Source organism: Steroidobacter agaridevorans (assembly GCF_009932555.1).
GTDB classification, from domain to species: Bacteria; Pseudomonadota; Gammaproteobacteria; order Steroidobacterales; family Steroidobacteraceae; genus Steroidobacter; species Steroidobacter agaridevorans.
The window spans coordinates 260,631-375,973 of record NZ_BLJO01000009.1 but is presented as its reverse complement, the minus strand read 5'-3'; the positions used below and the strand labels follow the sequence as shown (position 1 = coordinate 375,973).

The window sequence follows — 115,343 nt, the reverse complement described above, 5'->3', positions numbered from 1 at the left end:
CACGGGCGCGGGCGCCACCCAGTAGTTTTTGTTCGCTGGAAGAACCCACCCCCTTAGCCGGAAATGACTTCGCTGCCACGCAGGCGGCCGGGCGATATTTGTGGTATCTCTTTAGATACTACATAAGCATCGTTCCGGGGGACGGCCATGTTCGGACAGATGATGGACCGGCCGCTGCTGATCAGCGGCATCGCGCGCCATGCAGAACTGCAGCACCCTCGGCGGGAGATCGTTTCGATCACCGCCGACAATCCCCGCCATCGCTACACCTACCGGGATGCATTCGCGCGCTCCCGTAAGCTCGCCAATGCGCTGAGCCGGCTGGGCCTGCAGCAGGGCGATCGCGTGGCGACGCTGGCGTGGAACGACTATCGACACTTCGAGATCTACTACGCCGTGTCCGGCTCGGGCTTCGTTTGTCACACTATCAACCCGCGGCTGTTCGAAGATCAGATCGTCTTCATCATCAATCATGCCGAGGACCGGTGGCTGTTCCTCGATCCCGTGTTCGTGCCACTGGTGGAGAAGTTGCAGTCGCGCCTGCCCAAGCTCGAAGGGTGTGTCGTCATGACCGACGATGCCCATATGCCGCAGACTCAGCTGCCTCGCGCTCGAAGCTATGAATCGTTCATTGCCGCCGAGAGCGACAGCTTCGACTGGCCCGAGTTCGATGAGCGGACCGCGAGCTCGCTTTGCTACACCTCAGGCACGACGGGCGATCCGAAAGGCGTGCTCTACAGTCATCGCTCGACCGTTCTGCATTGCTATGCCTCGGCCATGCCGGACGCGATGTCGTTATCGGCGCACGAAGTGGTGATGCCGGTCGTGCCGATGTTTCATGTGAATGCGTGGGGCCTGCCGTATTCGTGCGCGATGGTGGGGGCGAAGCTGGTATTCCCGGGCGCGAAGATGGGGGATGCGGAAACGTTGCAGTCGCTCATCGAAGCAGAGCAAGTGACCTTCTCGGCCGGCGTGCCGACGGTGTGGCAGGGGCTGATTGCGTACTTGGAGAAGACCGGCAAGCGCATCGATAGCCTCACTCATGTGTTGAGCGGCGGGTCGGCGGTGCCGCTGGCGCTGATCAATCAGCTGAGGGAACGTCACGATGTCGAGGTCGTGCAGGCATGGGGCATGACCGAGACCAGTCCCATCGGCACGATCCGCTCGCTCTCCCCCGAGGCGAGTGCTTTGCCCGAAGAGCGTCGCGAAGCCTTGCGTGCCCGGCAGGGGCGCACGGTGTTCGGCGTCGAGCTCAAAGTGGCGGGCGAGGACGGCAACGAAGTGCCGCGCGATGGCAAGACCTTCGGTGCGTTGAAGGTGCGCGGCTGGTGGGTCGCCGGCGGCTACTACAAGCGCAGCGGCGACGATGTGTTCGAGAACGATGGCTGGTTCAACACCGGCGACGTCGCGACCATCTGCCCGCTGGGATATTTGCAGATCACGGATCGGACCAAGGACGTGATCAAGTCGGGCGGTGAGTGGATCAGCTCGATCGAGCTCGAGAATCTCGCGGTAGCGCATCCGGCCGTGGCGCAAGCGGCGGCCATCGCCATTCCTCATCCGAAGTGGCAGGAGCGGCCGTTGCTGGTTGCGGTGCTCAAGCCGGGAGCGTCGGTGACTGCGGAAGAACTGTTGCAGTTCTTCGCCGGCAAGGTGGCGAAGTGGTGGATCCCGGATGACGTGGTGTTCGTCGAGAAGCTGCCGCTGACGGCCACCGGCAAGCTCAGCAAGTTACAACTGCGACAGCAGTTCGTGGGATATCAGTTTCCATCGAACTAAGGATGGCTCCTCCCCTTCGGGGAGGAGCGGGTCGGGTATCAAGAAAGAAAGGGCCTCTCCTCTTGCGAGGAGAGGCCCATCACTCGACTCGAACTCCCTTATTGCTCGACCTTGCCCTGGCCCTTCACATCCACGTCGCCAGGGTTGTTGATCACGTACATCACCACGCGGCGATTCAAGGAGCGACCTTCTTCGGTCTTGTTGTCCGCGATCGGCTGCGATTCGCCGTAGCCTTTGGCCACCAGTCCGCCGGCGGGCACACCCTGGTCCAGCAGATACGTGCGGACCGAGTCAGCGCGTTGCTGTGACAACTTCAGGTTATATGCATCCGAGCCCGCGCTGTCGGTGTGACCCTGCAGCTCGATGCTCAGCTTCGGATATTTCTTCAGATCCGCGGCCACGGCATCGAGTGCGGTGCGCGACTCCGGCTTCAGCTTCGCCGAGTTGTACTCGAACGTCACGCCTTCCAGCGTGATCGAGCCTTTGCGCGTGCAACCGTACGCGTCGACGGCAACGCCAGGAGGTGTATCCGGGCACTTGTCGACGTTGTCGAGCACGCCGTCCTTGTCCTGATCGCCGGGAGGCGGCGGCGGGGGTGGCGGCGGAGGCGGCGGCGGCGGAGCAGGCGGCGGTGCTTCAACCGGTTTCGGCGGCGGCGCGCCGAAAGAGAATTGGAAGCCGAGCAGGCCGATATAGTCACGCAGATGCCCTTCGGCGCCGGCGTCATCCCAGCGTGCCTTCAGCTCGGGGCGCAATGAGAAGGTGCGCGAGCCGTCGCTGCTTTCCCAGGCTTTGATGAACATGCCGACGCCGACTTGCGACATGAAGTCCGTTGCGTCGCCGCCGTCGCTCTTCGGGCGATCGTTCTGTGCGACGCCGAGGCCGGCGGTCAAGAACGGTTGCACGACACCGCCGCGATTCATCACGCCCAGCAGGTCGATCGAGCCGCCATACAAGCTCAGGTCGCTGCGGCCAGGGCCACCGCCGATCTGCGAGCCGTTGAGATTGAACTCGGCGTTCAAGCCTTGATTGACGACCTTGCCGACGGCCAGGCCGTACAGCCAATCCTTGTCCTGCAGCGGCCGGTCGTTGTCGACGGAAATGCCGCCGATCTGCGGAGTGATGTACCAGTGGCCGACCTCGTCAGCCGCGGCAATACCCGGCGCGGCGATGACGAGCGCAGGCACGGTCCAGCGCAATGCTGGCTTCGCCATGGCACGTAACGCGTGAAACACCTTCATATCGATTCCTCTTGTTTGTTCGACTTGTCTTCACAACCGCAGGGGTTAGACCGGGTGTGCCGACGGGGCGACACCTTAGCGGCCTGAGCGCGTCGGACAAGCTTTGAAAACCGAAGTACCGGATTACGGTACTCTAGGCACTGCAGTGTTGGCTCTGTCGGGATTTGTTGCAGTGAATGAGACCAAGAACTTACTGGGAACTTTGAAGCGTTGCTTGCGCGCGCGTGGGATGACCTACCACAAACTCGGCCGCGCGCTGGGCTTGAGCGAATCGTCGGTGAAACGTTTGTTCTCCGATGAATCTTTTACATTGGTGAGATTGGAGCGCGTGTGCGCGGCCATCGACATGAGTGTCGCCGATTTGGTACGCATGGCGGCCGGCACCCGTGAAGCGCAGACCTTCAGTCTGTCGCTGGAGCAGGAGCGCACTTTGGCAAGCGATGCATCGTTGCTCGCCTTGTTTTATCTGCTGTTGAATGGCAGGTCGGTGGAGGCGGCCGAGCGCCGGCTCGGTCTGAATCCTCGCGTCATGCGTGCGCTGCTGGATCGGCTCGTCGAGGCGCAGCTCATCGATATCGACGTGAAGCGCAGGATTCACCTGCATGCGCGCCTGCCGATTGCGTGGCGTCCGGATGGGCCGGTGCGTAAGTTATATGAGCGCCAGGTGCGGGCGGAATTTCTGCAAGGCCCGTTCACCGGCAGCAGCGAGGCGCTGTCGTTTCATTCGGCGGAGCTGTCGCCGGCGTCGGTGCGCATCCTGCTCAAGAAGATCGACAAGCTGGCGGCGGATTTCGCCGACCTGGCGGCACTCGACGTGCAATTGCCGGCGCGTGACAAGACCAGCGTTGCGCTGCTGCTGGCGTGCCGGCCGTGGGTGTTCTCGATGTTCTCCGCGTATCGCGCCAAGGCGGCGGCTTAGGCTGCACTCAAAAGAGGCGGGTGGACTGACGCGCTGACTGAAGGCGGTGCGTGCATCGCCGTGGGCGCGCGCTGACTGCGAATACCGACAGCTGTTCGGCTACGCACGATATTTGCAGCATGCACACCGTCCGCGGATCGCGAAAGTCAGGTGATGCTATGGCGACTTCAATGAAGCCGGTGGAAAACGAGCCGTATGAGGACGAGCGTACGGCGCTCACCAAGGAGGCGTTCAAGCGCGCCTTCCTGGACAATCTGTTTTACGTGCAAGGCAAGTTTCCCGCGCTCGCCACTCAGAACGACTATTACCAGGCGTTGGCGTGCGCGGTTCGCGATCGGCTGTTACAACGCTGGATCAGCACGGCGGCCGCTTACACCAAACAAGGCTCGCGCACCGTCGCCTACTTTTCCGCCGAGTTTCTGATGGGGCCGCACCTGGGCAACAATCTCATCAATCTCGGTATCTACGCACAGGTCAGGGAGGCGATCGCCGAGCTGGGTCTGGATTTCGATACCTTGTTGCGCCAGGAAGAAGAGCCGGGGCTGGGCAATGGCGGTCTCGGGCGCCTCGCCGCCTGTTTCATCGACTCGCTGGCGACGCTGGAAATCCCGTCGCTGGGCTATGGCATTCGTTATGAGTTCGGCATTTTCCATCAGGAGATCGTCGACGGCTGGCAGATGGAGCGCACCGACAAGTGGCTGCGCTTCGGCAATCCGTGGGAGATCCTGCGGCCGGAGTGGGCGGTCGAGGTGCGGCTCGGCGGCCACACCGAACAATATCGCGATGAGCACGAGCGCCTGCGCATTCGCTGGGTGCCGGGCAAAGTTGTGGTCGGCGTGCCGTATGACACGCCGATCCTCGGCTATCGGAACAACACCGCGAACACGTTGCGTCTGTGGAAGGCCGAGGCGCCGGAGTCGTTCGATTTCTCGACTTTCAACCGCGGCGACTACGGTGGCGCGGTCCGGCAGAAGGTGTGGTCGGAGACCTTGAGCAAGGTGCTCTATCCGAACGACGAGCAGATCCAGGGCAAGACGTTACGCCTGGAGCAGCAGTATTTCTTCGTGTCCGCTTCGTTGCAGGACATGATGCGAATCATGCGCGTGCAGAAGCTGCCGCTGGAACGCTTCCACGAAAAGTTTGCCGTGCAGCTCAACGATACGCATCCGGCGATCGCGGTGGCCGAGCTGATGCGACTGCTCGTGGATGAGCACGTGCTGCCCTGGGAACAAGCCTGGGACATCACCTGCAAGACCTTCTCATACACCAACCATACGTTGTTGCCGGAAGCGTTGGAGTGCTGGCCGCTCGAGCTGTTCAAGTCGGTGCTGCCGCGTCACCTGGACATCATTTACGAGATCAATGCGCGCTTTCTCGATGAGGTGCGCATCCGTTTCTATGGTGATGAGTCGCGCCTCGTGCGGCTGTCCCTGATCGATGAGAACGGCGAGCGCTACGTGCGCATGGCGCACTTGGCGTGTGTCGGCAGTCACACGATCAACGGCGTGGCCGAGCTGCACTCCGAACTGCTCAAGCACGATGTGCTCAAAGATTTCTATGAAATGTGGCCGCACAAGTTCAGCAACAAGACCAACGGTGTGACGCCGCGTCGCTGGATGGCGCTGAGCAATCCTCGGCTGACGAATCTGCTCGGCGACGCCATCGGCGATGCCTGGATCAAGAATCTGGATGAGCTGATCGAGCTCGAGCCGCTGGCGGACGATGCTGCCTTCCGGCAGCGCTGGCGTGAGATCAAGCATGCCAACAAGGTCGAGTTCGCGGCGTTCGTGAAAGAGCGCAACGGCATCGCGATCGATCCGCAGTCGCTGTTCGACGTGCAGGTCAAACGCATTCATGAATACAAGCGGCAGCACTTGAACATCCTGCACGTCATCGCGCTGTATCACCGGCTGCGCTCGGATCCGAATGCCGACATCCAGCCGCGCACGTTTATCTTCGGTGGTAAAGCGGCGCCCGCGTATCACCTCGCCAAGCTCATCATCAAACTGATCAATTCGGTCGCGGATGTGGTGAATCGCGATCCGGCGGTCAACGACCGGCTGAAGGTGGTGTTCCTGCCGAACTTCAATGTCACCAACGGTCAGCGCGTGTATCCGGCGGCGGAGCTGTCCGAGCAGATCTCCACGGCGGGCAAGGAAGCGTCGGGCACGGGCAACATGAAGTTCTCCATGAACGGGGCTTTGACCATCGGCACGATGGACGGCGCCAACATCGAGATCCGCCAGGAGGTAGGCGCGGAGAATTTCTTCCTATTCGGTTTGACGGCCGAGCAGGTCGCGCAAACCAAGGCTCGTGGCTATCGGCCGCTGGATCACATGACGCCCGAGCTGCAGGAGGTGATCTCGCTGATCAACAGCGGCTTCTTCTCGCGAGGCGACACGGAGTTGTTCCGTGCGCTGACGGATGGGCTGCTCTGGCACGACCCTTACCTCGTGTTCGCGGACTTCGAGTCCTATTCCGAATGTCAGCTGCAGGTGAGCAAGGCGTATCGCGACGTCGACCGCTGGACGCGCATGTCGATCTTGAACACGGCGCGCAGCGGCAAGTTCTCTTCCGATCGAACGATTCGCGAGTATGGCGCCGATATCTGGCGCGCGCCGTCCGTGCCGGTGCGCCTGCTGTCTCAGCAGGACGTGAAAGTCGGCTTCATGCAGTGAGCAGGCGCACGGCGAACAGCAGCCACATCGCGTACAGCACGATGCTGCTGGCGAAGAACAACTGAAAGCGCCGGATGACCGTGTTGCTGGTCAGGTGCACGTACGTGTGCGCCGCCCGTAGCACGACGTAGCCCCAGGCGCCCGCCAGCAACAACGGGTTGGCGAGCTGGGTGATCGCGAGAAAGCCGCACAGCGCATAGAACAGCACCGGCACTTCGAACAGGTTGCGGAAGTGGTCTGAGGCTGCGACGTTCTGCAGCGTCTCGTGCGTGGCCTTGGCGGTCGCCAGTTGCTGCGGATGAATCCGGCGGGCGCGGATCTCCGCGACGCGGTCCCGATATAGCTTGATGAAAACTACGCCCGTCAGCAGGGCGAGGGCGGTGGGTGGCAACAGAATCGCGTATTGAATCTGCATGGGTCCTTCCACCGCCGGGCTCCTTAGACGACTTTGACTGGGATGCCGGCGATGCGCTTCTTCCATTCCGCCGGGCCGGTTTCGTGCACCGATTCGCCGCGGGCATCGACGGCGACGGTCACGGGCATGTCTTTCACTTCGAATTCATAGATCGCTTCCATGCCCAGATCGCCGAACGCGACCACGCGGCTGGAGCGAATTGCCTTGGAGACGAGATAGGCCGAGCCGCCGACCGCCATCAGATACGCGGCCTTGTGCTTGCGGATGGACTCGATCGCTTCGGGCCCGCGCTCGGACTTGCCGATCATGGCGATCAGGCCGGTCTTGCCGAGCATCATGTCGGTGAACTTGTCCATGCGCGTCGCCGTCGTCGGGCCGGCGGGCCCCACGACTTCGCCCTTCACGGGATCGACGGGGCCGACGTAGTAGATCACGCGGTTCTTGAAATCCAAGCCTGGCGGCAACGGCTCGCCCTTCTCGATCAGCGTGCTGATGCGCTTATGAGCGGCGTCGCGGCCGGTCAGCATCTTGCCCGACAGCAGCAAACGTTCACCGGGTTTCCACGAGGCCACATCCTCGCGCGTCAATGCATCCAGATTCACGCGACGCGATTCGGCGGACGCTTGATACGTGAGCTTGGGCCACAGTTCCAGGTCCGGCGGATCGAGCTTCGCGGGGCCCGAGCCGTCGAGCACGAAATGCGCGTGACGAGTCGCGGCGCAGTTCGGAATCACCGCGACCGGTAATGACGCGGCATGCGTCGGATAATATTTGATCTTCACATCGAGCACGGTCGTGAGGCCGCCGAGACCTTGCGCACCGATGCCGAGCGCGTTGATCTTGTCCATGATCTCGAGGCGCAGCGCTTCGAACTTGTCCTTCGGGCCGTGCTCGCGGATTTCGTGAATGTCGATTTCTTCGAACAACGATTCCTTGGCCATCACCATGGCTTTCTCGGCGGTGCCGCCGATGCCGATGCCAAGCATGCCGGGCGGACACCAGCCCGCGCCCATCTGCGGCACGGTCTTCACCAGCCAGTCGACGATGGAGTCGGATGGATTCAACATCACCATCTTGGATTTGTTTTCCGAGCCGCCGCCCTTGGCCGCGACTGCGATGTCCAGCGTATCGCCGGGCACGACTTCCATATGAATCACCGCGGGCGTGTTGTCCTTGGTGTTCTTTCTATCGAACAGCGGGTCGCCGACGATCGATGCGCGCAGCATGTTGTCCGGATGGTTGTAAGCGCGACGCACGCCTTCATTGATCATGTCGCTCAGCGACAGCGTGGCGTCGGCCCACTGCACGTTCATGCCCACTTTGACGAACACGGTGACGATGCCCGTGTCCTGACAGATCGGGCGGTGGCCTTCGGCGCACATGCGCGAGTTCACCAGAATCTGTTTGATCGCATCCTTCGCGGCCGGGCTTTCCTCGCGTTCGTAAGCGGCCGCCATGGCCTGGATGAAATCGGGCGAGTGGTAATAGGAAATGTACTGCAGGGCGTCGGCGACGCTCTGGATCACATCGTCTTGCTTGATGGTCGGCATGGTTGCGGCGGCGGTGCTCGAAGAGGATCGAGAGGGGGCGGAATCTACCATTGGCGTCCGGACCCGGCCACCACGCAGGCCGCGAACGCAGACATCACTTTATGCGAAGGCCCGCGAGCTCCCGGATGCGACGTAAGTAGGCCTGCTCGTCGGGCGGCCGGCCGGCGCGCTGCGCTTCCCATAACGCCTCTGCGAGGCGCTCGATGATCTGATGTTCCGCGTCGTGGGGCGAGCTCATCCGCGCCGCCAGGGCCTCGAAGGCGGCCCGGATGCCGGGCGGGCGATCGGTGCCGATCTGGTCGCGGACCGCCAGGTGCAGTCCCATGTGCAGGAACGGGTTGGACTGGCCGCTCTCGGGGCTGTAGTCGCGGTCGAGCACGGTGTCCGGGCGCTCCAGCGCCGCCTGATATTCAGGATGGAGCGCGACCACGTCGGCGATCTGCGCTTCCAGCGGCTGCATCGGGACGCCTTCGCGATGCTTGCGCCAGGCCTCGATGTACATCTGGCGCAGCTGCTCGCGGGATTGGGTGTCGAAAATCGGCATGCGGCGATTCTAGCCGCATCCGCTGGCTTTCAGGGCAAGCTCACCCGATACAGTGTGCCGTGCGATCCTGTCAGGAAATAGGCCACGCCGTCCGCCTGGATCGCGTCTCGCGCCAACGTGTCGAGCCACACGCGTTCACCGCCCGCGACAGTCCACACGCGCATCTTGTTGTCCTCGCGGAACATGATGTGGCCGTCTCGAAGCGTTTCCGCATTCCACTGTTCGTACCCGGTCAGCAGCGTGGTGGTCGAAGTCGAACCGTCATTCACATATAACTTCGAGTCCTGATCCTGCCAACAGAGCAAGCCATCCTCGAGGTGCGCGGCCGCGACGCTCGTGTGCAGCACCGTATTGGCCGTGGGGTTGTCGATGGGCGCGACGAGCAGACTCGTAGCGTAGCCCGAGCCGCTCAGCCAGCTCATGCGTGTGCCGTCGGTTCTGGGGTTGGTCGCGGAGGTGCTGACTAAAGGCTGCGTCGTGCCGCTGGTCAGGTCATGGCTGTAGATTCCGGCGACACCATTCAGGTCGGCCGAAAACAATAAGCGCTCATGCCCTGGCGTGGTGTCCAGGTCATAACCTCTGAGTGCCAACAGCGAGCTTCCGAATTGCACCGTGCTGGTTGCGCCGGTGCGCACGTTATAGAGCCTGAAAGCGCTCGCATTCGCCCAGATCACCCACGGGCCACGTACCAGGGCGTGATAAGAAGCTCTGAGGTCGTCTGGCGCGGACAGATCGATCCGCGATCCGTCTGAATTCAGCACAAACATGCGACGATCGTCGCCGCGCGCGACGACGCGGTCTTCTATCAGCCAATAGTCCAGCATGGCAGGGCTGGGGCCCGGCAAGCGTCGTTCGGCGCCCGCGGCGTCCCTCAGCACGATCGCGTCCCATAGGTTCCTATACAACAGCGAGCCGGCATCGGCCGCCAGCAGCTCCTTGGCCTCCATCGTGAGCAGCTCATAGTTCAGCCCCGTGGAGGGCACGATGAGTCGGAACTTGCTCAGGTTGGCGTTACCGCTCGCGTCCCGGACCCGAACGACCATCGGATATTCTCCGGGCGCAAGATCGGCGAGCGAGTAGCTGGCGGTCAGCGGGCTGGTCTGCGTCTGCACGATGCTCTGCTCGCCGACCAGGATGGTCAGCGTCGCGCCCGGCGCGTCGTCGCCGAACGTGGCTTGAACATCCAGTCTGCCGTCCGTTGCAATCATGCCGTCGAACAGACCGGTGATCTGCTTGGAAGGGAAGTGATCGATCGTGAAGCGCTGCTCCATGCTGACGGTGGCTCCGTTGTAATCGGTGGCCACCGCGCGAAACACGGTCGGCCCGGAGGGCAGCGCCCAGCGATCCACCGCGAAACTGTATTCGTGGGCCACGCTCGGGGTGGTCACGACGGCCAGCGGCGCATCGTTCGCGAAGAACGCGACTTGGACGATGCCGGGGCCAGAGGTTGTTTTGGCGCTCATCCACACGGGCGCAGAGGCATCGAACGAAGACGCGGTTACATTCAGCAGCAAGGCCGGAGCGGGATTTGCGACCTGCAATGGACGGTAAACGAATTTCCCCAGCCCCTCGGTTTTCTGGACCAGGGCGGTCAGCGCGCGCTGACCATCCGGAAGTCGCTCGGTGGGCAGCGTCGCGGTGAATGTGCCGCCGCTGGTGGACTGCGCGACTTGGGCGTTGTCGAGGTAGTAGGTGACCGACAACGCCGGCCCTGCGTTTTGCACGCTCACCTGTACGCTGCCGCTCACCGGCTCGGCTTGATCGACGCTGATGGTGCTGGGCGAGGCGCCCAGGTCGATCTCGAATTCGGTTTCATTCGGGCCGGCGTGCAGCGGCACTGAGTGATCGTTCAGCACTGCGACCAGCCGATACGTGGCGGAGACGTGAATGGAGGGCTTCCAGAGCATACGTTCGCCGTCGCCGGCCGCCTCCGTGCCCACCTCGCGCCACTCGGTGTCGCCGACGAGCCGCCGCTCCAGTCGATACTCGCGCTCGTTATCGAACAAGTCCAGCCAATCGAGGATGAGCACGTCCCTGTCCTGCGTCACGCGCAGCTTTGCGTTTTGCGCGCTACTCAGTTCGTCTGGCTCAGCCGGTGATCCCGGCGGATTCGTGGGCGGCTCGCCGCCGGGTGGGGGCGTTGTTGGAGGTGTCGTGGGCGGCGGATTGTTGCCGGTAGCGCCGCTTTCGTTGGGGCTTCCGCCACCTCCGCCACCGCAAGCAGCCAAAGCGAACGTGAGACATGTGAGCACGACGAGGCGTTGGCGGATTGAGCTCATCATCGCTTGAACGTTCCTTATAGCCGTCTCGCGCGATACAGGTGCTGCCCGCGCGTATTCCAAAGGCCGGCCATACTCACTGCATTTGTTTGTTGTTCGGCTGGGCCGTCAGCCGTTCGCCCGAATTCTAACTCGCGCTTTGTGAGTTTTTGCAAGAACGATTCAGATGAGATAGGGAGCTGTCAGTTTTGTCGACACTTGCCACAACTTCGCCGCCATCGCTCGATCCGTCTGATACGCGCTCTGGGGCGCCGGATTGCAGTCGGAGAAGTAGTCGCCGCTGACTTGCTTCAATGAGGGATGAGCGGCTACATAACAAACCGTCGCGGCGCCCTGGGCGGGAGTTTTCAAATTGGGTGGCGCGGAGCTCGCGGGTAGATCGCGCCGGATATTTGTATCTACCGGTCCGGGCGAGAGGCAGTTTGAGGTCGCGCGAGTCTTGGAGAGTCGCTGCGATAGCTCCAGCGAGAACAGTCCGTTGGCGAGTTTCGAATGCGCGTAGCCGCGACGATACCAATCGCGACCGGAGAGATCGTCGAATTGAATGCCGCCGGGCGGCGCATCGCGATGATTGCCGCTGCCGACCACGACGACGCGCCCTTGCGCGGCCGAGGCGACGCGATCGAGCAGTCGCTGCGTGAGTAGGAAATGGCCCAGGTGATTGACGACGAATTGTCTCTCGAGGCCATTCACCTGCTGCCAGTCGCCCAGGGTGATGCCCGCGTTCAGGATCAGCATGTCGATGGTTACGTTCATTGCTCGAATCGTGTCGGCGCAGGCGACCACCGAGCGGAAGTCGGTCAATTCGAGCGCAACCGGTGTCGCCTTGCCTTGAACCTTGCCACAGGCTTCGCGGCCCTTGTCGAGGGTGCGAGCGGTGCCGATGACATGAGCGCCTCGCAACGCGAGCACGCGCATTGTTTCGAACCCAATGCCGGAGTTGCAGCCGGTGACCACGGCTGTTTTTCCCGTGAGGTCCAGGCCCGCGGTCACTTCCTCGGCCGTGGAACTCCGGACGAATTTGCTGCGTGGGGTGCTGGCGCCGGCTCGCGACGGGAACTGCGATACGAGGCCGGCAGCCGCGGCGTGGCAGATAAAGTTTCGACGGTCCATGGCTTGTTTGTTCACACTCGAACGCGCTTCTTGCTGACCTTCTTCGCCAGTCGCGGACTCTTGGCAAAGATACTGCGTTTGACCGCTTTGGTCTCCGGCGGCGTCTTCTCCTTGTATTCGCACAGATCGACGATCACACACTCCGGGCACTTCGGTTTACGGGCGATGCAGGTGTAGCGCCCGTGCAGGATCAGCCAATGATGCGCGTCGTGTGCGTACTCCGGCGGCACGACTTTCAACAGATGATCTTCGACCGTGCGCACGTTGTCGCCCGGCGCGAGGCCGGTGCGATTCGAGACGCGGAAGATGTGAGTATCGACGGCGATGGTCGGATGGCCGAACGCGGTATTCAAAATCACATTTGCCGTCTTGCGGCCGACGCCGGGCAAAGCTTCCAGCGCCTCGCGCGACTCGGGAACCTCGCCGCCGTGCTGTTCGACCAGGATGCGACAGGTCGCGATCACGTTCTTCGCTTTGGTGTTGAACAGGCCGATCGTCTTGATGTACTTCGAAAGGCCCTCCACGCCGAGCCCCAGAATGGCCTGCGGCGTGTTCGCATGTTTGTACAGCTCACGCGTAGCGACGTTGACGCTCTTGTCCGTCGCTTGAGCCGAGAGGATGACGGCGATCAGCAATTCGAACGGGGAGGTGTACTCCAGTTCGGTGGTCGGCTTGGGATTGGCGGCCTTGAGGCGCTCGAAAATCGCGGCGATCTTTTTTCGGTTCATGTCAGATCGGACGGGGCTCGGTGAAAACCTGAATTCGACGGTCTTTGCCGTGAATCTGTTGACACAGACACTGGCGGGCCTCAAGACTAACATTCGCACCCGGCAGCACGCGACGTGCCGGCCCGGGGGGGTCTGAACCAACAAGACAAGGAAGCGTCCATGCCGATCCGAAAATTCGCTCTGCTGCTTGCGTCAATGGCTGCGGTCTATGCACCTGGCGTGCTTGCCGACTGCAGCGGTCTACTGTGCCAGTCCGTGTACATCCAGTCGCTCAATGCGGAGTCTGGAGAACTGGCCACCAACGACGATATCTGGGTGCAAACGACCGGGGCCGAAACTGCCCTGAGCTGTACCCCCAACTCGGGCGCCTGGCTGAAACTCGACGGCGATTCCACGCGCAAGAAAGAGGTCTATGCCCTGTTGCTGATGGCGTTCTCGATGGATAAGCCCATCTCCATTCGCATCGTCGACAACTCGACGGATTGCTTGATCGCCTATGCCTATATGACCCGCTGATTCCTGCCGCGCCACCAGTTGCGCGCGGCGATCAGCAGGCCCAGGGAGATGAATGCCCCTGGCGGCAGCATGGCGAGCAGGAAGCCCATGTCGACGCTGAAGACTTTGATCTCCAGTCGCTCGCCCCAACTGCCGAACAGCGTAGCTGCGCCGCTGAGCAATGAGCCGCGGCCCACCAGCTCGCGAGCGAGGCCCAGCGCTATCAATGTGAGTGCTATGCCGAGGGCGATGCGCACACTGCGAATGAGCGCTGTGCGCCGGTCCAAATCGGACGTTTGTATGTGATCGATCACCACGATGTTCACGGCCAGCAATGGCAGGAACACGCCGAACCATGCGCCGAGGTCGTGGAACCACGCTCGCATGAAGAGTTCCGCCGCCGTTACGAGTCCTGCTGTGACGAGCAGACTGGCTGGCAGAACAATCGCATCGTCCAACCAGCGCCGGACCCCGCTGAACAGGAGCGTCGCCAGCGGAAATATCACCAGCACCAGCACGCTGAAGCCGAGTGCTTTGACGACGGTATCGCTGACCGCCAGCAGCGGACACAAGGCAAGCAATTGCAGCGTGCTGCCGAACGCGCGATTTCGCGCCGGCGGCGGCGGGAGATTGCTCCCCGCGCCCGGCCTGACGCTCAGGCCTTGGCTGCTATTGGTTGGCGACGGGGTGCTCATCGAGGCTGGCCGTCCCGATACAAACGGTCCTCATTCCCTTGGTAAAACTCCAGCGTGCGCCGTACGGCCTTCACGATGGCTCGCGGCGTGATGGTTGCGCCAGTGAATGCGTCGAAGTCGCCGCCGTCCCGGCGCACTGTCCAGCGTTGCTGCGGCGGTTTCGTCAGCGACAGTCCGCGAAACTTATCGAGCCAGCCGGCATCGCGGTTCTCGAATGCGTCGCCGAGCCCGGGTGTTTCATCGTGACGAATGACCTGCACGCCGAGCAGCTGACCGCCGGGCGCGATAGCGACCAGCAATTCCAGCGGCCCGCGATAGCCATCGGGCGCGATCGACCGGATGGCGACTGCGACGGGCAGTCCGGCCTTGCGCATGCGATAGGCGGTGACGGGTGTCGTCGTGCCGAGCAGATCGGGCGCCGTCACTTCCGTGGTATCGACGAGCGGATCGTTGTCGTAGCTCTGTGGCGGCACGAGCGCATCCAGATGTTGTTTGATCCAGACTTGCTGATTGCGGGCGATGCGATCGCGCGTGAGATTCGCGAACGTGACCAACCCGACCGTGAGCACCGCCGCGATGATCGCGAGCGTCGCCGTGGGCACGGCGATGTGTCGCTTGTCAGCGGGCGTGGCCATAGATGCGCGGAATCGTGTAGCGGTCAATGAGCGGCACCGACAAGTTCATCAGCAGCACCGCGAAGGCAACGCCATCCGGATAACCGCCCCAGGTGCGAATGACGTACGTCAGCACGCCAATGCCGGCGCCGTAGATCAAACGGCCGCGATCGCTGGTCGCCGCCGAGATCGGGTCGGTCGCGATGAAGAACGCGCCCAGCAAGCTCGCGCCGGATGTGAGATGAAAAATCGGGCCGGCATACGTGCCTGGATCGATCATGTACATCAGCGAGGCGCACACGACGATGGCGCCGAGCATGGCGACGGGAATGTGCCAGCGGATGATGCGCAACTGGAGCAAGGCGAGACCGCCAGCCAACGTCGCAAGATTGATCCATTCCCAACCTCGACCGCCGAGCGCGCCGAAGATCGGCGCCGCTTGCGCCTCGGCCATGGTCATGCCCATTTTAAGATTGGTTCGTAGCGCATCCAGCGGCGTCGGCGATGTCACGGCGTCCCACGTGAGCCGCGAGGGCAAGGATCCGGTGAGAATGGTCTGGATCGTTTCGCCCATCGATAACTTGGCTTGCTCGATGTCCATGCCCGCGGGCGGCAGCCATTGCAGCAGCTGCACGGGAAACGATACGAGCAGCACGGCGTAACCGACCATGGCCGGATTGAACGGGTTCGCGCCCAGGCCGCCATACAAATGTTTCGCCAACAGGATCGCGAACGCCGTGCCGCTCACCACCAGCCACCACGGTGCGAGCGGCGGCAGACACAGTGCCAGCAGAATCGCCGTCACGATCGCGCTGCCGTCTTTCAGAAACGGCTCGAACGGCTTGTGCCGCAATCGCAATGCCAACGCTTCCGAGATCAGCGCCGTTGCCGCGCCCAGCACGATCTGCACCAGCAAGCCCGCTCCGAAGAACATCACATGCAACGCCACCGTCGGCAGCAATGCATAGATGACAATCCGCATGACCCGCCCGACGCTGTCATGAGCGACTGCATGCGGCGCGGGTGCGGTGGGGAAGGTCATGAGGTGGGTTCGTTCTTGGGTCGACGCTTCTGCGCCAGTTTCGCACGATGCTCGGCTTCCAGACGCGCGAGTCGCTCGTTGCGGGCGACGAAACGGGCGCGGGCGGCGTCGGCGGAGAGATGGGCGTCGAGCTCGCGGGCCAGCAGGGGCTTGGCCTCGCGGAAGCGTTCGGCGAGCGGGATCTGGCTGGGGCACACGTAGTCGCAGCAGCCGCATTCGATGCAATCGAGCAGGCCGTGGCGGGCGAGTTGATCGCTGTCGAACGGTTGCAGGTACCAGTGCAATTGTTGAGGCAGCAGGAACGCGGGGCACACTTGTGAGCAGTTACCGCAGCGGATGCACGGCATCTCGAGGCCGCGCGGCTGAAGATCGAGAGCGGACGCCGCGATGATGCAGTTGGTTGCTTTCACGACGGGTAGATCGTCGTGAGCCAACGACGTGCCCATCATCGAGCCGCCCATGATGAGCCGCGACATGCGCTCGGTGTAGCCGCCGCAATCGGCGATGAGACTCGAGAACGGCGTGCCGATACGCGTCTCCCAGTTCCCGGCCTCGCTCACGCCATCGCCGGTGACAGTGACGATGCGGCTCACCAACGGTTGGCCATCGCGAATCCAACGAGCGATGGCGGCGGCGGTGCCGACGTTTTGACAGACGACGCCGATGTCCGCCGGCAAGCCATCGTGAGGCACTTCGGCATCGAACACCGTGGCGATCAGTTGCCGCTCGCCGCCGGCCGGATAAATGGCGGGCACAACTTTGATCCGAATTCTGGGATCGGCGGCTTTGTCGACGGCCTGGCGCAAAGCGGCCTGCGCTTCGGGCACATCGTCTTCGATCGCGATCGTGCAGTTCGGCGAGCAGAGTGCGTGTAGCAACGCCCGGGCGCCGAACACGATGTCCTCGGCGCGCTCGCGCATCAGCACTTCGTCACAACTGATGTATGGCTCGCACTCCGCGCCATTGAGCAGCAGTTGCGGACCGTTCTCGCACAACGAGCTTTCGAGTTTGTTCGCCGTGGGAAACGCGGCGCCACCCAACCCCACGATCCCGCCACGAGCGATGTGCTCGCAGGCTTCGTTCGGCGAGATCTGTTCGAACGAAACGATGGCCGCGGCGTTTTCGAATCGCCGGTCGCGGCCATCGTTGGCGATCACGATACTGAGGGTCGGTGCACCCAGGCGATGTGGCGCCGGCCGAGGCTCGATGGCAATCACTTCGCCAGACACGGGCGAATGCAACCACGCACTGATGCCGGGCGCAGGCTGCGCAATCGGTTGCCACATGCGGACGCGATCGGAAGGCTTTACCAACGGCACGGCCGGCAAACCCGAATGCTGATCGAGCGGAATCACATAGCGCTCGGTCAGACTCGCGGCGCGGATCGGTGCTTTGGTGGAACGCTGCTTGTGCGCCTCGATGCGCAGACCGCCGGCGAGTAATTCGCGGGCGGTCATCGCACGACCGCGGGTGCCGGCCGCATGACGATGCAGTCGACCGGGCAGGGGGGAATGCACAACTCACATCCGGTGCAGTCAGCCGCGATCACCGTATGCATATGACGTGAAGCGCCGACGATGGCATCGACAGGACAAGCTTGGATGCACTTGGTGCAGCCGATGCAGGCGTCCTCTTCGATGAAAGCGACGGCCGGAGAGTCGGGCACGACGCCGAATTCTTTGCCGACGGGCTTCGGCGGCACGCCCATGAGACGCGCCAGCGCTTTCGCCGTGCGCTCGCCGCCGGGCGGGCATTGATTGATGTCGGCTGCGCCTTGCGCAATGGCTTCCGCATACGGGCGACAGCCTGCGAACGTGCAGCGGCGGCATTGGGTCTGCGGCAGCAGCGCGTCGATGCGATCGGCCAGAGAGATTTCTTTCGGTGCGCCAGCAGTCGCCACGGTCGCAACACCGGCCAGCGCGGCGAGAATGATGATTGTGACGAGCGCGGTAATCATCGCGAGTTCGTCATTCCTGAATCAGTCCGGTGAACCCCATGAACGCCAGCGCCATGATGCCCGCACTCACCAGCGCGAGCGGGGCGTCCCGAAACACCTTGGGCACGTCGGCATGTTGCAGCCGGTCGTGCAGGGCGGCGAACGCCAGCATCAGAAAGCCCAAGGCGACGGCCATGGCGATGGAGAATGACACGGCGTCGACAATGTTCTGCATCCGTGCGTCCACCATCAGCGCGATGCCGAGCACGGCGGAGTTCGTCGTCACGAGCAGCGTGAAGCCGGGGCGTTGCGGCTGCAGGCGGCCGTCGCGTCTCAGGACGAGTTCGACCAACGGCACCACCGCCACGGCCACGATCACGAATACAAACGTTCGCAAATAGCCGAGCGCATTCGGCTCCAGCAGCCAGGTCGACAGCGACCAGGCGATCGCGGCAACGGTCGGAATCGCCAGCAGCGACGCGATCGCCAGCCCTTGTGCGCCTTGCAAGGTGCCGGTGACGGCTTCGAACGGCCGCCACGCGGGCATGCGCGTAAGTGCCATCACGTTCACCAGGACGGCGCTGAGCAGAATGAGCAAAAGCGCGGACATGGTTCGAGCGTTGCCGCCGCGTTGCTATTTCACCTTCATGCCTGCGGTCGCGCCGGAATCCGGCGAGAGCAGGAAGATCTCTTTGCCGCCCGGGCCCGCGGCCAGCACCATGCCCTCGGACGTGCCGAAGCGCATCTTGCGCGGCTTCAGGTTGGCGAGCATCAGTGTGAAGCGGCCGACCAGCTGATCCGGCGTGTACGCGGAGCGGATGCCGGCAAACACGGTGCGCTGACTCTCGCCGAGATCCAGCGTGAGCTTGAGCAGTTTGTCGGCGCCTTCGACGGCGTCGGCCGCCACGATCTTTGCGATGCGCAGATCGAGCTTCGCGAAATCCTCGACGGTCACTTCGGCCAGCGCGCCCACTGGTGGCGTTTCCCCGGCCGGCTTGGCCGGCGTCGTGGAAGCGACGGTGGTGGCCTTCGCGGCGGGCTTTACTTCCGGCTCGCCGGTGTCGAACAGCGCGAGCAGTTGTTTCGGATCGACGCGCTGGAGCAGATGCTCATAGGCGCCGATCTCGTGACCTTCCGGCAGCCACTGGTGCTGACCCCAGCGCATCTGCGCATCGCTCAGCCGCAGGAAGCCTTGCACCTTGCGCGCAGTCTCCGGCAGCACCGGCGCCAGCAGCACGGTGAGGTACCAGAAAAAGTTCAGGGCGGTCGAGCACACCTGATGCAGCCGCTGCTCTTCGCCGGCGACCTTCGCCAGTTCCCAGGGCTTGGCGGAGTCGATGTATTGATTCACGCGATCGAGCAATGAGCCGATCTCGCGCATCGCCTTGCCGAACTCGCGGCCTTCATACAACTCACCGATGCGGTTCCAGCATTCGCTGTCGCTGACGAAGTCCTGCGCCAACTGTTGCGCGGCCGGATCGAGCGCGCCGAGCTTGCCGCCAAAACGTTTGGTGATGAATCCTGCGCAACGGCTGGCAATGTTCACGTACTTGCCGACCAGGTCCGAGTTGACGCGCGCGACGAAGTCCTCGGGATTGAAATCGATGTCTTCGACGTTGGCGTTGAGCTTGGCGGCCAGGTAATAACGCAGCCACTCGGGATTCATGCCGAGATCCAGGTAGCGCACCGGGCTCAGGCCCGTGCCGCGGGACTTCGACATTTTCAGGCCGGACACGGTGATGAAGCCGTGCACGTAGACGTTGTCCGGAATCTTGCGGCCCGCGAACTTCAGCATCGCCGGCCAGAACAGCGTGTGGAAATAGATGATGTCCTTGCCGATGAAATGAATCTGCTGGACGTCATCCGCGGCGATGAACTGCTCGAAGCTGCGCGGCTCGCCGTTGGCCTTCGCCTTGCCGGTCGTGAAATAGTTCTTCAACGACGCGAGATAGCCGACCGGCGCGTCCAGCCACACATAGAAATATTTGCCCGGCGCGTCGGGAATCGGGATGCCGAAATAGGGCGCGTCGCGCGAGATGTCCCAGTCGCCCAGTTCCCGGTCGCCTTTGCCGCTGAGCCATTCGCTGGCCTTGTTCGCGACCGAGGGCTGCAAACGCTTCGTCCACTCGGTGAGGAACTCGACGCAGCGTGGGTCGGACAGCTTGAAAAAGAAATGATCCGAGGACTTGAGCACCGGCTTCGCGCCGGACAGCGTGGAGTAGGGATTGATCAGGTCGGTCGGCGAATACACCGAGCTGCAGACCTCGCACGCGTCGCCATACTGATCTTTCGAGTGACAGTTCGGGCACTCGCCTTTGATGTAACGATCGGCGAGGAACATGTTCTTCACCGGATCGAAGAACTGCTCCACGGGCTCGCGGTAGATCAGATCGCTGGCCTTGAGCGCGCGATAGATCTCCTGGGACAGCTCGGTGTTTTCGGGCGAATGCGTCGAGTGCCAGTGATCGAAGCTCAGCAGGAAGCCGTTCAGCGACTGCGGCCGGCCGGCGGCGATGCGCGCCACCAGTTCCTCCGGCGTGATGCCTTCGGCCTCGGCCTTGAGCATGATCGGGGCGCCGTGCGCGTCGTCCGCGCCCATCCAATGGACCTTGTGCCCCTGCAGGCGCTGGAACCGCACCCAGATGTCGGCCTGGATGTACTCCATGATGTGACCGATGTGGAACGGTCCATTGGCGTACGGCAGAGCCGTCGTGACGAAATAATTACGAGGTGCGGCAGTCATTTAGGCGCAGAAGGCGGCGGCAAAGGACGGAAATTATGCCACGGAAGGCGGTATGGGACGCGTCGGCTTGGCTGCGCGATACAGCGGTTAATTTTATAGGGACTCGCCAGTCCGGAATGCGCTGGCGCCGGAGGCGCCGCGCAGGCAGGCGAGCGGCCGATGCGGCCTCAGCCCATGTCCTTGAACTGCTCGAACTTCGCCTTGGTGATGGCCTTCTGGTAGGCATGCTTGCCGCTGATGATGGCCTTGTCGAGCAATTCCTGGATGGCGCTGTCCATCAGCCGCATGCCGTGGGCGGCGCCGCTTTGCATGGCGTTCTCGAGCTGGTCGAGTTTGCCCTGGCGGATCAGGTTGGCAACGGCCGGAGTGTTCACCAGGATCTCGTGGGCGGCGACGCGGCCGGACTTGCCGGCCCGGGGAATCAGCTGCTGCGAGATCACTCCTCGCAGCGAGGTCGAGAGCATCGCGCGTACGTGCGACTGCTTATCCGCCGGGAACGCATTCACGATGCGATCGACGGTCGGCGCGGCGCCGTTCGTGTGCAACGTGCCCATCACCAGAATGCCCATCTCGGCGGCCGTCACCGCGATGCTCATGGTTTCGTAATCGCGCAACTCGCCGACCAGAATCACGTCCGGATCTTCGCGCAGTGCCGAGTGCAGCGCCTCGGAGAACGACGGACTGTGCGTCCCGATCTCGCGCTGGCTGACCAGGCAGTTCTTGCGCTGATGCACGAACTCGATCGGGTCCTCGATGGTCAGGATGTGACCTTTGAGCCGCAGGTTCATGTCGTCGATCATCGCCGCGAGCGTGGTCGACTTGCCCGAGCCGGTCTTGCCGGTCACCAGGATCAGGCCGTTGTTCACTTTGCACAGGTTGCGGATCGCATCGGGCACATTGAGCTGATCCAGCGTCAGCGCTTTGGAAGGAATGGCCCGGCACACGCAGCCCAGACCGTACAAATGCCGCATGACGTTGACGCGGAAGCGCGAGACGCCGGGAATGATGTACGCGAAGTCGGCGCCATGCTTCTCTTCCAGGCGCATCAGCGCGGCGCGCGGCATGATCTCTTTCAATGTTTCTTCGACGAACTGCGCCGTCAGCGGCTCGGGCCGCAGGTTGTGCAGCTCGCCATACAAACGCACGCGCGGCGGGTCGCCGGCAATGAAGTGCAGGTCCGAGCCGTTCTTGTTCAGCACTTCCTTCAGGAATTCGTCGATCTTGCGCGGCACATACGTGCTCTGGGTCGCGCTTGCTACGGCTTGGCTGGGTTCGGTGCTCACATTAAATACTCGGGATCGGGCATCCTGCCACGACCCTCGTGCGAGCCGGCAAAAGGCGCGACTTTTGCCTCTCGCTCGCCGCCTTTGGCGGCGGGGTACATCCTGTACCCAGGGTCTTGCATGAATGTTTTCATCGATCAGCTCGGCGCCAGGTCGAGCTTGGGCAGTACGCTGGTATCGGTGACGAAGCGCGCGAACAGCTTCTTGTCGTTCGCATAGACATAGGCATCGTCGGGATCGATCTCCTTGGCCTGCACGTTGGCGAGCAGCGACTGGTCGAGCATCTGCATGCCCAAGTCCTTGCCCATCTGCAGCTGCGAGGGAATCTGGTGCGTCTGATCGGTCATGATCAGTTTGCCGATGGCGCGCGTGACCACCATGATTTCGCAGATCGCCTTGCGGCCGCGCTGATCGGCGGTCTTCACCAGCACCTGCGTGACGACGGCGAGCAGGCTGTTCGCAAGGAACGCCTTGGTCTGCTCGCGCTCATCGGCGGGCAGCGCGTCGACGATACGATCGATGGTCTTCACCGCGCCCGTCGTATGCAGTGTGCCGAGCACCAAGTGGCCGGTTTCCGCGGCGGTCATCGCCCAGCGAATCGTATCGGCATCGCGCAACTCGCCGACCAGAATCACATCGGGGTCTTCGCGCATCGCTGCGCGCACGCCTTCGGAGAAGGACGGCAGATGCGTGTTCAGCTCGCGCTGGATGACCTGGCTTTGTTTGCTCTTGTGCACGAACTCGATCGGATCTTCCAGGCTGATGATGTTCAGCCGGCGCGTCGAGTTCAGGTAATCGATCATCGCCGCGAGCGTGGTCGACTTGCCGGTGCCGGTGGAGCCGGTGACCAGGATCATGCCCTGGTGGTTGTCGCACAGTTTCTTGACGATGGGCGGCAGCGCCAGCCGGTCGATGGTCGGCACGTCGGACGGAATCGCTCGGAACGTCGCGCCCACGCCCGTTTCCTTGCGGAACACGTTGACCCGGAACCGGCCGCCGGTGGCGGAGACGTAGGAGAAGTCGACGTCGTGGCCCCGGCGCAGCTGCTCCTGGTGGCCGCGATTCATGATCTCGACGATGTAGCCCTCGAGCTCGGACTGGCTCAGGTCGCGGAACTTGATCGGCAGCAGGTCGCCATGCATTCGCAACATGGGCGGCAGGCCGACCGCGAAATGGATGTCGGAGCAGCCTTGGTCGGTGCCGAGCTTCAAAAAGGCGTCTATTCGGGCCATGCGAAGAAACTGAGGTTCCGTGGCGGGCGGGAGCCTACCGTGTAAAGGCGGGTCGCCGCCACTGCAAGCGACCAACGGCGGCCCGCGACGGTCGAAGGGCCGTCAAAAATCCGTCGGGGCCGGGCCTCAAGCCAGGGCTTTTTCCAGCGCCTCGCGCAGCTCGTCCATGCTCTGGTAGCGCTTGGCCTTGTCCACTGACATGGCCTTGGTGACCAGGTCGGACAGCGGGCGGGGCAGTTGCGTGTTGACCTCGATCGCCGTCTTCGCCTTGCCCTGCACGTGCTGGTACATGACCGACATGTGGTCGCCGCGGCTGTACGGCGGTACGCCCGTGACCATTTCGTACAGGATCACGCCGACGCTGTAGATATCGGCGCGCTCGTCGACCTTCTTGCCGAGGATCTGCTCGGGCGCCATGTACTTGGGCGAGCCGATGACATAGCCGGTCTTGGTGAGCTGCGTATCGCCCTCCTTCTGCGCGGCGGCCACGCCGAAGTCCACGATCTTGAGCAGCCCCTCGTTGTTGATCAGGATGTTCGCGGGCTTCAGGTCACGATGCACGATGCCGGCCTGGTGCGCGATCGTCATGCCGGTGCAGATGTCGATGCCGTACTTGATGGCGCGCGGCAACGGCAGCGGCTTCTCGTTGACGATTTCGCTGCCGAGCGTGTGCGAGGGGAAATACTCCATCGAAATGGCGTAGTTGCCGCGCATGTACAGGAAGTCATAGATGCGGATGACGTTCCGGTGCGTGATCTTGCGCGAGTAGCGCAGCTCGTGCACGAAACGTTTCATCATCTCCTCGTCCTGCGCCACGTTCGGGTTCAGGAACTTGAGGATCAGCCGCTCCTCGACCACCGTGTCTTCCATCAACAGCACGGTGCCGAACGCGCCCTTGCCGATCTTCTCGATGAACTTGTAGCGGCCTTCGACCACATCGCCCGGCTTGAGCGTGCCGATGTCGAGCTTGGCGCTGGCCGCCGCCGATTCCTCGGCCTTCTTGATCACTTGATCGACGTCGCCGCGGTCGATCAGCAGCGTGCGCGCCGGTTCTGCACCCATGGTCCGGCCCGGGCTTCGCGCCGGCTCGGCGCCGGTGCGGCTGGCCTTGATGGCGGCCGCGACGGCGGTGCTCGAGTAGCGCAGGTCGATATCTTCGATCGCGCGGACCGCGGCGGACTCGATCGTCGGATCGTTCGCGTTGGAGCCTGCGGCTTGAATGTAGCTGCGCACGGCGTCGGCGCGCTTGTCGTCGGCGAGACGGGCGAGGGCATTGATGGCCTCGACCTTGATTTCTTTTTCCGGCCGCTCCAACAGCTGCACGAGCGGTTCGATCACGCGCGTGTCGCCCAGCTTGCCGAGCGCTCGCACGACGGTCGGCAGGGAGCGCGCGTTGTCTGTTTTCAGCAGATCCATCAGCGCAGGCACGGCCTTCTTGCTGCCGATCTCGGCGAGCGCATCCACGGCGCGCTCGCTGACCCACCAGTCCTTGTCCTTGGTGGCCTCGATCAGGAAGTTGATGGCGCGCTCGTCCTTGGTCTGGTTCAGGATCTCAATGGCGGCGCGGCGCACGTCTTCATCTTCATCGCGAATCAGCTCGATGACGGCGTCGACGACGCGCGGGCCGCCGATCTTGCCGAGCGCGTCCGCGGCGCGGGTGCGGACCCACCAGTCGTCGTCCTTGATGACTTGCAACAGATGTTTGATGTCGTTGGCGGTGCCCAGGTGATTCAGCACCTCCACGCCGGCGCGGCGGGCGTACTCGTTCTCGTCCTTGAGCACCTCGATGAGATATTTCATCGTGTCCGGATCGTTGGCGCGCACCACCACGTCGATGGCGCGGTTGGCCACTTCCAGGTCCGGGTCGCGCAGCAGCTGACAGATCGGTCCGATGTTCAGCGGGCCGTCCATCTTCGACAGCGCGTTCAGCGCCGCTTGCCGAATCATCTTATTCGGGTCGCGCAGCTGAGTCTGAATGGCCTGCGACACCTCCGGCCGGTTGAAGCGGGCCAGGATGTTGATGATGTGGATGCGGGCGGTCGAGTCCTTGCCTTCGATGCGGCTGATCAGCTCGGGCAGGGCCGATTCATCGGCCAGCTCGCCGACGATCTTGAACAGCGCGGCCTTTTCGTTCGCTTCCTGGCTATAGGCATGCTGCAGCAGGTCGCGGACGGTGAAGCGGCCCTTCTGGCTGGCGATCACTTCGAGAATGGTCGGCTTGGGCATCTCCGCCCGGCCGAGCAGCTCGATCAGCAGGTTGGCGCTGTAGTTGCGGCTGGCGGCCAGCGCCTGGCCGATGGCCTGGACGGTGCGCGGGCTGCCCTCGGCCATGCCTTCGGCCAGGATCGGAAAGCTCTTGTTGTCGATCAGCTGGGTCAGGATGTCGGTGTAGACCGCGGTTTCCTTGCGATCGGCGACGGCGAGCGTGTCCAGGATCTTGGGGATGGCGCCCGGACCGATCTTGGCGAGCTTTTGCAGCGCTTTTTGCGAGTCCGGATGCAGCGGGTCCCCGATCTGGCGGATCTCGGCGATCAGGCGCTCTGCTCTCAGATCGGAAAAAAAACTCATCTAGAAGTCCGGTATCCGTTTCTTAGTGGCGCAGCTGCCATGCGCACTGCATATTGCCGCGCATTATGCCACGGCTGACGAGCAGCAAGTTCAGGTCGGGCATTTCCTCTCTGAGAAGCTCCTGTCGACATCGGTCGGAAGCCGCACGCGGAGCCGAGTCTTCCAGGCCAGATCCGCTACAATCCGCGCCCCACTGGGCTGGGCCCTTCGATGAGCTCCGAAACTACTGTGCACGAATCCGAGCTGCGCCAGCTACTGGGCGCCTACGTCGACCCCTATCTCGGTCTGACGCTGGAGCGCGCCGCTTCCCTCAAGACCGTCCAAGTCAGCGACGGCGCCGCCACCGTGAGCGTCGAGCTGGGCTTTCCGGCCGGCCGCTATGGTACCGAGTTGGCCGCCGAACTGGAGCGCCGGGCGCGCTCGCTGGGCTGGCTGAAGCAGGTGAAGGTCGATGTCAGCTGGCGCGTTGCTTCGCACTCGGTGCAGAAGAATCTGAAGCCCATTCAGGGCATCCGGAACATCATCGCAGTGGCGTCGGGCAAGGGCGGGGTGGGCAAGTCCACGACCGCGGTGAACCTGGCGCTGGCGCTGGCGCACGACGGCGCGGCGGTCGGCCTGCTCGATGCGGACATCTACGGGCCGAGTCAGCCGCAGATGATGGGGCTCAGCCGGGAAAAGCCCACCAGCCCGGATGAGAAAACGATGCTCGCGCCGGAGGCCTATGGCCTGAAGGTGATGTCCATCGGGTTCCTGGTGGACGTGGAGCAGCCCATGGTCTGGCGCGGACCGATGGCCACGCAGGCGCTTCTGCAGTTGCTCGAGGCAACGCGCTGGGGCGATCTGGACTATCTGATCGTCGACATGCCGCCGGGCACGGGCGACACGCAGCTCACGCTCGCTCAGCGCGCGCCGGTCAGCGGCGCCGTGATCGTGACCACGCCGCAGGACATTGCGCTGCTGGATGCCCGCAAGGGCTTGCGAATGTTTCAGAAGGTCGAAGTGCCGGTGCTCGGCGTGGTCGAGAACATGAGCACGCATGTGTGCTCGAACTGCGGTTTCGAAGAGCATATCTTCGGCGCCGGCGGCGGGCGTCGCATGGCCGAGCAGTACGGCGTCGAATTGCTGGGCGAGTTGCCGCTGGATATTCGCATCCGCGAGCAGGCCGATGGCGGCCGGCCGACCGTGGTTGCCGAACCGGAGAGCAAACTGGCGCGCGCTTATATCGACCTGGCGCGTCGCACGGCGGCCCGCCTGGTCGTCGCCGGCTTGCAGCCGGCCGCGGCCTTTCCGAATATCTCGACCGAAGATACCTGATCTATTTAGCCACTCTGTAAGACATCATGAGCATCAAGTCTGATCGTTGGATCCGTCGCATGGCCGCGCAGGGCATGATCGAGCCGTTCGAAGCCGGGCAGGTCCGCACCGCGAATGGCGGCAAGATCATTTCGTACGGCACCTCCAGCTACGGCTACGACGTGCGCTGCGCGAACGAATTCAAGATCTTCACCAACATCAATTCGACCATCGTCGACCCGAAGGACTTCGATTCGAAGAGCTTCGTCGATGTGACATCGGATGTTTGTATCATCCCGCCGAATTCCTTCGCGCTCGCCCGCACGGTCGAATACTTCCGCATCCCGCGCAATGTGCTGACGATCTGCCTCGGCAAGTCCACTTACGCCCGCTGCGGCATCATCGTGAACGTCACCCCGCTCGAGCCGGAGTGGGAAGGTCACGTCACCCTCGAGTTCTCCAATACCACGACGCTGCCCGCGAAGATCTACGCCAACGAAGGCGTCGCGCAGATGCTGTTCCTCGAGTCCGATGAAGTTTGCGAGACCTCGTACAAGGACCGCGGCGGCAAATATCAGGGCCAGCAGGGCGTGACGCTGCCTCGAGCCTGAGTGCCCGGACCTGCGCGCTCAGCGCGCAGGTCTGTCGCGACGCAGGCTCGGGTCGAAGCTCGCGTCCGCGATCTCGGAAGGAACATCTGAGTGGGCGAGTGTCTGGACCACCCGACGCCGCCCGACCATCGCGCCGGCGATGGCTGCGATCATCGATATCAGCATCGCTCCGAAGGTAATCCACGCGGCCTTGGTCGCCTCATCCTGGGCTCGCTCCGCCATCGCGGGCAGTTGCGCTCGGGCGCGCTCTATCATCTGAGCCGTGCCTTGGCGCACCGCCGCTGCTGCCGCCTGCGGATCGTTTCCAGCCGCTTCGACCTGTCGCGACACGTCGGCGAGCTGCGAACGTACTTCCTGCTCTGACATGCCAGTCGCGCCCGCGATGGTTTGCGCCGTGCGCGGGTCATCGAGGCGCTGACGGATTCGCTGCACATCGCCGGCAGACAAATCCTCCAATCCGCCCATGTTCGCGCCGATCGTCTGACCGATGCCGCCGAACAAGCCCGAGATGCCGTTCGCGACCAGCTGTACGCCGCTGCTTGCGAGCCACAACACGACCAGAAAGCTCAACACCCACACCAGCGCGCCTTCGAACGCCCCCGCGGCTCTGTCGAAGACCATGCCGAGCCGCGTCGCCGCCATTCCGCCTACGAACAGCGCGATCAAAAGAGACAAACCGCTCCAGATGGCGGCGCCGGTGCCGAAGGTGTCGGCCTCGGTCTGCCCGGGGTCGACGGCGGAGATGCCGATTGCGAGGCCCAGTGTAGTTAGAAACAGCAGCGTGCCCATGACGGTCAGCACGCCGGCCCAGATTCCACCCCAGGAAATCTTGAAGCCCGAGACGGGAACGACATCGAGGTGCTCGTGAACGACGGTGGCCATGGCGTATCTCCAAACGATCTGCCTGCCCAATGGGCCGTAAACAAACAAGTTCCGGCGCACCCCATCTCGTGGGTATCTGTAGTCGAAAATCCGCGCTCGATCGGGTGCCGAGCTTATCTTTTGTTAGCGGCGGGCGGTGCCCAGGAAAGGCATTCCAGTGCTCTCAGAAAAGTCGCGCGGACTTCGGCATGGAACTCCTTCGCGAGATTGGGGCCGCCCAAATCTTCGAAGTGAGTAATTATCCGAATGATGTCCGCCGTGACGTCCCGATGAAACGTCAGCTTCATTCAGCGACGGCGGCTGTTGATCGCGGCGTCCAGGTCGTCGAGGGAGATGGCCTGCTCGGACCCATCATCGATTTCCGCGTCGCGCCGCAGCGCTTCGCTGATTCCTTCGTCCTGATCCGTCAGTACGCTGGGCAATGAAGCCAGCAGATTGGCCACGAGCTGCGCGCGCTGCTTGTCAGGCAGGTTCATCAGCATGCTCGTCAATTCGTTCAATGCGATGGCCATGGGCTGGAGTATGGACCAGTCGAATCAGAGCGCCAGCCAGAACTTCAGGCGATATATCCCTACGGTCCGCGCATTCTGCGCGCGTGTTGCCGCGGAGGTGCGCGCGGCGGTTTATTGCACCGACTGCAGCACCATCACCGTCTCGACCTTGCCCTTGCGGATCTGTTCCGCGCGGGCGGCGAGATATTCCATTTTGGGCACGAGCCAGAAGCGGGACTGGCGGTTCGAGCCTTCGCGGGTGCTTTCGTAGACGACGGTGTCGAGTTTGCCGAGGGCGGTGTCGAGCGATGTTGTTTCTTTCTTGACGTAGCTGTAGCGCTTGATGCGGTTGTCATCGATCAGCGGAATGAGGCCGGGCTCCTGGCCCCGGAGCAGCGAGGTCACGACGTGGATTTGAATGGACAAACGATCCTGCAGGCCGGGCTCCAGCGGCAGCTCGATTTTCTCGCCTTCGATTTCACCGGTCGCGACATTCGCGTTCCAGTCGAACTTGAGCCGGCCGTCCTTATCGGCGCCCGACTTGCCGTCTTCCAAAGACCATTCGAGCGGACGCACGCCGTCCGGGCCGATCTCCATCACGCTGCGTTCCACGGCGGCGCTGCTGATGACGAAGCGCGCGAGCATGGAAGGGGCGGCCGTTGTTTCATACGTGTAACGGCCGGTCGCATCGTCCCGGGTCAGCTTGAACGTCAGCTGTCCGGCGCGGATGCCGCGATAGGTGACTTCGTAAGTGGCGGTAACGGGTTTGGGAAGAATGGCGTCGGACCTCGCCGCGGTGGCGCACAGCAGTGTCGCGAATAGAAACGTGGTCAACCGAGCCAGTCGCCGCATTCGATACCTCGTCAGTCGCTCGCGGTCTGGATCACCGGAGCGTCGAGCGGTCGGCCGTCGAGCCAGGCTTGCTGCTCGCGCAGCTGCAGCCGCCGGCGGGCAAACCAGTCGATGGCCTGCGAATAGATCCTGTGTTCCTGCTGCTGAACTCGCGCTGAAAGGCTGCTTTCGCTGTCACCAGGCAGGACTTTCACCTGCGATTGAATAACGAGCGGCCCTCCATCAAGTTCCTCGGTGACGAAGTGCACGCTGCAGCCGTGCAGGATGTCGCCGGCCTCGAGCGCCCGCCGGTGGGTATGCAGGCCTCGATACAAAGGCAGCAGCGACGGATGAATGTTGAGGATGCGATCGGCGAACGCGGCAATGAAGCCGGGGCTGAGGATGCGCATGAAGCCGGCCAGCACGATGAGCTCGGGCTCGAAACTTTGCACCAGCGCCGCGAGCGCCCGGTCATAGCTCGCCCGATCCGCAAACTCCTTCGCCGACAGCGAACGAGTGGGAATATTCATCGCGGCGGCGGTGGCCAGGCCGGCGGCGTCCGCTTTGTCACTAATGACAGCGCGAACTTCGACGGGCAGCTCGCCGTTCGCTGCCCGCTCCGCGATCGCGAGCATGTTACTGCCGCGACCGGAGATCAGAATGACGATGGGAAGTTTGTTATGCGGCTGGTTGCCGGCGACGGAGGTCATTAGCTGCGAATGACGACGCCGGCATCGCCACGTCGCACTTCGCCGATGACGGCCGGCTTCTCACCATGCTCGGCGAGCGAGCGCATCGCCTTGTCGGCATGCTCGGCGGCCACGCACACCGTCATGCCGATGCCGCAGTTGAACGTCCGATACATTTCGGCCGCTGGAATGCTACCGGCTTTTTGCAACCAATCGAACACCGCGGGCTGCTGCCAAGTTTGCGAGCTCAGCATCACTTCCAATCCGTTCGGGATGACGCGAGGAATGTTTTCAGACAGGCCGCCGCCGGTGATGTGAGCAAAGCTGCGCACCGGCACGACCTTCGCCAGCTCCAGCAGCGGCTTCACATAAATGCGCGTCGGCGCGAGCAGCGCGTCGTACAGCAAGCCGCCGTCGATCTTGGTCGTCGGCGTGGCCTTGCTGGTCTTGATCAGCTTGCGGATCAGCGAATAGCCGTTGGAGTGCGGGCCGGAGGAGGGCAGGCCGATGATCACATCGCCGGGGCGCGTGTTGCGGCCATCGATGATGGCGTCTTTCTCGACGATGCCGACGCAGAAGCCGGCCAGGTCGTAGTCGCCATCCGCGTACATACCCGGCATTTCCGCCGTCTCGCCGCCGATCAGGGCCGCGCCTGCCTGAATGCAGCCCTCGACGATGCCTTTGATCACCGTTTCGGCGACTTCGACGCTCAGCTTGCCGGTCGCGTAGTAGTCGAGGAAGAACAGCGGCTCGGCGCCTTGTACGACAACGTCGTTGGCGCACATCGCGACCAGATCGATGCCGATGGTGGCATGACGCCCGGTCTCGATGGCCAGGCGCAGCTTGGTGCCGACGCCGTCGGTGCCCGACACCAGCACCGGCTTTTTATAGCGGTCCAGCGGAATCTCGAACAGCGCGCCGAAGCCGCCCAGGCCGCCCAGCACCTCGGGTCGCATCGAGCGTTTGACCGCCGGCTTGATGCGCTCGACGAGTTCATCGCCGGCTTCGATATCGACGCCAGCGTCTTTGTAGGTGATCGGCTCGGGAGGTTGCATGGCCAGGAATTGGTCGATGGGGGGTGTGTTATTTTACACGTCGTTGCTCGGCGATGGGACCTGCCGTTCAGCATTGGGATTTTTGAAGGGATGGGCTCCGACTGATGAGTAGGACAAAGGCGTTGATCCGCTGGTTGTCGTTGTGCATGGCATGGGCGCTGGTCGCGACCGCACTGCCCGTGGGCGCGGTGACGCTCGGGGACCTGTACGAAACCGACCAGCCCGTGCTGAACAACGCGCGCGACGCGGCCTTCGTCGATGCGCTGAAGACGGTGGTGGTGCGCGTAAGCGGTCAGCGCGACGCTCCGGCCCGCCTGGGCGCGGCGCTGAACGATCCTCGTAAATATGTCCAACGCTTCGGCTTCACCGTCGACAATGTTCTGCAGGTGGGCTTCGACAGCGTCTCGGTCGACCGGCTGCTGCAGGAGTCGGGCCTGCCGATCTGGGGCCGTGAGCGTCCCGCGACCCTGGTGTTGCTGAACGTGATCGATCCCAGCGGCTACAGCTACTGGATCAGCGGCGACCAGCCGAATGCGCAAAAGGACATTCTGGAAAAAGTCGCCCGCGAGCGCGGCTTGCCGTTGAAGTGGCCGGCGGTGGCGCCCCAGGCCATCGACGAGACGACCGCGCTTCAGGAAGCTGAACGTTATGGCGCGAATGCGGCGTTGCTCGGTCGTGCGCAGGGCGGCGCGGTGCGCTGGACGCTGGTGTCGAGCGAAGGCTCGTCACTGGCCAGTGGCGGCATGGAAGAGGGCGTTCATCTGGCGGCCGACACCTTCGCGCGCGTGTTCGCCGCGTCGGGTTCTTCGCTGGGCAATGTGGTCGTCGAGGTGTCCGGCATCGGCGATCTCGACGCGTATGCGAGCACGCTGAATTATCTGGAAGGCATGACGCTGGTGCGGGCCGTCGCCTTGGAACAAGTGGCCGGCGACACCATGCGCTTCAAGCTGGCCGTGCGCGGTGACGCTGCGACGTTGCGTCGAGCGATTGCGCTCGACAGCCGGTTGGTGTCGCAAGACGACGGCGCCGCGCCGATGGGCGAGCGGCTGTCGTTCCGGTACCGCCCCTGAACCGCTCTTATAAATAACGGGCGGCGGCCATGCGGCACATTCCAAATGCCCTGTGCATTTTGCGCATGCTGCTGGTCGTGCCCATCGCCTGGCTGCTGAACGCAGGCGAATACAAGCTGACGCTCTGGGTGTTCGCGTTCGCCGGCTTCACCGACGGGCTCGACGGCTTTCTCGCCAAGCGCTGTGGCTGGATGTCGGAGCTGGGCAAGGTGCTCGACCCGCTCGCCGACAAGATCCTGCTGGTGAGCGTGTTCATCATCCTGGCGGTGCTCGACATCGTGCCGGCGTGGCTCGCGGCGACGGCGGTGTTGCGCGACGTCACCATCACCGCCGGCGCGATCAGTTACAACGCGCTGTATGGTTATCCGCATGGCAATCCGACCGTCATCAGCAAGATCAACACGCTGTGCCAGATCGCGTATTTGCTGCTGGCGGTGGCCGCGAAAGCGGGCGAGTGGTGCCCCGAGGTGGCGCTGATGATTCTGGGCGCGCTGGTGTTTGTGACGACGGTGGTGAGCGGCATCGATTACGTCGTCGTGTGGTCGCGCAAGGCGCTCGAGGCCAGCCGTCAGCAACGCGGGCTCACGGGATGATTCAGTCGCCGCAGTTGTCGCTGGGCATCCGCTTGCCGGACAGCTCGGTGTTCGAAAGCTATTACGCCGGCCGCAATCAACCGGTGGTCGACGCGCTGCTGTCATTGCAGGGAGGCGAGCGGCCGCGGGCACCCACGTGCACCTGGATTCACGGCGCGGCCGGCACGGGCAAGACTCATCTATTACAAGCCGTCTGCGCTCGCGCGACTCGCGACGGACGCACGGCCGCCTATCTGCCGCTGAGCGAAGTGATCAAGCTGGGCGAAGAATTGCTGGCTGGTTTCGGTGAGCTCGCCATCGTCTGTCTCGACGATGCGCAAGTGCTGGCCGGACGCGAGCCCTGGGAGCGGGCTTTGTTTCGTCTGCATGTGGAGCTGGACGAGCGCGGCGGCAAGCTGCTCGTCGCCGGCACTGCGCCGCCGGCCGCGCTGCCGTTCAAGCTGCGCGATCTGGGCTCGCGACTGAATGGCGGGCTGGTGTTGACGCTGCAGCCCTTGGAGGAATCGGAGCAGATCGCGGCCTTGCGCTTGCGGGCACAACTACGCGGCCTGGAGTTGCCCGACGACACCGCGCAGTTCATGTTGCGACGGTTGCCTCGCGACATGACACATCTCTATGCGGTGCTCGATGAGCTCGACGCGGCGTCACTGGTGGCGCAACGGCGTCTGACCGTGCGCTTCGTGAAAGAAGTTCTGGAGCGGCGCCTCGCTCCCTAAGCGCGTTCGCGTGTCACGCGCAGATACGCGATCAACAGAACAAACAACAGGAACGCGACGACCAGGCACAAGCCGGCCCAGGCCCGTCCGACGGGATTGGCGACGGCTTCGGTGATCGCCACGACCAGAAACGGTGCTACCGCCAGCGACATCCACGCATAGGTGCGTCGATGACCCGCCAACAGCCGGGGCAGCGCGATCAACAAAGGCAATGTCAGTACAGCGATGAGCACGGCGTCGGCCATGGAAAAGCCGGTCTGCACGCGCCAGGTCACCAGCGCCGCAATCAAAATGCCGATAGTCGAGACGACCGCGATTCGGGCTCGCGCGATCCAGGTTGTGTCGATCAAGGGGATTCGCTCAACGTGCGGCGGACAAACGGACGGCGAGCTCGGCGACTCGCTTGCCCAGCAATGAAGCCAGCAAACGTTCGTCGTCGGTGAGCTTGCCCGGACTGAGGCCGGCGACGTGACTGGCGCCGTATGGCGAGCCGCCGGAGCGCGTGTGGGTGAGCGCCGGTTCGGTGTAAGGCAGGCCGACGAGATACATACCATGATGGATCAACGGCATCATCATGCTGACCAGCGTTGTTTCCTGGCCGCCATGCATGGTCTGCGTGGAAGTAAATACACCGGCCGGTTTGTCGGCGAGAGCGCCACTGGCCCACAACGCACTGGTGCCGTCCAAAAAGTACTTCATCGGCGCGGCCATGTTGCCGAAGCGGGTCGGGCTGCCCAACACCAAACCGTCACATTCGCGCAGATCGTCGTGCGTGGCGAATGGCGGGCCTTCGCTCGGTACGGCCGGCTGCGGTTGCTCGATCACCGCGGTGACTTGCGGAACCGTGCGCAATTTAGCCTTTGCGCCGGGCACGGACTCGATGCCCCGGCACACTTGCCGGGCCAGCTCGGCCGTCATGCCTTTGCGTGAATAAAACAAAACAAGGATTTCAGCCATGCGCGCGGATGCTCCGAAAAACCATCGCTGCGCGCGTCATGTGGGTGGAATGCAACGCGAAGCTCGCAGTCGAGACGCGTGCATTGTATTCAGGCGCTCCTTGACGGTGTAGATTGCGATTGCTACGGTCGATTGAAAAAATCGCCATGGTAAGTCAGTCATCTCTTCGTTGTTCGGCGTTACTCATGCTCTGCATGGGCCTGAGCGTGGGCTTGGCCGCGTGCGCAGGGGCTCCGGTGCAGGAGATGAGCAATGCCCGCCAGGCCATCAAGGCCGCGCGTGAAGCCGCCGGCCCATCGACCAGCGCGCCCGCTTCCCTGATCGAGGCCGAGACATTGTTGAATCGCGCCGAAAGCAATCTGCAGAAGCGCGCTTACAAACAAGCCCGCCGGGATGCGATCGCCGCCCGCGGCAAGGCCGCCGAAGCGCTCGGCTCCACCCGCACGGCCGACGACCGCAACGGCGCCAGCTGACCCCGCCTGCGGTTTTCCGCCGCTCGCCTTATCATTATTGAATGTCGACGCTGATCGCACGCCGTTGTTTCGTTTCCGGCCGGGTCCAGGGGGTGTTCTATCGCGCCTCGACCCGCCAGAAGGCCACCGAGCTGGGCTGTTCCGGCTTCGCCCGCAATTTGCCTGACGGGCGGGTGGAAGTGCTGGCGGTCGGCGAGCCGCAGGCGGTTCAGGGATTGCTCGACTGGCTGTGGCGAGGATCGCCTGCCTCGGACGTAAAGCTGGTGGAAGTGCAGGAACTGGCGCTAGAGGATCTGGAAGACCTGCCGGTCGGCTTCGGCCAGCGCTGAACGGCTTTAGCGGTATTGCCAGCGATTGGCGAGTCGCACCAGCACCAGGTCGGCGTAGTTGCGACGCCCGACGCTGCCGTTGTAGCGGGCCAGCGCCTTGGTGTAATCGCCCTTTTCCCGGTCCAGGTAGAACTTGAGGATGGTGCAGCCCATGCGCACGTTTTGCGGGGTGCGGACCAGCTCCGCGTTGGTCATGCCCAGCTGATTCGGCCAGAACGGCATCACCTGCATCAGGCCGACGGCGCCGGCCGAGGACACGGCCCAGCGGTCGAACCGGCTCTCCACGTCGATCACGGCCATCACCAGCCCGGGCGGCAACTGCAGGCGGCGCGCCTCGCAGAACACGTGATGCAGGATCTCGCCGCGTTCCGTCTCGTCCTTGACCAGTTTGAGCAGCTTCGGCTCCATGGCCGCGAGCCACACCTTCTTCTCGAACTCGTCTTCGAAGCAGGGCGCTTCCTTCAGGGTCTTGGCCAGGAATCTGCCGAGCGCAGGATCCTGCTGCCGGTCGGCCCAGGCGGGCAGGGCAAGGAGGGTCAGCAGCACTGTAAGGAGAAAGCTGCGCCGTGCAGTCACTCTTAGACCGTGTATGTTGTGCGCGTTGCGGGCCGCACAATATCATGCGCGGAAACAGCGATAGATCGAGCGCGTCACACCGGCCATCCTGCGCAGGGAGCGGGGGCGGAACCTGGTGCGCGTCGACACATTCAATCTGCATCTGCCGATCCCAGGACTGCCCGGAAAACCATGAGCGCCGAATACCATAGCAGCGACGTTGAGCAGCCGGCCGAGACCCGGCGGCCGAGCCGCGGCGTGTATTGGTTGCCCAACCTGTTCACCACCGGCACCCTGTTCGGCGGCTTCTACGCCATCGTTGCCGCCATCGACGGCAACTTCAAGAACGCGGGCATCGCCATCTTCGTGGCCATGATTGCCGACGGCCTGGATGGCCGCGTCGCGCGCTGGACCAACACCCAAAGCGACTTCGGCAAGGAGTACGACAGCCTCTGCGACATGGTCGCGTTCGGCCTCGCCCCGGCCATCGTCGTGTATCAGTGGGGCATCGAGCGCATCTACGACTACGGCAAATTCTGGGGCCGGTTCGGATGGCTCGCCTGCTTCTTCTATGCCGTCGCCGCTGCCTTGCGCCTTGCGCGCTTCAATGCCCGCGCCGCCACTGCAGACAAGCGCTACTTCGAAGGTCTGCCGAGTCCCTCGGCGGCGGCCGCCGTCGCCAGCTTCATCTGGCTGGTCAGTGAATTTCCAGTCACCGGGCTGCCGGCCCTGGCGCTGGCCTTCGCCATTACCATCTGCATCGGTGCATTGATGGTCAGCAAGTTCTCCTACTGGAGCGGCAAGGAGCTGAACATGCGGGGCCGCATCCCGTGGGTGTATGCGGTGCTGATCCCGTTGATTTACGTGCTCGTCTCGCTGGCGCCGGTCTCGCTGTTCACCCTGTTCGGCCTGTATGCAGCCTCGGCGCCGCTGCATTGGGTGTGGCGCAAGCTGACTCGCAAGAAGCGACCGGCCGAAGCTGCGTAGCGATTGCTGATGGTCTAGTCGGGCGGGTCTCGGTAAGCTCCGCCCATAACCATCTACAGCGCATCGTCCCGCATGGATTCCCGCCGCCTGGCCTACCTCAAGGCACTCGAAATCGACGTCTGGGAACGTCGAGACGGTAGCGCGCGCGCGCCCGTTCCGCAGGCGGAAACGGTTGTTGCCCCGGCGCCTGCGTTACGCGTCGCCCCCGAGCCGGCACGGACCATTCAGGCACCCGCCGTCGAGCCCAAGGTCGTTGTGCCCGAGGACGATGGCGGCGTTTCCAAGCTGGGTTGGGAAGAGCTTGCAACCGCGGTGCGCTCGTGCACGAAGTGCCCATTGCACGCCACGCGCACCAATGGTGTCTTCGGGGTCGGTAACCGCAACGCCCGCTGGATGATCATCGGCGAAGCGCCTGGCGCGGACGAAGACCGCCAGGGCGAACCGTTCGTGGGGCGCGCCGGTCAGTTGCTCAACTCCATGCTCAAGGCCGTTGGGCTGGCGAGGGAACAGGTGTTCATTGCGAACATATTGAAATCGAGACCGCCCAACAACCGCGATCCCAAGCCTGAAGAAGTGCGCGCCTGCATTCCTTACTTGTATCGGCAGATCGAGCTGGTCAACCCGGGGCTGATCCTGTGCGTCGGGCGCATTGCCGCCCAGACCCTGCTCGAGGTGGACACGCCGATCGGCAAACTGCGCGGCGTTGTGCATAAAATCGCAGCCAACCGGCCGATGGTGGTCACCTACCATCCGGCTTATCTGTTACGCAGCCCGGTGGAGAAGCGTAAATCATGGGCCGATCTGTTATTGGCCATGCGTACCTACGAGACATTGCAAAGTGGGGCGACGGCGTGAGCGCCGAGCTCGACCGTAGCGCGCTGTATCAAGCGGTCCGCTTCCGGCCGATGACGCTCGTCGATGTTCCCGCGGTCGTGACGGTCGAGCGGGCTTCGTACCTGTTCCCGTGGAGCGAAGGGGTCTTTCGCGATTGCGTGCGCGTCGGCTATTTGTGCCGCGTGGTCGAGTTCGACGGCCAGGTCGCCGGCTACGGCATCATGTCGTACGGCGCCGGCGAAGCTCACATTCTCAACATCTGCATCCGCAACGATCTGCGCGGCGTCGGCATCGGCCGGCGCTTGATGGATTTCCTGCTGAGCCGGGCCAAGGAAGCCGAGATGCAGGACGTGTTTCTGGAAGTGCGCCCGTCGAACCCGGTCGCGATCAAGCTCTACGAATCGCTGGGGTTCGTGAAAGTGGGCATCCGCAAGGCGTATTACCAGGCGGCCGGCGGCCGCGAAGACGCGCTGGTCTACAAGCGCGTGCTCGCCAATACCTGACGCCGACAAGGGCGTGCGCCCATGGGCTTGTGGGCTATCATGCGCAACTTTGCCTCATTGCGTGCGCCTGATTCCGTCCATGTCAGAAGATTCAGCTAACAGTCTAAGTGCCCGGGAGATAAGCAAAAGAAGGACTTTTGCCATTATCAGCCATCCGGACGCCGGCAAGACCACGTTGACCGAGAAGCTGCTGTTGTTCGGCGGCGCCATTCAGCTGGCCGGCACGGTGAAGGGCCGCAAGGCAGCCCGGCATGCAACCTCCGACTGGATGGCGCTGGAACAGCAGCGCGGCATCTCGGTCACCTCTTCGGTGATGCAGTTTCCCTACGACGGCCGCATGGTGAATCTGCTCGACACGCCCGGCCACGAAGACTTCTCCGAAGACACGTATCGCACGCTGACGGCGGTGGATTCGGCGCTGATGGTGATCGACTGCGCCAAGGGCGTCGAAGAGCGCACCATCAAGCTGATGGAAGTCACGCGCCTGCGCGACACGCCCATCATGACGTTCATCAACAAGCTCGATCGCGAAGGCCGCGAGCCCATGGAGCTGTTGGATGAAATCGAGAAGGTGCTGAAGATCTCCTGCGCGCCCATCACCTGGCCGATCGGCATGGGCCGCGATCTGCAGGGCATTTATCACCTGATCGAAGATCGCATCTATATCTATCAGGCCGGCGAGAAGGGCCGTGCCGGCACGCATGCGACCATCGACAAGCTGGACAGCGATGCCGCCACCGAATTTCTCGGCGCGCGTGCACAGTCGTTCCGTGACGAAGTGGAGCTGGTCCGAGGCGCCGCGCCGGAGTTCGATATCGAACAATATCTGGCCGCGAAGCAGACGCCAGTGTTCTTCGGTTCGGCCATCAGCAACTTCGGCGTGACGGAGCTGCTGGCCTCATTCGTGAGGAATGCGCCCGGTCCGAAAGAGCGCGAGACGACTGGACGGGTCGTCAAGCCCCTGGAAGAAAAGCTCACCGGCTTCGTGTTCAAGATCCAGGCGAACATGGATCCGGGGCACCGCGACCGTATTGCCTTCATGCGCATCTGCTCCGGCAAGTTCACCAAGGGCATGCGGTTGTTTCATGTGCGGCTCCGCAAGGAAATGCGCATCAACGACGCGCTCACGTTCCTCGCCGCCGACCGCCAGCACACGGATGAAGCGTTCGCCGGCGATATTCTCGGCTTGCACAATCACGGCACGATCAACATCGGCGACACCTTCACCGAAGGCGAGTCGTTGATGTTCACGGGCATTCCCAACTTCGCGCCGGAAATGTTCCGTCGCGTGGTGTTGCGCGATCCGCTGCGCATGAAGGCGCTGCAGAAGGGCCTGGATCAGTTGTGCGAAGAGGGCGCCACGCAGGTGTTCCGTCCGCTGCGTAACAACGATCTGATTCTCGGCGCCGTCGGCCAGCTGCAATTCGATGTGGTCACGTTCCGTCTGCAGGACGAGTATTCGGTGCAGTCCTCGTTCGACAACGTCAACGTCTACACTGCGCGCTGGGTGTACGGCAAAGATGCGAAGAAGCTCGAGGAGTTCCGCACCAAGGCGTACGAGAACCTGGCGTTGGATCACTCGGGCGCGCTGGTCTATCTCGCCCCGACACGGGTCAATCTGCAGCTGACGCTGGAGCGTTGGCCGGATCTCGACTTCCGCGAGACACGCGAGCATCTGGCCGCGGCTGCATGACGAATCAGGAAGGCATGAAGTCCCCCCTCATCACCAAGAAGGTGTTCGCCTGGGCGTTGTACGACTGGGCGAACTCGTCGTTCGCGACCACGGTGATGGTCGTGTTCTTCCCGCTGTTCTTCAAACAGTTCCTCACGCCGGGGCAGGATGCGACCACCAGCACCTTCTGGCTCGGTATCGCGAACGGCGTGTCGAGTTTCGTGCTGGCCATCATGGCCCCGTGGCTGGGCGCATTGGCCGACCGCGGCGGCAACCATCTGCGCTTCCTGGCGGCGTTCACCGCCATCGGTGTGATTCCGACGGCAATGCTCGCCTTTGTCGGCATCGGCGACTGGCAAGCCGCGGCGGTGTTGTTCGCGATTGCCTCGCTCGGCTTCTGGGGCGGATTGATTTTCTACGACTCGATGTTGGTGAAGGTCGCGCCCGCCCGTCGGCTCGATTCGGTCTCGGGCTTCGGCTACGCGATGGGCTATCTGGGCGGCGCGCTGTTGCTCACCGTCAATGTGCTGATGTTTGCGAAGCCGGCGATGTTCGGCCTGGAGAGTCCGGAGGCGGCGATCCGCGTCTCGTTTCTCTCGGTCGCGGTGTGGTGGACGTTGTTCTCGATTCCCATCTTCCGCAACTTCCCTCGTGGCAGCGAACGCGCAGCCGTCAGCGCTGGCGGCGCGCTACGCGAGGGCTTCGCGGAGCTGGGCCGGACATTCAAGGAAGTGCGCAGATACCGTCCGGTGATTTTGTTCCTGCTCGCTTATTGGATGTATATCGACGGCGTGAACACCATCATGAAGATGGCGGTGGATTACGGCCTCGCGCTCGGGTTTCCGGCGGACAGCCTGATCTCGGGCATCCTGATGATCCAGTTCATCGGCTTTCCGGCGACCTTGCTGTTCGGGGCGATGGGCGATCGCATCAGTCCCCTGGTGGGCATTTTCGTCGGCATCGGCGTTTATGCCGCCGTCACTTTCTATGCGGTGTTCATGACCACCGTCGGTGAGTTTTATTTGATGGCGGTCGCGATCGGTTGTGTGCAAGGCGCGGTGCAGGCCATGAGCCGCTCGTACTACGGCCGGTTGATTCCCCCGGATCGGGCCGGCGAGTTCTATGGCTTCTACAACATGATGGGCAAGTTCGCCGCAGTGTTGGGCCCGCTGTTGATGGCCTTCACGGCGCTGCTCACCGGCAATTCGCGCATGGCGATTCTGTCGGTGGCGCTGTTGTTCGCGGGCGGCGCGATCGTGCTGGTCATCGCGGCACGCGCGACGCGCGGCGTCACGCCTCCAGCTGGTTTACCAGAAACTTCAACCGGCTGAGCTGCGTCGGCAGCGGCATCGGGCCGTAGCGTAAGCTCACATACACCGTTCGAACTTCCGCTAGCTGCGCGGCCAATTCGGGCCGCGCTTGAGCCGCGCGCGTGACGTAGTCGTTCGGTCCTTCATGCGGCAACCGGGGCACGCCGAGCTTGGCAAGCTTGCGACACAGTTGCTCGTAAACATGCGCGACCGGATCGCGCGACCGTGGCTTGAACTTCCACGTGAGATAAGCCGACAGGATCGCAAAGAAGCCGATCAGGGCGACGATCATGCCGGTAATCAGATATTGCCAGCGCGGATTCTCGATATTGAACAGCTCCAGCAACCAGTTTTGCTGGTCTTCGCCGAACTCGACGACCTGATCGTTCCAGAAGGTGTTCGCCGCATCCCAGGCCATGCGCAGTTTCGAGAGCACCGCGCTCTGGCGCAGCATTCTTCCGGGGACCTCTTCCTCGGAGGAAATGGCGGCATCCAATCCGCGTTCGATGCGTTCGGGTGCGATCGCGGCGGTCGGATCGATTCGCTGCCAGCCGCGGCCTTCCAGCCAGACCTCGGACCAGGCATGCGCATCGGACTGACTCACGACCAGATAGCCGGACAGCGGATTGAATTCACCGCCCTGATAACCGGTCACGACGCGGGCAGGAATGCCGACGCTGCGCGCCATCACCGTAAAGGCCGACGCGAAGTGTTCGCAAAAACCGCGTCTGCTGTTGAACAAGAAGTCGTCGACGGCGTTCAAGTCCAGCGCCGGAGGCTGCAGCGTGTAGTAATACTCTTCGCTGCCGAACTTGGTGAGCACGGATTGGATGAAGGCTTCGTCGCTGCCCGCGCGTTCGCGCATCTGGCGCGCCAGCTCGATGGTGCGCGTATTCCGATTACGAGGAATGTATGTATCCAGGCGCCGCAGGCTGTCGCGAAGCTCGCCGGTCGTGACGTACGTGGGCGAGGATTCCAGGTCGAACGAAGTCAGCACCGAGAGCTGTTGCTGACGCGCATGGAGTTGAAAATCTTCGGCGCGATAAGCGCGCTTCTGGTCCCAATCGGTGGGCATGTCGAGCGCGAAGATCCAGTTGCGTTGTTGCGGCTCCAGGGAGATGCGATAGCGATAACTCGAGCCCGAGGACTCGACCTGCTGGGGTGTCTGCACGGCGCCGCCGTAGCGCCAGGTGCGTCCATCGAACAGATGCATCACCGGCCCGCGCCAGTAGCGCTCGCGCGGTGGCGGCGCTTCGCCCTCGAACTTCACTCTGAACGCGATCGCGCCGGATTGGGTCAGCTCGGATACGTCGCCAGGCGTCATTTCTTCGCTCAGCCCGGTGATGGCTCGCTCGCGCGCCGGCACCGCCCAGAACTGTCCGGGCAGGCGAGGGAAGAACAGAAACAGCAGCACGGCGAGCGGCAGCGCCTGTAGAAACATTTTGGCAGTGGTCGCCGCCGCCTCGCGCAGCGCCATCGCCTCGGTCTGATGAATGCGCATCAGCGTCATGGTCAGCAGTCCCGCCGTGAGCAGCATGTACGGCAGCAACAGCATGTTCTGGTTGTACAGGAAGGCGGCGAACAGCGCGAAGTAGGAAAGAAATACCACCACGGTGAGATCGCGGACCGTCCGCGTCTCGAGCAGCTTCATGCCCGCCATCACGATCAGCAAAGAGGTGCCGGCGTCGATGCCGTTGAGCGTGCGGTAGCCCGCGAGCACGCCGAGCAACGAGGCGAACGCGATGCCGGTGCACACCGCTCTGGAGGGCAAGGGCCAGCGCTTGATCTCGGCCGTCATGCGGAACGCGGCGGCGAGCGCCGCGATCAACATCGTCCAGAGCGCGATGTGATCGAAATGCGGCGCGACCGCCAGCGCCAGCCCGGCGATCACCCACACCAGGCGCTGGCCGACCGGCGTGAGCCGCTGCAGGCGGTGGTCGAGCGTAACGGCGCTCATGGCTCGAACAGCGCCAGTGCGGTCAGGCATCGCTGCCGATGGCCGGGCCCGATGTTTGCTGGAACCTCCAGGCCGGGCAGCTTCAACGCGAAGGCGCGACCCTCGGCGTAGGCGTCTTCGATCCAGCGGCACAGTTGTGACAAGCGCCTTTCGGTGTCGAGACCGTTGAGCCCGTTCCAGTCGAAAACGTGCGATGTGACGGCTGTGCCTGCATAGAGCTTCACCTGCAGCCCTTGCTCGCGCGCATAGGCTTTCCAGGCGATTCGACGCGGCGAGTCGCCCGGATGAAACGGACGCATGCCGGCGAATTCTTCGTCACCGCGCACCGAATCCTGAGCGCCGCCCGTATCTGTTTCCACGGGCGGTGGCGAGAGGCCGCGAGCGGCGGGCTTGGGATACACGACACAGGTGAGATTCATGTGCACGTGAGTCCACGCGCGAAACAAACTGAAGGGATGTCGGGTGACGATCTCGAAGTGGTCGAGTGTCAGCAGGCCGCGTCGAGGGGCAGGCAGCTGGAGATCGAACACGGCCCGGCCATTCGCGGGAACCAGCTGTGGATTCGATGGGCCCTGATCGTTCGCGACCAGCAGCTCATGTCGAGCCAGCGGCGCGGTGTTTTCCAGCGCGACATGAAAGGTCGCATCATGACCGGCAAAGACGGGCTCGCTGCTCGCGGAGCGAATCACGATGCCGGACAGATTGCGATGACAGTAATGCATGGCGATGAGCGCCAGCGATCCGAGCAGGAACGTCAGCCCCAGCGCCAGATTGTTTGCATAGTTCATCGCGCCGATGAACATGGCAAACAGCATCAGCGTGAACGCAATCCCCAAGCCGGTCGGGAGGATATATATGCGGCGGCTCGGCAAGATCAGCGGATCGGGATCGATGCCGTGACGTTTGCGAGCCCAGCGGCGCGACCACTGCCGCAGCCGTCGCATGAGGCCGAAGTCGAGACTGAGGCTCAAGTTCATGGCCGCGCGACCCCTCGCACCGGCGATCAGGGAACCGCGACTTCTTTCAGGACGAACTGGCCGATTTCGGTGGGCGTTTTGGGCGCGCCTTCATCGCGAGGTTTGAGGCGGTGGCCCACGACGGCGGCAAGCACGGCCTGGACGTCCTCGGGCATGACGCCTGGATGTCCGTGAATCAAAGCCCACGCCTGGGCCGCTCGGAGCAAGCCAATCGAGGCGCGAGGAGAAATGCCGGCTTCGAACAACGGCGATTCGCGGGTGTAGCGAACCAGGGCCTGCACATAGTCCAGCAACGCGTCGGAGACGTGCACCTTCGGCACCATCGTCTGCATCAACAACAACTGCTGCGGCGACAGGGTGGGCGCGAGCGTCGCGACCAGATCGCGTCGGTCCTGGCCGAGCAGCAGCTGACGTTCCAGCGTGGGATCGGGATAGCCGAGCTCGATGCGCATCAGGAACCGGTCGAGCTGCGACTCCGGCAGCGGATACGTGCCGATCTGATACACCGGATTCTGCGTGGCGATGACGAAGAACGGTGCGGCGAGAGGATAGGTGGCGCCATCGGCGGTGACTTGATGTTCCTCCATCGCTTCGAGCAGCGCGCTCTGCGCCTTCGGCGTTGCCCGATTCACTTCATCGGCGAGCACCAGCTGCGAGAACACCGGGCCCTTGTGGAACTGGAACGTGCTGGTCTCGCGATCGAACACGGAGATGCCGATGATGTCGGCCGGCAGCAGGTCGCTGGTGAACTGGATGCGTTGATAGGACAGGCCGAGCGATTCGGCGATCGCATGCGCCAGCGTGGTCTTGCCGACGCCGGGAATGTCCTCGATCAGCAGATGACCGCGCGCCAGCAGGCAGGAGATGCACAGTTGCACCTGATGCTCTTTGCCCAGGATCACCCGATTGAGCTGCGCCGTCGTGGCGGCGATCAGCTCGATGGGGTCGGCCTGCGTGATCAGCGTTGGGATGGCGGAATTCATGCGCTCTCCGGCTTCATTCGCCGGCCAGTGTCGGCAGTATGGCGTGAAATGCAAGTAGGTAGTTCGCATTCGCGCCAGCGCGCATGACAGATTCGCCAGATGCCGACAGGCGAGGAGCCGCTGTTACAAGCGGCTCACCATTTTCTCCTGCTCATCCAGCTGCGCGATCTGGCGTTTGAACTCGGCGATACGCTCATGACCCAAGGCGACGACCTCGGGCTTGGCATTCGCAACGAAGTTCGGATTGGCGAACTTGGCCTCTTCCTTTTTGAGGTTCTGTTCGACGCCGGCCCTGCGCTTGCGCAAGCGAGCCAGCTCCGCCTGCGGATCGGAGATCAGCCCGGCCAGCGGCGACGAAATCGTGCGGCGGTCGACGATGGCGGTGGCCGACGGCGGCAGCGAGGCGTCGCTCGGCAGAAGTTTCAGCTCGCCGATCTTGCCGACCCCGCGGACCACGTCGAGGCTGGCCTGGATCGAGGCTTCGTCCGTCGCTTCGGGCGACTGGAAAGCGACCGCGATTTCGCGCACTTGAGGAATATCCAGCTGACCACGAATCTGCCGCGCGCCGAGGATCACCGCCTTGATCGGCGTGATGGCGCCTTCAGCCGCAACGTCGCGCGAGAACTCGGCAGCAGTCGGATAAGACTGCAACATGATCGTCTCGCCTTTGATGCCCGCCATCGGCGCGACCGACTGCCAGATCTCTTCGGTGATGAAGGGCATCAGCGGATGTAACAGACGCAGATACGCCTCGAGCACGACCGCCAGCGTTTCGCGCGTGCCGCGCTTCTGCGCATCGCTCGACTGCTCGGACTGCAGCGTCGGCTTCGACAGCTCCAGATACCAGTCGCAGTACTCGTACCAGGCGAACTCATACAGCGCCTGCGACGCGAGATCGAAACGATATTCGGCGAGGCGGGCGCGCACTTCTTCGATCGTCGCGCCCAGGCGCGAGCGGATCCAACGATCGGCGACGGAATATTCAACCGGCCCGGTCGCAGCAGCGGGGGGCGCGCTCTCCAGATTCATCATCACGTAGCGCGCGGCGTTCCACAGCTTGTTACAGAAGTTGCGGTAGCCCTCGATGCGGCCGAGATCGAAACGAATGTCGCGGCCCATGGTCGCGAGCGCGCAGAACGTAAAGCGCAGCGCGTCGGCGCCGTAGGAGGGCATGCCGGTCGGAAACTGCTTGCGCGTGGCCTTCTCGATCTTGTCCTTGTCCTTCGGCTGCATCAGGCCGGTGGTGCGCTTGGCGACCAGCGACTCCAGGTCGATGCCGTCGATCAGGTCGAGCGGGTCGATGATATTGCCCTTGGACTTGGACATCTTGTCGCCGTTCTCGTCGCGGATCAGGCCGGTGATGTACACCTCCCGGAACGGCACGTCGCCGGCGAACTTCAGGCCCATCATGATCATGCGGGCCACCCAGAAGAAGATGATGTCGAAGCCGGTGACCAGCACGCTGGTGGGATACAGCGATTTCAGCTCCGGCGTCTGCTCCGGCCAGCCGAGCGTCGAGAAGGGCCACAGCGCGGAGGAGAACCAGGTATCGAGCACGTCTTCGTCGCGCTTGAGTGTCACATCGCGGCCGAGCTTCGCGCGCGCCTGCTGCTTGGCCTGCTCCTCGGTGTGAGCGACGTAGTGGTTGCCTTGATCGTCATACCACGCCGGGATCTGATGACCCCACCACAGCTGACGGCTGATGCACCAGTCCTGGATGTTTTCCATCCACTGGTAATACGTCTTGGACCAGTTTTCCGGCACGAAGCGAATGCGGCCGTCCTGCACGCACTTGATCGCGGGCTCGGCGAGCGGCGCGATGCGCACGTACCATTGATCGGTGAGCCACGGCTCGAGCACCGCGTTGCTACGATCGCCCCGCGGCACTTGCAGTTTGTGAGGTTCGATCTTCTCGACCAATCCCAACGCTTCGAGATCGGCGACCACCTGCTTGCGCGCGGCGAAGCGATCGAGCCCGCGATATTTCTCGGGCACCTCGTCGTTGAGTGCGGCGTTGGCGTCGAAGATGTTGATCAGCGGCAGCGAGTGGCGCACGCCGATCTGGTAGTCGTTGAAGTCGTGGCCCGGCGTGATCTTGACGCAGCCCGAGCCGAACGCCGGATCGACGTAATCGTCGGCGACGATGGGAATCAGCCGGCCGGTGAGCGGCAGCCGGATCTTCTTGCCGACGAGATGTTTGTAACGCTCATCCTCGGGATGCACGGCGACCGCGGTGTCGCCCAGCATGGTTTCGGGGCGCGTCGTGGCCACAACCAGGTACTGGTCGTTGCTTTCGACCGGATAGATGGTGTCGCCACTGCCTTCGATCGGATAACGGAAATGCCACAGCGAGCCTTGCTCCTCCTGCGACATCACTTCCAGATCGGACAGCGCGGTGTGCAGCACCGGATCCCAGTTCACCAGGCGCTTGCCACGATAGATCAGGCCATCTTCATACAAGCGCACGAAGACGTTGGTGACGGCCTCGGACAAGCCTTCGTCCATCGTGAACCGATCGCGCGTCCAGTCGACCGAGTTGCCGATGCGACGTTCCTGGCGAGAGATCGTGTCGCCGGACTGCGCCTTCCATTCCCACACGCGTTTGACGAACGCTTCGCGCCCGATGTCACGGCGATGGACGCCTTCCGCATTCAGCTGACGCTCGACGACCATTTGGGTCGCGATGCCGGCGTGGTCCGTGCCCGGTTGCCACAACGTGTTTTCGCCCTGCATGCGATGCTGGCGGGTGAGCACGTCCATCAGCGTGTGCTGAAAGGCGTGACCCATGTGCAGCGTGCCGGTCACGTTCGGCGGCGGAATGACGATGCTGTAGGGCGCACCCTGGCCCGAGGGCTTGAACCAGCCGTGCGACTCCCATCGCTGGTAAGTGCGCTGCTCGATGTCCTTGGGGTCGTAGGTCTTTTGCATAGTCCGACACAGGCGGGAAGGCGTAAAACAGCTGGATAGTATAGCTGCCACGCCTCCCCGCCGGGGCAGGAGCCCCTTACAGGAACATGCCGCCGGAGGCTTCGATCCGCTGAGCATTGATCCAGCGGTTTTCCGGCGACAGCAGCGAGGCGACCACGCCGCCGATGTCCTCCGGCCGGCCGACCCGGCCGAGCGCCGTTTGCGAGGCGATGAGGTCGTTCAACTGCTTGTTGTCCCGGACCGCGCCACCGCCGAAGTCGGTCTCGATGGCGCCCGGCGCGACTACATTCACCGCGATCCCGCGGGCGCCCAGTTCCTTGGCCTGATAACGGGTCAGCACCTCGATCGCGCCTTTCATGGCGGCATATGCCGCATAGCCGGGCAGGGCGAAGCGGGCCAGACCCGAAGAAATATTGACGATGCGGCCGCCGTCGGCCAGCAACGGCAACAGTTTCTGGGTCAGGAAGAACGGTCCCTTTAAGTGAATGTTGACGAGCTCATCGAACTGCGCCTCGCTGGTTTCCGCGAAACCGGCGTGGATACCGATGCCCGCATTGTTCACGAGGAAATCGAAACGGTCGCGCTGCCAGCGGCTCTTCAGCACTTCGCCGACCTGGCCCACGAACTGGTCGAAGCTCGCAGCGACGCTCACATCGAGCTGCAGCGCCGCCGCCCGCCGGCCGGACTTCTCGATCTCGGCGACCACGGCTTCGGCTTCTTTGCGATTGCTCCGATAGGTCAGCAGCACGTCGATGCCGCGTTCGGCGGACTGCAGGGCCATGTTCCGGCCGAGGCCGCGGCTGCCGCCAGTGATCAGGGCGATGGGGGAGGTGTTCGAGGTATTCATTGCTGGCTCCTTGTTGGGGTGGAATCGAACCGACGGAGGACAGCTTATTGATCTGAATTTGGTGGATAAACTAGCTGAACTTGAGCGTAGTGTTCGTATAATCAGAACAATCCACTCAAGGCCGCCCCATGAACCGGCTCGAAGCCATGCAGATCTTCGTCCGCGTCGCCGAACTCGCCAGCTATACGCGGGCCGCCGAAAGTCTCGGCATGCCCAAAGCGAGCATGTCCACGGCGGTTCAACAGTTGGAGAGCGAGTTCGGCACGCAGCTGCTGCATCGGACCACTCGCAAGGTCCAAATGACTCTGGACGGACGGGCCTGTTACGAGCGCTGCAAAGATCTGCTGGCGGATATGGACGAGCTGCGCTCGATGTTTCAACAAGGCCCGCAGGAACTGCGAGGGCGATTGCGCGTGGATATGCCTACGGGCATCGCCCGCTCGACGGTCATTCCGCGCCTGAGCGAGTTCCTGGCAGAGCATCCGAGGCTCGAGATCGAGCTGAGTTGTACCGATCGCAAAGTGGATCTGGTGCGCGAAGGCTTCGACTGCGTGATGCGCGTCGGCTCGGTGGACGATGTCAGCTTGATCGCCCGCCCGCTCGGCATGTTTGCTGTCACGAACTGTGCGAGTCCCGAATACGTTCGCACGCACGGCATGCCGCGGACCGTGGAAGATCTGGCACACCACCAGCTGATCCACTATGTGGGCACGTTCGGTGCGAAGTCGATGGGCTTCGAGTATCACGACGGCGTCGCGTACCGCACGGTGGAGATGCGCGGTGCGATCACCGTCAACAGCGCCGAGGCGTATCAGGAAACCTGTCTGGCCGGCCTCGGTATCACCCAGGCTCCCGGGCCTGGTATGCGGATGTTGATAGAGCAGGGCCTGCTGGTGGAAGTCGCGCCCGAGCTGCGCGCAGAGCCGATGCCGGTTTGGTTGCTGTACGCACAGCGACGGAATCTTTCACGGCGCGTGCAGGTATTCATGAGCTGGATCGCGGAGTTGTTGAAGCCGCATTTGTTGCCGCTGCATGTCTGAGTTCGCGCGTATCATCCAGCGATCGAGAGTCGAGGAGCGACGATGAGCCGGTTCAGATATTTTCTGCGAACCCGTTATAGCGAATGCGACGCGCAGAAGGTCGTGTTCAATGCGCGCTATGCCGATTACACCGATGTGGCCACGGCGGAATACTTTCGCGCGCTGGGCTATGAGAAGGAAATGCAAACCGGCGAGCTCGATTTTCAGCTGGTGAAACAAACCACCGAGTGGCGCGCGCCGGCAAGATACGACCAGGTGCTGGAGATTTCAGTCTCGACGAAACATCTGGGCAACACGTCGTTTACGCTGGCGACGGAGTTTCGTATTGCAGGCGAGGAGAGAGTGATCGTCACGGTGGAGACGGTGTACGTGCATGTGGATCATCACACGCTGCAGAAGTCGCCATTGCCAGCGCCGCTGAGATCGGCGATGGAGCGCGGCGCGTCGAATGTGACGATCGATCACGCCGCATATCTCGCTTAGCGCCGGCGTTGCCGCGCCCTGCATCTCTCGCTGACGCTCGCGACGCCAGCCGTCGACGCTATAAGTTGTGCGACTCCATCGCACAGCCCTGCTCGCGATATTGTTTGAAACGCTCGCGAGCAGCGCGCTTCCGTTCCGGATCGACGTCGACGATCTCAGCGATGCGGTCGTAGGCATTCACATCCGACGGCATCGCATCCATCAGATTGATCAGCAACCCGCGGTGCGATTGCGGCCCAACCTCCGACCCGACCATCACCATCACGCGCGCGTGGGCAGCCGCCTGACCTCGATAGACCTCGTGCGGCAGGAAGCTGGCATCGCTGAACGTCCACAGCATGTCGTCGAGTCGTTGCACGTCGGGCGTTTGGATGTACACCTGACAGCCTTGCTCGACGGCGCGCTCGGCCAGCCTGCACGCGTAGCGCAGGCGGGCGTCGGGCGCGTCCGCGGAGAGGACGTAGAAGTCCACTCGACTCATGGCAGGTCGATTACTTCTTGTTGATGAGGTAATCGACCAGCAGCGGCACCGGTCGGCCCGTGCTGCCCTTGTTCGCGCCGGCTTGATACGCGGTGCCGGCGATGTCGAGGTGCGCCCAGCGCAGGCCGTCGGTGAACTTCGCGAGGAAACATGCTGCCGTGATGGCGCCGCCTTCGCGGCCGGCCACGTTGGCGAAGTCCGCGAAGTTGCTCTTCAGCTGCTCGCCGTACTCCTCACCGATCGGCATGTGCCACGCGCGATCGTCCGCCCGGTCGCCGGCAGCCTTCAGCTCAGCCGCCAGTTCGTCATCGTTACTGAACAAGCCGGAGAGATGATTGCCCAGCGCGATGACGCACGCGCCCGTGAGCGTCGCGAGATCGATGACGACCTCGGGCTTGAAGCGGCGCGAGTAGGTGATGGCGTCGCACAGGATCAGGCGGCCTTCGGCGTCGGTGTTGAGCACTTCGATGGTCTGGCCCGACATGCTCTTCACGATGTCGCCGGGCTTGGTGGCGCGACCGCTCGGCATGTTCTCGCACGCCGGCACGACGCCGATGACGTTGATCGGCAGCTCCAGCTCGGCGACGGCTTTCATGGTGCCGAACACGCTGGCGCCGCCGCTCATGTCGAACTTCATTTCATCCATCGCGGCCGGCGGCTTCAACGAAATACCGCCGGTGTCGAACGTGACAGCCTTGCCGACCAGCACCACCGGCGCCTGGCTGCGCTCGGCGCCGTAGTACTCGAACACGATGAACGCGGCCGGCTCTTCGGAGCCGTTGGTCACCGACAGGAACGAACCCATGCCGAGGCGTTTGCATTCGGCCTCGTTCAACACGCGCACGTTGAGCTTCTTGTAATCCTTGGCCAGGTTCTTGGCCGCGCGGGCGAGATAGCTCGGCGTGCAAACATTGGCGGGCTGATTCGCCAGATCGCGCATGAAGGCCATGCCGCTGACGATGGCCTCACCATGCGCGAGGCCGCGTTCGGCTTGCCCTTTGTCGCCGCGACTGGCGACGGCGAGGCCGAACTTGGTCAGCGACGGTTTGGGGCGTTTGTTGCTCGTCTTGTGATCGGGAATGCGGTACTGGGAGGCGGCGACCGCTTCGACCGCGACGCGAGCCTGCGTGTACGCATCGGCGTCGGCGATTTCATCCAGGCCGAGATAGCTGATCGCATCGCGCGCGCCGGTCTTGGACAACAGCGCCAGGGCGCTGGCGAGCGCCTTGCGATATTGCTTGCGCTTGAAAGCGCTGCGATTGCCGAGGCCGAGCACGATGACTCGCTCGACCGGCGCGCCGGGCAGGTCGGCGAGCAATAGCGCGTCGCCGGTCTTGCCGCGCAGATCGCCTCGCTTCACCAGCTTGGCGATGCGGCCGCCGATGCGGGCATCGAGATCTTCGGCGGCAGCGGACAAAACACCTTTGTCATAGACGCCGACGATGGCGCAGTCGGTACGCTGACGGGACGCTGAGGCGGTGCTGACGAAAAATTCCATGAACCTTCCTCGCAAGGGGCGCGAAAAAGGCGGTAGTCTACTCCATTCCGCGCGCCTGACCGCCGCGGAAACCAACCTCTCGCTGCGGGTAAAAAGCGGAACAAGCATTGCGAACCTTGGATCGATACCTCCTGAGGGAGGTTGCGGAAACCTGGCTGGCCGTCACCGGCGTATTGCTGGTCATCCTGCTGTCGAATCAGCTGGCGCGGGTGCTGTCGCAGGCGGCCGCCAACGATTTTCCACGCACTGTGGTGCTCTCGCTGATCGGCCTGACCTCGGCCGGCTATCTCACCGTGATCGTGCCCATCGGCTTCTTCCTCGCCATCTTGCTGGCGCTCGGCCGCATGTATCACGAGAGCGAAATGGCGGCGATCCAGTCCTGCGGCGTCGGGCCTGCCGGTTTGTACCGGCCGATCGCTTATCTCGGCTTGTTCATCACCGCTTTGCTGGTCTGGCTGTCGTTCTGGGCCATTCCCGCCGCCTCCGCGCGCGCCCAGCAGATCCGCACCGAAGCTTTGCAGGATGCGCAGTTCGGTCTGCTCGAGCCGGGTCGATTCCGCACGTTCGGCGGCGGCAATGTCGTCTTCTACGCCGAGCGCGTCGATGACAACGGCATCCTGCACAACGTAAATGTTTTCGTGGATCGGACGCAGGATCCGGAGAGTCAGGGCGAGCTGGAGGTCTGGGTCGCAACGCGCGCCGAGCAGCGGGGCGCCGGGCAGGCCGATCAGATGTTCGTGCTGTACGACGGCGAACATTACAAAGGTGTGCCCGGGAAAGGGGAATGGCAGATCACCCATTTCGCGGAGGGCGGTTATCCGATCCGGCTCGGTGAGATCGGCGGGCGCGCCGGCAAGGCGGGCATGAAGTCCACCAACGAATTGTTACAGTCCAGCGATCCGCGCGATCGAGCCGAGCTGCAATGGCGTATTTCGACGCCGGTGATGGCGCTCATCCTGATGCTCATCGCGGTGCCGCTCGCTCGGTTGCGGCCGAGACAAGGCCGGTTCGGACGTATCGGCATCGCCATTCTCGTGTATTTCATTTACTCGCAGCTGCTGGCCGCGGGGCGCGCATGGATCGAAGGCGGGGTGCCCGAATGGATTGGCATGGGGTGGGTCCACATGGCCGCCCTGGCGTTGGGCTTGTGGTTGCTGTCGCGTGAGGCGCCGTTTGGCAAGAAGGCGCGACCTGTGGCGGTGCCGGCATGACGTCCATCCTTTCCAGATATGTGATCAAGGCGATCCTCGGCAACACCGCGCTGGTCATGCTGGTGCTGCTCGCGCTGAGCGGCTTGTATCTGTTCATCACGCAGCAGGACGACATCGGCGTGGGCGCCTTCACGGTCGCGAACGCTTTCATGTACGTCGGCTTGTACCTGCCGAAATACGCGTTCGATCTGTTGCCGATCGCGGCGCTGATCGGAGCGCTGCTGGCGCTGGGTAATCTGGCGCGCACGCTGGAGTTGATCGTCGTGCGGGCGGCGGGCGTGTCCACCATGCGCATCGCGATGTGGACGGCGGGCGCCGGCGTCATTCTGATGATCTTCACGGGCCTCATCGGCGAGGTGATCGCGCCGCCGATGGAGCAGTACGGCCGGCAGATGAAGACCTTCGCCAAGTTCAACGACTACAGCATGGCGGGCAACAAGAGCGCCTGGGCGAAGGACGGCGACATGATGATCTCGGTCCGCCAGCAGGCGGCGGGCAACCGCTACGGCGGCGTGTATGTGTTCAAGTTCGATGGGCAGCGCCGGTTGCGCAGCGTCGGGCATGCGAACAATGCGAGCATCGACCAGAACAATCTGTGGCAGCTCGAGAACTACGTCGAGTCGCGCATCGACGATGAGCGAGTGGTGACCAGCAAGGAGCCGGAGACGCGGCTGCAAACGCGGCTGTCGCCGGAGTTTCTAGGTCTGGCGGTGCTCGATGCGGACTCGCTGACTGGGCGAGGCTTGTTCAGCTACATCCAACATCTGAAGGCCAACGGTCTGGATTCGCGGGTGTACGAGGTTGCTTTGTGGGCGCGCATCGCGCGCACTGTCGCTGTAGCGATCATCGTGGTGCTGGCCGTGCCGTTCGCGTTCGGGCCGATGCGGTCGACGGGAACCGGCGCGCGCACGGTCGTCGGCATCATGATCGGTGTGGTGTTCTTCCTGATGGCGAGGATGTTGGAAAGCGGCGGCGAAGTGTTCAACATGCCGCCCATCATGGTCGCCTGGCTGCCGACCGCGCTACTGACCGTCATCACGTTCATCGCTATCTCACGCGTTCGCTAAATCATGACTGAGTCCGTTTCGACCGAGCGCCTGCCGAGCGCCGGCGTGCTGCGCCGGCTGGGCGCGATGTTTTATGACCTGCTGCTGGTGGTGGCGGTGCTGATAGTGCTTACGTCACTGATGTTGCCGCTGACGGGGGGTGAGGCTGTCACCGTCGGGCCTTACAGCAAGTGGAGGCATGGCTTTCAGTTGCTCGAGTTGGTGGTCATCATCGTCTATTTCGGAGTGCCCTGGACGCGCAGTGGCCAGACGCTGGGCATGCAAGCGTGGCGTCTGCGAGTCGAGCGCGAGGACGGCGCTCGGTTGGGCTGGTCCGATGTGATCAAGCGCCTCGCCGGCGCGACGGTGTCGCTGGTGCTGGCGTTCGCAGGCTACTGGTGGATTTGGATCGATCGCGACAAGCTGGCCTGGCACGATCGGTGGACCCGGACTCGGGTTGTGGTCCTGCCGAAGCGGGCCTGAGAGCAGCGGCCCCAGTCTGGGGCCGCTGCGGTGTCGTTGTTACTTCTTGATCAGCTCATCGAGCGGCTTGAAGATCGCGTCGTACTTGTACGCCGGGATCTCATAAACCCAACCGTTGAGCTGCGCGTTCGCCTTGGTCGATTCCTCTTCGACGTTGCGCGCAGCAGGCTTGGCGGCCTCGGCAGGTTTGTCCGCAGCGGGCGGCGCGCCTTCGCCTTCTTTCTTCTCCGGATCCGCGGTCGCGACTTTGAATTTGTCGGCGAGAGCGGCGTCGAAAGAGGTCTTCAGCGCGACGTAATGTTTGTCGTCCTTCTTCCAGCCGGTCACTTCCGTCACCAGGCCGTCGAAGGTCTTGATCGTTGCGCGAGCGCTGGGCGAGTCGGTCACTTCGCTGGCCGGCTTCACGTCGCTCAACGTCAGGCCGGCGAGGGCGGTGGCAAAGCTATCCGCAGCTGACGGCGAGCTCAGCTCTTTGCCTTTCGGCAAGCCTTCGACCGTGAAGTCCGCATCGGCGCGAGTCTTCTTCACGGCAGAGTAAGGCTTGCTCTTCTCGACGGCCACTTCAGCCGACTGCACGCGATCGGCAGAAACATCGATGACATCCTTGCGCAGCCATTGATCGGCCGACGAGGACGTGTCGATGCTCTTGTTGATCAGCCAGCTCTTCGGCTCGCCCGCGCGGCGCACGTAGTGAGACTGCGCGCCTTGCGCCTGTTTGCCGACGATCAGTTTGATCGGCTGCTTCGGCCCGTCGATCTCGATCTGCACGCCGCCGGCGGCCGCATCGCTCACATCTTCGACGCCGAGGGTCTTGTAGCTCTCCGGGTTGGAAGTTTTCTCTTCCAGCACCTTGGCGTCGGCGAGGCTGGTGACGAGCTTGCGCAGCTTGGCTTCATCGGCCGGATAGTTGTGACGCTCGGCGACCGTCCAGCCGCTTTCAGCGCGCTTCACTTCGAGCGCCGGCGCGCCGCCAGCCTTGACGATGCGCACAGCGGTGATCGAAGCCAGCTCCGATTTGAGATCGGGATACAGCGCGGCGGATTCGGTGGACGAAGGCGAGGTCTGCCGGCCGGCGAGCCACAGGCCCGCGAGCACGGCGATGACCGCAACGATTGCGAGGATGGAAAGTTTTCGCGAAGTCATGAGCTAACCTCAGTCACTCTCAACCCGTGTGGGCGGCGGCGCGGCCGGCGCGGAGCCGGCGACGACGTGTGATTTCCAGGAAGATCGCGCCGAGCGCGAGCAGCAGCGGCACCAACGCGATGTTGATGGCCTTCAGCCGCGTGCCGAGTGCTTCGATGTCCTCATCGAGGCTGCGGCGGGTGTCGCGCAGTTCCTTACGAATGCGCACACGCTCTTGCTGGAAGCGCTCGAGCTCGGCTTCCTGCTCGGGCGACAGCGACAACGATGCTTGATTGCCACCGCGGCCGGCCTCGAGCGCCGTCAGTTTCTGCTCGGTGTCTTTCAGCTCCTGATCCAGCTCCTTCTCCTTGGCGCGCAGCTGATCGCTGGCCTGGCGACGCAGTTCGTCGACCTTGGTGAAGGGACGGAAGAAGCTCTGACGGCCGCGCACGCTGATCAGGTCGGCGCTGCCGGCGAGGTTGTCGACGGAGTTCGCGAGGAAGTCGCCGTTGTTCGCCCAGGCGACGGCGAAGCGCTGACCGAACACGTTCTGCGTACGAACCCACAGCGGATCCGCGAGCAGGTCGGTGTCCGCGACGAGGATGATGTTGGCATCTTCCTTCGACTCGGCGAGATGCGCGCCCGCGGCGCCTTCACCGCCCGGCTTTCCGTTCGGGAACGCGGACTTCACCTTGCCGTGAATGCGGGCAGCGATGGTGTAGCGCTCGCCGGAGGGCTTGAAGCCATCGAGCAAGGAGTCGCTGTCGGGCAGGAACATCAGTTTCGCCGCCGGCAGCAATGCGGCGTTGGTGCTCGACTGAATCAGCGGCTCGAACTCGATGGTCGCGCCTTCCTTCTTCGACAGCGCACCGGCGGTCATCACGTTGATCGTGTCGAGCGCCGAGACCGTCACGTCTTTCGGATTCATGCTCTGGCGGTTCAAACCGATGATCGCGATGTGCTGCGAAGGCGCTCGGCCTTGTTGCAGCGACACGGTCAGGCCGAGCTCGCGATCGCCGACGATCTCGTTGGTATCGAACTTCACGCCCCATGCATCGAGCAGCGGACCGAGCGTCGATGAGCGGCCGCCCATCGGCGGCATGCCCGGCTGCGCGCCGGCGTTATCGTTTTCCGACTGCGGATCCATGAAGCTGATGAGCTTGCCGCCGCGCATGACGAACTGATCGATCGCGTACTGTGCCTCGGGGCTCAATTCCTTCGGATGCACGAGCATCAGCACGCCTATGTCCTCAGGAATGGCATTGCCATCGGCCTGCAGCGTGCGCACGTCGAGTGTCTCGCGCAGCTGCTGGATGCTGGCCCAGCCCGGCGCCATCTGACCGCTCATCTGATCGAAGCGTGCGTCCACCGGCAGGCTGGAAATCAAGCCGACGGTGGCGCGCTTGGCGTTGCTCAAGCGATAGATGAGGCTGATGACGTCGTATTCGAGAAACTCTTCTTTCTCGCGCTGGAACCAACCGATGATCTCGCGACCGTCGGTAGAGTTGGTGCCGGCGAGGCCGAAGTACATCGGTTCGCCGCCCGGCGTGAGCGAGGCGGGCTGCAGGCCAAACTCGCCGGCGCGATCCTCGTCCTCCGAGAACGGCTTCGGATCGACCACGTTGAGGCGCAGCTTGCCCTTGGAGTGTTGCGCCATTTCCTCCAGCAGCTCGCGCACTCGTTGCGAATAAGCGCGCACTTCGGGATCGTGCGCACTGCCTTGCTCGGAAAAGAAGAAATAAAGATTGATCGGCTCGGCCAGCGAGCCGAGGATCTTTTCGGTGCCGGGCGCGAGCGAGTACAGCTTGCTTTCGGTCAGGTCGAGGCGCGCGCCGCGCAACACGAAGGTGATGAGGATGGTGACGCCGATGAACAGCACGGCGAGCGCCACGAGCGCGCCCGCGCCATAGGTTTTGCGTGTAGTGGTGGTCATGTCAGTCCGCCTTCTTCATATCGAGCACGATGGTGTTGGCGGCGAGCCAGACGCCGATCACGGTGCCGAAGTACAACAGGTCGCGCAGGTCGATCACGCCCTTCGAGATCGCCTGGAAGTGGGTGTAGAACGACAGCGACGCCAGCGCATCCACGAACGCCTGCGGCGCCCAGCCGGACACCATGTCGAGCACGAACGCATAACCCGAGAACATGAATGCGAAGCAGATGACCACGGTGAAGATGAACGCGATCACCTGATTGCGGGTCGCGGACGACAGGCACGAGCCGATGGCGAGGAACCCGCCGGCCATCAGCCAGCTGCCGATGTAACCGGCGAGAATCGCGCCGTTGTCCGGATCGCCCAGATAGTTGACCGTGATCCACATCGGGAAAGTCAGCGCCAGCGCGACACCCGCGACTGCCCATGCCGCCAGGAACTTGCCGAGCACCGCCTGCCACGTGGTGATGGGCAATGTCATCAGCAGCTCGATGCTGCCGGACTTGCGCTCCTCCGCCCACAGACGCATCGAGATGGCGGGAATCAGGAACAGATACAGCCAGGGATGGAACCAGAAGAACGGCGCGAGATCCGCCTGGCCGCGCTCGTAGAACCTGCCGAACTGGAACGCGAAGCCCGCGGCCAGCATCAGGAAGAACACGATGAAGACCAGTGCGAGCGGCGTCGCGAAGTAGCTGTTGAACTCGCGGCGAAAGATGCCTTTGATGTTATCCATTGCTCACCTCAGGCTGCGTTTTTCTGGCCGGTCGTGATCTGACGGAACACGTCGTCGAGCCGGCCGCTCGGCGCGCGGGCCGCCAGTTCCTTGGGCGTGGCGTCGGCGAGCAGCTTGCCGCCGGCGATGATGATGGCGCGGTTACACACCGCATCGACTTCTTCGAGGATGTGGGTGGAGATCACGATGATCTTGTCTTTCGCCATGTCGTTGATGAGCGTGCGCACCTGGTGCTTTTGATTGGGATCGAGGCCGTCGGTGGGCTCGTCGAGGATCAGCACCTGCGGGTCGTGCAGCAGCGCCTGCGCCAGGCCGACGCGACGCTTGAAGCCCTTCGAGAGCGTTTCGATCATCTGCTCGAGCACGCTGTCCAGCTGCAGGCGGGCAATCACGTCATCGAGACGGGAGCGGCGGCGGTCTCCGCTGAGCAGGCGGATGTCCGCAATGAATTCCAGAAAGCCGCGCACCGTCATCTCGCCGTAGCTCGGCGCGCCTTCGGGCAGATAGCCCATGCAGGCCTTGGCGGCGAGCGGATCGGCTTCGACATCGTGGCCGCACACGCTGATGCTGCCCGAGGTCGGCGCCAGAAAGCCGGTGATCATTTTCATCGTGGTCGACTTGCCGGCGCCGTTCGGGCCGAGGAAGCCGAGCACTTCGCCGGGGCTGACGGTGAAGGAGATGTCGTTGACGGCGGTCAGCGCGCCGTAGCGTTTGGTCAGGTTTCTGATCTCAATCATACGAGGGCCCTGTTTGAGTGGTCACAGTGGTCGTCAGAGAGGTCGGATGGTCCATGCTCGACAATCGGCCTGCAAAAAAAATCGTCCCTTCAGACTGCGCTCCGTCCCGCCGGTTCCGAGGGCGCCGACGATGGCGCCTCGATGGGCGGCCATGTTCATGTTTATGGAGCGGCGCGAGGGCCGGGATTCTTCTCCGGGGGCGGCGGACTTTTCAAGTCGCGAGCGGCGGGGAGGCCATGACGATCTCTTAATGAACGTCTTAATGAACTTGTAGCGTCCGCGCGGTCCAATTCGCCTGTGGAGGCGTTGCGTGAGCGGTTTTGGAAATTTTTGCAACGCAAAGCTTGTGTTGCGATGCGATCTCGGGTATCTTTGGCATCGCAAAATAAATGCGATAAATGATCTGCAGCGAGACGCGCGGATCAGCCCGAAGAGGGGTCGCGTTTAGGGTTGCAACGAATTTGTAGGCTGCGCCGGGGACAATGGCGCGGTCGGTACCGAATCCCCCTGTTGGCCGGATCACTGTCAAAAGTATCCGGCCTCTTTTTTGCCCGCGATTTCTAGGTCTGGGCGGCTTTCTCGATTTCGGTCTTATGGGCCCGCAGCACTTTGCGGATTTCCCCCTCGGAAGGCCGCTCGGCGATGCGGGCGATCAACTCCGCGAGCTCGTGCCACGGCTTGCCCCACTTCAGCAGGCGCACCGCGTCGGCAATGATTTTGCCCCTTAAATCCAATGGCGCCGCGGGCTTAGGTGCTTCAGGCGCGGCCTTGGGGGCGGGCTTTGGCGCGGCCTTGGCAGGTTGCGCGGCGGCCGAGTTGATCTTGGGCGCGGGGCGCGCGGAAGGGATCTGCCGTGGCGGCACGGCGATCGGCGCCGGCTGATTGGCCGTAGCCGGGGGCGCGGCGGGCTCGGCGTCGAAAAGTGGAAATTCCTCTTTGGCCTTGACCGCTTTGAGTTTCGGCATCTCGCGGGTCGGCTCTTCGGCCGGCGCGCGGGTCCGCTGCGGCGGCGCGCGAATCACGGTCGGCGCTTCCACGGTCTGGCTGTTGCCGGTCGCGGCTTCGGCCTTAGCCGGGTCGGCGAGGGGAACGAACCGCTGAATATGCTGAATGCCGACCAGGTTCGCGAGGAACGCCATCAGCTCCAGCGACTCGGAAAATTTGCTATCGCCCATGGCCTGGCGCGTCTCGCAGTGCTGCTTCAGCTCCAGCACCTTCTGGCGGGCCACTTCGAGGACCCAGCGGGTCGGGCGATCGTGCTTCTGCCAGGGCTGAACGCGCGCATAAGCGGCGTCACTCAACTCGACATACTGCAAATGCAGGTCGATGCTGGTGAGCCACTTATCGATCAGCTCCGTGATGCGGCGATCCGCTGGCGTCATGACGACTCCGTAGAAAGTGCGCGCATTATGCACATGGAGCCTGCGGAAACGGCTCGAAAGGCCGCTGTTACTGAGCGGTTCTGTGCGCTGTTACCGCTTGTCGCCGGCTGGCGGCAGGGCCTGAACGGCTCGTGCCAGGAAGGCTGACGAAGAAGAGGTGGCGCTCCCACGGGGATTCGAACCCCGGTTTAGGCCTTGAGAGGGCCCCGTCCTAGGCCTCTAGACGATGGGAGCGTATTAGAAGGCTGGCACGACGTGCCGACAAGACGCGGTATTATACGGGCCGTTTTCCGCGGCTCAAGTTTTTGACATCGACGGATGGTCCGCTGCTATTGAACGATAACAACTCTCCCGCCGAGATCCTCGATGAGGCGAGCGCCCCGCGCGTCGTGCCTCGCGATCAGCACCCGATCTCGCGCGCCAACATTTCTTCGAACGCGTTGAAGGTCCTTTACCGGCTCAAAGAGGCTGGCTACCAGGCATTTCTCGTGGGCGGCGCCGTGCGCGACCTGTTGCTCGGCCTGCATCCGAAGGATTTCGACGTCGCCACCAACGCGCACCCCGATCAGGTCAAGCAGCTGTTTCGCAACTGCCGCTTGATCGGCCGGCGCTTTCATCTCGCGCACGTGCGCTTCGGCTACGAGATCATCGAGGTCGCGACCTTCCGTGCCGCGCACACGCCGATCGACGAGGACAACAGCGTCGATGAGGCAGGGCATCGCGTGCTCGATGAGCGCGGCCGGATCTTGCGCGACAACCTGTACGGCACGATCGAAGAAGACGTGTGGCGCCGTGACTTCACCGCCAACGCGCTCTACTACAACATCAGCGACTTCTCGATCTGGGATTACGTCGGCGGCTACGAGGACGCGAACGCGCGCGTTCTGCGCCTGATCGGCGATCCGGAGACCCGTTATCGCGAAGATCCGGTGCGCATGCTGCGCGCGGTTCGTTTCGCGGCCAAGCTCGACTTCGGCATTCATATCGATACCGCGACTCCGATTCCGAAGCTCGCGTGGATGCTCGACGGCGTGCCGCCGGCGCGGCTGTTCGATGAAGTGAACAAGATGTTCCTGGCGGGTTACGCGATCCGTTCCTTCGAGCTGCTGTGGGATCTGGGTCTGCTCGAGCATCTGTTCCCCGATCTCGCAGCGTCGATGAATGCCGATGCGAACAGCGTGGCCGCGCGCGTTCTGCGGCTCGGCTTGGAAGGCACCGATGAGCGCGTGCGTGCGGATAAGTCAGTCACGCCGACGTTCCTGTTCGCGGTGCTACTGTGGCCGCCGATCCGTCAGGCGTTCGAGAAGTTGCAGGCGGAGCAGGGCGCCGAGATTCAGGCGCTGCTCGCTGCTTGCGATCAGGTCACCGCGCGTCAGCAGTCGCGCGTCGCTGTGCCGAAGCGGTTCACGTTGCCGTTGCGCGAGATCGTCGGCCTGCAGCCGCGCTTCGCGCACCGTGAAGGTCGCCGGGCTTTGCGTTTGCTCGATCATCCGCGGTTCCGGGCGGCCTATGATTTCCTGCTGTTGCGTGCTGCCGCCGGTGAAGTCGAACAAGAAGTCGCGCAGTGGTGGACGGACATTCAGGCGAAGTCCGCCGAAGACCGCACGGCCATGGTCGAGCAAGGCGGCGACGGTGAGTCATCCGCGGGTGGTCAGAGGCGTCGTCGGCGTCGGCGCCGTCGTCCTCGGCCGCCAGCTGCTTGAGCGCCGTCAACTCCACGGCGTCTGCATTGTGGTTCCCCGCTTATGTAGCGCTCGGCAGTAATCTCGATCAGCCTCTGGTCCAGATCGAGCGTGCGTTCAGTGCGCTCGCGCAGCTGGAGCGGTGTCGCCTCGTCGCGCGTTCACGCCTCTACAAAACCGAGCCGCTCGGGCCGCAGGACCAACCTGAATTCATCAATGCCGCGGCCGGCTTGCTCACGATGCTGACGCCGCGCGAGCTGCTGGTGGAATTGAAAAGATTGGAGCGCGAGCTGGGGCGCACGCAGCCCATCGTGCGCTGGGGGCCGCGAGTGATCGATCTCGACTTGCTGGTGTATGCCGACGCGCAGATTTCGGAAAACGATCTGACCGTGCCTCATCGTGGTCTGCCTGAGCGCAATTTCGTCCTGTATCCTTTGCGCGATCTCGCCCCCGAGCTGCTCGTTCCCGGCCATGGCCGCGTGAGTCAGCTCGCGGCACGCGTCGGCGGCGCTGGATTGGCGCTGCTCACCGGCGCTCCCGGCGTCCCTTGAACAATTCAGCGGTGGACATGACCGAGAAGCCTCTCATTCCAGCGCCGCATCGCCTGATCGTGGTCGAAGGACCGATCGGCGTCGGCAAGACCAGTCTCGCCCGGCGGCTCGCGCGCAGCTTCGGCAGCGAGCTGATCCTCGAGCAGGCCGACGAGAATCCATTCCTGGAGCGCTTTTATAAGAACCCGCGCTCGGCGGCGCTGCAGACGCAGTTGTTCTTTCTGTTCCAGCGCACGCGCCAGCTCGAGGACATCCGCCAGCACGACTTGTTCGATACCGTGCGTGTCGCCGACTACCTGCTGGACAAGGACAAGCTGTTCGCGCAGCTGACGTTGGACGAGGAGGAGTTCGCGCTCTACGAGCAGGTCTACGCGCGGCTCGCGGTCGATGCGCCGGTGCCGGATCTGGTGATCTATCTGCAGGCGCCCGTCGATATCCTGCGCGAGCGCATCGAACGGCGCGGCATCAAATATGAGCAGAACATCGAGAAGAACTATCTGGAGCGGCTACAGGAAACGTACGCCCGGTTCTTCCACGCCTATGACGCCTCGCCGCTGTTGATCGTGAACGCCGCCCAGGCGGATTTCGTCAACAACGATCACGACTATGGGCAGCTGCTGGAGCAGGTCATCCGCACCCGGCGCGGGCGGCACTATTACAACCCGCTGAAGAGCGCCGTCTAAGCCGCCTTATCCTCTTGATAAGGCTGTCATCCGCCCCAGTTTGACTGTCGGGGCGACCCTGGGCATTCTTCCCGCCCCGCCGTAGCTCACCGCCATGTACAAGCACCTTCAAGAGCGTTACGCGCCGCGCCCGCCGGTCAATGTCGGCACCCTCGTCAAGATGAAGGCGGAAGGCGAGAAAATCGCCGCGATCACCGCTTATGACGCCAGTTTCGCGACCCTGGTGGATGACGCCGGCGTCGACGTGGTGCTGGTCGGCGACTCGCTCGGCATGGTCATTCAGGGCCACGACACGACGGTGCCGGTGACGCTGGCCGATATCGTTTACCACTGCCGCGCCGTCGCCAAAGGGCTGTATCGCCCGTTCCTCATCGCGGACATGCCGTTCATGACCTATGCGTCGAAGGAGCAGGCGCTCGATAACGCCGTGCGGCTGATGCAGGAGGGCGGCGCCAAGATGGTGAAGCTCGAAGGCGGCGCGGGTCAGGTCGAGATCGTCGAGTTTCTCGCCAGCCACGACATCGCCGTCTGTGCGCATCTGGGGCTGAAGCCGCAGTCGGTCCACAAAGTCGGCGGCTTCCGCGTCCAGGGTCGCGAGAACGAGGCGGCCGAGCGCATGCTTCGCGACGCTCAAGCGCTCGAAGGTGCGGGGGCGGATATCGTGCTGCTCGAATGCATCCCGGCGCCGCTCGGCAAGCACATCACCGAACAGTTGCACGTGCCGGTCATCGGCATCGGCGCCGGTCCGGACACCGACGGTCAGATCCTCGTGCTGTACGACGTGCTCGATATCACATCGGGCCGCAAACCCAAGTTCTCGAAAAATTTCCTCGCCGGGCACGACAGCGCGTTGGAAGCGGTCAAGGCGTATACGCAGGCCGTGAAGTCGAAGGAATATCCGGGCCCCGAGCATTGTTTCTAAGCGATGGCTAAGACATTAGAAGTGGTGGTGCGTCCCCACGAGTTGCGCGAGCGCGTGGCGCAATGGCGTCGCAAGGGCGAGCGCATTGCGTTCGTGCCCACCATGGGCAATCTGCACGCGGGTCACGGCAGCCTGGTCAGCAAGGCCTCTGAGCTGGCCGAGCACGTCATCGTCAGCATTTTCGTCAATCCGTTGCAGTTCGGGCCGAACGAAGATTTCGCGGCCTATCCGCGCACGCCCGAGGACGATCGTGAGTTGTTGCGATCGTTGAATGTCGAAGTGTTGTTCGCTCCCGAGGTCGATGACATTTATCCGCGCGGCCAGGAAACGACGGCGCGCGTCCATGTGCCGGGGCTCGAAGACATTCTGTGTGGCGCGTTCCGGCCGGGTCATTTCATGGGCGTGGCGACGGTCGTGACCAAACTGCTGAACCTCGTGCAGCCCGACGTGGCGCTGTTCGGCGAGAAGGATTTCCAGCAGCTGATGATCATTCGCCGCGCGGCCATCGATCTGTGCATGCCGATCGAAATCGTCGGCGTGCCGACGGCCCGCGAAAAAGACGGCCTTGCGATGAGCTCGCGCAATCGTTACTTGCTCCCCGAACAGCGCGCCGTCGCACCGCAGATCTTTGCGGCGCTAGATCGAGCGCGTGTGGCGCTCGAGGCGGGCTCGACGGACTACGCCGCCTTGGAACAGGCTGGCACCGAAGCGCTTCAGAAGGCGGGCTTCCGCCCGGATTACTTCGCGATTCGCGATGCCCACTCGTTGCAGATGCCGAACGGCGAGTCGAACGATCTGGTGATCGTCACCGCGGCTCGAATCGGTCGCGCTCGATTGATCGACAACGTCCGCGCGAAACGTCCGAGCAAATAATTACGCCGCGTGCTGGGCGAGCGCCCAGCTCACGTGCTCGCGCACCAGCTCTGACGGGTCATCTCGGCGCGACGTCAACGCGCCAATGACTTCCTGGCTGGTCGGTGCATTGCCCAACGCGACGGCGATGTTTCTTATCCAGCATTCGTAGCCGATGCGCCGGATCGCGCTGCCTTCGGTGCGATCCAGAAACTCCTGCTCGGTCCACGCGAACAGCTCGATGAGTTTGGTGCCATCGAGCGCATGCCGGGGCACGAAATCCACCTCGCTCGTAAAGCGCGCGAACTTGTTCCAGGGGCAGACCAGCTGGCAGTCGTCGCAACCGTAGATGCGGTTGCCCATGGCCTTGCGAAACTGTTCGGGAATCGAGCTGCGCAACTCGATTGTGAGATACGAGATGCAGCGAGTCGCGTCCAGCTGGAACGGCGCGACGATCGCCTGCGTCGGGCATACATCGATGCACGCGCGGCAAGTGCCGCAATGCTCGGTCTCCGGCGCGTCCACCGGTAGCGGCAGATCGGTAAGGATCTCGCCCAGGAAGAAGTACGAACCGGCGCGTCGATTGATCAGGTTGGTGTGCTTGCCGATCCAGCCCAGGCCGGCGTTGCGCGCGAACGCTTTCTCGAGCACCGGGCCGCTGTCGACGAACACGCGATGCGACTGGGATGCGCTGTGCGCCTGAATCTTTTCCGCCAGCTTGGCCAGTCGACGCCGCAGCACCTTGTGATAGTCACGCCCGAGCGCGTAACGCGAGACATAACCGAGCTCGGGATCCTGGAGGATCTCGTCCGGGTCCTGCGCATGCGTAGGTAAATAGTCCATACGCACTGAGATCACGCGCAATGTGCCGGGCACGAGCTCATGGGGGCGGGCGCGCCGACGGCCGTGGCGCTCCATATATTCCATGGCGCCATGGCGGCCTTGCTCCAGCCAGGTCATCAGCCGCGCTTCATCTTCGGGCAAGTCGATGCCCGTGATGCCGACCTGCTGAAAGCCCAGCTCGCGACTCCACTGTCGGATCGAGCTGGCGAGCTCGGTGTAGTCATGCGGGTCGGCGGCGGACATGGTGCAATTCTGGCAGAACCGTCACTCGATTTTGCTAACCTTTGACGTATGAAGCCGCTGCCATTGGCCGTGCATACCGCCGCTCAAGTGCGGGCCCTCGATCGCCACGCGATCGACGATTTGCACATTCCCTCTTACACGTTGATGACCCAGGCGGGCGAAGCGGCCACGGTGGCGCTGCGCAGTTGCTGGCCGTCGAAGCAGCGCATCGCCGTCGTGTGCGGGCCGGGCAATAACGGTGGCGATGGCTATGTGCTCGCGCGGCTGGTGCAGGCGATGCGCGTCGATGTCACGGTGGTGTCACTGAGCGATACCGCTCAGCTGCGTGGAGATGCCAAGCGCGCTCACGATGATTTCATCGCATCGGGTGGGGTCGTGCGGCCGTGGAGCGATGGCTGTCTGGCCAACGCCGAAGTCATCGTCGACGCCATCTTCGGGACCGGCCTGTCGCGTCCGCTCGATGCCGTCATGATCGAGCGCATCAACGCGATCAACGACTGCGGCGCGCCCGTCCTCTCGCTCGATATTCCCAGCGGACTGGATTCCGATTCGGGCGCGGTTTGGGGCGCGGCGATCGTGGCCGAACGCACGTTGTCGTTCATTGGTCTGAAACTCGGGTTCTATCTGGGCGAAGGGCCGAATCACACCGGCATTGTGTTGTTCGACGATCTGGATCTGCCGGCGGGCGCGGCCGATTTCGTGCCGCCGTCAGCACTACGAATCGATGAAGACTTCGTCGCGCACTTGTTGCCGCGGCGGCGTCGCACCGCTCACAAAGGTCAGCAGGGAAGTGTGCTGGTCATCGGCGGCGGCTTAGGAATGGCGGGCGCCGCGCGTATGGCGGGCGAGGCGGCGTTGCGAGCCGGTGCCGGACTGGTGACGGTCGCGACCTGGCCCGAGAATGTCGCATCGATCACCGCCAGCCGTCCGGAGCTGATGTGTCGTGGCGTCGAAGGTGCGAGCGAGCTGGCGGCAATGATAGAGCGCGCCGACGTGCTCGCGATCGGTCCGGGCCTGGGGCAAAGCGACTGGGGTCGGGCATTGCTCGATATCACGCTGGAAAGTGACAAGCCGACCGTGATCGACGCCGATGCGCTCAATCTGCTGGCGCACGCGCCGTGCTCCAATGCGAATTGGATTCTCACGCCGCATCCCGGCGAGGCCGGGCGTCTGCTCGGCATCAGCACCGCTGACGTACAACGCAATCGTCTGCAGTCCGCGCGAGAGATCGCGAAGAAGTTTGATGGCACGGTGGTGTTGAAGGGTGCGGGCACGCTGGTCGTGACCGGAGACTCGCTGCCCTACATCTGCGACCAGGGCAATCCGGGTATGGCATCTCCCGGCATGGGCGATGTGCTTACGGGCGTCATCGCTGGCATCGCCGCGCAGACTGCCGATCTTCCCGGTGCGGCTCGCGCGGGTGTGCTAGTGCATGCGATGGCGGGCGATATGGCCGCGCGTCGCGGCGAGCGCGGACTTTTGGCTACGGATCTATTTGGATATCTGCCCACGTGCGTGAACCCGGCACAGAGATTCTGAGCGTCGGCTCGGCCGAGCAGATGCAGGTGTTGGGTCGGGCGATCGCAGCAGCGGTCGACGCGACTGACGGCACCTTCATCGTCGCGCTCGAAGGCGAGCTCGGCGCCGGCAAGACCACGCTGGTCGGCGGCATTCTTCGCTCGTATGGCGTGACCGGGCCCGTGCGCAGTCCGACTTACACCTTGATCGAGCCCTACGAGACGGCGGGCCGCTCGATCTATCACCTCGATCTGTACCGGCTGAACGATCCGGACGAGGTCGAGCCGCTCGGCGTTCGCGATCTGCTGACGGGATCGGCGCTGCTGCTCATCGAATGGCCGTCGCGGGCCGCGGGTTCGATTCCCGCCGCCGACCTGTGGATCGACATCGCCTATCCCGGGGCGGGAACCGAGGGCAGAGAGGTCAGGCTAACCCCGCATTCCCTGAATGGCGCTAGCGTCGTGCGACATATCGTTGCAGCAATACCGGAATTGCGTCTGCTATCTTCATAATTTCGTTGAAAACTTACACATCGGCGCGGTAGATTACCGGCCATATGCGAGGATCGCGGCGAACTCCATTGCTTTCTGTGCTGGCAGGGTGCCTGGGCCTGGCCCTGGCCGCCGTGGGCGCGTCCGCCGCCAAGCCGGTCACCGTCAAGGATGTGCGCCTTTGGGCCGGGCCGGACGGCACGCGACTGGTCTTCGATCTGAGCGAGCCCGCTGAGCACAATGTGCTGACCCTCGATAACCCCGATCGCGTGGTCGTCGACATTCCCGCCGCTACGCTCGAGAGCGAGCGCGTGCTGCCCGAGGGGCAGGGATTTGTGAAGCAGTTGCGCGCGGCGGCCCAGCCCAACGGCGATCTGCGCGTCGTCGTCGATCTCACCGGTCCGGCGGAGCCCAAGACTTTCACGGTTGGACCGCAGCAGTCCTACGGTCATCGACTGGTGCTCGATCTCACGCCGGGCAAGGGCACGGTTGCAGCGGCGCCTTCGCAACCCTCGGTCGTGAAGGCCGCCGCCGATGCTCACGGCCGCGACATCGTCATCGCCATCGATGCCGGCCACGGCGGCGTCGATCCCGGCTCGATCGGCAAGCGCGGCACCTACGAGAAGCATGTGACGCTGGCGATCGCAAAGCGCCTGAAGGATCGCATCGATCGCGAGCCGGGCATGCGCGCGATTCTGACTCGCGACAACGACACGTTCGTCGAGCATCGCGAGCGCATCGCTCGTGCCCGCCGTCAGCAGGCGGACATGTTCGTGTCGGTGCACGCGGACTCGTACACGAACCGATCGGTCGCTGGCTCCTCGGTGTATGTCTTGTCCGCTCGCGGCGCGAGCGATGAGTCGGCGCGCTGGCTGGCCGATCGTGAGAACGCGGCCGATCTGATCGGCGGCGTGAAGCTGGACGACAAGGACAGCGTGCTGGCCTCGGTGCTGCTCGATCTGTCGCAAGGCGCCAGCATGAGCGCCAGCGTCGATGCGGCCGAGCTGGTCATGCAGGAGCTGTACAAGATCGGCAACATCACCAACCGCGGCGTCAAGCACGCCGGCTTCCTGGTGCTGAAGTCGCCGGACATTCCGTCGATGCTGGTGGAGACCGCCTTCATCTCCAATCCCACCGAAGAGGCGCGGCTGCTCGACCCCAAGCATCAACAGCGCCTGGCGGAGGCGATCCATCAAGGCGTGCGGGAGTACTTCTATACCAATCCCCCGCCGGGCACGCTGGTCGCGGATCTGCGCGCGAAGCAGTCGGGCACGACGGTGATCGCGAGCACGACTGACGGCGAAAGTGCTGGCAGCACAGCACGCTAGGACGAGTCTCCAGCAGGTCCGGACCTGGCGGGGATACCTCGAGCCTGCCGCGACACAGCCGGCAAAAGTCACGCCTTTTGCCGGCGGCAGTGAGGCCACTGTCCGCAAAAGGGCCGCAGGCCGCTTTTGCCCATGTACTAGACGGGCGGACAACGTCCGCAAGCCCTGGTTAGTGAAGCGGGCTGCTTTCGCGCGATAATGCCGCGCTTCTCCCTAGCCTCGCCCTTCCTCTGATGCCGATCCGTGTCCTGCCCGAGCAACTCATCCACCAGATCGCCGCCGGCGAGGTGATCGAACGGCCCGCCTCGGTGCTCAAGGAGTTGATCGAGAACAGTCTCGACGCCGGCTCCAAACGCGTCGACATCGAGATCGAAGAGGGCGGCGCGAAGTTGTGCCGCGTCCGGGACGACGGCTGCGGCATCGAGCGAGATGAGTTGGCGCTCGCGCTGTCGCGTCATGCGACCAGCAAGATCGCGAGCATCGACGATCTCGAGCGGGTCGGCACGCTGGGCTTTCGTGGCGAGGCGCTGCCCAGTATCGCGTCGGTGTCGCGCACGAAAATCACCTCGCGCAGTGCGAACTACTCGGTCGGTTACAGCGTCAGTTCCGACAACGGCCTGGTCAGTGAGCTGGAGCCGGCGCCGCATTCGATCGGCACGACCGTCGAAGTGCGCGACTTGTTCTTCAACGTTCCAGCACGTCGCAAATTCCTCCGTGCCGAGCGCACCGAGACTCAGCACATCGCGCGCATGGTCGAGCGACTCGCACTGTCGAAGTTCGAGACTGCCTTCTCGTTGTCCGCGGCGCGTAAATCGCTGGGTGATTTCCCGGCGGCGCGCTCACAACTCGAGCGCGAGCGGCGCGTGGCGCAGATCGTCGGCGACGAGTTCATGGCGAACGCCATGTATGTCGAGCACGAGTCGTCCGGCTGCAAGCTCACCGGCTGGCTGTGTCAGCCGACCTACGCCCGAGCGCAGCCCGACCTGCAACATTTCTATCTGAACGGCCGCATGCTGCGCGATCGTTTGATCAGCAGCGCCATCCGCCTCGGCTATCGGGATGTGATGTTTCATGGCCGGCATCCGGCGTTCGTGCTGTTCATGGAGATCGATCCGCGACAGGTCGACGTCAACGCGCATCCGGCGAAGCTGGAAGTGCGCTTCCGCGACGGTCGGCATATTCACAACTTCCTGTTCAAGACCGTCGAGCGGGTGTTGCGGGAAACGTATGCAGGCGCGGCCAGCGCTGCGCCTCCGCCGACCGACGCCAATCATCTCGTGCCGACGGGCGAGGCCGCGTCCATGTGGCCGATGCGCGGCCCGAATCAGGCAACGCTCGGCCTGCGCGTGTCCGAACCGCCGATGCCTGCCTATTTCCGTCAGTCATCGGCGGCGTATCCGTCGCCGCCTGCCTTCGAAAGAACGAGTGCTGTGCCGCCAACCACGGGCGTCGACGTGGAAATGCCGGCGGTCGAATCACAACCCGAAACGCCACCGCTGGGTTTCGCGCTGGCGCAGTTGCATGGCATCTATATTCTTTCGCAAGCACCCGACGGCTTGATCCTGGTGGACATGCATGCCGCTCACGAACGAACCACCTATGAGCGCATGAAAGCGGCGCTCGCCAACGGCGGCGTTGCAAGCCAGCCGCTGCTGGTGCCGTTGTCTGTTTCCGTGGCGGCTTCGGAAGCGGATGTCTTGGAAGAACATGCGCCCGCGTTGAACCGCCTCGGTCTCGATGTCATGCGCTCCGGTCCGACGAGCGTGCAGATTCGTGCGGTGCCAGCCTTCCTTGCTCAGAAAGATCTGGATGAGCTGTTGCGCCGGATCAGTGCCGATTTGTCTGCCGATGGTTCGACCCGCGGCATCGAAGAGGCGATCAATGAAGTGCTGGGCACAGTCGCTTGTCATGGCGCCGTGCGAGCGCATCGCAATCTCACCGTGCCCGAAATGAATGCATTGTTGCGCGAGATGGAGCGCACGGTGCGCAGCGATCAATGCAATCACGGTCGTCCGACCTGGACGTATGTGAGCCTGGGCGATCTGGATCGGATGTTTCTTCGAGGACGATGAGCGCGACTCCGCAAGCGACGCCGATTCCCCTCATCATGGGCCCGACCGGCGCGGGCAAGACCGATCTGGCGCTGCGGCTCGCCGCCCGCTATCCCATCGAGATCGTCAGCGTCGATTCGGCGCTGGTCTATCGCGGCATGGACATCGGCACGGGCAAACCGTCGCGCGAGGAATTGGAACGTTTCCCGCATCACCTGGTCGATATCCTCGATCCCTCGCAGCCCTATTCGGCGGGACAGTTCGTACGCGACGCACTGCATGCAATTGGAGACATCCGCAAACGAGGCAACTTGCCGGTGCTGGTGGGCGGCACGATGTTGTATTTCCGTGCGCTTCGTCGCGGCCTCGCGGAAATGCCGCAAGCCGATCCTGGCGTGCGACAGGAAATTGACGCCGAAGCTGCGCGTTCGGGCTGGCCGGCGTTGCATGCGCAGCTCGCGGCGCTGGATCCAGCGACCGCACAGCGAATCCAACCGAACGATGGACAGCGAATACAGCGGGCGCTCGAAGTACACCGGCTGACCGGGAAAACGCTAAGCGAGCTGCACGCACAGACCCGGCCGGCCGATCCCGCAATGAAGTTCGCTGCATTCGCCTGGGCGCCGAGCGATCGCGAACGGCTTTACCAGGCGATCGAGCGGCGCTTCGAACGCATGATGCAGGCGGGTTTCCTGGACGAGGTCAGAGGGCTGCAACAGCGCGGCGATCTGCATGCCGACTTGCCCGCGATCCGATCCGTCGGTTATCGGCAACTATGGGAACATTTGTGTGGTAAGGCGTCTTTAACTGCTTCGGTGCAGCGCGCGATTTTCGCGACCCGACAGCTGGCGCGGCGACAATTGATCTGGTTACGGGCCGAAGATGATATGCAATGGTGTGATGCCCTTGATTCCACCGCAGCCGACCCGATAGAGAATGCCGTCGCTACATTTGTTCGTGGCATGGTGTGATGAAACCTGCGTGAGTGTGATGAGTCGTTGTGGGCGGGCACAACGGTTCACTCGTGACACTGATGCAGCTGCGTATTGAATCAAAGGCAGCTTCGACGGGAACATCGCTGTGCTAAACTGCGGCATCGCAGCGGTTACCGGATGGTGCCCGTAGGCTGTCGCTCAGCTGCAGGGAAGCGGCATTAGTCGGCAAAGCTCAACCAAAGAATTCGAAGGCATAACAAGGAGATAAATGATGGCCAGAGGGCAATCATTACAGGATCCGTTCCTGAACACATTGCGCAAGGAGCGCGTCCCGGTCTCCATTTACCTGGTGAACGGTATCAAACTACAAGGTCAGATCGATTCGTTCGATCAGTTCGTCGTCTTGCTGAAGAACAGTGTCAGCCAGATGGTCTACAAGCACGCGATTTCCACAGTCGTTCCGGCGCGGGCCATCCGCTTGCCGACGAGCGAAGAAGAAGGCGCGGAGTCTCCAGCTGCCACCGAGTGAGAGCCTGAGATTGTCGATGTGGGAGTTCGTTGTTGTTTGAACGTCCTCGCAGCGGCGAACGCGCGCTCCTGGTCCGTATCGGACTGGGAGGTCCCCCCGGTAAGGATGAGCTGAGTGAGTTCGAGGCGCTGGCGAGTTCGGCCGGCGCCGAAGTACTTGCGGTCATCACCGGCACTCGCAAGGTGCCGGATCCCCGGTTGTTCATCGGCAGCGGCAAAGCCGAAGAGATCCGCTCGCGAGTGAAAGAGCTCGGCGCGGATCTCGTGGTCTTCGATCACGCCCTGTCGCCCAGCCAGGAACGCAATCTCGAAGCCCTGATGCAGTGTCGAGTGCTCGATCGCACCGGCCTGATTCTGGACATCTTCGCGCAACGCGCCCGCAGCTTCGAAGGTCAGCTGCAGGTCGAGCTGGCGCAGCTCAAGCACATCGCTACCCGGCTGGTGCGAGGCTGGACCCACCTTGAGCGTCAAAAGGGTGGTATCGGTCTGCGCGGCCCTGGTGAAACCCAGCTGGAAACCGACCGCCGCTTGCTGGCGGCGCGGATTCGCACGCTCAACTCACGTTTGGACAAGGTGCTTACGCAGCGTGCGACCACGCGGCGCGAACGCAAGCGGGCGGAAATACCGACGGTCGCTTTGGTGGGTTACACCAACGCGGGCAAGTCCACTCTATTTAATAGACTGACGGGCGCGGGCGCCTACGCAGCCGATCAATTGTTCGCGACGCTCGATCCGACCGTGCGTCGGTTGGAGCTGCCGGATGCGCGCTTCGCGTTGCTCGCCGATACCGTCGGTTTCGTTCGCGATCTGCCGCACGAACTGGTGGCCGCATTCCGTTCGACGTTGCAGGAGGCGCGCGAGTCGACGCTGTTGCTGCATGTCATCGACGCCGCCGACCCCAACCGCAGCGAGCGCATCGCCCAGGTCAACCAGGTGTTGAGCGAAGTCGGTGCAGGCGACCTGCCGCAGATCGAGGTCTTCAACAAGGCCGATCTGATCGGCGAGGCGGCGCAGGTGGAACGCGGCGAGAACGGCGGGGCCCGTCGGGTCTGGCTGTCGGCCCAGACCGGCGATGGCACCCAGTTGCTGATCGATGCCATCGGCGAATTCCTGGGGCCGGAGCTCGTGCACCGGCATGTCGTGCTCAAACCCGAGGCGGGGCGGGCGCGTGCGCGCTTCTTCGCGGCCGGCGCGGTGCTGGCTGAACAGGCCTTGCCCAGTGGTGCGGTGGACCTCGAAGTGTCCATGCCCCGGCGAGCCTTTGAGCACCTGTGCCGATCCGAAGGGTTGCCGGAAGCTCTGGCGGAGGGTTAAAAGCTTGTAACCTTCGGGGGCGATTCCTAAAATCGCCCGTTTCGGGTTCGGCCAGCGCAACTCGCCGGTGCGACTTCCAAAACCTCCCAAAAATCCTTAGTTCTCAGACACAAAGTCATCCAAAACCATGGCGTGGAACGAACCCGGCGGTAACTCCGGTGGCAAGCGCAACCCCTGGGGCGGCGGTAACAAGCCCGAGCAGGGACCGCCCGATCTGGACGAAGTCCTGCGCAACCTGCAGCGGCGTCTCGCCGGCCTGTTCGGCGGCGGCAGCGGCGGCAATCGCACCGTAGGCGGAGCGGGCCCGGGCCGAGGCTTCGGCATCGGCACGATCGTGCTGGTGCTGGCGGCCATCTGGGCATTCAGCGGCCTGTACACGGTCGACGCCGCCGAGCGCGGTGTGATCCTGCGCTTCGGCAAGCATGTCGCGACCACCATGCCGGGCCTGCGCTGGCATCTGCCGTGGCCGATCGAGACCAAGCAGATCGTGAATATCCAGACCATCGAGAGCTTCAGCGAGCAGACGCGCATGCTGACCTCGGACGAAAACATGGTGGATATCAACATGGAAGTGCAGTTCCGCCGGGCGAGCCCGCTGGACTATGCCTTCAACGTCAACGAGCCGGAGCAGACGCTGAAGGAAGTCAGCGAAAGCGCGATCCGCGAGATCATCGGCCGCAGCAAGCTGGATGGCGTGCTCGAGAGCGGCCGCCAGGAAATCGTGGCCCGGACCAAGGAGCTGATCCAGCGCACGCTGGACGCTTACAAAGTCGGTCTGGAAGTCACCGCCGTGAACCTGCAGGACGTGAAGGTGCCGAACGAAGTGGCGCCCGCCCAGCAGGATGCAATCAAAGCGCGCGAAGACCGCGACCGTCTGTCGCTGGCTGCGCAGGCTTATTCGAATGACCTGATCCCGCGTGCTCGCGGCGCCGCCGTGCGAGCGGTGCAGGAAGCGCAAGCGTATCGCGCGCAAAAGGTCTCGAAGGCCGAAGGTGAGGCCGAACGCTTCACCGCGCTGCTGACCGAGTACGAGCGTGCTCCGGCGGTGACGCGCGAGCGCCTGTATCTGGAAACGGTCGAGAACGTGCTCGCTTCCAGCAAGAAGGTGGTGCTCGATACCAAGGATGGCGCCGGCAACCTGGTCTATCTGCCCATCGACAAGTTGCTCGAACAGAACCGTCGCGCACCCCGCGTGACCACGACCGAGCCCAGCATGACTGTGGAAAGCACCGACACCAGCGACGGTACGACCGTCACTGGCGATCGCCGTACGCGAGGAACCCGCTAATGGCCGGCCGCGGATTTCTGATTCTGATTCTGGCGGCGGTGGTGGCCTTCGTGCTCGCCATGTCGACCTTCACCGTGCGCGAGACCGAGCTGGCGATCAAGTTCCGCTTCGGCGAGATCGTGCGCGCCGACTACCCGCCGGGCCTGCATTTCATGGTCCCGATGGTCAACAACATCCGCAAGTTCGAGCGTCGCATCGACACCAAGAACTATCCGTCGGAGCAGTTCCTGACCAGCGAAGGCAAGATCCTGCGCATCGACTTCTATATCAAGTGGCGCATCGCCGACGTGTCCACCTACTACCAGGCGACTTCGGGCGGCGACCGGGAAATTGCCGCGGGCCGTCTGGGCAGCATCGTGAAGGACGGCATCAAGGGCGTGATCGCCCGCCGCACCATTCAACAGGTGGTGGCGGCCGAGCGCGCCGAGTTCACCGGCGAAATCCTCAAGCTGGCCGAAGAGAGCACCAAGGGGCTCGGCCTGCAGCTGGTGGACGTGCGCGTGAAGAAGATCGATCTGCCCGAAGAGGTGAGCGAGTCGGTGTTCAGCCGCATGCGTCAGGACTTCGACCGCCAGGCCAAGCGTCTGCGCGCCGAGGGTGAGGAAAACGCCGAGAAGCTGCGCTCCGAAGCTGACCGTCAGCGCACCGAGATCCTTGCGGAAGCCTACCGCGAGTCGGAAATCATCAAGGGCGAAGGCGACGCGAAGTCGGCAGACATTTATGCTCGGGCCTACAATCGCAATGCCGAGTTCTATTCGTTCCATCGCAGCCTGCAGGCCTATCGGTTGGCCATCGGCACCGACAACGACGTGCTGGTGATTTCGCCGGACAGCGAGTTCTTCAAGTACCTGAATCGCTCGAACCGGCGCTGACGCGAGCCGTGAACTGGTCCGACCTGTTCGCGGCGCTGGCGCTGTACCTGGTGCTGGAGGGCGTGATGCCGTTTCTCAGCCCGCAATCGGTGAAGCGCCTGATGCAGGCGCTGTCCAGCTTGCAGGACCGGCAGCTGCGATGGTTCGGCCTCGCGAGCATGAGCGCGGGCATCGCGCTGCTGTACGTCGTGCGCTCCTAGAATTCTTTCTTCATCCCGAGTCCGTAATGAGTAGCCATCGTAATGTTGTCGTCATCGGCGCCCAGTGGGGCGATGAGGGCAAGGGCAAGATCGTCGATCTGTTGACCAATCGCGTCGCTGGCGTGGTGCGCTTTCAAGGCGGCCACAACGCCGGCCATACGCTGGTGATCAACGGCCGCAAGACCATCCTGCGACTGATTCCCTCCGGCATCCTGCACGAGAACGTCACCTGCTTCATCGGCAACGGCGTGGTGCTTTCGCCCAAGGCGCTGCTGGATGAAATCGCGGAGCTGCAGGCCGCCGGCCTCGACGTGCCGAAACGCCTGCGCATTTCCGAGGCCTGTCCGTTGATCCTGCCGCATCACATCGCGCTGGATAAAGCGCGCGAAGAGGCGGCCGGCGCTGCGAAGATCGGCACGACCGGTCGTGGCATCGGTCCGGCGTACGAGGACAAGGTCGCCCGTCGTGCGATTCGCGTGCAGGACCTGTTCGCGCGTGAGCGGTTCGCCGCCAAGCTCGGCGAGGTGCTCGATTATCACAATTTCGTGTTGCGCAACTACTTCAAGGCGCCGGTCATCGATTTCCAGCAGACGCTCGATGAAGCGCTCGCGCTGGGCGAGAAGCTGCAGCCGATGGTTGCGGATGTCTCCGGCGAAGTGAACGCGCTGATCCGCGGCGGCAAGCGGTTGTTGTTCGAAGGCGCGCAGGCCGCGTTGCTCGACATCGATCACGGCACCTATCCGTTTGTGACTTCGAGCAACTGCATCGCCGGTCAGGCGTGCGCCGGTGTAGGCGTCGGCCCGCAGCAGCTGCACTACGTGCTCGGCGTCGCCAAGGCTTATGCGACGCGCGTCGGCAGCGGCCCGTTCCCGACGGAGCTCGACGATGAAGTCGGCGAGCACTTGCGAGTGAAGGGCAACGAATACGGTTCGGTGACGGGCCGTCCGCGACGCTGCGGCTGGTTCGACGCGGCGAGCCTGCGTCGTGCGGTGGAGATCAACGGCATCTCCGGCTTGTGCATCACCAAGCTCGATGTGCTCGATGGCCTCGACACCGTTCGCGTTGCGGTCGGTTATAAGGTGAAGGGCGAGCGTCGCGACTTGCTGCCGGTTGGCGCCGAAGCGTTGTCGATCTGCGCGCCGATTTACGAAGAGCACCCGGGTTGGAAGGACAGCACCGCGGGCGTGAAGACCTTCGATGAGCTGCCCAAGAACGCGCAGTCGTATCTGCGTCGTCTCGAAGTGCTGGTGGGCGCGCCCATCTCCATCATCTCGACCGGCCCCGACCGGCTCGAGACCATCGTGTTGAAGCATCCCTTCGACTGATCCTTCGTGCGAGCGCTGGCCACGTCGGCCAGCGCTCAATCTCTGTCAGTAAAGACTCGCGCGCGTAGCCGATTTACGCGCGTTTTTGCGTGCGCGCGTCAATCGGAACTCCCGATGTCATGAGGAATTGTTTCGGCACCCGCGATCAATTCTTTGCTTCAGGAGAAGACGATGGCTTACAGCAATTACCGAAGTGACTGGGGTCGCGATCGCAACGAGCGTTCGCGCTCCCGTGATTGGGACGAAGACGATTCACGCCGCGCGCGTGAGTCCATGGAGCGCGACTACTACGGCAGCGATATGGGCGGACGCGGTGGCTATGGCGGGCGTGGCGAGCAGGAAGAGGGTTCACGTTACAACCGGGGTTATGGACAGGGCGATTACGACCAGGAGTTTGGCCAGCGAGAATCCGGGCAAGGCACGCGTTACGGCCAGAGCGGACGTTACAGCGAGAGCGGCTACGGACGCGGTCGTGAATATTTAGGCGGCGGTCGTAGCCACTACGGCAATGAGACGGGTGGTTGGCAAGGTCGCGAGGATGAGCAATGGCGCAATCGCGACACACACGGCCAATACGATCGCGAAGCCAACTATGGCGGCTTCAGCAGCAGCGGCACCGGTAACTATCGCGGCTACGGCGGCAGCGGCGGCAGCTATCAAGGCGGTCAAGGCCGTTGGGGCGAAGCCGGCACTCAATACAGCCAGGGCGGCGGTGGCGGCAGTCAGGGCGATTACAACTATCGCGGCTATGAGCGCAGCCGATATGGCCAAGGCGGTTTCCAGGGCCAGGGCGGCTATCAAAGTCGAAGCGTTTACGAAGGGCAGCGCGGTCAGGGCAATCGTGGCCGCTCCGGCCAGGAAGGTTACGGTCAGAACGAAGGCTACCGGCAGCGTTATGGCCAGGGCGCGGGACAACGTTACGGTGAGTCGATGCGCAGCTACGGGTCCGGACGCCCGAGCGGCGGTCGCGCGTATGGCGAGTACAGCGGCACTCCGAGCGGCTACTTCGGCGATGAGTACAGCAGCCAGGGCGAGGGCATGGACCAGTACGGCTCGCAAGGTTCCCAGGGCCGTCAGTGGGGCCAGCAGGAATACGGCGCGCATCGTGGTCGCGGCCCGCGCGGCTACAAACGTTCTGACGATCGCATCCGCGAAGAAGTCTGCGATTGCCTGACCGATGACGATCGTCTGGATGCGAGCAACATCGAGGTCGCCGTCAAGGATGGCGAGGTGACGTTGAGCGGCTCCACGACCTCGCGTTCAGACAAACGTTGGGCCGAGACGCTGGCCGAACGCATTTCCGGCGTGAAGGAAGTGCAGAACAGTATCCGCGTGCAGGAACAGCAGCGCAGCCAGGCCGGTACGCAATCGGCGCAAGGCGCCAGCGGCAGCACTACTGCCGGCACCACGGGCACCACCACCCGCGGCGGTGACAAAGGCAGGGAATCGAACGTTCAGCATTGATACTGAGGGTCGGGGCGCCGCCGGCGCTCCGACCCGTCTGGTTGCCAAGGATCAGCTCATGAACACAATCGGCGAGACGCCGGGCGAGCATCCGGTCACCGACATGAAGCGATGCATCGAGGACTGCCTGCGATGCTCTCGGGTTTGTTTCACGATGGCCATGAACCATTGCCTGGAGCAGGGCGGTCCGCATGTCGAGCCGGCGCACTTCCGCTTGATGACCATCTGTTCGGATCTATGTCGGGTGACGGCCGACGCCATGCTCGCCAACTTCGTTCTGCACGCAGAACTGTGCCGCGCCTGTTCCCGCGTCTGCGAGGAATGCGCCGCCAGCTGTCGCGACCTGGATGGGATGGAGGAGTGCGTCGACGCTTGCGAACACTGCTCGAAGAGCTGTGCAGCCATGTCGCGACACTGAAGCTTGACGGGCGCAAAACTCAGCAAAAACCTTAGGCCCGAAGCGTCGACTCGTTCACGTTGAGGTACTTAGCTGCACCCTAAAGTGCGTCCCTGGCACTTTGAGGTTATGTAAGCCAAGCATGAGCGAATCGTCCACTTCGGGCATGCCCGCCGCGGCTGCGAAGCGCGGTGGCGTCTTCTATCTCTACAAGCATCTTTGGGAACAGTCGCACGGCCGGCGTGCCCACCTGATGGGCGCGGTGGTGCTGTTGTTGACGGCTCAATGCGTGCTGCTCAGCGTGCCGTATTTCGCCGGCCGCGCCATCAATGTCCTGCAAGCAAGTGGGGCGTCCGGCATCGGCCAGGCCGGTGTGTGGCTCGCGCTGGTCGTCGTCGCGACCGCGCTCAGCTGGGTGTTCCATGGCCCGGGCCGCTTGCTCGAGCGCAATGTCGCGCTGGAGATTCGCCGTCGCATTTCCGGCGGGTTGTTGCAGCGACTGCTGTCGTTGCCGCTGTCCTGGCATGAAACGAATCATTCCGGCGTCACCGCGCATCGCCTCCAGCAGAGCAGCTCGGCGCTGTCGTCGTTCACCCAAAGTCAGTTCATCTATCTGAGCAGCGCGGTCCGGCTGGTCGGGCCGATCGTCGCATTGTGGCTGTTGCAGCCGTACGTCGGATTGAGCGCCATCGTCGGCTTCGTGCTCATCTGCGTGTCGGTCATCGGATTCGATCGCGCGATGATTCGTCTCGCGCATCGTGAGAACGACGCTGAGCGTCGCTACTCCGCGGCCTTGCTCGATGCGTTGGGCAATATCACCAGTGTGTTCGCGCTACGCCAGGCGCGGGCTATCACCGATCTGATCCAGCGCCGTCTGGAGGCCATCTTCGCGCCGATGCGTCGTTCCATCGTGTTGAACGAGGCGAAGTGGTGCACCGTCGATATTTGCAGCAAGGTGCTGAGTTGCAGCCTGGTCGCGCTGTTTGCCTGGCTAGCCGTGCGGCACACGGACGCGAGCGTCGGTCAGAAGACGCTCATGCTCGGCAGCCTGTACATGGTGTGGGAATACGCGTCGCAGGCCGCGGGCGTGATCTCCACGTTCGCTTCCAACTTCCAGAACTTTGCGCGCCAGCATGCCGACTACGGCAGCGCCGATACGATCCGCGAGGCGCCCGTCAAAGCCGGTGACACGCTCGATCCCGAGGTATTGCGGCCCTCGTCGCCGGACTCGGAGTACTACATGGTCCGCGATCTGGTGTTCAGCCATCCCGGTGCTCGCACCGAGCGGCCGACGCTCAACGGCGTGTCGCTCTCGCTGCAGCAGGGACGTCGTTACGCACTGATCGGCGGCAGCGGCTCGGGCAAGAGCACATTGCTTCGTGTGCTGGCGGGATTGTACGAGGCGGATCGCGTTGCTATCGATCGTCGCAACGGTCCGGCGCTCGTCGCGCCGTCGGCCGCGGCTCAAATGTTCCGAGCGAATGTGACCTTGGTGCCGCAGGATGCCGAAGTGCTCGAAGGCACGCTGGCGGAGAACCTGGCGCTTTGCGCAACGCATGCCGGCGCGCCGGCAGACGCGCAGTATTCAGAGGCGATGAACACCGCGTGCGTCAGCGACTTCATCCCGGCCGATGCGAATGGCTTGAACACCGCAGTCGTCGAGCGTGGTGCGAACTGGTCCGGCGGTCAGCGCGCGCGTATCGCGCTTGCTCGCGGTGTTCTGGCGGCAGCCGATAGCAATCTGGTGTTGTTCGATGAGCCGACCGCGGCCCTGGATTCCAGGACCGAGGCGCGGGTCTATGACAATATCTTCGCGGCCCTGCCGAACTCGTGCATCGTGTCGTCGATCCATCGCCTGCATCTGCTCGATCGCTTCGATGAAGTGATCGTGATGCACGAGGGACGCGTCGTCGCGCAAGGCCCCGCGGCGTTGCTCGCGGCGACTTCGCCTGACTTCCGTCAGTTGCTGGCGATGTATCGTCAGGAAGATCGCGCGGCTCAGTCGCAGGACGATTCAGCGGCGGCTTGATCCATCGGGCTTGGTTTTCAACCAGGCTCGCAACACTTCGGCCACGCTCCAGGCCTGCGCCATGCAGCCGCCTGGAGCGTAGGGCTCTTCGGCATCGAAGATCTCGCTGATGCTGCCGACACCGGCGTCGTAAAGGTGTCCGGGGAACGATTCCAACAACGCTCGCGCGCCGGCCGGGTCCGGATACACCCGCAGATAAGCATCGATGTAGTGGCCGATCAGCCATGGCCACACGGTTCCCTGGTGATACGCCGCGTCTCGCTCGCGCAGGTTGCCGCGATAGTGGGATTTGTAATCCGGATGATCCGAGCTCAGCGTCCGCAGCCCGTAAGCGGTCAGCAGCTTGTCACGGGCGACGTCGACCACCTGTTTCCAATGACGCTGGTACAAGACGGGATGTTGCAGCGAGAGGGCGAAGACCTGGTTGGGGCGAATGGCGTCGTCGTTGCCGTTCGGGCCATCGACCACGTCGTAGAGGCAGCCGCGCCGCTCGTTCCAATAGCGCTGATTGAACGAATCGCGCACTTGAGCGGCGAGGTTCTGGTATTGCTCGTGCGGCTGACGCAGTTCGCTGGCCCAATGCGCCATCAGTTGCAGAGCGTTGTGCCACAGCGCTTGAATCTCGACCGGCTTGCCGCGCCGGGGCGTGACGACCCAGCCTTCGACCTTCGCGTCCATCCACGTCAATTGCAGGCCCTCGGCGGCGGCCGAGATCAAGCCGTCCTTCGGGTCGACATGGATGTTGAAATGCGTGCCGTCGAGATGATGCTGGACGATGGACTGAAGCACTGGAAACAAATTCCTCACCAGGGCTCGATCCGCCGTTGCCTCGACGTAGCGCGAGATTGCGTGGAAGTACCAAAGTGTCGCATCGACCGTGTGATACAGCGCCTGCCGCTCGCCCTCGGGAAACAGATTCGGCAGCAGGCCATCCTTCACATAGTGCGAGAACGTGCTGAGAATGGCGCCCGCTTCCCGATAGCGCCCGGTGCACAGAGTGAGGCCGTCGAGGCTGATCATGGTGTCGCGACCCCAGTCGCCGAACCAGTGATAACCCGCGTAGACGCTGCGCAGCTCGCCGCCGGCGGCCTGCGCGAGCACGCTTTCCTCCAGGCGACTGCCTGGAAGGACGATGAATTGATCCGCCGCCATCGCCAGCTGTTCGGCGACGGGGTCGCTTCTGAGCGCCGGGGCGAGACTCAGCAGATGATGCAGGCGCTGACGTTCGGCATCGAAGACCGCCGGCGCGTCGAAGTCCAGCTGCTCCCAGTTGTGCACCGACGCGACGAACACCGCCGGATGACCGGGCCGGACGCGCGCCAGCAGATAACCCGGACTGAATGCGCTCTCATATTCCGGATCGCCGCGATCGCGCTCGATGCGATACACGAAGTTGGTTTCGTCGCGCTCCTCGGTGACGAACGCCGTCGGGCCGGGACTCAAACCGAAGCGCAACACGATATCGGAATCGATGTGACGGACCTCGTGCCGGCCGCGACGCACTTCGAGCATGAAGGAGCCCGGCTCGGCGTGCGGCGATTCGTCGTGGCGGCGAAAAGAAACAAACGGCCGGACCTGCAGCTCGAGCGCTTCGCCATGCAACAGCCGGTACTGCACGCACACCGTGTTCTGGTTGTGGACCATGGTGACGGACTTTTCGAACACCACGCCTTCGTGCTCGAAGGTCCAGACGGCGATGCGATGGTCCAGCCGGAATTCCTTCAGGAACAGGTGCAATTCGCCTTCGAAGCGCTCCGACTCGTACTCCGCGCCGCCCAGGTGCATCTCCCGATCGTTGATCATGACCCACTCGTCGCAGCGGGAGATGAGGATGTGCCGGCCCTTCGGCGAGGCCAGATTGGGAACGAACAGGCCGTGATATTTCCGCGCCGGAATGCCGGCCAGCGTGCCGGAGGCGTAGCCGCCCAGGCCGTTCGTGACCAGCCACTCGCGGCTGCGCAGGAATGAAGGATCGCTGTCGCGGTTCCAGCTCAACAGGATCTGCCGATCGCGAATCATGCAGGCACCTCGGGGTTTGTGATGCGCGGTGCTGCCACCAACAGCACGGCGCATTGCGTCTGAATTCGCCAGGCGCCCCGTCCGTGATCGGCGACTGGCTCGAATGCGCCCAGGCCTCCGTACTCGGGCGCTTCACTGTTCCACAGCGTCTGCCAGCCGCAGCCGCGCGGTGGCGCGAGCAGCGGCTCGGCGATCGACCCGGCTCCCAGTTCGTCACCCAGATTCACGATCAACAAACGATCGCCATGGTTGGCATCGGACCAGCGCAACGCCAGGCTGCGTTCGCTCAGCGTGGCGCCGTCGATGCCGACCCGATCCTGGCGTGAGATCACGGGATCTCGAGCGCGAAGCCGCAACAGATCGCGATGCATGCTCAGCAGATGTCGATGGCGGGAGCATTCGGTCCAGTCGAGCTTGGAGTCTAGAAAAGTCCGCTCGGCGCCGGGATCCGGAATCAACGCCTGCAGCCTCGCATCCGCGTAAGCACGAAACTGGCTGACGAATTTGCGACGGCCGGCATGCACCTGCTGCGAAAGTTTTTCAGCGTGGTCCGCAAAAAAAGTAAATGTGGTCGATGCGCCGAACTCCTGTCCCATAAACAACAGCGGCGTCTGCGGAGCCAGCAGCGTCAGCGCCGCCAAGGCCCGATAGCTCGCCGGGGCCGAGTTCGAATGAATGCGCACCCCGCTGGCGGTGTTTCCAACCTGGTCGTGATTCTGCAGAAAGATCACGCAGGCGGCGGCCTCGCGGTCGCGCAGGGGCGAGCCCCGGTTTTGTTTCTGCCACTCGTACCACTGTCCTTGATACAGAAATCCCCGGCGTACACACGACAGCAATTCCTGCGCGCGTCCGGTGTAGTCGTGGAAGTAGCCGTCGCGAGCGCCGGTCAAAGCTACACGCGCGGTGTGGTGAAAGTCGTCGTTCCACATGGCGTCCATGCCGAAGCCGCCGGCTTTCACGGGCAGCAGGTGCTCGCTGCACTGGGGCTCGTTCTCTGCGATGAACACGATGCTGCGAGGCTGCGCGACGGCGCGGGCGCGCGTCGTCAGCTCCGCCAGCAGGTGAGTCTTGCTCGAATCGAAAATCGATTGGGTGGCGTCGAGCCGGAAACCGTCGAGATGAAATTCGCGGATCCAATAGCACGCATTGCCGATCAGGAACTCACGCGCGCCGGCGTTGTGGTCTTCGTCGGTATTGAATGGGTCGCCCCAATCGGTGCGATAGCGCTTGCTGAAATAATACGGGCTGAAGCAGCCCAGATAATTCCCATCCGGCCCTAGGTGGTTGTAGACCACGTCGAGAATGACCGCCAGCTCCAGCGCATGCGCGCGATCGACGAATCGCTTGAACGCTTCGTGATCGCCGTACACATGATAGGGCGCGTAAATCTGCACACCGTCATAGCCCCAGTTCCAACGTCCGGGACATTCCGCGACCGGCATGATTTCCAGCACGGTGACGCCGAGGTCGCGCAGGTATTCGAGTTTCGTCGCGGCGGCATCGAACGTTCCTTCGGGCGTGAACGTGCCGATGTGCAGCTCGTAAATGACCTGGCGTGCGATGCCGATGCCCCGCCATTTCGCGTCGGTCCAGGCGAATGCACTGGGGTCGACGAGCAGCGATGGGCCGTGCACGCCCTGAGGTTGAAATCGAGAGCAGGGATCGGGCCACGGGCCGGCATCGTCGACGAGATATTTATAGAGCTGGGCGGACGTGCGCGTGGCACCGGCAAAATAACCACCGTCCTCGCGCGTCAGAGCAAACGGCTCGTGCTCGGCGTGTTCGAACACCACGCCGACGCGAGCTGCTTCGGGCGCCCAAACCCGAAAGCGGGCGACGCCTTCTGTAGAGACTGCGCCCAGCAGTTCGGGATGCGGCGAAAGACGTACCATCGGAGCGAGACGACAGCAGTGCGGTGAGCACCTGAAGTCAAGCTCCGGGCCACAACTATGGTTCCGTCACTCGCCTATTGCGCGGCCGCATCTAACCGGCGACTTGCATGGACCCGTCGCCTCGCGCAGCCCACGCCGAAAATCCCGGCACAAAAAAGCGCCAGCGTGGTGGGCTCCGGCACGGGCATGAACGTGTAAGTGGTCTTGACGTGCTGGAAGTAGTGCCGGCCGTCCTCGAGGATGGACTCGTTGAAGATGAATTCGGCAATGCCCTGACCCGTGAGACTTGGGAATGCCACTTCACAGGGCGTTTGCCACTGGATAGTCACGGCACACAAAGAACCCGAAAATTCAAAGGACGAGTGATACACCGTCTGTCCGCGCGTCAGCACCCCGCCTGCCGCCGTAGTGTTGAGCCGCGTATAGACCGGGCCGAGGCCATCCCTCCAATGCACGGGCTGATCCTCAACGTATCCGGTAAACCGTTCATCCGTGGATCTGCCGTGATTGCCGCTGAACGTGTCACCTTCGTATCTTGGCCAGAAGATGGTAGTGCCTTCATCTGCCATGCCGTAGAGAGAGAGCCCGAGAACTTCGAAGTCGAAGCTGAAACGACCGGTGTACGGATTCAGCACCTCGATCTTGCCGGTGGTGATGACAGTGGCGTTCACCGTCGGTGCGAGGGCGAGCGCGATGAGGACTGCGAATGCTTTCGCAAGAATCTTGTGCATGGACATTGCTCCCTGTTGTCGACTTGCTGTCACGCTTTGGAAGGTCGGCCACAGCAGTGCAAAATCAGCGCCAGCGGGTGAGGATTTTTCCGGCATCAGTCGGGTAGCGACGTCAGCGCGAGCATCCGAGCAGTGCTTGGATGCGACCTGTAAAGGATCCCGGCTGACAATTAGATCGGAATCACGTCGATCCGATCTGAAGAAACATCACGTCGACCGATGCGGTACTATTGCTGCCTTCGTGTTTATTCTTCTTATTAGTGAGTGATGGTGCCCAGGAGAGGACTCGAACCTCCACGGATTGCTCCACTGATACCTGAAACCAGCGCGTCTACCAGTTCCGCCACCTGGGCAAGGAAGGGAACGCGGGGCATGCCCCGCAAGAGGCGCGCAATGTACCGATGACCTTTAGGGCTGTCAATGACAAGCCCCTGTTTTTCCCCCTGTGAATTCCTATGAAGCTAAGAAAAAAAACTCGTAAACCCAAAAAGACCTCCAAGCGCCCGGCCGCGCGGACCGGTGCGCCCGCCCGGCCCCGCGTTTCCCGCGACCAGCCGGCCATTCCCCAGGTGCTGCAGGCCGCCGGCCGGCCCCTGGATTTCGATGAACTCGCCCAGCGCGCTCAGCGCAATGGCGCCTCCGCCCGTAAACGGCTGACCAAGGAGCTGGAGGAGCTGCTGCAGTCGGGCGCCATCATCCGCAACCGGCGCGATGAGTACTGCTTGCGCGAGCGGCTCGCGCTCACCGTCGGCACGGTCAGCGCCCACAAGGACGGCCACGGGTTCCTGATGCCGGACGACCGGTCGGCGCCGATCTATCTCGCGCCACGCCAGATGCAGGAGGCCATGCACGGCGATCGTGCGGCCGTGCGCATCAGCGGCACCGATCATCGCGGCCGGCCCGAAGGCGCCATCGTCGAAGTGCTCGAGCGCAATACTCGCGAGATCGTCGGGCGGCTATACGACGAGTCCGGCATCTGTTTCGTCGTGCCGGACAATCCGCGCATCGGGCACAAAATCCTGGTGCCTCGGCAGCATCTGGGTCAGGCCCGACCGGGCCAGGTCGTGTTGGTGAAGCTGGTCGAACAGCCGTCGAAGACGGCGCAGCCGCTCGGGCACATCACCCGTGTGCTCGGCGAGCATGCGGCGCCGGGCATGGAAACCGACATCGCCATCCATTCGCACGGCTTGCCGTTCGAGTTTCCCGGTGAAGTGATCGCCGAAGCCGAAGCGTTCGGCAACTCGGTGTCGGCGGCGGCCAAGCGCGGGCGCGAGGATCTGCGCGAGCTGCCATTGGTGACGATCGACGGTGAAGACGCACGCGATTTCGACGATGCGGTTTACTGCGAGCCGTTGCGCGGCGGCAGTTTTCGATTGCTGGTGGCGATCGCCGATGTCGCCAGCTACGTCGAGCCGAATAGAGCGCTCGATCGGGAGGCGCAGCTGCGAGGCACCTCGGTTTATTTTCCGAATCGGGTCCTGCCGATGCTGCCCGAGGCGCTTTCGAACGGGTTGTGCTCGCTCAATCCGAACGTCGACCGGCTCTGCATGGTCTGCGAGATGCGCGTCAGCGCGGACGGCAAGGTGACCCGTGCGCAATTCTTCGAAGGATTGATGCGCTCGGCGGCGCGCCTGACTTACACCAAAGTGGCGGCGTATCTGACCAATCCAGCCGCGGTCCACGAGCCTGAAGTGACGGCGCTGGGCGAGCAGCTGCAAAGCCTCTATGGCGTATTCAAAGCGCTGCATCGGCAACGCCTGCAGCGCGGCGCGCTCGATTTCGATGCGCCGGAATTGAAAGTGAAGTTCGATGCGCAGGGGCGCATCGCGACCTTCGTGGAGTCCACGCGCAACGACGCTCATCGCTTGATCGAAGAGTGCATGATCGCCGCCAACGTGCAGGCGGCGCGTTTCCTGAAAAAGCATCGCATCCCCACACTGTATCGGGTGCACGGCAAACCCGAGGAGGATCGGCTGGAACAGCTGCGTTCGTTCCTGCAAGGCTTCAATATTCAGTTGCCCACGGATCGCGAGCTGGAGCCGCACGATCTGAGCGAGGTGTTGGCGCGGTCCGTCGGTCACGAAGAGGCGCATCTGATCCAGACCGTCGTGATCCGCTCCATGCCGCAAGCGGTGTATCAACCCGAGAACATCGGTCACTTCGGCCTGGCGTTATCCGAGTACGCGCACTTCACTTCGCCGATCCGGCGTTATCCGGACTTGATGGTCCATCGTGGCATCCGTCACATCCTGCGCGGCGGCAACGCCGAGACGTTCCCATGGACCACGGGCATGGTGTCGACGTTGGGGCAGTCGTGCTCGCACACCGAGCGGCGCGCCGACGAAGCAACACGCGACGCGATGTCCTGGCTCAAGTGCGAATTCATGCGTGACAAGATCGGCGAGGAGTTCGACACCCTGGTGACTGGCGTGGTCGACTTCGGCTTGTTCGTGCAGATCAAGGGAATGCAGATCGATGGGCTCGTGCACGTCAGTGCGCTCGGCGCCGATTACTTCTCGCGCGACAAGACGGGCTATCGCATGGTCGGCGCGCGCAGCGGACGGATTTTCCGTCTGGGCGATCATTTGCGCGTGCGCTTGATCAATGTGGTCATCGATGAACGTAAAATCGACTTCGAGCTGGCCGAGGCGGGCGGCGGTCAACGCATGGTGCGTGGACCGTGGCAGCGTCGACGCAACCAGCACCGAGGAAGACGATGAGTGAATCGACGACCATTTTCGGGCTGCATGCGGTGCGCACCTTGTTGCAGCAGCGGCCCGAACGCGCCGCGCTGCTGATCCTGCAAAAGGGCAGGGACGATGCGCGGATTGCCGAGGTATTGAAGCTGGCCCAGGCGAAGGGCATCAAGATCGAGATGCGCGACGGCAAAGAGCTGGATCGAATCGCCGGCGACGAGCGTCATCAGGGCGCGTGCTTGCAGATCCGCAGCGTGGGCGTGCTGGGCGAAGGCGCGCTCGACGACTTGCTCGATTCACTCACGGCGCCGCCGCTGCTGCTGGTGCTGGATGGCGTGCAGGATCCTCACAATCTCGGCGCTTGCTTGCGTACCGCCGACGCCGCTGGCGTTGCGGCGGTAATCGTGCCGAAGGATCGCGCGGCTGGCTTGTCGGCCACGGTGCGCAAAGTAGCATCAGGCGCGGCGGAAACCGTGCCGCTGATTCAGGTGACGAATCTCGCGCGCACGTTGCGCTGGCTGAAGGAACGAGAGATCTGGATTGTCGGCACCGACGATCAGGCGCCGCATTCGCTCTATGCGAGCAAGCTCACCGGTCCGCTTGCGGTGGTGTTGGGAGCGGAGGGCACGGGCTTACGTCGCCTGACGCGAGAGAACTGCGACGCGCTGGTCAGCATTCCGATGCGTGGCGTCGTGGAAAGCTTGAACGTTTCCGTTGCGACCGGCGTGCTGCTGTACGAGGCTGTTCGCCAACGCCAGTAAGGATCAGCTGCTCGTGCCGGTCTTGCGTGGCTTCACGTACAGGCGGCTCATGGTCGCCAATGGATCGAACTTGCCCGGGTTCTTGGCTCGCATCATTTCCGCGAACGCTTCCGGCTCCATCGCCGGACTGCAGAAAAAGCCTTGATATTGATCGCAGCCGAGCGAGCGCAGGAATTGCAGCTGCTGCTCGGTTTCGACACCTTCGGCGATCACTTTCAATCTCAGGCTGTGCGCCAGGGAGATGATCGCCTGCACGATGGCCGCGTCTTCGGGATTGGCAACCACGTCCTTGATGAAGGTGCGGTCGATCTTGAGCTTGTCGAGCGGGAAGCGGCGCAGGTAGTTCAGGCTCGAATAGCCGGTGCCGAAGTCGTCGATGGAAATGTGCACGCCCAGGCGGCTGAGCTGTTCGAGAATCTCCGCGGACGCGGCGGCGTTATGCATGACCGCGCTCTCGGTCAGCTCGATCTCCAGATAGGTCGGTTCGAGGTTGGCGTTTTCCAGCGCCGACTTCACGATGCTGACCAGATTTTTCTGTCGGAACTGAGTCGCCGACATGTTGATGGCGACGCGCACCGGCGCCATGCCATTGACCTCCCACTGACGCGCCTGCCGGCAGGCTTCACGCAGCACCCATTCGCCAATCTGCAGAATGAGGCCAGTCTCTTCCGCGAGCGGAATGAAATCGCCCGGCGGCACCAGGCCGCGCTCCGGATGGCGCCAGCGAATCAACGCTTCGGTGCTGCTGATGCGACCGGACGTCACGTCCACTTTCGGCTGGTAATGCAGCTCGAACTCGCCATTGCCGAGCGCGCGACGCAGGCCGTTCTCCAGTTCCAGGCGTTGCTGCGCGAAGGCATTCATCGAGGACGTGAAGAACGAATACGTGTTGCCGCCGACTTTCTTCGAGTGATACATCGCCGCGTCGGCCGCGACGATCAGTTCCTCGGCGCGTGCGCCATCGCTTGGATAGACGCTGATGCCGATGCTGGGCGCGGTGTGAATATCGACCGACAGAATGTGGAACGGCTTGGCGAAGCAGGCGAGCAGGCGCTGCGCCAGTTGCTCCACATCGGATTGACCGGTGACTTCATCGGCAATGAGCACGAACTCATCGCCGCCGGTGCGCGCCAGCGTGTCGCTCTTGCGGAGCGTGCCGCGCAGGCGATTGGCCACTTCTTTCAACAGCTCGTCGCCGCCGTGATGACCGAGCGAGTCGTTGATCATCTTGAAGCGGTCGAGATCGATGACCAGCACGGCGACGCGCCCTTCGCGGCGCTCGGCATACGAGATGGCCTGGGTCAAACGGTCATCGAGCAACAGGCGGTTGGGCAATTCGGTGAGCGAGTCATGCGTCGCCAGATGGCGCAGGCGCGCATTCGCATCTTCCAGCGCCACTGCATGCTGACGCGAGCGCGATTCCAGGTGCGCGTCGTACATCAGCAGAATCATCGTGATCAGCAACACGCTCAGCGCGAAACCACCGATGAGCAATGCCAGCCAGCCGTTGCTGGTGCTGGTCGCGCCGATGCAGTAAGAGCCGGGCGCGAATTGCGAGGCGAACATGCCGGTGTAATGCATGCCACAGATGGCCGCGCCCATCACCAGCGCGGCAGCCGAACGTTGCAGGAAGATGCGCCACGAGGCGCCGCCTCGCAGACGGAAGAACAGCCACAGCGCGGCGAACGAGGCCACGATGGCGATGACGACCGACAGGATCAGCAGCTTCGGTTCGTAAGTAATGAATGGCACGATGCGGATCGCGCCCATGCCCGAGTAGTGCATGGCTGCGATGCCCAGGCCCATGAGCACCGCGGCGCCGGCCAGGCGCCCGAGGCTGCTTCGTTTCTGGCTCGCGATGCTGAGCGCGAAGCCGGAGACCAGAATCGCGACGACCAGCGATGCCAGCGTCTTGGGGATGTCATAAGAGAGCGGAATGGGCAGCGTGAACGCGAGCATGCCGATGAAGTGCATCGACCAGATGCCGACGCCCATGGCGAGCGCGCCGCCGGCGAGCCACATGCGCACATACTGGCGGCGGGCCGTTGCCACGCGCGACGCGAGGTTCAGAGCGGTATAGGACACGCAGACGGCTATCGCGAACGACAGCGCCACGAGCCACAGGTTGTATGAGCCGTTCACTATGTAAAGTCCTAAGGCCGATTAGGCTGTGCAACTCCAGTAGCACGGCCGCGGTCATCCCGCGGGAGCGAGGGGGCGGGAACACCGCCGCTGGCTGTAACGGCCGCTGCCGATTTGTCTTGACGCGGTCCAGCAAGAAATCAGCCTGGCCCCGGCCGTCCCGCTTAGGGAAAACCCTACTAAGATTTGTTAAGGGAGACCCCGGTCACACCGCCGGTCTCGACTCCGGCGTCGGGGGCGATCCATTGCTTTGGCGGGACGGGTCCGCTAGTATCCGCGGCCCTGTTGCGCCCGGGCTCGCCCGGCGCACGGGTTTTCTTTCAACTCCTTGCCGCACTTGGCTTCTCGATCCAGGCGGCATATCCACAAGGAGCAGCAATGCGACACTACGAGATCGTTTTTCTGGTGCACCCTGACCAGAGTGAACAGGTTCCGGCCATGCTGGAGCGCTACAAGAGCATGATCGCGGCCGGCAACGGCACCGTGCATCGCCTGGAAGACTGGGGCCGTCGGCAACTCACGTTCCCGATCGCCAAGGTCCACAAAGCCCACTACGTGCTGATGAACATCGAGGTCGACGGCAAGACGCTGGCCGAGCTCACCGGCGCGTTCCGCTTCAGCGATGCGGTCCTCCGCCACCTGGTCATCAAGATGGACAAGGCCGTCACCGAAGCCTCGCCGATGGCGAAGGGCGACGAGGAGCGCGACGAGCGCTTCGCGCGTGACGACGAGGAAGAAGGCGCTTCCGCGGCGAGTTAATCGTCTTTGGCCTGATCTCCATCGAATCACTCTTAGAGGTTCACCATGTCCCGCTTTTTCCGCCGTCGCAAGTTCTGCCGCTTCACCGCCGAAGGCATCGAACAGATCGATTACAAGGATCTCGGCATCCTGAAGAGCTACATCACCGAGACCGGCAAGATCGTGCCGAGCCGCATCACCGGCACCAAATCGCACTATCAGCGTCAGCTGGCGGTTGCCGTGAAGCGCGCTCGTTATCTGGCTCTGCTGCCGTACACCGACCAGCACTGAAAAACTTCGGGTCCCACGCCCCGCGCCCTATGAAACAATGGCGCGGGGCAGATACATGCACCGTGCAATTGCTGTCTGGCTAACAGGGCATCCGTGGCGCGCCGCCTTCGCGAGCGCCATGAGTGGAGCGCTTTCCCCGAGTCTGCCGCTGCCCTTTCTGATCGTTGCCGCGGCCATTGCTGTACTGGTGGCGTTGCGCTTCGATATGCGCTACGCGTTCGGCATGGCGTTCATCGCCGGCGCAACCGCCAGCTGGGTGGTGGCGTCGGTATCGACGATACCGCCGGGCTGGCTGGCTTTGCTGGTGCTGGGCGGCGCCATGCTGTTTTTCGGCCCGGTGCTGCTGGCCTGGCTGCTGCGGACCACGGGCTCGCTGAACCTGGTGTTCCAGGTCACGCTGCTGAGCCTGGCGGTGCTGCTGATGGTGGTGTTCGCCGTGCTGCCCGATCCGGTCGGCATGTGGCGCGAGCAGATCGAGCTGCAATTGGGCGCGATGGCGCGGGCCGGGTTCAGGTTCGAAGGCGATCGCGATGTGATCATTGCCACCTGGGCGCGCACCATGTGGGGCAGCGTGGCGGCGCTCTTGCTGGGCGTGGTGTTCGGCGCGGTGTTGCTGGGCCGGTGGTGGCAGTCGCTGCTGGACAGCCCAGGTTCGTTTGGTGTCGAGTACCGGCAGTTGCGGCTCGGGCTCGCGCTGGGAATCGCGACCACTGTGCTGTTCCTTACCGCGTTCGTGACGGGCTCGGCCCTGACGGTTTCGCTGGCGTCGGTGGCGTTCTTCGCGCTGGCGTTCCAGGGGTTGGCGGCCGCACATCGCAGCAAGGCGGTCGGTCGGATGGATCGCAACTGGCTGGTCGCGATCTATGTATTGCTGATCGTGCTGCCGGTGACCTCGATCGTGGTGTTGATGCTCGCGATCTGGGGCTTTTTGGACAATTGGCTGCGTCCTCGGACGCAGAGCGCTTAACAGGCCTCTTTTAATTGAGGATAGGCTGATGGAAATCATTCTGATGCAGAAGGTTGCCAACCTCGGCAACATCGGTGACAAGGTCAAGGTGAAGGCCGGCTACGGCCGCAACTACCTGCTGCCGCAGGGCAAGGCCACGCTGGCCACGCCGGAAAACGTCGCCAAGTTCGAAGCCCGTCGCGCCGAGTTCGAGAAGGTCGCGAAGGAAGAGCTGGCCAGCGCCCAGTCGCGCGCCGCGAAGCTCGAAGGCTTCAAGCTGTCGCTCACGGCCAAGGCCGGCGGCGAAGGCAAGCTGTTCGGCTCGGTGGGCAACAGCGACATCGTCGAGGCGCTCAAGAAGGCCGGCCACGCGGTCGAGCGCGCCGAAGTGCGCATGCCGAACGGCCCGATCCGTCAGGCTGGCGAGCACGTCGTGCAGCTCCACCTGCACACCGACGTCAACGTCGACCTGCCGGTCGTGATCATCGGCGAAGAATAACCCTCGGCTCGCCACCGTGGCCGAAGCCGAAGGCAAGTTCTCGTTCGCGGGTGCGCGTCGCGCCCGCGATAGAGACACAGCGGTGGATGACATCCGGGTCCCGCCTCACAACATCGAGGCGGAGCAGGCCGTGCTCGGCGGCCTGATGCTGGACAACCGCGTCTGGGACAACATCGCGGACCGCATCGTCGCCGACGATTTCTATCGTCGCGATCATCAGATCATTTTCGAGGCCATCGCCGAGCGCGGCGCCAACGGCGAGCCTTCCGACGCCGTCACTCTGTCCGAATGGCTGGAGCGCAAAGGCCTGCTGTCCGAGGTCGGCGGCCTGCCTTACCTCGCGCAACTGGTTCGTGACACCCCCAGCGCCGCGAACGTTCGAGCCTATGCCGATGCAGTCCGCGAACGCTCGACACTTCGCCAACTGATCTCTGTCGGCGGTGAAATCGCCAATGGCGCCTACGACCCACAAGGTCGCGCGTCCGCGGAGATCCTGGACGAAGCCGAGCGCCGCGTGTTCGAAATCGCCGAGAGCCGCAACAAGACCGGCTCGGGCTTCGTGCCGCTGCGAAACGAAGTCGGCAAGATCATCGATCTGATCGACACGCTGTCGCAGAACCCCGGCGCCATCACCGGCCTGTCCACCGGCTTCAAGAAGCTCGATGAGATGACCGCCGGCCTGCAGAAGGGCGACCTCATCATCGTCGCCGCCCGTCCCTCGATGGGCAAGACCACGTTCAGTCTGAACATGGCGGAAAACGCCGCCTTCGGCCCGAAGCAGGCCAAGGTGGGCGTGTTCAGTATGGAAATGGGCCGCGAGCAGCTGGCGTTTCGTATGGTCTCCTCGCTGGGCCGCGTCGATCAGACCAAGCTGCGCACCGGGCAGCTGGACGACGACGACTGGTCGCGGGTGCAGATGGCCATCTCGATGATGAAATCATCGAACATCTTTATCGACGACACGCCCGCCCTGTCTCCTACCGAAGTGCGCGCGCGTGCGCGGCGCTTGAAGCGCGAGCATGGGCTGGATCTGATCGTGGTCGACTACTTGCAGCTGATGCAGGTGCCGGGCAACAAGGAAAACCGCACCGCCGAGATCTCCGAGATCTCGCGCTCGCTGAAGGCGCTGGCGAAAGAGCTGTCGGTGCCGGTGATCGCGCTGTCGCAGCTGAATCGCGCTGTGGAACAGCGTACGGATAAGCGGCCGGTGAGCTCGGACTTGCGTGAATCGGGCGCTATCGAGCAGGACGCGGACATCATCATGATGATCTACCGCGAAGAAGTTTATAACCCCGAGACGCCGCGCAAGGGCATCGCCGACATCATTATCACCAAGCAGCGTAACGGTCCGACTGGCGATATCGAGCTGACGTTCCTCGGCAAATTCACCAAGTTCGAGAATTACGCTCCCGAGGCCGCGTTCGGCGACGGACCTTTCTGAGTGAGCTTCCCGGTTGCGACCATCGATGCGGCGGCACTGCGCAGTAATCTGGCAGTGGTGCGGCGGATGGCGCCTCGCTCGCGCGTCATTGCTGTCGTCAAAGCCAATGGCTACGGCCATGGAATGATTCGCGTCGCCCGCGCGCTCGCGGATGCCGATGGTTTAGGTGTGGCTCGTCTCGCCGATGCCGTTGCGCTTCGAGAAGCCGGCGTAACTCAGCGCATCCTGTTGCTTGAAGGCGTGTTCGGCGTCGAGCAGTTCGCCCTTGCGGCCAAAGAACAATGTGAGATCGTCGTTCACTCTCCCGAACAGCTCGATGCGTTGGAGCAGTTCGCCGGGTCGCATCGCTTCATCGTCTGGTTGAAGCTCAACAGCGGCATGAACCGGCTGGGCTTTCGCGTCGAAGATTTCGCAGCCGCTCACGCTCGTCTGCAGCGCTGCTCTTCCGTGAGCCAGATTCGAGTGATGACTCACTTGTCTTCCTCGGAAGAACGCGGTCATGTCACCGCGACTCAACTGAAAGTTTTCGACGATCTGGTCGCGCCGCTCGGGCTCGAGCGCAGCGTCGCCAATTCGGCTGCGGTGATCGGTTGGCCGGAGGCGCATCAGGATTGGGTGCGGCCGGGCTTGATGCTCTATGGCATGTCGCCGATGCCGAACCAGACTGCCGCCGAGTTCGGCCTGCGGCCGGCGATGACGCTGTCGACTCAGCTCATCGGTGTTCAGAACGTCGGTGTCGGCGAGCCGGTTGGGTACAACGGCATCTGGCGCGCACAGCGCCCGTCACGCATTGGCATTGCCGCCATCGGCTACGGCGACGGCTTTCCACGTGGCACGCGTAATGGCGCGCCCGTGCTGGTCGGTGGCAAGGAGGCAACGATTGCCGGTCGGGTCTCGATGGATATGATTTCGATCGATATCACGGATCTGCCGCAAGCGAAGGCTGGCGACGAAGTGGTTGTTTGGGGGGAGGGGCTGCCGGCGGAGCGGCTTGTGCCTTACGCGGACACGACTTGTTATGAATTGGTGTGCCGTGTGACTTCGCGCGTGCCGCTGCTGTGGAAGGGGGCTTGAGCCTTTCCTTCGGAAAGTCTCCGCCCCAAGAAAAAACTCAAAAATAAAAAATAGTTTTTCTTTTCCAGAATAGATCTGCGGCGCTCAGCGTGCAGTATCGGCAGATCGCAGAAGCTTGCATCAACGTGCAGCGTTAGTGCACGCAATGGCTTGCATCCGGCGTACGGTATTCTCTGCTCGCAAAGGCTTGCATCAGCGGCGCTTCGCGCGCTGATCGTTCGCTCAGTGTGAGAAGTCGTTCGAGTAGCGGCGTCCTCTCCGAAGGAGAGGACAAATCACCGTTGCGGCGTGGTGAGCGGGGACGCTCAGCCTTCGAAGAAGCCCATCTTCACGCCGGCCAACAAAATCACATCGTTATCGGCCAGCTTGCGGGCCTGCTCACCGATGGCGGAGCCGTTCACTGACGGATAGTCGCCAGGCTTGCCGCTGTCGACGTGGACGATGAAATAGCCGTCGGCGCGACGGGTGATCGCGGCGACTTGCACGCCGGGGCGGCCCAGCGTGGTCAGGGCTTTGTTCAATTCGAGCTCGCGGCCGGCGAAGGCGCCGCTCAGCACTTGCAGCTTTGCCTTCGGCAAAGCGATGCCGGGGTGCTCGCCCGTGGCGCTCGTGTTGCCCGCGGGCGGCATGGGGCGAGTCATCGGCGGAGCGGAAGTTGAAACGGGCGTCGGGGCCGCAGCAGCCTTCGGCGCGGGCGCCGGCGGAGGAGGCGACACGGTCGCGGCTTTCTTCGCGGCGATGGCGGCCACGGCGGAGCCCGGAGTGATCACCATCGTCTTTTCGAACTCATCCGGCTCGGTGTCCGAGCTCTGCGTGTCGACGAAGCGCAGCTGATGATGACCGACCGTCACGACGTCGCCATGCTGAAGCGCATGCTTCTTGATCAGCTTGCCGTTGACGTAAGTGCCGTTGGTGCTGTTCAGATCTTCCAGGAACGAGTCGTTGAGAATGTTGATCACCAGCGAGTGGTGACCGCTCACGGCCGGGTTGTCGATGCGGATGTCGTTATCGGGGAGTCGGCCGACGGTATACCGCTCCTTGTTCATGTTGTATTCGGCCATCACCTGACCGTCCAGGCTAAGGATCAACCGTGCCATTTTGCTCGTCCCCGAGTAGTGCCGTTCAGCGACCAGTGTGACTAGCCGAACCAGCGCAAGATTCTGTCAACTACCCCTGTCCGCGCTGCGAACGAGTCCACAACTTGCGCAAGGATGATCGACACATTGTCTCGACCGCCATTGTCGTTCGACAATTGAATCAATTGCTTAGCAACCGTTTCAAGGCTAGCACTAAAGGTGCTCATAGTTAAGTGAATGTCATCGTCCTCGACCATGTCGGACAGGCCGTCGGAGCACAGACAGAAGAAGTCGCCCTTATCCACAGGCTGTTCATGGACCTCGACATCGACGGTGGGCTCCACGCCGAGCGCCCGGGTCACGTAATTCTTGTTGGTGGCCCGCTGGGCCTCGGCCTGGGAATAGAAGCCGCGGTCGACCAGCTCCTGAAGCAGCGAGTGGTCCATGGTCATCTGCTCGAGCCGGTTGGCTCGCAGCCGGTACAGGCGCGAGTCGCCGACGTGGGCAATGGCCACGCGGTTGTCGAAGAACAGGCAGGCGACGATGGTGGTGCCCATGCCCTCGCATTGGGGCTGGGTCTTCGCCGTCTGATAGATGATCTTGTTGGCGCGCGCGATCGCATCTCGTAGCACGATGCTCGGACGGGCCATGCCGGTTTCCGGATCGGAGGACGACATGTCCTGGTGCTCGACCGCTTCCTTCACCAGGCTCATCACCGTCTTCACGGCAATGCCGCTGGCTACCTCGCCGGCGTTGTAGCCGCCCATGCCGTCGGCGAGCACGAACAGACCGATGTCGGCGTCGACACCGATGGTGTCCTCGTTGTGCTCACGCACGCGACCGACGTCGCTCAACCCTACGGAGCGGATCTTGCCACGCACCACCTAGTTGACCCTCCCTGTCCGCAGCGTTTGGGTCACGGTAGCAACCACTCGTGTTCGGCCCGTGCCGCGCTCTTCTCCGGCGGACCGGCGACAGCGCGCAAGGCCATGGCCAATTCGGCGCAAGTCACATAACGATCGTCGGCCGACTTGGACAGCGCGCGGTCGATGATGGCTTCGACCTCCGGCGGCAAATCGGGGCGGATCGTGCGGATCGGAGTGTGCGGCTCGGTGGCGATCTTCTGCATCAAGCGCGGCATCGAGTCGGCGCGGAACGGCAGTTGGCCGCACAGCAGCTGATAGAGGCTCACGCCCAGCGCGAATTGATCGGAGCGACCGTCGAGCGTGCGCCCTTCGAGTTGTTCCGGTGACATGAATGACGGTGTGCCCAGGACGATTCCGGTTTTGGTTCGGCTTGTATCGGTCAGGCGCGCAATTCCGAAGTCCGTGATCTTCAGTTCATCCGTCTCGGGATTGAACATTATATTAGCTGGTTTGATGTCGCGATGAACGACGTTCTGCCGGTGCGCATAGTGCAGAGCCTCGGCCACGCGGGCGACGAGCAGCATCACGGTTTTCGGCGGCAGCAGCTGCTTCACGTCGGTGTGGGTGCTCAGATGGTGGCCGCGCAGGTACTCCATGGCGATGTATGCAAGGCCATTGTCTTCGCCCGCATCGTAAACGGTGACGATGGCCGGATGGTTCAGCCGGCCTGCCATCTCCGCCTCGCGGAAGAAGCGCGCGCGGGCTTCGGCCAGATCGTCTTCCTCGAACTCCTCGGCCAGCGGAATCGCCTTGATCGCCACCACGCGATTGATCTTCGGATCGCGGCCCAGGTAGACGATGCCCATGGCGCCTTTGCCGAGCTCGCGTTCGATTTCGTAACGGCCGAGGGTGCGCTTGGAGGACGGGCGTCCCGCCGCGGGAATGTCGAGCAGGTCCGGCACGGTCTCTTCGTGGTCCTTCAGATCGATCGCGGGCTGTCGCGGCCGGATGGGCCGCGGCGGCTCGCGTTTGACGGGGGGCACGGGCGTCGCCGTCTCATGTGCCATCGATTCGCGGGATTCGCGCGCCATCGATGCGCGCGTTGCCGGTTCTCGAGTCAACGGCTCTTCGCGCACGCGTGCGCGACGGACCTTCAGCTCGCGGTAATTGGGATCGCGCGTCGCGATATAGGTGTACACCGCCGATGCTTTGGCAAGTTGCGCGCGCCGCTCGAAGTCCATGCCCAGGTTGTAGAGCAGTTCCATGGTCGGTGCATCCAGCGCACAGCGCTGATAGGTCTCGAACGCGAGATCGAGCTGGCCTTGCTTGTGGAACGTCTGTCCGAGCGAGCGCAGATTTGCACCGGGATCGCGCGCACCGTCGCCCGCTCTGATGTTGGCGCGACGGATCAACTCCCCGACCAGATACAAACCATACCCCGCGGCCAGCGCCAGGCAAGGAAGCATCAAGTGCAGCCACACCCGCGACGACCGCAGCAGGACGACCTCGGAGCCGACCAGCAGCACCATGAATAGCAGCGTGGTCATTCCGCCGATCGCGGCGCCGGCGGCTGGCAGCATGAAAGCCGAGAACAGCAGCACGAGCACGACGACGCCCCACTCGATCACGGGCGCGTAGGCCGGGCGTGAATATGTCTGCGCGGCCAACGAGCTCGACACGGCGCTGGCAATGGCAACTACCGGCGGCGTGGATTTGCTCACGGGCGTCGCGACGGAGTCATCGGCACTGTCATTGTTCATCAGCCCGATCAGCACGACCTTGTCGCGCAACTGGCCCTTCGGCACGCCGCCCGATAACACCTGCCAGTAGGGATATTGCTGAAATGCCTGCACGCCGCTCGGCGGGAAGTAACGTGGACGACTGTGCTGAGTGGAATCCAGCGGGGTCCGGCGAGTTCCCATGGTCAGCACATTGTTGGAATGAAAGATCAGTTCATTGGGCGAAACGCCCAGGGCGCGACCGGTGATGACAGCGGAGAGCGACGGCACCAGGCTGGCGCCAACGCGAACCGCGGCAAGACTGGTGCGCACGACGCCATCTGCGTCCGCCGGCAGATAGGTGTGGCCGATGCCGCTGGCCTCGGCCAGAAACACCGGCGCCGGCACCATCGTGACGTCGGCGCGGGCGGCGCTGTTCAACACCGAGGGATCGCTGGCCGGCGAGAAGCGCGCGGGAATCTCATCGCTGCCGGTGGCGGCTTCGTTGAGGCGGATGTGCATCGGCAGGATCACATTGCCGTGAGATGCCATGGATCGGGCGAGATGCGCGTTGGGATCGCGCCCCGCGGCCGACTCGCCGAGCAGCTTGCGCAGCTGGCGGGCCTGTTCGGAATTGCCGAGGTTGCTGGACTCGAGTAGCGCGAGCGCAGCACGAACTTTTTCACGCTCGCTGGTGCGACCGGCGGTGTCGAATGGAACGGTGAATGCGACGACGCGCGCGCCTTCCGCTTTCAGCTTGTCGATCAAGCTGGCGTGCACATCGCGCGGCCACGGCCATTCGCCGAGCTGGGCCAGGCTGGCGTCGTCGATGGCAACGATCGCGACCTCGCGCGACGGCTTGGCCTCGACGGAAGTCATCATGCCGTCGTAGACATCCAGCTCCAACGGCAGCGAGGCGGGCGAGTAAACCCAATGGCCCACGGCAACCGCCAGGGCTGCAGCCAGCCCGCCGGGAAGCCAGGAGAATCGCGCCAGTTTTGCCGCCACGAGTGATGTCACCCCTAAATTGCGGCGCGAGTATAGCGAAGGACGATAGGTTAAATTGCCGGCGGCGTCACACCGCGGTGGGCTCCTGGCCCCACAAACGGCATGAGGCAAACTCTTCGCTGCGGTGCTGCCGATCAGTTCACATCCATAACGTCTTGGGGCGCTCCGGCGCCCCTGCAGGAACCATGGCCAAAACCAAGGAAATCTTTGTCTGCGAGCAGTGTGGCAACGAGAGTCTGCAGTGGCAGGGCCTGTGCCCCTCCTGCGGCGCGGCCGACACGCTCAAACGGATGAGTATTAGCCGTACCTCACGCACCGGCGCGGATCGTCGGCCGTTGGCGGCCGGCACTGAACGGCCGCGGCGACTGGCCGAGGTGTCCGAAACGAGCGAGCCGCGCATCGCGACTGGTTTGCAGGAGCTCGACCGCGTGCTCGGCGGCGGCCTGGTCCTGGGTTCGGTGACGCTGCTCGGCGGCGATCCTGGCATCGGTAAGTCAACGGTGCTGCTCCAGGCGGGCGATGCGCTCAGTCGCGCGACTCCGACGCTCTATGTCACCGGCGAAGAATCGTTGCAGCAGGTGAGCTTGCGCGCGCGCCGTCTCGAAGTCGTCAGCGATACGTTGCAACTGCTGGCGGAGACGAATGTCGAGACCATCCTCGGGCATGCGCAACAGTCGGGCGCGCGCGTGCTGGTCATCGATTCCATCCAAACCATGTTCGTCAACGACGTGGATTCCTCGCCAGGCTCGGCCTCGCAAGTGCGCGAGGCGGCTGCCGCGCTGGTGCGCTTTGCCAAGTCATCGGGCGTGTCGGTGCTGATCATCGGTCACGTCACCAAGGAAGGTGTGATCGCCGGTCCGCGCATTCTCGAGCACATGGTCGACACGGTGCTTTATTTCGAGAGCGACGCGGGCAGTCGCTTCCGTTTGGTGCGCGCTGTGAAGAATCGCTTCGGCGCCGCCAACGAAGTGGGCGTGTTCGCGATGACCGAGCAGGGATTGCGAGAAGTGAAGAATCCATCGGCGATCTTCCTGTCACAGCATCCGCAACCTGTCGCAGGCAGCGCGGTGATGGTGGCGCGCGAAGGCAGCCGTCCGATGTTGATCGAGGTGCAGTCGCTCACCGATGAAGCGCAAGGGATGAATCCGCGCCGCGTCGCCGTGGGATTGGAAGCGAATCGTCTCGCGCTGTTGCTGGCGGTTTTGCATCGACACGGCGGCGTCTCCACCGCTGGGCGTGACGTGTTTCTAAATGTTGTCGGCGGCGTGCGGATTTCAGAGACCGCGGCAGACCTGCCGGCCGTTCTCGCGTCTGTATCGAGCGTGCGTGATCGGCCGCTCGCGCCGCGACTGGTTTGCTTTGGCGAGCTGGGATTGGCGGGCGAGGTGAGGCCGGTACCCTACGGCGAGGAGCGCCTGCGCGAAGCCGCGAAACACGGTTTCGAACGCGCCATCGTGCCGGAAGCGAACAAGCCGCGCCGTGAGATCGAAGGATTGGAAGTGATCGGCGTGGAACGGCTCGACGAAGCGTTACGCAACGCCTTTTGATTGTTCGAGCTGCACGCCGATCGGCCGGATGCGCGCGGTCTTCACGCTGTTGTCCGCCGTCTGGAGAATCTCCACCGACAGGTTGCCGAGCTTCAGCCCGGTGCCTGGCTGCGGAATCGTCTCCAGGAATTCGAGGATCAAGCCGTTCAAGGTGCGCGGGCCATCGGTGGGCAGCTCCCAGCCGAGCGTCTTGTTCAGCACGCGGATGCTGATGGCGCCGTTGATGACGAAACTGCCGTCGGCATCCCGATGGATGTCCTGATGTAGCGCGCCCGGCGCGCTGGTGAAGTCGCCGACGACTTCTTCGAGAATGTCCTCGAGTGTCACCAGGCCGCGGATGTCGCCGTATTCGTCGACGACCAGCGCGATACGCCTGCGATCGCGCTGAAAGTTCAGCAGCTGCACGCTGAGCGTCGTGCCCTCGGGCACGAAGTAGCCTTCTCGCTCGCGCGCCAGTTGTAACAATCGTTCGCGCGTCAGGTCGGCGCGTGCCAGCGCGTGCGCGACCTTCTTCATGTGCAGCATGCCGATGATGTTGTCGAGGTTGTTCTCGCACACCGGCAGGCGCGTGTGAGGGGTCGAGCGCAGCGTGTCGATGATGGAGTCCCAGTCGTCGCTGATGTCGATATAAGAGATCTCGCTGCGCGGGATCATGATGTCGTCGACCTTCATGGCGTCGAGGTCGAGCAACTTGTCGGTGAGACGGCGGCGGGGATTATCGGGCGGCCACGGCGTTTGTTCCGTGCGACGGCGCGGTTTGGCCCGGGGCCGGCGCGTCAAAGCGCGGCCCAAGAAGAAGCCGATGGCTGCGGCCACGAGGATCGCAAGCACCAACGTGCTCATCCAACCGATCGCATGCAGACTCAAATCCGTTCCTCAACCCCAGTGCCGGCCCAGAATGGTCTCGAGCACGATTTTGGAACCGAAATACGCCAGACCCAGCAGCGCGAAGCCGCTCAAAGTCCAGTTCCTCGCGACTCGACCCCGCCAGCCGAAACGCCAGCGACCGAACAACAGCACCGCGAATACGACCCACGCGAGGCACGACAGCACCGTCTTGTGGATGAGATGCTGCGCGAACAGGTCGCGCACGAAAATGAAACCACTGAACAGCGCGAGCGTCAGCACCGCGAAACCGGCGCCGAGCGCCTGGAACGTGGCGGACTCGAGCGCTTCCATCGACGGCAGGATCGTGAGCATGCCGAGCGGCCGCCGGCTGCGCAGCCGGCGATCGAGCAATGCCAATGCCACGGCGAGTGCGACGGCGATGGTGAGAAGCGCATAAGCCAACGTCGAGAGCACGATGTGCGCGGCGATCTCCCAACTCTGCTGTTCGAGCGCGTAACCCGCGTTGCCTTCCACGGTAGTCGCAGCGACGACGCCTGCGACGGCCATGAGGATCGAGCTGATGCCCGCGAAGCGGGGGCGCGCCCAGGTGAGCACGAGTGCGATCAGGCCGGTGGGCCAGCCGATGAGGGAAGCCGTTTCGGTGACGGTGAACGCCAGTTCGGGCTTGGCGAACACGCTTTGCCAGAGCAGGGCGGCGTGCAGCGCGACCGCGATGGCCCCCAGTCCCAAGCCGGCGATCCGACGGCCGTGCGCAGCCTTCTCATCGGCGCGATACACGCTCGAGGCAAGCCATGCGGCGCATGCCAGATAGCAGGCGAGAACGACGATGGACAACACTGAGGTGGGGGACTCAGATAAGGATGACGGCCTAGGATAGCGGATCGCTGTAAACTGGGCGTAATCAAACTCGCCCGCTCAGTACACACCAAATGTTTGACAAGCTGACTGAACGCCTGCAAGGCGTTATGGAGAGCCTGCGCGGTCGCGGGCGTCTCACCGAGGAGAACATCGCCGACACGCTGCGCCAGGTCCGTATGGCGCTGCTGGAGGCGGACGTCGCGCTTCCGGTCGTGAAGGGCTTCGTCGACACCATCCGCGCCAAGGTCGTCGGTCAGGAGTTCGACAAGAGCCTGACGCCGGGCCAGATGCTGGTAAAGCTCATCCACGACGAGCTGATCGCGCTGATGGGCGCGGGTGTCCGGCCGCTGAACCTGCGCGCGCAGCCGCCCGTGGTCATTCTGCTGGCCGGCCTGCAGGGCGCGGGTAAAACCACCTCAGCCGGCAAGCTCGCCAAGTGGCTGAAGGAGAACGAGCGCAAGAAGGTGCTGCTCGCCAGTACCGACGTTTACCGCCCCGCGGCCATCCTGCAGCTGGAGCGGCTCGCGGCCCAGCTGGACGTCGCGTTCTTCCCGTCCGATCCGAAGAAGCCCGCGGTGACGCTGGCGAAGGAAGCGCTGACCGAGGCCAAGCAGGCGCTCTATGACGTCCTGATCGTCGACACCGCCGGCCGTCTGCACGTCGACGACGAAATGATGGTGGAGATCAAGGACATCGCAGGCGCCGTTTCGCCCACGGAAACGCTGTTCGTGGTCGACAGCATGGCCGGTCAGGACGCGGTGAACGCGGCCAAGGCGTTCGGCGCGGCGCTGACGTTGACGGGTGTCGTGCTCACGAAAACCGATGGCGATGCGCGGGGTGGCGCGGCCTTGTCGGTGCGGCAGATCACGGGCGCGCCCATCCTTTTCATGGGCACGGGCGAGAAAACCGATGCTTTGGAGCCGTTCCACGCCGAGCGCGTGGCCTCGCGCATCCTGGGCATGGGCGACGTGTTGTCGCTGGTCGAAAAGGTCAGCCAGAGCGTCGATCGCGAGCAGGCCGAGAAGCTGGCCCGCAAGCTGAAGAAGGGCAAGGACTTCGACCTGGAGGACCTGCACGATCAGCTGCAGCAGGTCGAGAAAATGGGCGGCCTGAGCGCGCTCATGGACAAGCTGCCCGCGCAGCTGGCCGGCAAGGCGGCGCAGATGCCCCAGGGCAATGAAAAGGACATCAAGCGCCAGCTGGCCATGATCCGCTCCATGACCCCGGGCGAGCGCCGCTATCCCAAGACCATCGATGCCTCCCGCAAGCGCCGGATCGCGGCCGGCTCGGGGGTGCATGTCTCGGAGATCAACAAGCTCCTGAAGAACCACATGCAGATGCAGAAGATGATGAAGACGTTCTCCAAGGGCGGCGGCCTGCGCCGGCTGATGAGCGCCTTCGGCGGCGGCGGCGGCTTCCCCAGGCCTCACTAGCTTTTGCGGGCCCGAAGACCCACCCCCTGACCCCCTCCCGTGAACGGGAGGGGGAACTCAATTTTTGATTTTTTCCTTTGTGGGAGAGGCATTAGCCCGGCTCGCCGCAGGCGAGCCAAAGTCTCATAAAGATAATTCCCCTCCCATCGGGAGGGGGCAGGGGGTGGGCTCTTCAGGCTGGCAGGAAAGCCAAACCCGTTACCCTTCCACTAATGGCCTGTTTTCAGTATAGTTCGCGCCCTTTTCCGGGAGCCCCGTGCCCGGACGCCCGGCTTTACGTATTGATTTCGAGGCTTTAGCAGCATGGTCACGATCCGGCTCACCCGTCGTGGGGCGAAGAAGACGCCCTTCTATCACATCGTCGTCACCGACAGCCGTATGCGTCAGGGCGGCACGACCCTGGAACAGATCGGCTTTTTCAACCCGATTCCGACCGGCAAACAGCGCCGCCTGGAGCTGAAGCTGGACCGCGTCGACTACTGGGTCGGCAAGGGCGCGAAGCCGTCCGAGCGCGTGGCCGAGCTGGTCAAGACGCATCGTAAGCAGGCCGTCGCGGCCTGAATTGCAGTTTGAGCGCCGCCAATGAGCGACGCGCAGGCTGACGACCGCTGGGTGGTGCTGGGCAAGATCGGCAGCACTTTCGGCGTGCAGGGCTGGGTTCGGATTACTTCGTACACCGACCCGCCCGAGAACATTCTGGATTACGACCGCTGGCACCTGCATCGGGCCGGGCAGTGGGAAGCGGTCGAAGTCGAAGACGGGCGGATGACCGCCAAGGGCGTGCTGGCGAAGCTCGTCGGGATCGAGACTCCGGAAGAGGCTCGATTGCAGGTGGGCATCGAGATTGCCGTCCTGCGCAGCGAGCTGCCGCCGACGGCGCCCGGAGAGTTTTACTGGAGCGATCTGGAAGGACTGGAAGCTGTGACCCCGAGCGGTGAATCGCTGGGTCGGCTGGACCACTTCCGCAGTACGCCGGGTGGCGATATCGCGGTGGTCAAAGGCGCCAGGGAACACTGGATCCCGTTCGTGAAGGATCGGATCGTCAAGGTCGACCTGGATGCCGGACGCATCGTGTTCGACTGGGGTGTGGACTGGCTGGACGATTGAGGCCCATTGGGAAGTCGGAACTGGCGATGCGCATCGAAGTGGTGACGCTGTTTCCGGAGTTCGTGGCCGAAGCAGTTCGAGTGGGTGTTCTGGGCCGCGCCATCGAGCGCGGCACCGTGGCGGTGAACGCCACGACCCCGCGCGAGTTCGCGACCGACGTGCACAAGTCCGTCGACGACCGACCCTACGGGGGCGGGCCGGGCATGGTGATGACGATCGAGCCGGCGCGGACTTCGATACGAGCCGCGAAGGCGCGATTGCCGGCAGGCAGTCGCAGCGTCTATCTGGCCGCCGATGGAGCGCCGTTGACGCATGCGAAGGCGCAGGAGCTGGCGAAGTTGCCGGGCCTGCTGCTGCTGGCGGGGCGCTACGAAGGGGTCGACGAGCGGCTGATTCAGTCGGAGATCGACGAAAGCGTGTCCATCGGCGACTACGTGTTGTCGGGGGGCGAGCTGCCGGCGCTGGTGCTGATCGACGCCGTGGTCCGGCTGCTGCCGGGCGTGCTGGGCGATGAGGCCTCGGCGATCGAGGATTCGTTCGTCGCCGGGCTGCTCGACTGGCCGCACTACACGCGGCCAGAAGTGTTCGAAGGGCAGGCGGTGCCCGCGGTGCTGGTCGGTGGCAATCATGCCGCGATCCGCCGCTGGCGCGAGCAGCAAGCGCTCGGGCGCACCTGGCTGCGGCGGCCCGACTTGATCGAGAAACTGGCGCTGACGGCCGAGCAGCAGCGCTTATTGAAAGAATTTTTGGCGGAGCGAGACGCGTCTCCGCCGCCGGTTTGAATTTTGGATGGGTACGACCATGAACATCATCGAAAAGCTCGAGAGCGAAGCCACTGGCAAAGAAATTCCGGACTTCTCGCCCGGCGACACCGTCGTCGTGGAAGTGAAGGTGAAGGAAGGCGACCGCGAGCGCGTGCAGGCCTATGAAGGCGTCGTGATCGCCCGTCGCAACCGCGGCTTCAACTCGTCTTTCACCGTGCGCAAGATTTCGCACGGCGAAGGTGTCGAGCGCGTGTTCCAGACCTACAGCCCGTCGATCGGCGCCATCACCGTGAAGCGTCGCGGTAACGTGCGTCGCGCCAAGCTGTACTACCTGCGCGATCTGACCGGCAAGGCCGCGCGCATCGAAGAAAAGGTGTAATTCACACCTACGGATTGCTGGCCGGCGTTGGTTCAAAGCTACACGCCGGTCATCCCTCCCATCCCGGTTGGCCGCGCGCCTCAGCGCGGCTAACTGCTTCGTCTCCTTGGTGGTTAAACTGTGTCTTCCCAGCGGAGACACCATGCCCACCTCTCTCCACCGCCTGCTGTTCAGCTTGCTCGCGACCTGTTGCGCGACGGCTGCGTTCGCCAGTCCGGCGACCGACAAGGTGCTGCAGAACGTTCGTCTGCCCGCCGGCTTCCAGCTCGAGGTCTACGCCGACAATGTGCCGGCCGCGCGCTCCATGGCGCTGGGCGCGAAGGGCACTTTGTTCGTGGGTACGCGCGGCACCAATGTTTACGCCATCAGCGGCTCGCCAGGCACCGGACTCAAACCGGCGGTGCGGGTGATCGCGAACAAGTTGAACATGCCGAACGGCGTCGCCTTCCGAGATGGCGCGCTCTATGTCGCCGAGGTCCACCGCATCCTGCGCTATGACGACATCGAGTCGTCGCTGACCGGTGTGCCGGCGCCCAAAGTGGTGCGCGACGATCTGCCGACGGCCCGCCATCACGGCTGGAAATACATCGCGTTCGGTCCGGACGGGAAGTTGTATGTGCCGATCGGCGCGCCCTGCAATGTTTGTAACGAGCCGAACTTCGCCGTCATTACGCGCATGAATGCCGATGGCTCGGGCCATGAAGTGTTCGCTCGCGGCGTCCGCAACTCCGTCGGCTTCACCTGGCATCCGACCACCAAAGAGCTCTGGTTCACCGACAATGGCCGCGATTATCTCGGCGACGATTCGCCGCCCTGCGAGCTCAACGTCGCGCCGCGCGCCGGGCTCGACTTCGGCTTTCCTTACTGCCACGGCCGGGACACCAAGGATCCCGACTTCGGCAAGCTGGGCGACTGCTCCCGCATGACGCCGCCGGTGCGAACCCTGGGCGCGCACGTCGCGCCGCTGGGTGTGAAGTTCTATACGGGCACCGCGTTTCCCGAGAAGTATCGCAATCAGGTGTTGATCGCCGAACATGGCTCCTGGAACCGCAGCGCCAAGGCCGGCAAGAGCGGTTATCGCCTGACCCTGGTACGGCTCGACGGCGACCAGGCGATCAGTTATGAACCTTTCGCAACCGGCTTCACGCGCGATGACGACGTGCTCGGACGGCCGGTCGATCTGCTGGTGCTCGAGGATGGCTCGATGCTGATTTCCGACGATGCCGCCGGCGCCATCTACCGCCTGACTTACGCTACGACCTGATTTTTTTCCTTACTCGACATTTGGCGCCTGCTCCATGAAAGCGATTGCCTGGTTCCTGACCTTCATCTGGCGCGGTCTCGATGGCCTGCGCAAAGTGTTGCATCTCATCGTGCTGCTGGTGCTGTTCCTGGCGATCGGCGCGTTGATGTCGCCGCCCAATCCGATCGTTCCTCACAAGGCGGCGCTGGTGCTCTCGCCGCAGGGCGCGCTGGTCGAGCAGCTGGCGGGCGATCCGTTCGAGCGTGCGGTGGCGGAGGCGTACGGTCAGAGCCGTCCTGAAACATTGCTGCGCGATCTGGTCGATGTGGTCGACACCGCGGCGAAAGACAAGCGCATCGAGCTGATGGTGCTCGATCTGAGCGGCATGGCCGGTGGCGGCATCGCCAAGATGCAGGAGCTGGCGGCGGCGATCCAGCGCTTCCGGGCGGCGGGCAAGAAGGTGTTTGCGTTCGGTGAAAGTTTCGACCAGGCGCAGTACTACCTCGCCGCGCAGGCGGACGAGATTTATCTGGATCCGCACGGCCTGGTGCTCATCGAAGGCTTCGGCTACTACCGCACGTTCCTGAAAGGCGTGATCGACAAGCTGGCGGTCGACGTGAACGTGTTCCGCGCCGGCAAGTTCAAATCGTTCACCGATCAATTCAGCCGCAGCGACATGTCCGAGCAGGAAGAGCAGGAGAGCATGGCGTGGTTGAATGCGCTGTGGAAACAGTATCTGGCGGGCGTCGCCAAGGCGCGCGGGCTCGATGAAGCTGCGATTGCGGCTTACGCGAACGAGTACGCCGAAATCGCGAAGTCACATCGCGGCGATCTGGCGACCGCGGCGCTGGAACGGAATCTGGTCACCGAGCTGAAGTCGCGCCGGGAATTCGAGGATCAGATCAAGGCGCTGGTCGGCGAGGACAAGGACGAGCATACGTTCAACGGCATCATGAACTGGGACTACCTGGCCGCGGCCCGCTCCAGCGAGCCGCTGCTCGAAGGCGATCGCGTCGGCGTCGTGGTTGCGTCGGGCGAGATTCTCGACGGCGCGCAGCCGCCGGGCACGATTGGCTCCGATTCGACGTCACGTCTGCTGCGCGACGCGCTTTATGACGACACCATCAAAGCGGTGGTGCTGCGAATCGACAGCCCTGGCGGCAGCATGCTGGCATCGGAAGTCATCCGTCGCGAGATCGATGCACTACGCGACGCCGGCAAGCCGGTGATCGCGTCGATGAGCAGCACGGCGGCGTCGGGCGGTTATTACATCGCCATGGATGCGGATGAGATCTGGGCGAGCCCCGCGACGCTCACCGGCTCGATCGGCGTGTTCGCCGTGTTTCCGACCATCGAGCGCACGCTGGAGAAGTTCGGCGTGACCATCGACGGCGTGGGTACGACGCCGTTCGCCGGCTCGCTGCGCCTGGATCGCACGCTGAACGATGGCGCGAAGGAGATCCTGCAGAACTCCATCGATCACGCTTACAGCGTGTTCGTGAACAACGTGGCCACGGCGCGCGAGAAGTCCTTCCAGGATATCGATGAGGTCGCGCAGGGGCGTGTGTGGGCGGGCATCGACGCCGCTCAGCACGGACTGGTCGACAAGCTCGGCTCGTACAAAGACGCGTTGGATTCCGCGGCGGAAAAAGCGGGTTTGGGCAAGGACTACAAGGTCCATTACATCGAGCCGTCGATGGGCTGGCGCCAGGCGCTCGCCATGCGCTCGCAAGCGCTGGCCGCGCGGGTCACCCGAGCGCTGGTGCCGGAGCACGAATTGTTTTCCAACGCCCGCCGCATCCTGGCGCCGTTGGAAACGGAGTTGACGCGCCTGGCGCGGTTCAACGATCCGCAGAATGTTTATTACTATTGCATGTGCTCGGCGCCCTGAGTAAGCGTTTCTCCCCCTTCGGGGGAGAAACAAATGAATGCAGGAGTGTGCGGCGCCCTGAGATGGATGGCGTCGATAAAAACTGGCGGGCCGTCCTGGCCCGCCAGTGAGCTCGATCAGAACTTGAACGAGACCTGTCCGAACAGAACCCGACCGCGCGGATCGTAGTAGCGCGCGTCGTATCCGATCTGGAAATTGCTCGCCGTCAGCGACAGCGGCGGGTCTTCGTTGAACAGGTTCAGCGCACCGACCGTCAGTCGCACCCAATCGGTGATTTGCCAGCTCGATTGCCAGTCGAGCGTGAAGTAGTCGTCGACGTCCAGGCGAACGTCCGCGACCTCGCCGTTGAAATCGCCGTTGGCGTCGATGCCGTCCACCGTGGTCTCCACGTCCAGGTAGCTGCTCTTGTAGTTCATGGTGATCGTGTGTGAGAACGGTCCGTGATCCAGGGTGGTCAGCAGGCGTCCCACCCAACGGAAGGTCACCTCATCCAGCGGCGTCGAATAGTTGGCGATGTTCCGGTAGTAGGGGCCGTCCTTGGTCAATTGTTCCTTGTCGGTGATCATGTAGGTGGCCACCAGTTGCGTGCGCAACTTGCCAAACGGCAACTGCCAGCTGGCGTCGGCGTTCAAGTCGATGCCGCTGTAATACTCCTTGCCGGTATTGATGTTGGTCTGGTTGTAGGCGATGTAGGTCGTGCCGGTGCCGATATCCGTGAACGTGGTCCAGGCATCCGGATAGGTCGTCGGATTGGCGAACGCCTCCGTCTCCTCGATCTGACCGAAGGCGTCCTTGATCCCTACCCACCAATAGTCCAGGCCGACCGAGGCTTCGCGCGAGAACTCGAACACCATGCCCAGCATGGCTTGTTCCGACTCTTCGGGCGTCAGGTCCGGATTGCCGCCCGCGAAGACGTCATATTGCGTTTGTGGCGGCCGGCAGATCGCGCCCAGGCTCGAGGCGATGGCCGCCAGGTCCGGAGTGCAATCGTAGGGATTCGCCGTGACGCCGTAGTTCTGTAGCGAGGCGTTGAGTTGCGGCACGGTCGGCGCATGAAAGCCCGTCCCGTACGAACCGCGGATCATGAACTGCTGCGCCGGTGTGACGCGGAAGCTGACCTTGTAGTTGGTCGTCGAGCCCACGTCGCTGTAGTCGTCGTAACGACCCGCGCCCGACAGTTCCAGCCACTCCAGCGGTTGCACGTTGATCTCCGTGAACACGCCAGTTACGTTGCGGTCGGCGCCATACGGAATGGAAGCGGCGGCGTCGCCGAACCGTTGATCGCCAGTGCCGGGACCGCCGGCGGCGGGAGTGCCTGCGACTGGATCGTCCAGATTCGCTTGCGCGAACTGGCTGGGCTTCGATTGGAATTTTTCCCGGTAATGACTCAGGCCCGCCGCAAACATCACCGGTTTGCCGTTGGGCAGGTCGAACAAGTCAGTGGACGCCCGCAGCTCCGCTGTTTGCATGCGTGAAGTACCGCCGTCCCAATAGCCGCGGTAGTTGATGGCGTTGAGCGCGGCGAGGCCCGCTTCAGTCTGTTGTCCCGGCCCGACGAAAGGATCGATGGCTCCGCTCGCCAGCGCGGCATCGAACGCGAGGGCGCCGGGATAGCCGGCGATGTGACCTTTCACATCGCTTTCCGACTGCGTCAGCGCGAAGTCATAGTTCCAGCCCCTGAGATCGCCTTCGATGCCGATCGCGGCATGATAGAACCTGGCTTCATCGTCATTGATGCGCTGGCCCAGATCGAAGGTACGATACGGCGCGACGATGGGATCGATCACGCCGTCTCCATCCGCGTCCACCGGTCCGAATAGCGGGGTGCCCGCGTCGTCAACGACGCCCGCGAGATATTGGTTGTAGAGCGCCGAGCCCACGTCGACGCCCAGTTCGCCAGGCACTGGAGCGATCTTCGAGAGCGACTTGGCTTCGGACCACAGCGCATCGACGAACAGATTGTGCGCTTCGCCCAGTTTTATATTGAGCGACGCGTTGGCGTTCTTGCGCTCGCGCTCGGGATAGAGCTGGATGTTACGGACGTAGTCGTAGTAGCACGCGGCGCCGACCGGCGCCGAACCCTCCGGACAGCTGCCGCTGCTCAGATAGCCTAGGCTGACGGTCTCGCCGGCCAGGTTGCCCGTCGTTGCGACCGCATTCGCCGGAATGTTTCTTGGCGAGCCATTGAAGAAGGTCCACCGTTGGCCGCCGTAATCGAAATTCACGATGGCGGAGTCGGCGAAATCGCGGTCCGCGGAGTTGAGCTCTTCGCGCTTGTCGCCGGCGATCGCCACGAACAAGTTCCAACC

The 115,343-nt window shown here is 63.2% G+C and carries 103 protein-coding genes, 2 tRNA genes and 2 pseudogenes (1 of these 107 only partly in view); 57 read left to right on the top strand and 50 right to left on the bottom strand.

The annotated features are described in order from the left end of the window. Both GYH35_RS29540 and GYH35_RS29535 read left to right on the top strand, forming a co-directional pair. Nucleotides 1-25 carry the 3' portion of a hypothetical protein gene (locus GYH35_RS29540; protein WP_161830282.1) on the top strand. The gene continues 842 nt to the left of window position 1, outside the view, so only the last 25 of its 867 coding nucleotides appear in the window; the start codon falls outside the window, past its left edge; its stop codon occupies nt 23-25. Nucleotides 26-147: 122 nt separating this feature from the next. Then, on the top strand, nt 148-1,779 hold the full coding sequence (locus GYH35_RS29535) for a 3-(methylthio)propionyl-CoA ligase (protein ID WP_161816155.1): 1,632 nt from the start codon (nt 148-150) through the stop codon (nt 1,777-1,779). A gap of 98 nt (nt 1,780-1,877) precedes the next feature. On the opposite strand, the gene GYH35_RS29530 is transcribed toward GYH35_RS29535, so the two are convergent. Then, nucleotides 1,878-3,020 (bottom strand): OmpA family protein, encoded by a 1,143-nt coding sequence (locus GYH35_RS29530; RefSeq protein ID WP_161816154.1) that lies wholly within the window; start codon nt 3,018-3,020, stop codon nt 1,878-1,880. 145 nt (nt 3,021-3,165) lie between these two features. Here GYH35_RS29530 and GYH35_RS29525 point away from each other — a divergent pair, with 145 nt between their 5' ends. Further along, nucleotides 3,166-3,939: a helix-turn-helix domain-containing protein gene (locus GYH35_RS29525; RefSeq protein ID WP_308683822.1), complete on the top strand. Its 774-nt coding sequence runs from the start codon at nt 3,166-3,168 to the stop codon at nt 3,937-3,939. Nucleotides 3,940-4,097: 158 nt separating this feature from the next. After that, nucleotides 4,098-6,617 carry a glycogen/starch/alpha-glucan phosphorylase gene (locus GYH35_RS29520; RefSeq protein ID WP_161816152.1) on the top strand — a complete coding sequence of 840 codons (2,520 nt, stop codon included), beginning with the start codon at nt 4,098-4,100 and terminating at the stop codon, nt 6,615-6,617. On the opposite strand, the gene GYH35_RS29515 is transcribed toward GYH35_RS29520, so the two are convergent. The 6 genes from GYH35_RS29515 to nth all read right to left on the bottom strand — a co-directional run bounded on the left by GYH35_RS29515 (nt 6,607) and on the right by nth (nt 13,246). Further along, a complete protein-coding gene (locus GYH35_RS29515; protein WP_161816151.1) occupies nt 6,607-7,032 on the bottom strand; it encodes an MAPEG family protein in 426 nt (141 codons plus the stop codon). The genes GYH35_RS29520 and GYH35_RS29515 overlap by 11 nt on opposite strands. Before the next feature lie 23 nt (nt 7,033-7,055). Further along, nucleotides 7,056-8,582 carry a fumarate hydratase gene (locus GYH35_RS29510; protein WP_161816150.1) on the bottom strand — a complete coding sequence of 509 codons (1,527 nt, stop codon included), beginning with the start codon at nt 8,580-8,582 and terminating at the stop codon, nt 7,056-7,058. Between the two features lie 94 nt (nt 8,583-8,676). Beyond that, nucleotides 8,677-9,126 carry a DUF1841 family protein gene (locus tag GYH35_RS29505; RefSeq protein WP_161816149.1) on the bottom strand — a complete coding sequence of 150 codons (450 nt, stop codon included), beginning with the start codon at nt 9,124-9,126 and terminating at the stop codon, nt 8,677-8,679. Nucleotides 9,127-9,155: 29 nt separating this feature from the next. Then, the gene (locus tag GYH35_RS29500) at nt 9,156-11,174 is read right to left on the bottom strand and encodes a hypothetical protein (protein WP_161816148.1); all 2,019 of its coding nucleotides are present in this window, start codon (nt 11,172-11,174) and stop codon (nt 9,156-9,158) included. Between the two features lie 393 nt (nt 11,175-11,567). After that, on the bottom strand, nt 11,568-12,518 hold the full coding sequence (locus tag GYH35_RS29495) for an SDR family NAD(P)-dependent oxidoreductase (protein ID WP_161816147.1): 951 nt from the start codon (nt 12,516-12,518) through the stop codon (nt 11,568-11,570). A gap of 11 nt (nt 12,519-12,529) precedes the next feature. Continuing rightward, the gene (gene nth, locus GYH35_RS29490; protein WP_161816146.1) at nt 12,530-13,246 is read right to left on the bottom strand and encodes an endonuclease III; all 717 of its coding nucleotides are present in this window, start codon (nt 13,244-13,246) and stop codon (nt 12,530-12,532) included. 159 nt (nt 13,247-13,405) lie between these two features. Here nth and GYH35_RS29485 point away from each other — a divergent pair, with 159 nt between their 5' ends. After that, the gene (locus GYH35_RS29485; protein WP_161816145.1) at nt 13,406-13,762 is read left to right on the top strand and encodes a hypothetical protein; all 357 of its coding nucleotides are present in this window, start codon (nt 13,406-13,408) and stop codon (nt 13,760-13,762) included. Here the strand turns inward: GYH35_RS29485 and GYH35_RS29480 are convergent. The 10 genes from GYH35_RS29480 to GYH35_RS29435 form a co-directional block, all read right to left on the bottom strand. After that, a complete protein-coding gene (locus GYH35_RS29480) occupies nt 13,747-14,436 on the bottom strand; it encodes an Rnf-Nqr domain containing protein (protein ID WP_161816144.1) in 690 nt (229 codons plus the stop codon). The two genes, GYH35_RS29485 and GYH35_RS29480, sit on opposite strands and share 16 nt — an antisense overlap. Continuing rightward, complete coding sequence (gene rsxG / locus GYH35_RS29475; RefSeq protein ID WP_161816143.1) at nt 14,433-15,071, bottom strand: electron transport complex subunit RsxG; 639 nt, start codon at nt 15,069-15,071, stop codon at nt 14,433-14,435. The genes GYH35_RS29480 and rsxG overlap by 4 nt, the downstream gene beginning before the upstream one ends. Further along, on the bottom strand, nt 15,055-16,092 hold the full coding sequence (gene rsxD / locus GYH35_RS29470; protein ID WP_161816142.1) for an electron transport complex subunit RsxD: 1,038 nt from the start codon (nt 16,090-16,092) through the stop codon (nt 15,055-15,057). Before rsxD ends, rsxG begins: the two co-directional genes overlap by 17 nt. Continuing rightward, nucleotides 16,089-17,549, bottom strand: coding sequence for an electron transport complex subunit RsxC (rsxC, locus tag GYH35_RS29465; RefSeq protein WP_161816141.1), 1,461 nt, complete (start codon nt 17,547-17,549; stop codon nt 16,089-16,091). The genes rsxD and rsxC overlap by 4 nt, the downstream gene beginning before the upstream one ends. Next, complete coding sequence (locus GYH35_RS29460; protein WP_161816140.1) at nt 17,546-18,049, bottom strand: RnfABCDGE type electron transport complex subunit B; 504 nt, start codon at nt 18,047-18,049, stop codon at nt 17,546-17,548. The genes rsxC and GYH35_RS29460 overlap by 4 nt, the downstream gene beginning before the upstream one ends. 10 nt (nt 18,050-18,059) lie before the next feature. Beyond that, entirely contained in the window at nt 18,060-18,638 is a 579-nt protein-coding gene (locus tag GYH35_RS29455) for an electron transport complex protein RnfA (RefSeq protein WP_161816139.1), read from the bottom strand. A gap of 24 nt (nt 18,639-18,662) precedes the next feature. Further along, nucleotides 18,663-20,771, bottom strand: a complete 2,109-nt coding sequence (gene metG / locus GYH35_RS29450; RefSeq protein ID WP_161830281.1) for a methionine--tRNA ligase — start codon at nt 20,769-20,771, stop codon at nt 18,663-18,665. A 167-nt stretch (nt 20,772-20,938) separates the two neighbouring features. Then, nucleotides 20,939-22,054 carry a type IV pilus twitching motility protein PilT gene (locus GYH35_RS29445; RefSeq protein WP_308683818.1) on the bottom strand — a complete coding sequence of 372 codons (1,116 nt, stop codon included), beginning with the start codon at nt 22,052-22,054 and terminating at the stop codon, nt 20,939-20,941. A 137-nt stretch (nt 22,055-22,191) separates the two neighbouring features. Further along, on the bottom strand, nt 22,192-23,286 hold the full coding sequence (locus GYH35_RS29440; protein ID WP_161816137.1) for a type IV pilus twitching motility protein PilT: 1,095 nt from the start codon (nt 23,284-23,286) through the stop codon (nt 22,192-22,194). Nucleotides 23,287-23,412: 126 nt separating this feature from the next. Beyond that, nucleotides 23,413-25,854, bottom strand: coding sequence for a protein kinase domain-containing protein (locus GYH35_RS29435; protein WP_161816136.1), 2,442 nt, complete (start codon nt 25,852-25,854; stop codon nt 23,413-23,415). A 210-nt stretch (nt 25,855-26,064) separates the two neighbouring features. Here GYH35_RS29435 and apbC point away from each other — a divergent pair, with 210 nt between their 5' ends. Next, nucleotides 26,065-27,168 (top strand): iron-sulfur cluster carrier protein ApbC, encoded by a 1,104-nt coding sequence (gene apbC, locus GYH35_RS29430; RefSeq protein ID WP_161816135.1) that lies wholly within the window; start codon nt 26,065-26,067, stop codon nt 27,166-27,168. Nucleotides 27,169-27,194: 26 nt separating this feature from the next. Beyond that, on the top strand, nt 27,195-27,758 hold the full coding sequence (gene dcd / locus GYH35_RS29425; RefSeq protein ID WP_161816134.1) for a dCTP deaminase: 564 nt from the start codon (nt 27,195-27,197) through the stop codon (nt 27,756-27,758). 18 nt (nt 27,759-27,776) lie between these two features. Here the strand turns inward: dcd and GYH35_RS29420 are convergent, their stop codons facing one another. The 5 genes from GYH35_RS29420 to purM form a co-directional block, all read right to left on the bottom strand. Continuing rightward, nucleotides 27,777-28,640, bottom strand: a complete 864-nt coding sequence (locus tag GYH35_RS29420; protein ID WP_161816133.1) for a hypothetical protein — start codon at nt 28,638-28,640, stop codon at nt 27,777-27,779. A 287-nt stretch (nt 28,641-28,927) separates the two neighbouring features. Continuing rightward, nucleotides 28,928-29,122, bottom strand: a complete 195-nt coding sequence (locus GYH35_RS29415; RefSeq protein ID WP_161816132.1) for an addiction module protein — start codon at nt 29,120-29,122, stop codon at nt 28,928-28,930. A gap of 141 nt (nt 29,123-29,263) precedes the next feature. Further along, nucleotides 29,264-29,983 (bottom strand): DUF3108 domain-containing protein, encoded by a 720-nt coding sequence (locus GYH35_RS29410; RefSeq protein ID WP_161816131.1) that lies wholly within the window; start codon nt 29,981-29,983, stop codon nt 29,264-29,266. Between the two features lie 11 nt (nt 29,984-29,994). Next, on the bottom strand, nt 29,995-30,672 hold the full coding sequence (purN, locus tag GYH35_RS29405; protein WP_161816130.1) for a phosphoribosylglycinamide formyltransferase: 678 nt from the start codon (nt 30,670-30,672) through the stop codon (nt 29,995-29,997). Beyond that, nucleotides 30,672-31,712 (bottom strand): phosphoribosylformylglycinamidine cyclo-ligase, encoded by a 1,041-nt coding sequence (gene purM / locus GYH35_RS29400; RefSeq protein WP_407700234.1) that lies wholly within the window; start codon nt 31,710-31,712, stop codon nt 30,672-30,674. Before purM ends, purN begins: the two co-directional genes overlap by 1 nt. A gap of 98 nt (nt 31,713-31,810) precedes the next feature. Between purM and GYH35_RS29395 the strand changes: the two genes are divergently transcribed. Genes GYH35_RS29395 through hda form a run of 3 tightly spaced genes read left to right on the top strand, consistent with a single transcriptional unit; the run spans nt 31,811 to nt 34,085 of the window. Then, on the top strand, nt 31,811-32,776 hold the full coding sequence (locus GYH35_RS29395; RefSeq protein WP_161816128.1) for a DUF2066 domain-containing protein: 966 nt from the start codon (nt 31,811-31,813) through the stop codon (nt 32,774-32,776). Between the two features lie 29 nt (nt 32,777-32,805). Then, the gene (locus GYH35_RS29390; RefSeq protein ID WP_161830280.1) at nt 32,806-33,369 is read left to right on the top strand and encodes a CDP-alcohol phosphatidyltransferase family protein; all 564 of its coding nucleotides are present in this window, start codon (nt 32,806-32,808) and stop codon (nt 33,367-33,369) included. After that, nucleotides 33,366-34,085 carry a DnaA regulatory inactivator Hda gene (hda, locus tag GYH35_RS29385; RefSeq protein WP_161830279.1) on the top strand — a complete coding sequence of 240 codons (720 nt, stop codon included), beginning with the start codon at nt 33,366-33,368 and terminating at the stop codon, nt 34,083-34,085. The genes GYH35_RS29390 and hda overlap by 4 nt, the downstream gene beginning before the upstream one ends. On the opposite strand, the gene GYH35_RS29380 is transcribed toward hda, so the two are convergent. Then, nucleotides 34,082-34,435 (bottom strand): DUF2069 domain-containing protein, encoded by a 354-nt coding sequence (locus GYH35_RS29380; RefSeq protein ID WP_161830278.1) that lies wholly within the window; start codon nt 34,433-34,435, stop codon nt 34,082-34,084. The genes hda and GYH35_RS29380 overlap by 4 nt on opposite strands. A 10-nt stretch (nt 34,436-34,445) precedes the next feature. Next, nucleotides 34,446-35,042, bottom strand: coding sequence for an NAD(P)H:quinone oxidoreductase (wrbA, locus tag GYH35_RS29375; protein WP_161816124.1), 597 nt, complete (start codon nt 35,040-35,042; stop codon nt 34,446-34,448). A gap of 245 nt (nt 35,043-35,287) precedes the next feature. On the opposite strand from wrbA, the gene GYH35_RS29370 reads away from it, so the two are divergent. Continuing rightward, on the top strand, nt 35,288-35,515 hold the full coding sequence (locus GYH35_RS29370) for a DUF4398 domain-containing protein (protein WP_161816123.1): 228 nt from the start codon (nt 35,288-35,290) through the stop codon (nt 35,513-35,515). Between the two features lie 41 nt (nt 35,516-35,556). Then, nucleotides 35,557-35,844, top strand: a complete 288-nt coding sequence (locus GYH35_RS29365) for an acylphosphatase (protein ID WP_161816122.1) — start codon at nt 35,557-35,559, stop codon at nt 35,842-35,844. A 6-nt stretch (nt 35,845-35,850) separates the two neighbouring features. Here GYH35_RS29365 and GYH35_RS29360 read toward each other — a convergent pair whose 3' ends face one another. After that, nucleotides 35,851-36,390 carry a transglycosylase SLT domain-containing protein gene (locus tag GYH35_RS29360; protein ID WP_161816121.1) on the bottom strand — a complete coding sequence of 180 codons (540 nt, stop codon included), beginning with the start codon at nt 36,388-36,390 and terminating at the stop codon, nt 35,851-35,853. Between the two features lie 201 nt (nt 36,391-36,591). Here GYH35_RS29360 and pssA point away from each other — a divergent pair, with 201 nt between their 5' ends. The 5 genes from pssA to GYH35_RS29335 all read left to right on the top strand — a co-directional run bounded on the left by pssA (nt 36,592) and on the right by GYH35_RS29335 (nt 41,726). Then, a complete protein-coding gene (gene pssA / locus GYH35_RS29355) occupies nt 36,592-37,386 on the top strand; it encodes a CDP-diacylglycerol--serine O-phosphatidyltransferase (protein WP_161816120.1) in 795 nt (264 codons plus the stop codon). Between the two features lie 72 nt (nt 37,387-37,458). After that, nucleotides 37,459-38,241: a uracil-DNA glycosylase gene (locus GYH35_RS29350; RefSeq protein WP_161816119.1), complete on the top strand. Its 783-nt coding sequence runs from the start codon at nt 37,459-37,461 to the stop codon at nt 38,239-38,241. After that, complete coding sequence (rimI, locus tag GYH35_RS29345; protein ID WP_202624836.1) at nt 38,238-38,723, top strand: ribosomal protein S18-alanine N-acetyltransferase; 486 nt, start codon at nt 38,238-38,240, stop codon at nt 38,721-38,723. Before GYH35_RS29350 ends, rimI begins: the two co-directional genes overlap by 4 nt. A 79-nt stretch (nt 38,724-38,802) precedes the next feature. Further along, on the top strand, nt 38,803-40,416 hold the full coding sequence (locus tag GYH35_RS29340; protein WP_161816118.1) for a peptide chain release factor 3: 1,614 nt from the start codon (nt 38,803-38,805) through the stop codon (nt 40,414-40,416). Between the two features lie 14 nt (nt 40,417-40,430). Next, complete coding sequence (locus GYH35_RS29335; RefSeq protein ID WP_161816117.1) at nt 40,431-41,726, top strand: MFS transporter; 1,296 nt, start codon at nt 40,431-40,433, stop codon at nt 41,724-41,726. Here GYH35_RS29335 and GYH35_RS29330 read toward each other — a convergent pair. From GYH35_RS29330 to GYH35_RS29310, 5 genes are all read right to left on the bottom strand, one after another. Then, entirely contained in the window at nt 41,686-43,662 is a 1,977-nt protein-coding gene (locus GYH35_RS29330) for a transglutaminase TgpA family protein (protein ID WP_161830277.1), read from the bottom strand. The two genes, GYH35_RS29335 and GYH35_RS29330, sit on opposite strands and share 41 nt — an antisense overlap. Then, on the bottom strand, nt 43,659-44,639 hold the full coding sequence (locus GYH35_RS29325) for a DUF58 domain-containing protein (RefSeq protein ID WP_161830276.1): 981 nt from the start codon (nt 44,637-44,639) through the stop codon (nt 43,659-43,661). Before GYH35_RS29325 ends, GYH35_RS29330 begins: the two co-directional genes overlap by 4 nt. A 26-nt stretch (nt 44,640-44,665) precedes the next feature. Next, nucleotides 44,666-45,622, bottom strand: coding sequence for an AAA family ATPase (locus tag GYH35_RS29320; protein ID WP_161830275.1), 957 nt, complete (start codon nt 45,620-45,622; stop codon nt 44,666-44,668). Between the two features lie 123 nt (nt 45,623-45,745). Beyond that, nucleotides 45,746-48,550 carry a valine--tRNA ligase gene (locus GYH35_RS29315; RefSeq protein WP_161830274.1) on the bottom strand — a complete coding sequence of 935 codons (2,805 nt, stop codon included), beginning with the start codon at nt 48,548-48,550 and terminating at the stop codon, nt 45,746-45,748. A gap of 76 nt (nt 48,551-48,626) precedes the next feature. Next, nucleotides 48,627-49,397 carry an SDR family NAD(P)-dependent oxidoreductase gene (locus GYH35_RS29310; RefSeq protein WP_161830273.1) on the bottom strand — a complete coding sequence of 257 codons (771 nt, stop codon included), beginning with the start codon at nt 49,395-49,397 and terminating at the stop codon, nt 48,627-48,629. Nucleotides 49,398-49,525: 128 nt separating this feature from the next. On the opposite strand from GYH35_RS29310, the gene GYH35_RS29305 reads away from it, so the two are divergent. Together GYH35_RS29305 and GYH35_RS29300 are read left to right on the top strand one after the other, a co-directional pair. Then, nucleotides 49,526-50,437 carry a LysR family transcriptional regulator gene (locus tag GYH35_RS29305; RefSeq protein WP_161830272.1) on the top strand — a complete coding sequence of 304 codons (912 nt, stop codon included), beginning with the start codon at nt 49,526-49,528 and terminating at the stop codon, nt 50,435-50,437. Between the two features lie 42 nt (nt 50,438-50,479). Then, entirely contained in the window at nt 50,480-50,920 is a 441-nt protein-coding gene (locus tag GYH35_RS29300; RefSeq protein ID WP_161830271.1) for an acyl-CoA thioesterase, read from the top strand. 58 nt (nt 50,921-50,978) lie between these two features. On the opposite strand, the gene GYH35_RS29295 is transcribed toward GYH35_RS29300, so the two are convergent. Together GYH35_RS29295 and GYH35_RS29290 are read right to left on the bottom strand one after the other, a co-directional pair. Continuing rightward, nucleotides 50,979-51,401, bottom strand: coding sequence for a DNA polymerase III subunit chi (locus GYH35_RS29295; protein ID WP_161830270.1), 423 nt, complete (start codon nt 51,399-51,401; stop codon nt 50,979-50,981). 10 nt (nt 51,402-51,411) lie between these two features. Continuing rightward, nucleotides 51,412-52,899 (bottom strand): leucyl aminopeptidase, encoded by a 1,488-nt coding sequence (locus tag GYH35_RS29290; protein WP_161816109.1) that lies wholly within the window; start codon nt 52,897-52,899, stop codon nt 51,412-51,414. Between the two features lie 116 nt (nt 52,900-53,015). Between GYH35_RS29290 and lptF the strand changes: the two genes are divergently transcribed. Genes lptF through GYH35_RS29275 form a run of 3 tightly spaced genes read left to right on the top strand, consistent with a single transcriptional unit; the run spans nt 53,016 to nt 55,639 of the window. After that, on the top strand, nt 53,016-54,110 hold the full coding sequence (lptF, locus tag GYH35_RS29285) for an LPS export ABC transporter permease LptF (RefSeq protein WP_161816108.1): 1,095 nt from the start codon (nt 53,016-53,018) through the stop codon (nt 54,108-54,110). Next, nucleotides 54,107-55,177 (top strand): LPS export ABC transporter permease LptG, encoded by a 1,071-nt coding sequence (lptG, locus tag GYH35_RS29280; protein WP_161816107.1) that lies wholly within the window; start codon nt 54,107-54,109, stop codon nt 55,175-55,177. The genes lptF and lptG overlap by 4 nt, the downstream gene beginning before the upstream one ends. Nucleotides 55,178-55,180: 3 nt before the next feature. Further along, entirely contained in the window at nt 55,181-55,639 is a 459-nt protein-coding gene (locus GYH35_RS29275) for an RDD family protein (RefSeq protein ID WP_161816106.1), read from the top strand. A gap of 39 nt (nt 55,640-55,678) precedes the next feature. Here GYH35_RS29275 and GYH35_RS29270 read toward each other — a convergent pair whose 3' ends face one another. The 6 genes and pseudogenes from GYH35_RS29270 to GYH35_RS29245 all read right to left on the bottom strand — a co-directional run bounded on the left by GYH35_RS29270 (nt 55,679) and on the right by GYH35_RS29245 (nt 61,783). Then, the gene (locus tag GYH35_RS29270; protein ID WP_161816105.1) at nt 55,679-56,782 is read right to left on the bottom strand and encodes a DUF4340 domain-containing protein; all 1,104 of its coding nucleotides are present in this window, start codon (nt 56,780-56,782) and stop codon (nt 55,679-55,681) included. A gap of 19 nt (nt 56,783-56,801) precedes the next feature. Beyond that, nucleotides 56,802-58,694, bottom strand: a complete 1,893-nt coding sequence (locus GYH35_RS29265; RefSeq protein ID WP_161816104.1) for a GldG family protein — start codon at nt 58,692-58,694, stop codon at nt 56,802-56,804. 1 nt (nt 58,695) lies between these two features. Further along, nucleotides 58,696-59,430 carry an ABC transporter permease subunit gene (locus GYH35_RS29260; protein WP_161816103.1) on the bottom strand — a complete coding sequence of 245 codons (735 nt, stop codon included), beginning with the start codon at nt 59,428-59,430 and terminating at the stop codon, nt 58,696-58,698. A gap of 71 nt (nt 59,431-59,501) precedes the next feature. Further along, nucleotides 59,502-60,167, bottom strand: a pseudogene (locus GYH35_RS29255) (ABC transporter ATP-binding protein); the annotation flags it as partial. A gap of 560 nt (nt 60,168-60,727) precedes the next feature. After that, nucleotides 60,728-61,483, bottom strand: a complete 756-nt coding sequence (locus tag GYH35_RS29250) for a hypothetical protein (protein ID WP_161830269.1) — start codon at nt 61,481-61,483, stop codon at nt 60,728-60,730. 224 nt (nt 61,484-61,707) lie between these two features. Continuing rightward, nucleotides 61,708-61,783 (bottom strand) — tRNA-Glu (locus GYH35_RS29245). Between the two features lie 71 nt (nt 61,784-61,854). On the opposite strand from GYH35_RS29245, the gene pcnB reads away from it, so the two are divergent. From pcnB to panC, 5 genes are all read left to right on the top strand, one after another. Then, nucleotides 61,855-63,252: a polynucleotide adenylyltransferase PcnB gene (pcnB, locus tag GYH35_RS29240; RefSeq protein ID WP_235936878.1), complete on the top strand. Its 1,398-nt coding sequence runs from the start codon at nt 61,855-61,857 to the stop codon at nt 63,250-63,252. Next, nucleotides 63,249-63,782, top strand: coding sequence for a 2-amino-4-hydroxy-6-hydroxymethyldihydropteridine diphosphokinase (folK, locus tag GYH35_RS29235; RefSeq protein ID WP_202624834.1), 534 nt, complete (start codon nt 63,249-63,251; stop codon nt 63,780-63,782). The genes pcnB and folK overlap by 4 nt, the downstream gene beginning before the upstream one ends. 17 nt (nt 63,783-63,799) lie before the next feature. Next, nucleotides 63,800-64,465: a deoxynucleoside kinase gene (locus GYH35_RS29230; RefSeq protein WP_161816099.1), complete on the top strand. Its 666-nt coding sequence runs from the start codon at nt 63,800-63,802 to the stop codon at nt 64,463-64,465. A gap of 94 nt (nt 64,466-64,559) precedes the next feature. Continuing rightward, the gene (panB, locus tag GYH35_RS29225; RefSeq protein WP_161816098.1) at nt 64,560-65,387 is read left to right on the top strand and encodes a 3-methyl-2-oxobutanoate hydroxymethyltransferase; all 828 of its coding nucleotides are present in this window, start codon (nt 64,560-64,562) and stop codon (nt 65,385-65,387) included. A gap of 3 nt (nt 65,388-65,390) precedes the next feature. Continuing rightward, nucleotides 65,391-66,260, top strand: a complete 870-nt coding sequence (gene panC, locus GYH35_RS29220) for a pantoate--beta-alanine ligase (protein WP_161816097.1) — start codon at nt 65,391-65,393, stop codon at nt 66,258-66,260. On the opposite strand, the gene queG is transcribed toward panC, so the two are convergent. Further along, nucleotides 66,261-67,325, bottom strand: coding sequence for a tRNA epoxyqueuosine(34) reductase QueG (gene queG, locus GYH35_RS29215; RefSeq protein ID WP_161816096.1), 1,065 nt, complete (start codon nt 67,323-67,325; stop codon nt 66,261-66,263). A 48-nt stretch (nt 67,326-67,373) separates the two neighbouring features. Between queG and GYH35_RS29210 the strand changes: the two genes are divergently transcribed. The 14 genes and pseudogenes from GYH35_RS29210 to GYH35_RS29145 all read left to right on the top strand — a co-directional run bounded on the left by GYH35_RS29210 (nt 67,374) and on the right by GYH35_RS29145 (nt 83,065). Continuing rightward, a complete protein-coding gene (locus GYH35_RS29210) occupies nt 67,374-68,864 on the top strand; it encodes an NAD(P)H-hydrate dehydratase (RefSeq protein ID WP_161830268.1) in 1,491 nt (496 codons plus the stop codon). A gap of 267 nt (nt 68,865-69,131) precedes the next feature. Continuing rightward, a pseudogene (locus GYH35_RS29205) lies at nt 69,132-69,218 on the top strand. Between the two features lie 214 nt (nt 69,219-69,432). Further along, a complete protein-coding gene (locus GYH35_RS29200; protein ID WP_161816094.1) occupies nt 69,433-70,662 on the top strand; it encodes an N-acetylmuramoyl-L-alanine amidase in 1,230 nt (409 codons plus the stop codon). Nucleotides 70,663-70,895: 233 nt separating this feature from the next. Next, nucleotides 70,896-72,734: a DNA mismatch repair endonuclease MutL gene (gene mutL / locus GYH35_RS29195; protein WP_161816093.1), complete on the top strand. Its 1,839-nt coding sequence runs from the start codon at nt 70,896-70,898 to the stop codon at nt 72,732-72,734. Then, nucleotides 72,731-73,684 carry a tRNA (adenosine(37)-N6)-dimethylallyltransferase MiaA gene (gene miaA, locus GYH35_RS29190; RefSeq protein WP_161816092.1) on the top strand — a complete coding sequence of 318 codons (954 nt, stop codon included), beginning with the start codon at nt 72,731-72,733 and terminating at the stop codon, nt 73,682-73,684. The genes mutL and miaA overlap by 4 nt, the downstream gene beginning before the upstream one ends. Nucleotides 73,685-73,919: 235 nt before the next feature. After that, nucleotides 73,920-74,177 carry an RNA chaperone Hfq gene (gene hfq, locus GYH35_RS29185; protein WP_161816091.1) on the top strand — a complete coding sequence of 86 codons (258 nt, stop codon included), beginning with the start codon at nt 73,920-73,922 and terminating at the stop codon, nt 74,175-74,177. 32 nt (nt 74,178-74,209) lie between these two features. Continuing rightward, on the top strand, nt 74,210-75,490 hold the full coding sequence (gene hflX / locus GYH35_RS29180; RefSeq protein ID WP_161816090.1) for a ribosome rescue GTPase HflX: 1,281 nt from the start codon (nt 74,210-74,212) through the stop codon (nt 75,488-75,490). A 127-nt stretch (nt 75,491-75,617) separates the two neighbouring features. After that, nucleotides 75,618-76,778 carry an FtsH protease activity modulator HflK gene (hflK, locus tag GYH35_RS29175; RefSeq protein ID WP_161816089.1) on the top strand — a complete coding sequence of 387 codons (1,161 nt, stop codon included), beginning with the start codon at nt 75,618-75,620 and terminating at the stop codon, nt 76,776-76,778. Further along, a complete protein-coding gene (hflC, locus tag GYH35_RS29170) occupies nt 76,778-77,650 on the top strand; it encodes a protease modulator HflC (protein WP_161816088.1) in 873 nt (290 codons plus the stop codon). Before hflK ends, hflC begins: the two co-directional genes overlap by 1 nt. 8 nt (nt 77,651-77,658) lie before the next feature. After that, nucleotides 77,659-77,850 (top strand): DUF2065 domain-containing protein, encoded by a 192-nt coding sequence (locus tag GYH35_RS29165; protein ID WP_161816087.1) that lies wholly within the window; start codon nt 77,659-77,661, stop codon nt 77,848-77,850. Nucleotides 77,851-77,876: 26 nt separating this feature from the next. Beyond that, entirely contained in the window at nt 77,877-79,175 is a 1,299-nt protein-coding gene (locus GYH35_RS29160) for an adenylosuccinate synthase (protein WP_161830266.1), read from the top strand. Nucleotides 79,176-79,346: 171 nt separating this feature from the next. Continuing rightward, a complete protein-coding gene (locus tag GYH35_RS29155) occupies nt 79,347-80,639 on the top strand; it encodes a BON domain-containing protein (RefSeq protein ID WP_161830265.1) in 1,293 nt (430 codons plus the stop codon). A 58-nt stretch (nt 80,640-80,697) separates the two neighbouring features. After that, nucleotides 80,698-81,057: a four-helix bundle copper-binding protein gene (locus GYH35_RS29150; protein WP_161816084.1), complete on the top strand. Its 360-nt coding sequence runs from the start codon at nt 80,698-80,700 to the stop codon at nt 81,055-81,057. Between the two features lie 121 nt (nt 81,058-81,178). After that, on the top strand, nt 81,179-83,065 hold the full coding sequence (locus tag GYH35_RS29145; RefSeq protein WP_161830264.1) for an ATP-binding cassette domain-containing protein: 1,887 nt from the start codon (nt 81,179-81,181) through the stop codon (nt 83,063-83,065). On the opposite strand, the gene GYH35_RS29140 is transcribed toward GYH35_RS29145, so the two are convergent. The 4 genes from GYH35_RS29140 to GYH35_RS29125 all read right to left on the bottom strand — a co-directional run bounded on the left by GYH35_RS29140 (nt 83,051) and on the right by GYH35_RS29125 (nt 88,060). Continuing rightward, entirely contained in the window at nt 83,051-85,084 is a 2,034-nt protein-coding gene (locus tag GYH35_RS29140) for an amylo-alpha-1,6-glucosidase (RefSeq protein WP_161830263.1), read from the bottom strand. The two genes, GYH35_RS29145 and GYH35_RS29140, sit on opposite strands and share 15 nt — an antisense overlap. Next, nucleotides 85,081-86,976, bottom strand: coding sequence for a malto-oligosyltrehalose trehalohydrolase (gene treZ / locus GYH35_RS29135; RefSeq protein WP_161830262.1), 1,896 nt, complete (start codon nt 86,974-86,976; stop codon nt 85,081-85,083). Before treZ ends, GYH35_RS29140 begins: the two co-directional genes overlap by 4 nt. Nucleotides 86,977-87,050: 74 nt before the next feature. Beyond that, complete coding sequence (locus tag GYH35_RS29130) at nt 87,051-87,707, bottom strand: PEP-CTERM sorting domain-containing protein (RefSeq protein WP_161816080.1); 657 nt, start codon at nt 87,705-87,707, stop codon at nt 87,051-87,053. Nucleotides 87,708-87,975: 268 nt separating this feature from the next. Beyond that, nucleotides 87,976-88,060: transfer RNA gene (locus tag GYH35_RS29125), tRNA-Leu, on the bottom strand. A gap of 102 nt (nt 88,061-88,162) precedes the next feature. On the opposite strand from GYH35_RS29125, the gene rnr reads away from it, so the two are divergent. Together rnr and rlmB are read left to right on the top strand one after the other, a co-directional pair. Beyond that, a complete protein-coding gene (gene rnr / locus GYH35_RS29120; protein ID WP_161830261.1) occupies nt 88,163-90,427 on the top strand; it encodes a ribonuclease R in 2,265 nt (754 codons plus the stop codon). After that, nucleotides 90,424-91,164: a 23S rRNA (guanosine(2251)-2'-O)-methyltransferase RlmB gene (gene rlmB, locus GYH35_RS29115; RefSeq protein WP_161830260.1), complete on the top strand. Its 741-nt coding sequence runs from the start codon at nt 90,424-90,426 to the stop codon at nt 91,162-91,164. Before rnr ends, rlmB begins: the two co-directional genes overlap by 4 nt. A gap of 3 nt (nt 91,165-91,167) precedes the next feature. Here rlmB and GYH35_RS29110 read toward each other — a convergent pair whose 3' ends face one another. Further along, nucleotides 91,168-93,309, bottom strand: coding sequence for a bifunctional diguanylate cyclase/phosphodiesterase (locus GYH35_RS29110; RefSeq protein WP_161830337.1), 2,142 nt, complete (start codon nt 93,307-93,309; stop codon nt 91,168-91,170). Between the two features lie 375 nt (nt 93,310-93,684). Here GYH35_RS29110 and rpsF point away from each other — a divergent pair, with 375 nt between their 5' ends. From rpsF to alr, 6 genes are all read left to right on the top strand, one after another. Continuing rightward, nucleotides 93,685-94,065: a 30S ribosomal protein S6 gene (gene rpsF / locus GYH35_RS29105; RefSeq protein WP_161816077.1), complete on the top strand. Its 381-nt coding sequence runs from the start codon at nt 93,685-93,687 to the stop codon at nt 94,063-94,065. 45 nt (nt 94,066-94,110) lie between these two features. Next, a complete protein-coding gene (rpsR, locus tag GYH35_RS29100) occupies nt 94,111-94,335 on the top strand; it encodes a 30S ribosomal protein S18 (RefSeq protein ID WP_161816076.1) in 225 nt (74 codons plus the stop codon). Nucleotides 94,336-94,453: 118 nt separating this feature from the next. Continuing rightward, nucleotides 94,454-95,302 (top strand): hypothetical protein, encoded by an 849-nt coding sequence (locus GYH35_RS29095; protein WP_161816075.1) that lies wholly within the window; start codon nt 94,454-94,456, stop codon nt 95,300-95,302. Nucleotides 95,303-95,330: 28 nt separating this feature from the next. Beyond that, nucleotides 95,331-95,780, top strand: coding sequence for a 50S ribosomal protein L9 (rplI, locus tag GYH35_RS29090; RefSeq protein ID WP_161816074.1), 450 nt, complete (start codon nt 95,331-95,333; stop codon nt 95,778-95,780). 82 nt (nt 95,781-95,862) lie between these two features. Next, nucleotides 95,863-97,221 (top strand): replicative DNA helicase, encoded by a 1,359-nt coding sequence (gene dnaB / locus GYH35_RS29085; protein ID WP_202624851.1) that lies wholly within the window; start codon nt 95,863-95,865, stop codon nt 97,219-97,221. Then, nucleotides 97,222-98,295, top strand: a complete 1,074-nt coding sequence (gene alr / locus GYH35_RS29080; protein WP_161830259.1) for an alanine racemase — start codon at nt 97,222-97,224, stop codon at nt 98,293-98,295. Between the two features lie 305 nt (nt 98,296-98,600). Here alr and GYH35_RS29075 read toward each other — a convergent pair whose 3' ends face one another. From GYH35_RS29075 to GYH35_RS29065, 3 genes are read right to left on the bottom strand one after another with little or no spacing between them, the layout of a single operon-like run. Next, nucleotides 98,601-99,392, bottom strand: coding sequence for an FHA domain-containing protein (locus GYH35_RS29075; protein ID WP_161816071.1), 792 nt, complete (start codon nt 99,390-99,392; stop codon nt 98,601-98,603). 41 nt (nt 99,393-99,433) lie between these two features. Then, on the bottom strand, nt 99,434-100,252 hold the full coding sequence (locus GYH35_RS29070; RefSeq protein ID WP_198683229.1) for a Stp1/IreP family PP2C-type Ser/Thr phosphatase: 819 nt from the start codon (nt 100,250-100,252) through the stop codon (nt 99,434-99,436). A gap of 35 nt (nt 100,253-100,287) precedes the next feature. Then, a complete protein-coding gene (locus GYH35_RS29065) occupies nt 100,288-102,963 on the bottom strand; it encodes a CHASE2 domain-containing serine/threonine-protein kinase (RefSeq protein ID WP_161830258.1) in 2,676 nt (891 codons plus the stop codon). Nucleotides 102,964-103,148: 185 nt separating this feature from the next. Here GYH35_RS29065 and radA point away from each other — a divergent pair, with 185 nt between their 5' ends. After that, a complete protein-coding gene (gene radA, locus GYH35_RS29060) occupies nt 103,149-104,510 on the top strand; it encodes a DNA repair protein RadA (protein ID WP_161816069.1) in 1,362 nt (453 codons plus the stop codon). Here the strand turns inward: radA and GYH35_RS29055 are convergent. Continuing rightward, nucleotides 104,493-105,377, bottom strand: coding sequence for a transporter associated domain-containing protein (locus GYH35_RS29055; RefSeq protein WP_161816068.1), 885 nt, complete (start codon nt 105,375-105,377; stop codon nt 104,493-104,495). The genes radA and GYH35_RS29055 overlap by 18 nt on opposite strands. A gap of 9 nt (nt 105,378-105,386) precedes the next feature. Continuing rightward, nucleotides 105,387-106,196, bottom strand: coding sequence for a cytochrome C assembly family protein (locus tag GYH35_RS29050; protein WP_161816067.1), 810 nt, complete (start codon nt 106,194-106,196; stop codon nt 105,387-105,389). Nucleotides 106,197-106,288: 92 nt separating this feature from the next. On the opposite strand from GYH35_RS29050, the gene ffh reads away from it, so the two are divergent. The 7 genes from ffh to sppA all read left to right on the top strand — a co-directional run bounded on the left by ffh (nt 106,289) and on the right by sppA (nt 113,034). Further along, nucleotides 106,289-107,650 carry a signal recognition particle protein gene (gene ffh / locus GYH35_RS29045; protein ID WP_161830257.1) on the top strand — a complete coding sequence of 454 codons (1,362 nt, stop codon included), beginning with the start codon at nt 106,289-106,291 and terminating at the stop codon, nt 107,648-107,650. Nucleotides 107,651-107,953: 303 nt separating this feature from the next. Then, on the top strand, nt 107,954-108,211 hold the full coding sequence (gene rpsP / locus GYH35_RS29040; RefSeq protein WP_161816065.1) for a 30S ribosomal protein S16: 258 nt from the start codon (nt 107,954-107,956) through the stop codon (nt 108,209-108,211). A gap of 21 nt (nt 108,212-108,232) precedes the next feature. After that, complete coding sequence (gene rimM / locus GYH35_RS29035; RefSeq protein ID WP_161830256.1) at nt 108,233-108,757, top strand: ribosome maturation factor RimM; 525 nt, start codon at nt 108,233-108,235, stop codon at nt 108,755-108,757. A gap of 26 nt (nt 108,758-108,783) precedes the next feature. Continuing rightward, nucleotides 108,784-109,539 carry a tRNA (guanosine(37)-N1)-methyltransferase TrmD gene (gene trmD, locus GYH35_RS29030; RefSeq protein ID WP_161830255.1) on the top strand — a complete coding sequence of 252 codons (756 nt, stop codon included), beginning with the start codon at nt 108,784-108,786 and terminating at the stop codon, nt 109,537-109,539. A 19-nt stretch (nt 109,540-109,558) separates the two neighbouring features. Further along, complete coding sequence (gene rplS, locus GYH35_RS29025; protein WP_161816062.1) at nt 109,559-109,900, top strand: 50S ribosomal protein L19; 342 nt, start codon at nt 109,559-109,561, stop codon at nt 109,898-109,900. A 142-nt stretch (nt 109,901-110,042) separates the two neighbouring features. Continuing rightward, nucleotides 110,043-111,164 (top strand): PQQ-dependent sugar dehydrogenase, encoded by a 1,122-nt coding sequence (locus tag GYH35_RS29020; protein WP_161816061.1) that lies wholly within the window; start codon nt 110,043-110,045, stop codon nt 111,162-111,164. A 34-nt stretch (nt 111,165-111,198) separates the two neighbouring features. Further along, nucleotides 111,199-113,034 carry a signal peptide peptidase SppA gene (gene sppA, locus GYH35_RS29015; RefSeq protein WP_161816060.1) on the top strand — a complete coding sequence of 612 codons (1,836 nt, stop codon included), beginning with the start codon at nt 111,199-111,201 and terminating at the stop codon, nt 113,032-113,034. 116 nt (nt 113,035-113,150) lie between these two features. Here sppA and GYH35_RS29010 read toward each other — a convergent pair. Then, nucleotides 113,151-115,343 (bottom strand): TonB-dependent receptor domain-containing protein (locus GYH35_RS29010; RefSeq protein WP_161830254.1); only part of this gene is annotated, 2,193 nt, incomplete at its 5' end.

Coding starts and splice junctions, on each gene's coding strand:
- GYH35_RS29310 (WP_161830273.1), bottom strand. CDS start 49,397: ATGAATACCTCGAACACCTCCCCCATCGCCCTGATCACTGGCGGCAGC.
- GYH35_RS29480 (WP_161816144.1), bottom strand. CDS start 14,436: ATGAGCACCCCGTCGCCAACCAATAGCAGCCAAGGCCTGAGCGTCAGG.
- rplI (WP_161816074.1), top strand. CDS start 95,331: ATGGAAATCATTCTGATGCAGAAGGTTGCCAACCTCGGCAACATCGGT.
- lptG (WP_161816107.1), top strand. CDS start 54,107: ATGACGTCCATCCTTTCCAGATATGTGATCAAGGCGATCCTCGGCAAC.
- rlmB (WP_161830260.1), top strand. CDS start 90,424: ATGAGTGAATCGACGACCATTTTCGGGCTGCATGCGGTGCGCACCTTG.
- GYH35_RS29230 (WP_161816099.1), top strand. CDS start 63,800: ATGACCGAGAAGCCTCTCATTCCAGCGCCGCATCGCCTGATCGTGGTC.
- GYH35_RS29305 (WP_161830272.1), top strand. CDS start 49,526: ATGAACCGGCTCGAAGCCATGCAGATCTTCGTCCGCGTCGCCGAACTC.
- hflC (WP_161816088.1), top strand. CDS start 76,778: ATGGCCGGCCGCGGATTTCTGATTCTGATTCTGGCGGCGGTGGTGGCC.
- GYH35_RS29300 (WP_161830271.1), top strand. CDS start 50,480: ATGAGCCGGTTCAGATATTTTCTGCGAACCCGTTATAGCGAATGCGAC.
- rpsR (WP_161816076.1), top strand. CDS start 94,111: ATGTCCCGCTTTTTCCGCCGTCGCAAGTTCTGCCGCTTCACCGCCGAA.
- rimM (WP_161830256.1), top strand. CDS start 108,233: ATGAGCGACGCGCAGGCTGACGACCGCTGGGTGGTGCTGGGCAAGATC.
- rnr (WP_161830261.1), top strand. CDS start 88,163: ATGAAGCTAAGAAAAAAAACTCGTAAACCCAAAAAGACCTCCAAGCGC.
- GYH35_RS29295 (WP_161830270.1), bottom strand. CDS start 51,401: ATGAGTCGAGTGGACTTCTACGTCCTCTCCGCGGACGCGCCCGACGCC.
- GYH35_RS29320 (WP_161830275.1), bottom strand. CDS start 45,622: ATGAATTCCGCCATCCCAACGCTGATCACGCAGGCCGACCCCATCGAG.
- hda (WP_161830279.1), top strand. CDS start 33,366: ATGATTCAGTCGCCGCAGTTGTCGCTGGGCATCCGCTTGCCGGACAGC.
- GYH35_RS29270 (WP_161816105.1), bottom strand. CDS start 56,782: ATGACTTCGCGAAAACTTTCCATCCTCGCAATCGTTGCGGTCATCGCC.
- rsxD (WP_161816142.1), bottom strand. CDS start 16,092: ATGACCTTCCCCACCGCACCCGCGCCGCATGCAGTCGCTCATGACAGC.
- GYH35_RS29160 (WP_161830266.1), top strand. CDS start 77,877: ATGAGTAGCCATCGTAATGTTGTCGTCATCGGCGCCCAGTGGGGCGAT.
- GYH35_RS29315 (WP_161830274.1), bottom strand. CDS start 48,550: ATGCAAAAGACCTACGACCCCAAGGACATCGAGCAGCGCACTTACCAG.
- GYH35_RS29340 (WP_161816118.1), top strand. CDS start 38,803: ATGTCAGAAGATTCAGCTAACAGTCTAAGTGCCCGGGAGATAAGCAAA.
- GYH35_RS29210 (WP_161830268.1), top strand. CDS start 67,374: ATGAAGCCGCTGCCATTGGCCGTGCATACCGCCGCTCAAGTGCGGGCC.
- GYH35_RS29140 (WP_161830263.1), bottom strand. CDS start 85,084: ATGATTCGCGATCGGCAGATCCTGTTGAGCTGGAACCGCGACAGCGAT.
- dcd (WP_161816134.1), top strand. CDS start 27,195: ATGAGCATCAAGTCTGATCGTTGGATCCGTCGCATGGCCGCGCAGGGC.
- pssA (WP_161816120.1), top strand. CDS start 36,592: ATGAGCGCCGAATACCATAGCAGCGACGTTGAGCAGCCGGCCGAGACC.
- GYH35_RS29365 (WP_161816122.1), top strand. CDS start 35,557: ATGTCGACGCTGATCGCACGCCGTTGTTTCGTTTCCGGCCGGGTCCAG.
- miaA (WP_161816092.1), top strand. CDS start 72,731: ATGAGCGCGACTCCGCAAGCGACGCCGATTCCCCTCATCATGGGCCCG.
- GYH35_RS29150 (WP_161816084.1), top strand. CDS start 80,698: ATGAACACAATCGGCGAGACGCCGGGCGAGCATCCGGTCACCGACATG.
- queG (WP_161816096.1), bottom strand. CDS start 67,325: ATGTCCGCCGCCGACCCGCATGACTACACCGAGCTCGCCAGCTCGATC.
- GYH35_RS29495 (WP_161816147.1), bottom strand. CDS start 12,518: ATGGACCGTCGAAACTTTATCTGCCACGCCGCGGCTGCCGGCCTCGTA.
- radA (WP_161816069.1), top strand. CDS start 103,149: ATGGCCAAAACCAAGGAAATCTTTGTCTGCGAGCAGTGTGGCAACGAG.
- GYH35_RS29330 (WP_161830277.1), bottom strand. CDS start 43,662: ATGAGCGCCGTTACGCTCGACCACCGCCTGCAGCGGCTCACGCCGGTC.
- panC (WP_161816097.1), top strand. CDS start 65,391: ATGGCTAAGACATTAGAAGTGGTGGTGCGTCCCCACGAGTTGCGCGAG.
- GYH35_RS29515 (WP_161816151.1), bottom strand. CDS start 7,032: ATGCAGATTCAATACGCGATTCTGTTGCCACCCACCGCCCTCGCCCTG.
- GYH35_RS29265 (WP_161816104.1), bottom strand. CDS start 58,694: ATGACCACCACTACACGCAAAACCTATGGCGCGGGCGCGCTCGTGGCG.
- GYH35_RS29410 (WP_161816131.1), bottom strand. CDS start 29,983: ATGCGGCGACTGGCTCGGTTGACCACGTTTCTATTCGCGACACTGCTG.
- GYH35_RS29395 (WP_161816128.1), top strand. CDS start 31,811: ATGAGTAGGACAAAGGCGTTGATCCGCTGGTTGTCGTTGTGCATGGCA.
- GYH35_RS29435 (WP_161816136.1), bottom strand. CDS start 25,854: ATGAGTTTTTTTTCCGATCTGAGAGCAGAGCGCCTGATCGCCGAGATC.
- GYH35_RS29485 (WP_161816145.1), top strand. CDS start 13,406: ATGCCGATCCGAAAATTCGCTCTGCTGCTTGCGTCAATGGCTGCGGTC.
- metG (WP_161830281.1), bottom strand. CDS start 20,771: ATGACTGCCGCACCTCGTAATTATTTCGTCACGACGGCTCTGCCGTAC.
- rpsP (WP_161816065.1), top strand. CDS start 107,954: ATGGTCACGATCCGGCTCACCCGTCGTGGGGCGAAGAAGACGCCCTTC.
- hflK (WP_161816089.1), top strand. CDS start 75,618: ATGGCGTGGAACGAACCCGGCGGTAACTCCGGTGGCAAGCGCAACCCC.
- GYH35_RS29415 (WP_161816132.1), bottom strand. CDS start 29,122: ATGCTGATGAACCTGCCTGACAAGCAGCGCGCGCAGCTCGTGGCCAAT.
- GYH35_RS29155 (WP_161830265.1), top strand. CDS start 79,347: ATGGCTTACAGCAATTACCGAAGTGACTGGGGTCGCGATCGCAACGAG.
- rsxC (WP_161816141.1), bottom strand. CDS start 17,549: ATGACCGCCCGCGAATTACTCGCCGGCGGTCTGCGCATCGAGGCGCAC.
- GYH35_RS29075 (WP_161816071.1), bottom strand. CDS start 99,392: ATGGCACGGTTGATCCTTAGCCTGGACGGTCAGGTGATGGCCGAATAC.
- treZ (WP_161830262.1), bottom strand. CDS start 86,976: ATGGTACGTCTTTCGCCGCATCCCGAACTGCTGGGCGCAGTCTCTACA.
- nth (WP_161816146.1), bottom strand. CDS start 13,246: ATGAACCGAAAAAAGATCGCCGCGATTTTCGAGCGCCTCAAGGCCGCC.
- GYH35_RS29275 (WP_161816106.1), top strand. CDS start 55,181: ATGACTGAGTCCGTTTCGACCGAGCGCCTGCCGAGCGCCGGCGTGCTG.
- GYH35_RS29530 (WP_161816154.1), bottom strand. CDS start 3,020: ATGAAGGTGTTTCACGCGTTACGTGCCATGGCGAAGCCAGCATTGCGC.
- GYH35_RS29370 (WP_161816123.1), top strand. CDS start 35,288: ATGAGCAATGCCCGCCAGGCCATCAAGGCCGCGCGTGAAGCCGCCGGC.
- GYH35_RS29420 (WP_161816133.1), bottom strand. CDS start 28,640: ATGGCCACCGTCGTTCACGAGCACCTCGATGTCGTTCCCGTCTCGGGC.
- GYH35_RS29455 (WP_161816139.1), bottom strand. CDS start 18,638: ATGTCCGCGCTTTTGCTCATTCTGCTCAGCGCCGTCCTGGTGAACGTG.
- rpsF (WP_161816077.1), top strand. CDS start 93,685: ATGCGACACTACGAGATCGTTTTTCTGGTGCACCCTGACCAGAGTGAA.
- GYH35_RS29460 (WP_161816140.1), bottom strand. CDS start 18,049: ATGATTACCGCGCTCGTCACAATCATCATTCTCGCCGCGCTGGCCGGT.
- panB (WP_161816098.1), top strand. CDS start 64,560: ATGTACAAGCACCTTCAAGAGCGTTACGCGCCGCGCCCGCCGGTCAAT.
- GYH35_RS29260 (WP_161816103.1), bottom strand. CDS start 59,430: ATGGATAACATCAAAGGCATCTTTCGCCGCGAGTTCAACAGCTACTTC.
- GYH35_RS29095 (WP_161816075.1), top strand. CDS start 94,454: ATGAGTGGAGCGCTTTCCCCGAGTCTGCCGCTGCCCTTTCTGATCGTT.
- GYH35_RS29505 (WP_161816149.1), bottom strand. CDS start 9,126: ATGCCGATTTTCGACACCCAATCCCGCGAGCAGCTGCGCCAGATGTAC.
- GYH35_RS29130 (WP_161816080.1), bottom strand. CDS start 87,707: ATGCACAAGATTCTTGCGAAAGCATTCGCAGTCCTCATCGCGCTCGCC.
- mutL (WP_161816093.1), top strand. CDS start 70,896: ATGCCGATCCGTGTCCTGCCCGAGCAACTCATCCACCAGATCGCCGCC.
- sppA (WP_161816060.1), top strand. CDS start 111,199: ATGAAAGCGATTGCCTGGTTCCTGACCTTCATCTGGCGCGGTCTCGAT.
- GYH35_RS29350 (WP_161816119.1), top strand. CDS start 37,459: ATGGATTCCCGCCGCCTGGCCTACCTCAAGGCACTCGAAATCGACGTC.
- GYH35_RS29145 (WP_161830264.1), top strand. CDS start 81,179: ATGAGCGAATCGTCCACTTCGGGCATGCCCGCCGCGGCTGCGAAGCGC.
- rplS (WP_161816062.1), top strand. CDS start 109,559: ATGAACATCATCGAAAAGCTCGAGAGCGAAGCCACTGGCAAAGAAATT.
- GYH35_RS29520 (WP_161816152.1), top strand. CDS start 4,098: ATGGCGACTTCAATGAAGCCGGTGGAAAACGAGCCGTATGAGGACGAG.
- GYH35_RS29510 (WP_161816150.1), bottom strand. CDS start 8,582: ATGCCGACCATCAAGCAAGACGATGTGATCCAGAGCGTCGCCGACGCC.
- GYH35_RS29335 (WP_161816117.1), top strand. CDS start 40,431: ATGAAGTCCCCCCTCATCACCAAGAAGGTGTTCGCCTGGGCGTTGTAC.
- GYH35_RS29020 (WP_161816061.1), top strand. CDS start 110,043: ATGCCCACCTCTCTCCACCGCCTGCTGTTCAGCTTGCTCGCGACCTGT.
- apbC (WP_161816135.1), top strand. CDS start 26,065: ATGAGCTCCGAAACTACTGTGCACGAATCCGAGCTGCGCCAGCTACTG.
- GYH35_RS29325 (WP_161830276.1), bottom strand. CDS start 44,639: ATGAACTTGAGCCTCAGTCTCGACTTCGGCCTCATGCGACGGCTGCGG.
- GYH35_RS29390 (WP_161830280.1), top strand. CDS start 32,806: ATGCGGCACATTCCAAATGCCCTGTGCATTTTGCGCATGCTGCTGGTC.
- GYH35_RS29535 (WP_161816155.1), top strand. CDS start 148: ATGTTCGGACAGATGATGGACCGGCCGCTGCTGATCAGCGGCATCGCG.
- trmD (WP_161830255.1), top strand. CDS start 108,784: ATGCGCATCGAAGTGGTGACGCTGTTTCCGGAGTTCGTGGCCGAAGCA.
- purN (WP_161816130.1), bottom strand. CDS start 30,672: ATGACCTCCGTCGCCGGCAACCAGCCGCATAACAAACTTCCCATCGTC.
- hfq (WP_161816091.1), top strand. CDS start 73,920: ATGGCCAGAGGGCAATCATTACAGGATCCGTTCCTGAACACATTGCGC.
- ffh (WP_161830257.1), top strand. CDS start 106,289: ATGTTTGACAAGCTGACTGAACGCCTGCAAGGCGTTATGGAGAGCCTG.
- GYH35_RS29290 (WP_161816109.1), bottom strand. CDS start 52,899: ATGGAATTTTTCGTCAGCACCGCCTCAGCGTCCCGTCAGCGTACCGAC.
- wrbA (WP_161816124.1), bottom strand. CDS start 35,042: ATGGCTGAAATCCTTGTTTTGTTTTATTCACGCAAAGGCATGACGGCC.
- GYH35_RS29440 (WP_161816137.1), bottom strand. CDS start 23,286: ATGGCCCGAATAGACGCCTTTTTGAAGCTCGGCACCGACCAAGGCTGC.
- rsxG (WP_161816143.1), bottom strand. CDS start 15,071: ATGGCCACGCCCGCTGACAAGCGACACATCGCCGTGCCCACGGCGACG.